Raw genomic sequence first — 85,386 nt, forward strand, 5'->3', positions numbered from 1 at the left:
TTGCAAGAAGACGATAAAACGAATACCAGGTCCGTCTACGGTACCGCATGATTCAAATGAGTGAATACGACCAGTTGTTGACATCTTTTGCTCTCATTACTAATAAATTCTTGCTGTTATTTTATTACAAAAAGCAGGGTTAAAACAGCCTTGTGGGTGGCTAAGGCAGCGTAATGTGACCAAAGAAAACGGCCAATGACGCGTTCATTGGCCGGAGAGATAAATACTAGTTAAAAGAAAGCAAAGACTGAGAAAGAACCAGTACCATAAACGTCAGTTTGTGATTCTTCGTAATCAGGTGTTTTCACCGTAAAGGTTAGGCTTGCGCCGTAATTTTGGTTGTACCAAGTTGCACCTGCAACGGCACTCGCTTGCCAGTTTTCTAGAGTCACATCATAAGGTTCTGATGAGCCTGGAATACCTGAACGATCGCCTTCAATGGTGATATCGTTGAAACGGTATCGACCTTCAAATCCTGTAAAGACAAACCAACTGGAGGTATTTTTCGCAAGCATACTGGCAGAGAAAGGGCTTTCTACACTGATGTTTGCTGCGCCAATACTATTGGCTAGATTCGTGCCCCAGCGGAACATGACACCTTGTGATACATCGCTGCGGAAGTTACCTGCGTTAATGTCATTCACATTAGTGATTTCCCATTGCGTCTTCTGGCCCTCACTGCGCATGAGTTTATTGAAAGCTCGGTAACCAACGCTAAAGGCAATTTCATCGTCAATTTGGTAATCCCAGCCTTGAGGATCGGTTGAACCAGTGATGCCGTGAACAATTTCCTGCGCTTTTTCTGATAGAGAACTTTCACCTGTGGCACCAATGGTGAAGTTATAGCGAACGGCTTGATCGGCGGTTAGAGATAGGTAGTTGATTTCAGTGTGTAGGTAACCAGCGTATGGACGGTCATTGGCAAGAGGGTAGTCTGCTTCAATATCACTTGGAGTCCACATCTTGTGGCCAAGTACTACCTCGATCTTATCGACATTGGATTGATCTGCATTTTCTAAGCTGAACCATTTCCATTCGCTTTCTTTTTTTAGTTTCTCGGTTGCGTAAGAGAAGAATATACCGTTGGTGTAATCTTGGTCGACACCAAAAATGCCATCGTTATCAAGGGTAAAGGATACTGTGGATTTGGTGGATGCCAGAGCAACTGGCGATAAAAGGGTAAGGAAAATTAATTTACTGAGTTTCATATACTGCATTTACTAACTTTTTTTGCATCATACGTAAGAATTCAATCAAAATCTTCCGCAATGTCACAACTTTAGTTCAAGAAACAAAAAAAGGCACGATGCTTTGCAGCATCAGCCTTTGTTGTATCACTAAAACGTTATTTCGCTATAGTCTTATAGAGACTCAGTGAATGTACGTGCGATTACGTCAGCTTGTTGCTCTGCAGTTAGAGAGTTGAAGCGAACAGCGTAACCAGATACACGAATTGTTAGCTGAGGGTATTTCTCTGGGTGCTTAACTGCGTCTTCTAGAGTTTCGCGGTTAAGAACGTTCACGTTTAGGTGTTGACCACCTTCGATACCAGCTTCGTGGTGGAAGTAACCATCCATCAGACCAGCAAGGTTAGCGCGTTGTGAACCCTCATCTTTACCTAGTGCGTTAGGTACGATAGAGAATGTGTAAGAGATACCATCTTGTGCGTCAGCAAACGGCAGTTTAGCAACTGAAGTTAGTGATGCTACAGCACCTTTCTCATCGCGACCGTGCATTGGGTTTGCACCTGGAGCAAATGGAGCACCAGCACGACGACCGTCAGGTGTGTTACCAGTTTTCTTACCGTATACCACGTTTGAAGTGATAGTAAGAATTGACTGAGTAGGGATTGCATCACGGTAAGTCTTAAGCTTACGGATTTTGCCCATAAATACAGAAACAAGTTCACATGCGATGTCATCAACGCGTGGGTCGTTGTTACCAAATTTAGGGTAATCGCCTTCGATTTCGAAGTCGATTGCTAGACCGTCTTCATCACGGATAGGTTTAACAGTTGCGTATTTAATTGCAGACAGAGAGTCAGCAGCAACAGATAGACCAGCAATACCACAAGCCATAGTACGTTTAACGTCACGGTCGTGCAGAGCCATTAGTGCAGCTTCGTAGCTGTACTTGTCGTGCATGAAGTGGATTGCGTTTAGTGCAGTCACGTACTGCTTCGCTAGCCAATCCATGAAGTGGTCCATTTTTTCCCACAACTCGTCATAGCTTAGTACGTCGCCTTCGATCTTAGGCATTTTCGGACCAACTTGGATTTTTAGCTTCTCATCCACACCACCGTTGATGGTGTAAAGCATAGTTTTCGCAAGGTTAGCACGAGCGCCGAAGAACTGCATTTGCTTACCAACAACCATTGGAGATACACAACATGCGATTGCGTAGTCGTCAGAGTTCATGTCTGGACGCATTAGGTCGTCGTTTTCGTACTGGATTGAAGAAGTATCGATAGATACTTTCGCACAGAACTTCTTGAAGCCTTCAGGTAGTTGCTCAGACCAAAGTACAGTGATGTTTGGCTCTGGAGAAGGACCCATTGTGTATAGTGAGTTTAGGAAACGGAAGTTAGTACGAGTAACTAGCGTACGACCGTCAAGACCCATACCACCCATAGACTCAGTTGCCCAGATTGGGTCGCCAGAGAATAGGTCATCGTACTCAGGAGTACGTAGGAAACGAACCATACGTAGTTTCATTACGAAGTGGTCGATCATTTCCTGAGCTTGTTCTTCAGTAAGCTTACCAGCAGCGATATCACGCTCGATGAACACGTCTAAGAACGTAGAAGTACGACCTAGAGACATTGCAGCACCGTTTTGAGACTTAACAGCCGCTAGGTAGCCGAAGTAAGTCCATTGGATAGCTTCTTGTGCAGTTTCAGCAGGGCGAGAGATGTCACAACCGTATTTCGCGGCCATAACTTTCATTTGGCCAAGTGCACGGTGTTGCTCAGCGATCTCTTCGCGAAGCTGCATAGTCATTTGAAGATCTTCACCGTTCTCAAAACGCTCTTGTAGAGATTTGAATTGAGCCAGTTTGTCCTTCATTAGGAAGTCGATACCGTATAGAGCAACACGGCGGTAGTCACCGATGATACGGCCACGACCGTAAGCATCTGGAAGACCAGTTAGAACACCAGATTTACGACAAGCTAGGATTTCTGGAGTGTAGATGTCGAAAACACCAGCGTTGTGAGTTTTACGGTATTCTGTAAAGATTTTTTTAACTTGTGGGTCTAGTTCGCGGTCGTATGCTTTGCACGAACCTTCAACCATGCGGATACCACCGTTAGGGATGATAGCGCGTTTTAGAGGAGCGTCAGTTTGAAGACCAACGATAGTCTCAAGATCTTTCTCGATGTAGCCTGCATCGTGAGCAGTGATGGTAGAGATGATAGAAGTATCGAAATCAACAGGAGCGTGAGTTGAGTTCTCTTGCTTGATACCTTCCATTACCTTAGCCCAAAGCTTGTTAGTTGCTTCAGTACCTTCAGAAACTAGGAAAGATTCGTCGCCTTCGTACGGAGTGTAGTTCTTTTGAATGAAATCACGAACGTTTACTTCGTTTTGCCAGTCACCTGCAACAAAACCTTCCCAAGCTTTAGCAAATTGCTCTGCCATGACATACCTACCTTTTTAGTAGAAAAAAATTACGTACTGCTTCGCCGTTGAGCCAGCTATCCCCAAAATCTGAGGGGAACAGTACACTCTTTTGAATAACAATATTTATAGTCTTAAATTTAAAAAATTGGGTCACAAAACTATAAATATTGTCACTATCTTTAATGACACTCTTTTTAAGAGACAACTAGAGGTTAAACTAAAATTTTTTTGCAAACCTTAAACTAAATCAATAAATCCTCAAAAATCTCGATAAAAATGGGGTAGCGACAAGCGCTACCCACACGTTTTTTGAACAATTAGCCTTACAGCCAAGCTTTGATGCCATACTGGCCTTCTAGCATACCAACTGCAAGCATAGCGACCAAACAGATAACAAGTACACCTACTGGGATCACAATCTTGTCTACGAATGACAGGCGAGCTGCACGCTCTTTGTCACCAATTAGACCGTTGTTATCAAGTAGCATTGTTAATGCCCATGCTAGTACAGGGTTAACGACGGCAGAACCGAAAATACAGATACCCGCTGCTTGAGAGTCTTTAGAGTCTTTCACCATTTGCATACCTGCTTCAAGTAGAGGTAGAGATACACCTACAAGTAGAGCGACACGCATTACTGGTGGCCATACTGCGATGTCCATTGGGAAGCCAAGGATCGCGATGATCATCACCAGAAGACCAAGAAGGATAGCACCGCCAGGAATTGGACGTTTTGCAATCGCTGCTGGGATCATGTAAGTACCCCAAGATGAAGTGATGTTACCACCACCTACCGCTGTACCTACCATCTGACGGATAGAACACATAGTCATTGTGTCATCAACGTCCATTAATACTTTTTCAGTCTTTTTAGGGTAGTTAAGTTCTTGGAAAATACGATGACCTAAGAAGTCAGGAGACCACATTGCTACTGCTAGGATTGCAAAAGGCAGTGACGCGATGAAGTGTTCCATATTAGGAAGACCGAGCATCCAACCTTCTTCAGTGCTGCCCCACCAGTAAACAGGGTTTAGATTCGGTAGACCAGTTTCAGTGACGAATTTGATGTCAAAACCAGCACCTAGCACTAGAGCGATAATAAGGCCTGTGAAAGCACACACTGGAATCGCAAGCCAACGTTTGTTCACTTTTGCAAGGAAAGCGTATAGTGCGATAGTCACTGCAAGCACGATCAGACCCACGTAACCCATGCTGCCAGCTTCAACAGTTGAAGATTGTAGGCCAACTGCCCATTCTTGGATCGAGTTGATTTGGCTCATGGTCCCCGTCAAGCCCAAGAAAATGAGCAAGCCACCAGCTGTACCCTCTGAGGTGAGGTTCACCAGTTTAGAACCGCCTTTCAAGAAGCTAAGTAGAAGACCGAATACACCAATAAGAATTGCCAATGCAAGAGGGTGAGCACCAGCGAGAGCGATGGTACCAATAAGAGGGATCATTGGACCGTGGTTACCTGCCAAGTTGGCTTTCGGGTTGATAAAGCCAGAAGCAAGCACACAGAAAAGTAGTGCAGGGATTAGCATTTCTACACGCGCAACTTCAATGGCAAAATCTTTGCCTAAGTTTACGTGGTCCCATGCTGCAGTAAGGCCTTCAGCCCAAGACATCATTACCGCAGAGTACATTGCGATAATGCCGATAGTACCAGCAAGTGCTGGAACAAGGTCTTCAAGCTCAAAGCGGAAGTCACGACCTGGCAAGTTTAAGCCGAAACGACGCGGCTTCATGATTTGTAGTTCGTGGTCTAGGTAGTCTGAACGGCTCGCGAACTCAGATGATGGACGATGAAGCTCACGGTAGCTTTTGGTCTCGATATCTGAATCAGAGTGCGCTTTGTTAACTGCGTCTGACATAGATTCCTCATATATTTAAAAGTTATGAATTATTCATTCAAGTGTGTTATTCCGCATCCTGCGGCACGTCCTATGCTAGCTATTATTAGATTTGTTACACGTCGACGTCGTGCCTAAGCATAGCTAATAACTTGTTGTGTTGAGGCACAAAAAATTCCTCATCTTTTGGCTGGAGTCTAGCAAGATAGCCATTTAGGGTGATTGATTTAGATCACTTTAAGAATAGATGTGAAATAAAACTACAGAAAGTGTCTGGTATGCGAATGAGATGGTTATTTAGTGTGTAATTTCATTACACAAGTTGCATAAAATTAGAGTTTATTGCCCTGCATCGCATGAGTCACCCTTAAATGATCAATATTCACGATGTTTATATAAAGCTGGCTTTATTCTTGCTTTGTACCGAGCAACGACGATTTTTTGGCTAATCATTGCCGCTCAGTTTAGGAAGAAGACATGAAACAGCTTAAAGTACTGCCACTTGTGGCAATTATCTCAGGTTTAATGGTCGGTTGTGGCGGCGGTGGCGGCGGTGGCGGGGGTGTGGTACTCCGTCAGACTATGTCACTCTTACTTTTATTCAGAAAGTGACAACTACAACTGATAAATCTGCTACTTGCACTATTTTCGATAAAGTACAGAAAGATAACATTACGACATATACGTATGCGCGAAAGGCTAGCGATGTAACAGTTTATATCCATGATTCGAAGGGCAATGTCATCGATACTAAACACCCTGATACTAATGGGGTTCTAACTATTGATAAGTATCCTTTGGAGGCTAATAGCTATGTTACGGTTATAGATTCTCCGAGTGATAGTGACCCTTTCTACAAAGCGTTATCTATCCAAAAAGAGTATCTTGAGTCGCAACTTATACAAGTCAAAAGACCGCAAGTTGACAAATGTTATTCAGCAGATGCTACACCTGTTCCTCAAAAAGGTTATATCTTAGCATCAACACTAAACGTGCAAGCTGATAGTTACCAATTTTTGTCTTCCCAAGAGGGCAATAGCATCGATACATCTAACTCTAAGGAAGTTGAAAAACTCGGCGATGAATCAGTTCTTGTTAAAGGTATCCTTAATGGAAAACTTTCTGGTTATGAATTTACGAGTAAATTAGGCTCTGAGTCTGCGCCTTCCATAGCAGTACTGGAAACTATTGATACAGATTTGGATTGGACAAACCTATTTGCTCCAACATCAAATCTTGAGTCTCTAAACATTAGTCTAAGTAAAGGTTCATACAGTTACTCTTGGTTTACGCCAGATGTTGCTACGGAAGAGTCGTTCCCTATATCAAGCCTTGATAATAATTATCACTACCAAGCTTATGGCACGTTAACGACAGGTTGGAAATTTAAAACTGTAGGCGGAATCTTAGGTTCTCTCGATGTCAAATTGCCGGACTCATTGCAGACTTACGATGTTAAGCCCTCTATTATCAACTCTGGAGTAAATGGAGTTGTGCGAATCACGGGAGTGGACTCTTCGAACGAGTTAGTTGTTCGCGCGAAGTATACTCAAAGTGTTAGTTCACCTACAATCAAAACGCTAGAGCACGTAATTATTGGTAAACCGGCGGGGTCACAACTGGTGATTCCAGATTTGACTCAAACGGGGCTTTCCTCAGCTACCCCTGAAACTTTGTCTGTGGATGCTTATGAGTACGACAGTTTGTCAGAAGCACAGGTGCAAAACTTAATGGCGCAATATGAAGACGAAGACACTGTTGCATTGGTCGTAAAACCAAGCCAAAGAGCGAGACATGATACTGACATCCGAACCCTTAAATATACTAAGTTGTCACGATAATTGTTAAAAATATTTATTATTTAGCCCCTCGCATGAGGGGCTTTTTTGTGGTCTATATTCACGAATAAAAGAATATGTTGCTATATATTGCATATTCATTTGTCTATCGTATCTATCTATTCGATTTATTTAGGTTAATAATTTGTTGCAACTTTCTGGGGGTGGTGCTAATTTGTTCCGAAATAGAGAGGGCGGAGTCCCTTAATTGCAGTGACAAAAACACAGGGAGTAGGGCGCATGAATGATGTACCAGCGCTAGATATAAAAGACCTGCACAAAACATTTGGACAGAATGAAGTCCTGAAAGGCATTTCACTTGCCGCTCACAAAGGGGATGTTATCTCCATCATTGGCTCTTCCGGTTCTGGCAAGAGTACTTTTCTTAGATGTATTAACTTACTAGAAACACCGACCGCTGGTGAAATTTGGGTAAACGGCGAGCTTATTCAAATGAAAAACAACCGCGCGGGTGAATCCGTACCTGCCAACGAAAAACAAGTTCAGCGTATTCGTTCGCGTTTAGCTATGGTTTTTCAGGGGTTTAACCTTTGGTCTCATCTTACCGTTCTTGAAAACGTCATCGAAGCACCTGTTCACGTTCTTGGTGTGCCGAAAGCTCAAGCGATTGAAAATGCAGAGTTGTTACTGAAAAAAGTCGGCCTTTACGAACGTAAAGATTATTACCCAGGTCATTTATCTGGTGGTCAGCAACAGCGTGCTGCGATTGCTCGTGCCCTTGCCGTAGATCCAGAAGTTATGCTGTTTGACGAGCCTACCTCTGCGCTTGACCCTGAGCTTGTTGGGGAAGTGCTAGGGGTAATGAGAGATTTGGCAGATGAAGGGCGAACCATGTTGGTGGTGACGCACGAAATGGCGTTTGCTCGTGACGTCTCAAATCATGTGATGTTCTTGCATCAAGGCTTAGTGGAAGAACAGGGAGATCCAGCTAAGCTATTTACTAACCCCGATTCTCAGCGATTACAGCAGTTTATCTCATCTATCTACTAATATTCATTAGGCGGCAGAGTTTTGCCTCCTAAGTAAGCACAACGAACAAAACCAAATAAAATAGCAATCACAGGAGTATGGAAATGAAAAAGTGGTTATTGGCAGCAACTCTTGCTGCAACGGCAGTGTCTGGTGTTGCTCAAGCGAAAGAATGGAAAACAGTTCGCTTTGGCATTGAAGGCGCATACCCTCCATTTAGCTGGACAGAAACCGATGGTTCTCTAAAAGGCTTTGATGTTGATATGGCCAATGCGCTGTGTGAAGAAATGCAAGTGAAGTGTCAGATCGTTGCGCAAGATTGGGACGGCATTATTCCTTCTCTATTGGCTCGTAAATACGATGCGATCATCGCGGCAATGTCGATTACCGAAGAACGTAAGAAGAAAGTGGATTTCACGGGCAAATACGCACTGATCCCAAATAAGTTCATCGCTAAGAAAGGTGCAAACCTAGACTTTGCTAATCTAGATGGCCAAAAAATCGCAGTTCAACGCGCGACCACTCACGATAAATATCTAACTGATAACTACGGTGACAAAGTTGAAATTGTACGTTACGGCTCTTTTGACGAAGCGTATCTAGACCTTGCGAACGGCCGTGTTGCTGCAGTTTTGGGCGATGCATCTGCTCTAGAGGAAGGTGTATTGAACAAGGCTGGTGGTGATGCGTACGAATTTGTTGGCCCATCTCTGACTGATGCGAAATGGTTCGGTGAAGGTTTCGGTATCGCTGTACGTAAACAAGATAAAGATCTAACGAAGAAACTTGATGCGGCAATCTTGTCACTGCGTGATAAAGGTATTTACCAAGAAATTGCTGGCAAGTACTTTAACTACGATGTTTACGGCGAATAAGCGGTAATTAAGCGGCCGTTGGCTTGTTCCTAGAAGTAGTCAACGGTCGATTTTTTGAGTTTAGGGATTAGGAACTCACCTATGCTGGATTTACAAGGATATGAAGCCTCCATTTTTAAAGGGGCTTTGGTAACCATCGAAGTAGCAGTTCTGTCACTACTGCTTGCGGTGATATTGGGAATGCTTGGCGCGCTTGCTAAGCTCGCTCCCTACAAATGGGCAAGAGCAATTGCCACACTTTACACCACCATTATTCGCGGCATTCCAGACTTAGTTCTGATGATGTTGATTTTCTTTGGTGGGCAAATACTTTTAAACAATAGCCTCTATTCCATCAACGAAACTCTCAATGAATGGTTTGCATCTAGTGACCCAAATCATGAGTGGACTTCTTACTTACCTGACTACATTGATGTGAGCCCGTTTATTGCCGGTGTGCTGACAATTGGTTTTATCTTTGGAGCTTACATGGCGGAAACTTTCCGTGGTGCGATCATGGCCGTCGATAAAGGTGAGTTGGAAGCAGCAAAAGCTTATGGCATGAGCCCAGTGTTGTCGTTCAGAAGAATCCTTCTTCCTCAGATGATTCGCCATGCATTACCGGGATTTGGTAACAACTGGCTGGTATTGTTAAAAACCACCGCGCTTGTCTCCATCATCGGGCTTGAAGATATGGTGAGAATCAGCTCTCTGGCGGCTGGTACAACAAAAATGCCGTTCACGTTCTACATGGCTGTTGCACTGATTTTCCTTTTCTTCACCAGTATTTCGACGGGGTTGTTAAAACTCGTTGAACGCAAATTCAGTATTCATGCGAGGTAAGTAATGGATTTTTCGTTGATTATTGAAAGCTTCCCTGTATACCTTCAAGGGCTTTGGACGACCGTTTGGCTGGTGGGCATTTCATTGGTGATTGGCTTGTGCGTCTCAGTTCCACTCGCCATTGCGAGAAACAGTACCAACTACGCTTTGAGCCTTCCTTCTTGGGGATTCATTTACTTTTTCCGAGGAACGCCACTGCTTGTTCAGTTGTATCTGATTTACTATGGCATGGATCAGTTTTTCCCAGTGAAAGATACCTTATGGGAACACGCGTGGTTTTGTGCTCTGGTTGCGTTTGTACTAAACACATCAGCGTATACGGCAGAGATCATTCGTGGTGCGATTAACGGTTTGCCGAAAGGCGAAGTGGAAGCCGCAAAAGCGTATGGCATGAGTAAATTTATGACTTACAAACGCATCATCTTGCCAAGTGCGTTACGCCGAGCACTACCTGCTTATTCTAATGAAGTGATCTTCATGCTTCACGGCAGTGCGGTTGCAGGGATCGTAACCATCGTGGACTTAACTGGTGCAGCGCGCTTAGTTAACTCTCGTTATTACGCACCATTTGAGTCGTTCTTGACTGCTGGACTTTTCTATATGTCGCTTACGTTTATCATTCTTTGGTGCTTTAAACGCGCGGAAAAACGTTTCTTAGCGTACCTGCGTCCTCTGAGCTAAATCATGTATTTAAGTAATGGTACCTACGGGTACCATTCTATTTTTGATACCTTCATTCATACTTTTCTGATTTATCAACAAGACTATTTCGTTCCCTCGTTCGCTTACATTACACTTCCGCAAAACCCTTGTTTAATAAGTGAAATATGAAAAAAACAATTATATCGTTGGGTCTTGCCGCTGTTGCCACCGGATGCGGTGGTGGAGAGAACAAGTCACAATCAAACAGTCAAGTCACACCAACTCCAGTTCCTGTTCAACAAGCGCTAGAAACGGGCAATGCCCTGTTAGTTTCTGACCCAAATGACTTCATTCGTGAAAGCCGTCAAGTTGTTGAGGCGCACAAGAAACAGTCGAATGCGATCAAATCTGCGATAGCAAAAAATCTTTCGGGTCTTTACTGGGATCCGACGCATGATGCCGCGATTTTTGCTCCTACCTATGGATTCAACGACACCATCTTGATGACCAATAAAGCGATGGCGAGTGGTTACAAAGACCAAGCGTTGTCGATTGGTATTGCTGGTGAGCAAACTAATGGCCAGCGTTATGCTGTTTTAGGCAGTAACCCATTTCGAACCGCACAACGTTTTCCTGATTCTTCTAATGCGGCAATGACTCAATGGTTAAAAAACCTCGTTACTTGGTTGTCAGGTGGAGCTACTTTAAACGTCGTCATCGCGCAAATGGATCAGTCTTATTACTTTCCTGATGAGCAAGCGACGCGCAGTTGGTTAAACAACAATATTTCACCAGACCTGACATTTAATGAAGCTAACCTGTGCGACGGTTCAAAATTACTTAGCTGCTTGAAAGCCGATAAGCCAAACCTGTTAATTCTGTCACAACATTTGCTGTCAGGAGATACCAACCAACAGGTAATAGATGCGCTGGCTTATGCCGAGCAAGCTAAAATTCCGGTTCTATATCTGCATTGGGACGGTGGGCTGACCGATCTTGGCCGAGACATTTTGGCAAAATTCCATGTTGACTACGTGGGGGACAACTATTGGCGTAAGTTAGGTTTGGTCGATTGGGCACCTTCATCACTGATGAACTTTGTGCCAGATTCTGTCATCACGCAACAAGCGTTGTTATCCCGTTTTGAAACTCAAAACTTCAATGTTGATTTGTCCCAATGTGATGATAAATCATGTCCAGAAGCTGCGAACATGGACAGTCAATTTTACGACGCTGCCAACAGCATTCGCCAATGGCTGAAATTACTTGATGAGCAAAAAATCTCGTTGTTTGAACAAGATGGTTATCAATACGAAAAGCTGATGGTGTTATTGGCGGATCATTATCGTCAAACGGCCTCTTTTCCAATGGATAAGCAGTCTACGGGGACGACTGAATTTTTGAAATCGTACTTCGCGGACTACGTTCAATACAACAGTCGTCGCATCAACCCAAAACAACCAAATATGGGAAACTTCAGTCGCAGTGAATTTGGGGCCGATGTAAAGAGAACTGATACTACGGTGAATATGGAGTCTAAACGCAACTTCCGTTCGGCAGGAGTGTATGCGCTGCCAGGTGAGACTTTCACGGTAACGCGTAAAGACAACAATGATGTGATCACAAAAATTGTCATCAATAGCTTAAGAAGTGGAGCGACCCATGAGTTCAGTAAAGACGGTTATACTCGACCTAAACTGCTGACTTCATTTGCTTACGAAGTTAAAGCGGGTGAAACCATCACGCTGACTTCTCCTTATGGCGGCCCAGTACAGGTTCACTTTGACAAAAATGATATTCCGGTTGAACTGAGATTTAACCATGTGGCACAGCATCCTGTATGGAGAAGTGAGAAGGACAACGACACCTTTATTCAGCAGCTAGAAGCCAATTTGTTTGATTGGGCCGAGCTGATCACCCCTGGGTTTGAAGTGCACTCAAAGCGTGACAAGATGTTAGAGTCGGTCAACGATGAAATGTGGTCTACCCCTGCGGAAATGGCGCTTGCAACGGAAGAATATGTTCATAACTACCCGCATGTTCTGGCTGGTTTCCAAGGGCCGGGTATAGACGAAGTACCTGAAATTATTCAATACGCTCAAAACCAAGGCTGGGAAATTGCCAATATTGATATGGTTAAGCACATGAATGCTGACCAAGCCACTTGTGGCTATGGCTGCTCTGGTAACCCGTACGATGCTTATTGGGCCTTCAGTCCTTTAGGTCACGGTGATTTGCATGAGCTAGGCCACGGTTTAGAGAAAGGACGATTCCGATTCGCTGGTTGGGAAGGGCATTCGACGACCAACTACTACTCCTACTACAGCAAGTCTCGTTTCTTCCAAAATACGGGGAAGGAATCAACCTGCCAAAGCTTGGATTTCAAAGGTCAGTTTGAACTGTTGCAAACCAGTCGAACACAAAGCGATCCAAATGCTTATATGGCGGAGCAAAACCAAACGGGTTGGAGCTGGGGTGCTCGCGTTTACATTCAAATGATGATGGCAACTCAGCACGAAGGTGTGCTTAAAAATGGTTGGCATTTACTGGCGCGACTGCATCTTATTGAGCGTGAGTTTAATCGTTTGAAAGCAGATGAGGCACTGTGGAATGCGAAACAATCAAGCATTGGCTTCTCGATGTATACCAAAGATGAAGCGAACAGCATCTCAAACAATGACTGGTTGCTCATTGCCCTAAGTTACGTGGCTCAGCGAGATATGACTAACTATCTCGACATGTGGGGATTCTCGTTCTCAGAAAAAGCGAAGCAACAAGTTGTTGCGTTGAATCTGACGCCGATGCCTCTCACTTACTTTGCAAGTAGCAATACCGGCTACTGTCTGAACGAATTCGCTCAAACGCCAGTAAGTATTGATGGTCAAACGGTTTGGCCGCTGAACTAGCTGAGTAGAAAATAACGTGCATGAAAAAGGGAGACTGAGTCTCCCTTTTTACTAGATTTATCTTAGCGTTGAGTCACGGTTATTGCTTTGCAATGTATTACTTGAATGTCGACCAGATTGGCGCATGGTCTGAAGGCTTTTCAATACCGCGTAATTCATAATCGATACCCGACTCAATACATTTTTGCGCGAGAGAAGGAGTCGCCAAAATCACATCAATTCGTAGGCCTCGGTTGTCATCAAAGCCGCGAGATCGGTAGTCAAACCACGAGAAGCGATCGTTCACTTCTGGGTAAAGCTTACGGAAAGTATCTTCAAAGCCCCAATCTAACAACGTTTGTAGCCATTCACGTTCTTCTGGTTGGAAAGAGCATTTACCCGTTTTCAACCAACGCTTACGGTTTGGTTCTCCGATACCGATATCTGAATCGATAGGGCTGATGTTGATATCACCCATAACAATCAACTGTTCATCGTTGCTGTGATGATCGTTTAGATACGTCATTAGATCTTTGTAGAACTGGCGCTTGTATGGGAATTTCGTTTCGTGGCTAATGTTGTCCCCTTGAGGGAAGTAGCCATTAAGCACCGTTACTTTTTCACCATTTTCGTTTTCAAACGTCGCCATGATCATGCGCTTTTGGTGTTCTTCGTTATCCGTTGGAAAACCTTTTTGTACGCGGATTGGCTCTTGCTTACAAAGCATCGCTACGCCGTAATGCGCCTTCTGGCCATGAAAATACACTTTGTAACCCATGGCTTCGACATCTTCAATCGGGAACGCTTCATCATGCACTTTAATCTCTTGAAGACCAATAACGTCAGGCTGGTGTTTATCGATTAGCGCTTGGAGTTGGTGCAGTCGAGCACGTAGTCCATTGATGTTAAAGCTGATTACTTTCATTATTTATCCTTTTGAGGGCGTATTTTTCTAGAATGGTATCATTCTGAAAGCGTAGTGAAAATGAATCTCAACAAAAGAAAAAAGCGCGTTTTACTGCGCTTTCAATTTGTTTTCTAAATCTGTTTGTACGATCTTCAATGCTTTAATCGCAACTTCTGGATCAATCTCGTTGGTTTCAAGCAAGTAGATCAAATCAACGGCCAGCTTGATCTCTTCTGGTGCATCATCAAGAGGAGAGGTTGGTTGGTCTGCCATTATTGGTGCTTTTCCCTATGTGTAATTTGATTTTCTAGTTTAAGAAGCGCTGCCTCGCAACGAGCTAAACGTTGCTCTGTCGCCAGCAATACTTTCTGAGCTTCAGCTCGCATAAAACTAGGTGCAGTTTCCACTGCGCGTTCCTTTTCTAACACCATTTCTCGCAAGCGTCTTGCCCATTCTTGATGCTGCGCGAGCTCTTGATAAAGCACGTTAATTGGTTTGCGAAAGTGGCTGCTATGCTTGATTTCATTCTTACGAATTTTGGTGGTAGAAATCTCTCGCTGAATTGCGCCAATTTGCGCTACGAGTCGTTCGGTGAGGTACTCCGCGCGCAAAGCGGTGAGCTTATTTTCGTTTTGCTCTCGGATAATCGCGTCCAGTGTCGATTTCGCTTCTTTTACGCAAGGGGTAAGTAAGCGAGAGCGGCAGCTAAATAAACGTTCATCAAACAACGGAACGTGATGCTCTCCTCGTTGGCGATCCAATGTCGCGGCTTGATTCGCCATGTGTTCTAAACTTTGCGAAAGTTGTTCGATGTTCATGATAAACCTACAAACCAAGCGTCATAAGCCAGCTTAATCGCCAATACGCTCACGACCGTGACAAAAACGGGACGAATGAACTTAGAGCCGAATCGAATTGCAGAATGCGCACCAACAAATGCCCCAGCCATTAAACACACACCCATTGTTAAGCCTAGCACCCAGTTAATATGACCTAAAATAGCGAAAGTAATAAGTGAGGTAAAATTACTGGTGAAGTTCATTGCTTTGGCTAAACCAGAGGCGAGCAATATATTGAGACGGTACAGCGCCATAGAACTTACAGTCCAAAACGCGCCTGTTCCTGGACCGGCTAATCCATCGTAAAAACCAATCGACAAACCTTGCAGGTACTGTTTTTTATGCAGCTTTGGGCAAGGCTCTGGTATTGGGCTTTGATGAGGGGAATGTGGCGTTTTGTGGAATACAGTATACAGCGCAGCGGCTAATATAATAAGAGGCAAGACTTTTTCTAGCCAATCCGTACTGATGGCATCGACAAAGAGCGTGCCCAATGTTGCGCCGACAAGCGTTGCTGCAAACGCGCGCCCCCAACACTGAGGTTTGAACAAGCGTTTTTTGTAGTAAGTGAATGCGGCAGTTGACGATGCAAAGGTAGCAGCCAACTTGTTCGTCCCCAAAGCAATGTGAGGAGGAAGCCCCAAAGACAGCAAAGCAGGGACGGTTAGCATCCCTCCACCACCTGCGACTGCGTCAATAAATCCAGCAACAAAAGCGACTAGCGCCAACACCAACAGCATTGTCGGCTCTATCATTTCCATAAATTCTTATTCTTCTAATATTCTATTTTTCGTTTAAATGGCGGCAGTGAGTCGATAAGTGCTTGCCCGTAGCGTTTGGTTACGAGGCGTCGATCCAGAATGGTCACTCTACCAGAATCTCGTTCTTTACGCAGTAGGCGGCCCACGCTCTGGATCAGCTTTTTGCTCGCATCAGGTACAGTGATTTGCATAAACGGGTTGCCGCCTTTCTTTTCTATGTATTCTGAATGCGCTTGTTCTACTGGAGAGGTAGGAACACCAAATGGAATTTTGGTGATCACTAAGTTTTCCAGTAACTCTCCTGGCAAATCGAGTCCTTCCGAAAAGCTTCCTGTACCAAAGAGAACGCTGGTTTTGTTTGTTTCTACAAGCTTTTTATGTTTTTTTAGAATTTCTTGACGAGAACTTTCGCCTTGTACTTGCAAAGCCCAGCCTCGTTTTATGAACTCTGAAGACAGCGCTTCTGCGACTTGGTTCATCTGCCAGTATGAGGAGAATAATACCAAGTTGGCCTTTTTGTCTTCTAAGTACTTAGGCAAGATCTCAATAAGATATTCAGTAAACTGAGGTGCCGATGGTTCGTACTTCATTGCCGGTATGAGTAACTCAGCTTGGTTTTGATAATCAAAAGGCGAAGCGAGTGCCAAAAACTGAGTCCCAGATTCTGGCTTTCCATCAATACCTACTTGATGGCAAAAATAGTGGAAAGAGTTCAACGCTCGCATTGTTGCTGAAACTAATACGGCACCAATACAACGACTCCAAATCTGTTGGTCTAGCTGCCATCCAATCTCAAGAGGGGAGACACTCACAATAAAATCGCCTTCACGATCTGGGTGAGTTTCTAGCCATCTCGCTAAAGGTGCTCCTTTTTCTCGTGTTGGCTCTGCCATCAAATGCCAAACTTGAGCGAGGTTCTCTAGTCGTTGAATATAGAAACCTAGTTCAGCGAGCGCAGGCTCGGCCAATCTTGCCGCGAGTTCGCCATCTTTGACTCTTTCTGCGATAAGATCGGCGATTTTCGCGACGCTTTGGTTTGCTTTCTTGCTGAACTGCTTTAGCTCTTTAGATTGGTTTTCTAGCCAAGTTGGCAGTTCGCCATGTTCAAAGCGGTAGATGCCTTCTTCGAACTGAGATGGGTCGAACTGTTTAGTCAGTTGAGTGAGCGCAGGTATTAAGTTTTGCACCGAGTCTTGCAAGTCATTGCGGAATCGAGCGACACGTTTCTCATCAGCCAGTGATGAAAATTTACTGATTGACTGATTCAGCTTCTCTAGCCACGCTGCTGCGCCTTTTAAACTCGCGGATGCTGAAGCGTGATCACGGGCGACGTGAGGCAGGTGGTGAGCTTCGTCAAAGACATAAATCGTATTTTCTGGCTCTGGTAAGATTACGCCACCACCTAAGTCAGCATCAGCCATAACGAGAGAGTGATTCGCGATGATCACGTCATTTTTATCTAACTCAGAGCGAGCCTTTTGAAACGGGCACCCTCTGTGACCTGGCAAACTGTTATTACAGCTGTGTTTGTCGCTGACAATCAATTGCCAGATGCGGTCGTCTATAGGTTTAGGCCAAGCGTCGCGGTCACCATCCCATTTCCCTTGAGCGAGTGAGCGATACATGGTTTCCAGTAATTCAATGTCTCTTTTCTTTGGCTTGGTATCAAACATCGCTAGTTGACCGCCATCCACACCACTGGCTGTTGCGAGCTTTTCTGCGCAGCAGTAGCGCTGCCTACCTTTGGCAAGAATGAAAGAGAATTCTCGGTCTGTAATACGACGGAATAGAGGAAGGTCTTTATTCACTAGCTGTTCTTGAAGCGCGACGGTTGCCGTTGAGATAACGACTTTGCGGTTGTTATGCACGGCAACTGGTATAGCGGCCATCAAATAAGAAAGTGACTTACCGATCCCTGTGCCTGCTTCTGCTACCAGTATTCGATTGGACTTATGATATTGACCACAAAGCGTCTTTGCGATTTCAGCGACAAGATAGTTTTGAGCTCGTCTTGGTACAAAGTTATCGAGTTGGGCTTGTAGGTTTTGATAGCTATTGCGAATCGATTTTTGAATGTTACTGGTCAGCATACGGGCCTCAAATGCGTTGGAGCCGAATAGTAGCACACATCACTAGTTGTACAGTAGTTCACAAAACGGAATGCTTTTGTAAGGAATCTAGATCTTCTTCACAAAAAAATATTGAACTCCATATCAATGCAAATAATTTCATTATATGAAAAATATAAAGCTTCAAAAATGTGGATTTGTTAGATTTTAATGCTGCTTTTCTGTTTTTAAAGTTTGTTTTTAGATTTAAATTTTGATTATTAATAGGATGATAAATTGAGGAAAATCAAGCCGATAGTTTAGATGTTCATCGAATAAATTAAATAAAGTAAATCAAGTTGTTGTTTTTATTGGTTATTTTTATTTTTTGATATTTATATTTAGAAAATTTGACAGGCAGAATAATCTTTTGCAATCTAGTGCCCAGATTTTGTAGGTCATGCATTGTTACGAATCGATAACAAGTGGCCTCAAAAATATAAAAAAGGGAATTCGGAAAGGATATCCCAAACTAAGAAAAGGCAGTGGATTAATTATGAAAAAGACTCTAGTAGCTCTTGCAGTAGCAGGCATCTCTACGTCTGCACTAGCAGCAGGCAACATCTACGACAACGGTACGACTTCTTTCAACCTTAAGGGTGAGATCGACACTTACGTAAGTACTATCGAACGTAAAGAAAACGGTAAGACTTCTACTAAGCGTGATGTAGACGTTGACCTATGGGCTAAAATCCAAATCGATGCAGAGCACAAACTAAACGAAGACATCAAAGTATTCGGCTCATTTGAACTAGAAAACGGTGAATTCTTCGATAACGACAACAAACTTACTGGTGAAATCGACGGCGACCACGCTCGCGTACGTACAGATGACCTATACTTCGGTGCTTACTTCGGTGACAACTGGGGTGTAGCTTTCGGTGAAGTTGGTGATTTCGGTGACTCTCTAGACGCAATCACTATCGACAACACTAACGAAGGTCTTGGTTACGTTGATGATTTCGTAAAATCAAAAGAAAGTGCAGGTCACGCTGTTTCAGTTAAAGGTAGCTTCGACAAGCTAACAGTTATCGCTGATGCATACCTAGATCAAGACGAGAAAATCGATACTGCATTCGGTCTATCTGCGCAATACGCAATCAACGATATGTTCACAGTTGGTGCTTCTTACCAAGATCAAGAAAACCGTAACCTTGCTGGTGATGACTACCAAGTAATGGGTGCTGCTGTTCGTTTCAACATGGATAACTTCTCTGCTGCAGTTAACTACGTTGCTGAAGAGCTAAACAAAGCTGACCAAGATACATGGTCTGCAGTAGCTGCTTACAAAATGAACGAAGCTCGCGTTTACACTTCATTCGGTTTCACTGAGTACGAAGGCGACCACGACCAATCTTACTACACGTTCGGTGCTGACTACGCTGTAACTGGTAACGTTCTAACGTTCATCGAATACACTGCAAGCGAAAACGATAACAAAGATACTTCTATGAAAACTGAAGGCGATATCGTAGTTGCTGGTGTTTACTACACGTTCTAATAACAGAACTTAAGTAGATATAGTAAAGGTCGCATTTATTGCGGCCTTTTTTATATTAAAGCGTCTAGACCACTCAGTAACTATTATACATAGGTCAAGCGGGTTTAGAGTTTCGAGGCAAGAGTGCGCTTACCAATTATCTACAGCGAGTTGTAGTGAAATGATTGGCTTTTCATTAATGATTTCCTCAAACTGTGATTAGTGGTAAGCGAGATTTAACTTTTTGATGTAATTAATCGATTTTTAAGGTTATTAGGATATGAGACTAAAAACTTGGATTGTAGCGTTTTTTCTTGGTCTGTTTGGTACAACAGCGAACGCAGACACAACACATAAAACTGATGTATCAGTAACTTTAAGTACCGCGCAAGGTGTTCAAGTTCTGTTTGTAAATGGCGTTAGTACGGATGAATTGAGTACTCCGTATACTCTCATCGATGGCTCAAACCAAGTGGTTATTAAGGTAAACAAAGCTATCGGGCGTGGTGACAAGCGCACTCAAGTTTACTCTGCACCATACATTCTTGGTTTTAGTTCTGGCGCGGGTGAGCTTTATATTGATGCGCCATCTTTTAGAGATAAGCGTCAGGCAGACAAGCTGTTTGAACAAGATACAATGGACTGGAAAGTAAGCATCAATGATAAGTCTATTGATTACTCGCAATATAAGATGCCAGGTAAAAAAGGTGCTTTCCCATATTCAAACCTTGATGAGCAATTGGCAGAGTACAACGAACTTAACGGCGTCTATTTTTCTAATGGCAAGCGAGTCGAGTTATCTGAGCTTCAGGCAACGGGTACAGCTAAAGAGACTCACAGAGTGAATTCGCCACTGACAAAAGCAAAAATTGCTTATCTAGAAATGACTGACGAAGAACGTCAGGTATTCATGAAGTGGGTTTCTCAACAATAATTGTTATTGGTGACGATAAAAATATAAAAAGCAGGCGATGGCCTGCTTTTATGTTTTTTGATGTTGACTACTTTAAGGAATGTGCTGTTTTAAGATGGCTAGAGCTGAATCTCTTTCCATTGGCCAGGCTGCAAGTCTCCAAGGGTAATGTCGCCCATTGAATAGCGTACTAAGCGTAAAGTTGGGAAGCCGATATGAGCGGTCATGCGTCTTACTTGGCGGTTTCTACCTTCAATGATAGTGATTGCTAGCCATGTCGTTGGAATATTTGCACGAAAACGAACTGGTGGGTTTCTCTCCCAAATCGTCGGAGCTTCAATGACTTCTACTTTTGCGGGTAAGGTCATACCATCTTTTAATTCAACGCCTTTACGCAACTTCTCTAAATCTTGCTCTTGTGGCGCTCCATCCACCTGTACCCAATACGTTTTCGGCGACTTCGATTTCGGCTGAGTCAGCTTCGCTTGTAGGATACCATCATTGGTTAACACCATTAGGCCTTCACTGTCTCTATCTAGTCGACCTGCTGCGTATACGTCTTTTACTGGAATGTAGTCAGCCAATGTTTTACGGCCGTCACCATCGGTAAATTGGCTCAGCGTATCGTAAGGCTTATTGAAAATAATGACTTTTCTATTTTGCAGGTCGACTCGAGGTTTATTGGCTTTGGCTGTGCGAGTAGGGTGGCGTCTTGTGGTTTGATCCTCTACACGGTTTGGTTTACCGGAACGTTTAAAATGGCCTGTTTTAGATTGGCTGGTACGACGCCCTTTTTCATGACCTGTGCGAGATGACATGTTAACTACCCTGCAAAAATGTAAATGAACTGTGTTTGAAAGTTTTAAGTTTTCTTAAGATCGGCTATCATTTGCGCGCCTAAAACTAACAAATGCGCACAGAATAATAGACTATTTCGTGTTATTTGTTTAATTATATCAGTGCACTCATGGATTCAGAGCCAAGAGCTTCAAACTACAAGAAAGAGTGCAAACCGCATGTGGCGTTAGCGAGGAGATACACACTACTAACGTGTAGCAATGCGTCAATTACACCAACTCAGACGCTGAGTTGATCAGCCAACAAGTTGATTCAAAAATAGGGAAATTTCATGCCTACAGAAAAACCTACCATTATCTACACCATCACTGATGAAGCACCGGCGCTAGCAACTTATTCATTACTACCAATCATTCAATCGTTTACTGCATCGTCTGGCATCAACGTAGATACTCGTGATATTTCACTAGCGGGTCGAATTATCGCTAACTTCCCAGAGCACTTAAAAGAAGAGCAACGCATTGGCGACGCGTTAACTGAGCTGGGCGAACTCGCACAAACACCAGAAGCAAATATCATCAAGTTGCCAAACATTTCGGCTTCTATTCCTCAGCTAAAAGCCGCAATCAAAGAGCTTCAAGCTAAAGGTTACGACCTGCCAAACTACCCAGAAGAGCCAAGTACTTACGAAGAAAAAGCGATTAAATCGGCTTACGATAAGATTAAGGGCAGTGCGGTAAACCCAGTACTTCGTGAAGGCAACTCTGACCGTCGTGCGCCACTTTCTGTTAAGAACTATGCAAAGAAAAACCCACACTCAATGGGCGCATGGTCATCAGACTCTAAATCCCATGTATCAAGCATGGCGGGTGACGATTTCTTTGGTAGCGAGAAATCAACAACCATTTCTGGCGCAACAGAAGTAAAAATCGAGTTTGTTGGCGCAGATGGCTCTGTAAAAGAGCTAAAATCTGCTTTCCCACTGTTAGACAAAGAAGTTATTGATAGCTCTGTACTGAAGAAAAAAGCATTGGTTGAGTTCTTCGAAAAAGAAATCGCAGATGCGAAAGAGCAAGACGTACTGCTTTCTCTACACATGAAAGCGACGATGATGAAGGTTTCTGACCCAGTTATCTTCGGTCACGCTGTAAAAGTGTACTACAAAGACGTTTTTGCTAAATACGGTAAGTTATTCGAAGAGCTTGGCGTTGATGTAAATAATGGTCTTGGTGATGTTTACTCGAAAATCGAGTCACTACCAGCAGCACAGAAAGAAGAGATTGAAGCGGCAATTCAGGCGGTTTACCAAACTCAGCCTGAACTTGCGATGGTTGATTCGGATCGTGGCATCACGAACCTGCATGTCCCAAGCGACATCATTGTCGATGCATCTATGCCAGCAATGTTGCGTTCTTCTGGCCAAATGTGGGGTCCTGACGGCAAGCAAAAAGACACTAAAGCGATGATTCCAGATCGCTGCTATGCAGGTATCTACCAAGCAGTTATCGATTTCTGTAAAGAGCACGGCGCATTTGACCCGACAACAATGGGCAGCGTACCAAACGTGGGTTTGATGGCTCAAAAAGCAGAAGAGTACGGTTCTCACGATAAGACGTTTATCCTAGATGCAGCAGGTACAGTACGTGTTGTTGATGCTTCTGGCGCAGTGCTGCTTGAACAGGCGGTAGAAGAGGGTGACATCTTCCGTATGTGTCAGGTAAAAGACGCGCCAATTCAAGATTGGGTGAAACTTGCAGTGACTCGCGCACGTGCGACAGGCGTTCCAGCTGTATTTTGGCTAGATGAAAACCGCGCACACGATGCAGAGCTTATTAAAAAGGTCAATGCATACCTGCCAGATCACGATACGACAGGCCTAGAAATTAAGATTCTTGCTCCAGTAGAAGCATGTAAATACTCATTAGAGCGAATGAAAGCTGGTCTAGATACTATTTCTGTAACGGGTAACGTACTTCGTGACTACCTAACAGACTTGTTCCCAATTTTGGAACTGGGTACATCCGCTAAAATGCTCTCAATCGTTCCGTTGATGAACGGCGGTGGCCTGTTTGAAACCGGTGCTGGTGGTTCTGCTCCAAAACACGTTCAACAAGTTGAGAAAGAAAACCACCTTCGTTGGGATTCTCTAGGCGAGTTCTTAGCATTAGCTGCTTCTCTAGAGCATTTAAGCTCAGTAACTGGCAATGCTAAAGCGCAAGTTCTAGCCGATACACTAGACAAAGCAACGGGTGAATTCCTAGACAAAAATAAATCGCCATCACGTAAAGTAGGTGAGTTGGATAACCGTGGTAGTCACTTCTACTTAGCACTGTACTGGGCGAAAGCATTGGCAGAGCAAACGGTGGATGCAGACTTAGCCACTGAATTTGCACCTATTGCAAAATCTCTTGCTGAGCAAGAAGAGAAGATTGTTGCAGAACTTAATAGTGCTCAAGGCGTGAAAGGTGAGCTAGGTGGTTACTACTTACTAGACGATGTTTTGGTGTCTAAATTGATGCGTCCAAGCGAAACGTTTAACGCAATCATCGACAAGTAATCTGCGGATGACACGTCGTGACCGGCGTGTTTTTCAGATAATAAGAAACCCGCTTAATTGGCGGGTTTATTTTTCTCTTCACAAAGGTTTAAGCTATGTGAGAGCAATGGTTTCTACGACAGCACTCAATTTACTTGGCTTGGGCTTCAATTGGCACAACGCTACTTGCGTGGCAACCCTTTGGACCTTTTTCAATCTCGTAAGAGACTTGTTGGCCTGCTTTCAGTGTACGATAACCGTCCATTTGGATAGTTGAGTAGTGGGCAAAGATGTCTCCTTCCTCTTCGTCTGAACAGATAAACCCAAATCCTTTGGCATTGTTAAACCACTTTACTGTACCTGTAGCCATGCTTATACATCCCTCATGCATTTTTTACTGATGTTGTTACAACAACCAAGTTATACCTTTAACTTGGTACTACTGTTAGCGACCGCTAACAAACGTCTCATTGATACAGAATCACATTCACCAAGTTGCTTAAATTCAAACTGATCCAGAATGAGGATTTATGCATCAATACTTTCCACTGTAGTCAATGAATCCATACAGTCAATAGTGTCGAGCAACAAACGGAAACATAATTGAAAACAAATCACTTTTGAGATTAACAATTTTGCAAACTGTTTTTTGGACGTACGCCGAAGTTTAGATATTTAGACCAAAAAGCGATGGGTTACGAAAAATCCATACTGTTGGTGTTGCTTATAATAGTGAAATCATCGGATTGAATAAAAAATGAAGTTTTCGTGATAAATAACCTTTTCTCAGTGAGGAAGTGTGATCTAACACAGAAATTAGCGTTGGTCAGATTCTGTTCGTTAGTGAGAAAAGAGAGTGATTTTTGAGTAAAAGTTCAGGGCTTATCGATAACCATCTTTTATTTGCGCGCCCGCGAGACGTGGATTAGTCTCTATATTAGGTAGCAACTTTTATCTATCAAAGTTCTAAATCGGTGCCACATCTCACTACACCGCACAGCATGCTTGTGGTAGATTGTTTTTATAGGTCGAAAACATCAACCCTTTGATACGATATCTTTAAATTGCCATGAGTAAAAATTTTGAATGGGTCACTCCGGACTCTGATCTTCTGGAGCGAGAAAGTACAAGAGTTCAGCCACCTAAGCTGTATAACGTTGTACTCAATAATGATGACTATACACCTATGGATTTCGTCATAGAGGTACTTGAGCGATTCTTTTCACATGATATTGATAAAGCAACACAAATCATGCTCAAAGTGCACTATGAAGGAAAGGCAGTCTGTGGAACTTACAGCGCAGAAATTGCCGAAACAAAAGTAGCGCAAGTTACGATGTACGCAAGGGAAAATGAACATCCGCTACTTTGTACTATGGAGCAAGCGTAGAAGAAGACTTGCTCGAACAACCCAAGTTGTTTTTTCGGGAGGTACTTATGCTAAATAAAGAACTAGAGTCAAGCCTTAACGGTGCATTTGCTCGTGCAAGAGACAAACGTCACGAGTTTATGACCGTCGAACACCTCCTACTTGCATTGTTGGAAAACGATGCAGCTAAGGAAGCCCTTTTAGCCTGCAAAGCAGACCTCGATGCTTTGCGCAATGAGCTCGATATATTCATCGATCAAACTACGCCGCTTATCCCTGAAAGTGATGAGACGCGCGAAACCCAGCCGACTTTGAGTTTTCAACGTGTATTGCAACGCGCGGTTTTCCATGTTCAGTCGTCTGGTCGCAACGAAGTAACGGGTGCTAATGTATTGGTCGCAATCTTTAGCGAACAAGAGTCGCACGCCGCTTATTTATTGAAGAAAAACGACATTTCTCGCTTAGATATTGTCAACTTTATCTCCCACGGTATTACGAAAGCTTCTGGCGCCGGAGAAGATCCATCTTCTTCAGATTCGTTTAGCTCGGATAGTGTCGAAGAGACAGGTTCCGATGAGCGTTTAGAAAGCTTTGCAACAAACCTCAACCAAGTGGCGAAGGCCGGTAATATTGATCCATTAATTGGCCGTGACAAAGAGCTAGAACGTACGATCCAAGTCCTATGTCGTCGTCGTAAGAACAATCCATTGCTCGTTGGTGAAGCCGGTGTGGGTAAAACGGCAATTGCAGAAGGCTTAGCTTGGAGAATTGTTGAAGGCCAAGTGCCTGAGGTGATTCAAAATAGCGTTATCTACTCACTTGATATCGGTTCGCTGCTAGCAGGCACTAAGTATCGTGGTGATTTCGAGAAACGTTTCAAATCGATTTTGAAGCAGCTTGAAAAAGAAGAAGATGCCATCCTGTTCATTGATGAGATCCATACTATTATCGGTGCTGGTGCAGCGTCTGGTGGCCAAGTCGATGCGGCAAACTTGATTAAACCTCTACTAAGTAGCGGTAAGTTGCGCTGTATTGGTTCAACTACCTACCAAGAGTACAGCAATATTTTCGAAAAAGAGCGTGCGCTATCTCGTCGCTTCCAAAAAATCGACGTTGTAGAACCATCTCTGGACGATACAACCAAGATCCTGATGGGCTTGAAACCAAAGTACGAAGCTCACCACGAAGTGCGTTACACCAACAAAGCACTGCGTGCAGCCGTAGAGCTGTCTGCGAAGTACATCAACGAACGTCATCTACCTGACAAAGCGATTGACGTTATTGATGAAGCCGGTGCTCGTAGTCGATTAGCTCCAGCAAGTCGTCGTAAGAAGACGGTTGGCGTGGCTGATATTGAAGCCATGGTTGCAAAAATGGCTCGAATTCCAGAGAAGTCGGTGTCTTCATCTGACAAAGACATATTGAAGAATCTTGATGGCAAAATGAAGATGCTAGTCTTTGGTCAAGACAACGCTATTGATGCGCTTTCGGAGGCTATCAAACTGTCTCGTGCTGGTTTGGGCGTAGATAACAAGCCTGTGGGTTCGTTCTTGTTTGCAGGGCCTACTGGTGTGGGCAAAACCGAGGTAACTGTTCAGCTATCGAAACTGCTGGGTATTGAACTGCTTCGTTTTGATATGTCTGAGTATGGTGAGCGTCACTCTGTGAGCCGCTTAATTGGTGCTCCTCCAGGTTATGTTGGTTATGATCAAGGTGGCTTGTTAACCGATGCCGTTATTAAGCATCCTCATTCCGTTGTTTTGTTGGATGAGATTGAGAAAGCGCACCCAGATATCTTTAACTTGTTACTGCAAGTGATGGATAACGGTACGCTGACGGACAACAATGGTCGCAAGGCCGATTTCCGTAACGTGATCCTTGTGATGACCACTAACGCGGGTGTGGCTGAAACTGAGAAGAAATCGATCGGTTTAATCCAACAAGATCATAGTCACGATGCTATGGCAGAAATTAAGAAGGTGTTCACTCCGGAGTTCCGTAACCGTCTTGATAATATCATCTGGTTTAATAGCCTAGATGAAAGTGTTATCCATCAAGTGGTTGATAAGTTTATTGTCGAGCTTCAAGTCCAGTTGGATGCTCGCGGAGTATCCATGGAAGTATCGCAAGATGCTCGCCATTGGTTAGCAAATAAAGGTTATGACAAAGCGATGGGGGCACGTCCAATGGGCCGTGTAATCCAAGAGCAATTGAAGAAGCCATTGGCAAATGAACTGTTGTTCGGATCACTTGTTGATGGTGGTACGGTGAAAGTTTCGTTAGTAAATGATGCTCTTGAATTTGAATATTTGAGCGAGAAAGAAGCAGCAATGCACTAACGTTTGTCGTTAATTTCAAATCAAAAGCGTGCGATTGGTCGCACGCTTTTTTTATATCTGTCTAGCACGAAGACTCATCTCTTTATTTCTGTTTTATTCATAGTTGTGCATATTGAGGAATAAAGAGGAAAGCATGAAAACTTTCATCATAGCGTGGTTTCTTATTCTACTCGTAGGGTGTGATAAACACGCATTAGTTGTTGAGGCGAGTAAGCCAGAGTTTGATCCTATCATTCAGCGAGTAGAACAAGGACAAGCAGCAAACCTGCATAGCTTACTAGTGTGGCAAGATAGCCAGTTGACGTTGGAGCTGTATCGTCAAGGTGGTGGGCTTGATGGTAATCGTCAAACACCAAATGTGCCTGTCGGGCAAGAGGTTGTGCATAACGTGCATTCTGTCACGAAATCTTTTGTCGCTACGCTGATTTTCATCGCTATTGATGAAGGCAAAATCGAAGGGTTAGATACGTCAATATTTGATTTCTTTCCTGAGTATACCGAGCCAGATAGAAAGGCGAAGCTAGCGATAACATTACGAGATGTTCTAAATATGTCCACAGGCTACGCATTGGATGAATTGTCCGTACCATATGGACAAGGCAACATTTTTTCTCGTCATTACAATGCGAAGGACTTAAAACAGCAGTTTCTTTCCACTCAATTAGCTTTTGATCCAGGAACAAAGTTCGCGTACAGCGGTCTTTCTACAGTTGGTCTTTCTAAAGTGATTGAAAAAGTATATGGGCAATCATTTACGAAAGTAATGAAAGAGAAGATTTTTTCCCCTTTAGGTATTGAAGAGTATCAGTGGCTGCCAAACATTGGCAGTGGCGAAGCAGGAGCAGATTGGGGCTTACGTCTAACATCGCGAGATATGGGTAAGTTTGGCTTGATGTGGCTGAACAAAGGACAATACAACGGAACGAAAATTGTTGGTGAAGAATGGTTGAATGAACTCAGAAAGAGTAAGTTCTATTCGTATGAGATGGGGTATGGGTTACATTTTTGGCAGGTTTCTAACGTTGAGAATGGCGTTGCGGCTGTAGGGATAGGAGAGCAGTACATTGTTGCCATTCCGAACAAAAATGCAGTGATTGTCACGACCGCTGGGAACTACGAAACAAGATCTCGACCAGTGTTAACTCTGATCCAGCAATTGTCATCGTTACTTTAATTCAATGTTTACAAATAAAAAACGGAGCAAAAATGCTCCGTTTTTTATTTGCATCCGAAAATCAAAGATTAACGAGCGCGGAAGACGATGCGGCCTTTTGATAGGTCGTATGGAGTCATCTCTACAGTTACTTTGTCACCCGTTAGGATACGGATGTAGTTCTTGCGCATCTTGCCAGAGATGTGAGCAGTCACAACGTGACCGTTTTCAAGTTCAACACGGAACATAGTGTTTGGTAGAGTGTCAAGGACAGTACCTTGCATCTCGATTACGTCTTCTTTAGCCATTTAATCCTCTTTAGAAATTAGGCAATATTAGCGAGCGTTATTGTGCCGCTAAATAGGAATTATGTAAAGTTGGGGCGTATTCTACCCTTGCCAACGCTGATTTACTAGCCTTTGGTGGCGTTGAAAACGCGTTTTGTAGTTCATTGCTGGACATTCATCAATCTGATAACCCAAATATAGCCACTGCTCGTTATTTTGTTGGCAGTAGTTCACTTGGTACAGCACCGCTAGTGTACCGAGTGAAAGTGGGTAGTCTGGATCAAAAAACGTATAAAACGCGCTAGAACATTGTGTCATCACATCAGTCACCGCTACACCAAGTAATTGATTTGATTCATCATAGATGTGCAAGAACAACGTTGTCAGCCAAGTCGTTTGTGTAAAACGTGAGAACTCATCTCGCTTGGGAGGGTACATGGTACCGTTTTTGTGTCGCTTGCAAATGTAACGGCTGTAGAGCTCAAACCACTCGGCGTCCATCTCCGTTTTCATCTCCCAACGCAGATTTTTGGCTTTACTGAGCAGTCGCTTTTGACTTCTAGATAGTACGAAATCAGGTATCGATATGCGAATAGGCTGGCAAGCATGGCAACGCTCGCAATGTGGTTTGTATATTGTATCTCCGCTGCGACGAAAGCCATTAGCCATCAATAGTTGATAGTTTTGTTCAGTATGTAATTCAGCGTCCAATGCCACCGCAACACGCTCTTGTCGCTCCGGTAAATAGCTACAAGGATGGTTGTTGGTTAACCCAATTCGAATGTGTTGTAGATCTGTGCTCATGATTCTGAATCCTGCAAAACTTGGGGCGTAAAGGTGTCAGAAGCCGTTTGCTTTTCTCTTAAAGATAGTAGCTTTTGTATGAACTCGTCTCGGTCAAGCTCAAATGCGCCGAGGGATGCCAAGTGCGGGTTCATCACCTGACAATCTATTAATTGACCATGCTTTGACGCCAAATGCGAACACAAATACCACAATGCGATTTTTGATGCGTTGTCTTTCAAACTGAACATGGACTCACCACAAAAAAGTTGACCCACGCTAATGCCGTATAAACCGCCAACAAGCGTGTTGTCATGCCATACTTCTACTGAGTGGCAATGCCCTAGGTTGGATAGCTGAATATAAGCCGCTTGCATCTCTTCATTCAGCCATGTTTCATCTGCTGGCCGGGTAGACGAGCAAAGTTGAATGACGCGCTCAGTCGCTTGATTTATAGTGACTTTATATTGATGCTTGCGCTGAAACTTTTTAAGACTTTTTGATGGCTTAAACGTTAAAGGATCAAACACCGCACGTGGCGAAGGACTCCACCATAAAATGGGTTCTCCTGGACCATACCAAGGGAAAATACCTTGGTAGTAGCCACTCAAAATTCTATGTGGATCTAAGTCTCCGCCAAAAGCCAACAGACCATTGGGATCTGACAGAGCTTCGTAAGGGGATGGGAAGTTGAACGTTGAATCGAGTTCAGTTAAATAGATTGCCATAGAAAAGTACTGACCAATATCGAACCAAAGGAATTTGTGATGACTCGAGTTAGAAAACTTTTGAAAGTATGTCCTTGGATCATACTGTTTTTACCCCTTTTCGCCAATGCAGCGTACCAAAGGAATGTCGCAAAACCAGTGAATGAAGTGGTGTACGGGAAGATAGATTCAGTGCGTTACATCACTCAACAAGAAGTTGTGCAATCGAAAAGTAACGGTTGGAAAACCCTATTAGGGGCAACCATTGGTGGTTTAGTTGGCAACCAGTTTGGTGGTGGCACGGGTAAAGAGGTAGCCACAGCTGTTGGCGCACTGGCTGGCGCTGCGGTTGCTCAAAACCAAAGTAATTATCAATACACAGTTGAATATAAGTTGGTTGAACTGCTAATTAAAGTTAAAGGCGATAAACTGATCAACGTTATTCAGGATGTTGATAAAAATATGCTGTTTAGCCGAGGGGATGAAGTTCGTATCTTATATTTCGATGATGGAGTGCGCGTAGATTTAGCGTACTGAGTGGGTGTTTTAGCGTCAATTTTATCGTTGACTAATTATTCAGAAATTAGCGCAGATTTGCTCTGGTTTTGTGCTGGTTTTTTCGTTAGTCTGAATCCACGAAGAATTGTTTAGCTCTCACAACAGCGTGAATTGAGAGCACAAAGGATTATCAACTTTTAATGGAAAGCCTAACGTTACAACCGATCAATAAAATTCAAGGGGAAGTGAACCTTCCTGGTTCCAAAAGTGTTTCTAATCGAGCACTTTTACTCGCTGCATTAGCAAAGGGGACGACTCGTCTCACCAACCTTCTCGATAGTGACGACATTCGTCACATGCTAAACGCACTCACTAAACTAGGTGTGAAGTACACATTATCTGCAGATAAAACAGAATGTGTGGTTGAAGGCCTTGGTCGTCCGTTCTCAGTATCAGAACCTGTCGAGCTCTTTTTGGGCAATGCGGGCACAGCCATGCGACCTTTAGCAGCCGCACTTTGTGTTGGCCAAGGTGAATATGTGCTTACTGGCGAGCCTCGTATGAAAGAACGACCAATTGGTCATCTTGTGACTGCATTGCAAGAGGCGGGAGCAGATATTGAATATCTGGAAAACACAAACTACCCACCACTAAAGATTGTCGGTACTGGTCTGAAAGCAGGCACAGTGTCGATTGATGGTTCTATTTCTAGTCAGTTTCTCACGGCTTTTTTGATGTCTGCACCACTTGCCGAAGGCGAAGTGCGTATTAAGATTGAAGGTGATTTGGTATCAAAGCCTTACATTGATATTACGCTGCATATCATGAAGCAGTTCGGTGTTGAAGTGATCAACAATGACTATCAAGAGTTTGTGATTCCAGCGGGTCAACACTATGTTGCGCCTGGTGATTTTCTTGTGGAAGGGGATGCTTCGTCGGCCTCTTACTTTTTAGCGGCGGCTGCAATCAAAGGCGGGGGAGGCAGAAGTCAAAGTAACTGGCATCGGTAAAAATAGCATCCAAGGTGATATTCAATTTGCTGATGCGCTAGAAAAAATGGGCGCAGAGATTGAATGGGGCGATGATTACGTTATTTCCCGCGTCGGGAAGCTTAAGGGCATCGATATGGATTACAACCATATTCCAGATGCAGCAATGACCATCGCGACGACGGCTTTGTTTGCTGAAGGTACCACGGCAATTCGCAATGTTTATAACTGGCGTGTAAAAGAAACCGATCGTTTGTCTGCAATGGCAACAGAGCTTCGTAAAGTTGGTGCGGAAGTGGAAGAAGGTGAGGATTACATCATCGTTAAACCAGTACCTCACCTTAAACATGCGGCGATTGATACCTACGATGATCATCGTATGGCGATGTGCTTTTCTCTGGTGGCGTTAAGCGATACACCAGTGACGATTAATGACCCTAAATGTACGTCCAAAACATTCCCGGATTATTTCGACAAGCTTAAAGCGTTGAGCAGCTAGATCTCTAACTGAAAAGCCAGAGCGATGATGCTCTGGCTTTTTTGTCTTAATTTGCTGTTATTTAATCAGCGTAAATTCTTTAGAAAGGTGATGGGCTAAGTATTTGAACATATTGAATACTGCCGTAGTATTTGCGGTTGGTAAGCCTTTGTCATCAAGGAAGTACTCACCTTTAAATACCAAAACCCCGTCTTTTTCTTCTACGCTTGTCGCTCGCATTCCGTCAATGTAATCATCGTGCTCTTGGATGATTTGGTTTGCGATTAAAAGAAGGTCGAATTCTTCAATAAACTTTCTATCAGACATAACGTTCTCATCATTCATTACAAATTAAAAAGTGTGGCGAAGTATACCCATATTCTTTAAGGGTTTGCATGATTAATTCCATCACCACGTTGGTTGATTTGAGGCGAGGGTTAACTCAGTACTGAGGTTACGTGGATACAAAGTGGCTTTCAGCGCAACAACCTAAGGTTGCGCCATATTGACAGAAAATATTTTGTGATGAGTAACAAAATTTATTGCATTGGATTAGCAGTAGCAAAGTTTGCCTGCTTAGATATGCCGCTCAATACCTTTCAGACCCCTGTCTCTTTGAAGTATAAAGACGATGAATTGTCAACCAATCGGATCTGAATTTCAAAAAAGCAGTTGATCTTCTTTTCATCTCGCACAATAGTAAAAAAAGAAGCAATGAAATAGAACACTATGCGGGTGACCTTAAAACGAGGTTTCTACCCGCATTATTATGAAGGACGTTAGAGTCAGTTATGGGTAAATCACTCGTTATAGTGGAGTCTCCAGCCAAGGCAAAGACGATAAATAAGTACCTTGGTAAGGACTTTATTGTTAAGTCTAGTGTTGGTCATGTGCGTGATCTGCCTACGGCCGGTCAAAGCACTGGTGAGAAGAAAGCTGCAGCTATCTCAACAAAAGGGATGAGCGCAGAAGAGAAAGCGCGCGTTAAAAAAGAAAAAGATCGCAAAGCGCTGATCAAAAAAATGGGGATTAACCCATATCATGACTGGGAAGCGAACTATCAGATTCTTCCGGGTAAAGAAAAAGTCGTAAGCGAACTACAAAAATTAGCCAAAGATGCTGATTGCGTTTATCTCGCAACCGATTTGGACCGCGAGGGGGAAGCAATCGCATGGCACCTTCGTGAGATCATCGGTGGCGATGAAGAGCGATACAAACGAGTAGTCTTTAACGAAATTACTAAAAATGCTATCCAACAAGCTTTCCAGACTCCTGGCGAGTTAAATATGGATGGCGTTAATGCGCAGCAAGCACGTCGATTCATGGACCGCGTTGTAGGTTTCATGGTTTCTCCATTGCTATGGAAGAAAGTGGCACGTGGCCTGTCTGCTGGTCGTGTTCAATCCGTAGCGGTGAAGCTATTGGTAGAACGTGAGCGTGAAATTAACGCATTTGTGCCAGAAGAATTCTGGGATATTCACGCAAATACCAAAACTAAAGATAAGTCAGATTTCAAACTGCTGGTTGCGCAGAAAGATGGCGTTGCGTTTAAGCCTGTTAACGAAACAGAAACTAAGGCAGCCATTTCTGTCCTTGAAAACGCAAGCTACGAAGTGTGTAAGCGCGAAGACCGCCCGACGAAGAGCAAGCCTTCTGCGCCATACATCACATCAACATTGCAGCAAGCGGCAAGTACCCGTCTAGGTTACGGCGTTAAGAAAACCATGATGTTAGCTCAGCGTCTGTATGAAGCGGGTTACATCACATATATGCGTACCGACTCGACTAACTTGAGTGCGGAAGCAGTTGATGCTGTTCGTGACTTCATTGGTTCAGAATTTGGTGACAAGTATCTTCCAGCTAAGCCACTAACGTACGGCAGCAAAGAAGGTGCTCAAGAAGCGCACGAAGCGATTCGTCCATCTGATGTGTCAGTGAAAGCAGAAGACTTGCAAGGTGTAGATGCGGATGCTCACAAGCTTTACTCACTGATCTGGAATCAGTTCGTTGCGTGTCAAATGACACCTGCAGAATATGATTCAACCACAATCAGCGTAAAAGCGGCGGAATACACGCTAAAAGCGAAAGGTCGTATCCTTAAGTTTGATGGTTGGACTCGCGTACAGCGTCCAATGGGCAAAAACGAGGACACAATCCTTCCTGCGGTACAACTTGGCGATAAGCTAAGCCTAGAGTCACTTGACCCTAAACAGCACTTTACAAAGCCACCTGCGCGCTTTACGGAAGCGGCATTGGTTAAAGAGTTAGAAAAACGAGGCATTGGACGTCCTTCGACTTACGCATCGATCATTTCTACTATTCAAGACCGTGGCTACGTAAAAGTAGATCAGCGCCGATTCTACGCTGAAAAAATGGGTGAAATTGTTACTGACCGACTTGATGACAGCTTCAACGATTTAATGAACTACGATTTTACTGCGCGTATGGAACAGAAACTGGACCAAATCGCAGAAGGTGAAGTGAACTGGAAAGCAGTACTAGACAACTTCTTTGCGGATTTCACTGGTGACCTAGAAAAAGCCGAGTTAGACGAATCTGAAGGTGGTATGAAGCTAAACCACATTGTGATGACGGATATCGAGTGTCCGACATGTGGTCGCCCTATGGGTATTCGTACCGCTTCTACAGGCGTATTCTTAGGCTGTTCTGGTTACGCATTGCCACCTAAAGAACGTTGTAAGACAACCATTAACTTGGGTGACGAAGAAGGTATTATCAACGTTTTAGAAGAAGACGTTGAAACGGCTGCTCTTCGTGCGAAAAAGCGTTGTCCGATCTGTGAAACTGCGATGGACGCGTACTTGATTGATGACAAGCGCAAGATGCACGTTTGTGGTAACAACCCGAACTGTGAAGGCTATGTTGTTGAGTACGGCGAATTCAAAGTGAAAGGCTACGATGGCCCTGTTGTTGAGTGTGACAAGTGTGGCTCAGACATGGTGCTTAAGAACGGCCGCTTTGGTAAATACATGGATTGTACGAGTGAAACTTGTAAGAACACCCGTAAAATCCTGAAGAACGGTGAAGTAGCGCCACCTAAAGAAGATCCTGTGCACTTCCCAGAATTGCCATGTGAAAACTCAGATGCGTACTTTGTGCTTCGTGATGGTGCTTCTGGCCTATTTATGGCGGCAAGCAACTTCCCTAAGTCGCGTGAAACAAGAGCACCTCTAGTCTCTGAACTGGCGCGTTTTGAAGAGCGTCTACCAGAGAAGTTTAAGTACCTAACAACGGCTCCTCAAGAGGATCCAGATGGCCGCCCAGCCGTGGTTCGCTTTAGCCGTAAGACGAAAGAGAACTATGTTCGTTCAGAAGACGACGGTAAACCAAGTGGTTGGACTGCACTTTACGTTGATGGTAAGTGGGAAGTCACTGATAAACGTAAAAAAGCGAAAGCTTAAGCTCAACTTGTAAAATAAAGGCAGCAAATACGCTGCCTTTATTTTTATATCTTCCTGTCTAAGCGGGTTTCCATCTGCTCCTTTCTCTACCGTTTTTAAGCTCTGTTTTCCCACTTTTAGCGATTTGTTTTGTCTGAATCTACAAGTGTCTTTTCTGTAAACAACATTCAGTTGAACTATTCATTTTATATTCACACATTTGTTATATCTTGGCATTTCAAATATGAACTGTAGTTAACGCGTTCGTAAATTGTTTTCACAATGTAATCGCTTACTTGGCCTTGTGTGATCTGGATATCGTCTTGAGCAAGTAACCTTTGTATGCAACACAGAACGGCATATTAAAAATTGTAATTTAGATTCTGGTTGGATAATTTATTACAAAATTAGTGCAATTGTATGCATTTATTTAGCGTCAAAAAATAAGAACAATTTGAATATTTGCATACTGGAAAATGCAATAGCTTTTTTATCTACACTGCAAGGGCTCAATAGAGGCTCAGGTGTAGGTGCAACAATGTATTCGCTTGACTCCCCGAGTTTTACTCATTCAAGTGAGTACGAAATCCAAGCTATAACGATATGGAGAACAACGAATGGCTGGTGTTTTGGGAATGATTCTTGCTGGCGGTGAAGGCTCTCGTTTGAGACCTTTAACTGAATCCCGTAGTAAACCTTCGGTACCTTTTGGTGGAAGTTATCGGCTGATTGATTTCGCTCTAAACAACTTTGTAAATGCGGATTTGATGCGCATTTATGTCCTTACTCAATTTAAATCTCAGTCTCTTTTCCATCACTTGAAAAAAGGGTGGAATATTAATGGTATTACTGATCGCTTTATTGACCCAATTCCTGCGCAAATGCGTACGGGTAAGCGTTGGTATGAAGGCACTGCAGATGCTATCTATCAAAACCTACGTTTTATGGAGCTTGAAGAACCGGATCAGGTTTGTATCTTTGGCTCTGACCACATTTACAAGATGGACATCAAGCAGATGCTGAACTTCCATACGGAGAAGAAGGCGTCATTGACGGTGTCTGCACTGCGCATGCCACTAAAAGAAGCTTCTCAATTTGGTGTAATAGAGGTTGATGCTGAAGGCAGAATGATTGGCTTTGAGGAAAAACCCGCTAATCCAAAATCGATTCCTGGAGAACCAGATTTCGCGTTAGTCTCGATGGGGAACTACGTATTCGAAGCACAAGTTCTATTTTCTGAACTCGTGGAAGATGCAGACAATGAAGCTTCTTCTCATGATTTTGGTAAAGATATCATCCCGAAAATGTTCCCTCGTGGTGACGTTTTTGTCTATGACTTCAGCACCAACAGAATCAGTGGTGAGAAAGAAGAGGTTTACTGGCGTGATGTAGGTACGATTGATGCTTATTGGCAAGCGCACATGGATCTATTAGAAAAAGACGCGCCATTCTCTTTGTACAACCGTAAGTGGCCTCTTCATACCTATTACCCACCATTGCCACCTGCAACGTTTACTGATTCAGACAATGGTCGAGTGCAGATCATCGATAGCTTGGTATGTAATGGCAGTTATGTTCGTGGTTCTCGTATCGAGAAGTCAGTACTTGGATTTCGCAGCAATATTGCATCCGCGTGTGATATTAGCGAATGTATCCTATTAGGTGACGTAAAAATTGGCGAAGGCTGTGTGTTACGTCGTGTTATTGTCGACAAGGATGCCGATATTGCACCTGGCACTCAAATTGGTGTGAATCTTCAAGAAGATAAAAAGCATTTCCATGTGTCGGAAGAGGGCATTGTTGTTATTCCGAAAGGAGCTCGAGTTGGCTACTAACAACTTATCCATTCTGTTTGTAGCTTCTGAGGTTGAAGGTCTTATTAAAAGTGGTGGCTTGGCAGATGTTGCCAAGGCACTGCCGGAAGCCCTTCAAAACCTACAGCAAGATGTAAGAATTACGATTCCTGCGTACACCAGTATCGGAAGATTAGCGGACGCAGAAGTTGTGCTAGAAACAAATCTAACGTCATGGCCGCATACAGAATATCGAGTTCTATTGCTTACGTTAGGAAACAATCCTGTCTATCTGATTGATTGTGAGCCGTACTTCAATCGACCATCAATGTATGCAGAGAACAACCAAGCGTATACCGATAATGGTGAACGTTTTGCGTTTTTCAGCGCTGCGTGTCTCGACATGTTGCCGAAGCTGGCGTTTCAACCTGATATCATCCATGCAAATGATTGGCACACGGGGCTGGTTCCGTTTTTGCTTAAGCACAGGTATGGCAATGATCCCTTTTTTGCTCATACAAAAAGCGTCATTTCAATTCATAATGCGGTCTTTAAAGGCGTATTTAGTTACGACGACGTACAGTGTTTGCCTGAGTTTCACTGCCGAAACGTTCCCGATGCGGCGGTGAGTGCCACGCATATTACTATGCTCAAAGCTGGCGTAATGAATGCCGATAAGATAAATGCAGTCAGCCCAACGTACGCTGAAGAGCTAAAGACAGAACTTGGCAGTCATGGAATGGCATGGGAGTTTCAGCAACGAGCAGGGGATCTAGTCGGAATTTTAAATGGTTGCGATTACAGTGCTTGGAATCCTGAAACTGATGCTTATTTACCAATGAACTATAGTGCCGACAAACAAAGTATGGTTCTAGGTAAAAACACTTGTAAGCGCGCATTACAGCAGAGGCTAAACCTTGCTGAAAAAGACGTAGCCATGTTTGGTATGGTTTGTCGTTTGACTCAGCAAAAAGGCGTGCATTACTTGCTGCCGGCTTTGGTGGATTTTTTGAAGCATGATGTTCAAGTTGTTGTTGTTGGGACGGGTGATCCCGTTTTGGCTGCACAATTGGAAGAGGTTGCGGCGCAATTCTCCGACAAGTTTGTGTTTGTTGAGGCGTATGACAATGAACTCGCGCATTTAGTTGAAGCTGGTTCGGATTTCTTCTTAATGCCTTCTGAATTCGAACCATGTGGCTTAAATCAGATCTACAGCATGGCTTATGGCACCTTGCCTATCGTGAGAGGGGTAGGTGGCTTAAAAGACAGTGTGAATGATTACGACGTAGACCCTTGCGACGCTACTGGATTTGTATTTTATGAACCGACGTCTCAAGCGCTGCTACTTACTATGCTGCGAGCGTTGCTGTTGTATGCGCAAAACCTGACGGAAGTGCAAAGAGTACAACTGCATGCAATGCAAAAAGATTTCTGCTGGCGGAAGGCCGCAGAATCGTATTTGCAACTCTATCGTTCAGCGTTAAATTGACGCAAGTTTGATAAAAAGTGTAACCAAAGGCACCTATTGAGGTGCCTTTATTACCTCGGCTTTACGGAGTGTGATAGGATTCTGTCACTCTCTATCACAAAGAATCTTACTTATACTGACTCATGACTCAGCCACTGCTTTTTCACAAAACCTATCTGCATCCTACTAGTAATGAGTGGGTTGTTTTCGTGCATGGTGCTGGTGGCAGTTCTTCGATATGGTTTAAACAAATTAAAGCATATAAGCAGCACTTTAATTTGTTGCTGATCGACTTACGAGGACATGGAAAATCCAATCAGCTTTTGAAAGAGTTGATAACTAGTCGTTACACCTTCACGGAAGTGACGCAAGATATATTAAAAGTGCTGGATCACCTAAAAATCCAGTCGGCGCACTTTGTTGGCATGTCGTTGGGTACGATCATTGTTCGAAATTTAGCGGAGTTGTCTTCTGAAAGAGTTCGTTCGATGGTTTTAGGCGGTGCGGTGACACGCTTGAATACGCGTTCGCAGATTTTGGTTAAGTTGGGTAACTTCTGTAAACATATCTTGCCTTATATGTGGTTGTATAAACTGTTTGCCTACATTGTGATGCCGCAACGAAGTCAGCGTGAATCAAGGCATTTGTTTATTCGAGAAGCAAAGAAGCTGTGCCAAAAAGAGTTTAAACGCTGGTTTATTCTTGCCGCGGATGTAAACCCATTGATGAAGTACTTCAAAGACAGAGAGTTACCCATACCGACATTGTATTTGATGGGTGATAGAGACTATATGTTCATCCAACCGGTGAAAGAGATGGTTGCAGCGCATAAGCTCAGTATCTTGCGTGAAATTCCAAACTGCGGTCATGTTTGCAATGTAGAGCGTCCTGAAGATTTTAACCAACACTCTATCGAATTTATAAAGCAACAAAGTATCGTCGCCTAGCCATCAAGATAGACACCTAAAATGCGAGAATAGAGGAGTGATTATGGCTCCCCAATTTGATATCCACATTGCCAACACGCACCAAACTGTCCTTCGTTGTGTTCAAGACAATGAGGACATTGCCAGTCTTCATATATGTTGCTTTGTGACTGCTGCCTAAATGCTTCAATAATTGCGTGAGCTTTCAATTGTTGTTCTGGATCTAATAGCCAAACATAAGGATCAGTATCATCGCCAAAAGGAAGCTCACCTTTCAGACCAAAAAGTCCTTCTCCACGCACCTCACAGCATATATCTTCAGTTTTTAATAGTTCACATACGATGTGCGCTTCTGCTGGATTTTTCGCGATAAAGATTTTCATCAAATACTGCCATTTGGTTGAGTAGGGGTTGGCCTGACCTTATTCATAACCCATTTTACGAGTATTGGAAACAGCCCCAGCAAAGCAAAAGATGCTAATACCGTCGGGGATACGATACCAGAAAGGCTATCAATGGTTGCTAACTGAGTACCAGCGTTAAGGTAAACGGCAGTACCAGGGAGCATGCCTATTTGACTGGTTAAATAAAAGCGCGCAATGCTCATAGGTGTTAATCCCATCAGTAGGTTGATGAGGAAAAATGGGAACACTGGAATCAAGCGCAAAGAAAACAGATAAAACGCGCCATCCTTTTTTACTCCTTGGTTAATCGCAACAAGCTTTTCCCCAAATCTCGATTGAACCCAATCCCTAAGCAAATATCGGCTACTCAAAAAAGCTAAGGTCGCACCGATCGTACTGGCAAAAGAAACTAAAAGTAAGCTAAACCAAAACCCAAACAAAGCTGCGCCTAGCAAAGTAACCACTGCTGCTCCGGGAATAGAAAATGCGGTAATCGCAACATACGCTAAAAAATACACCGTGGCGGCATAGACGATGTTGGCTTCGATGAATGAATTGAGCGCTTCTTGCTGCGCTTTTGCGTTTTCAAGCGTTAGATATTGACCAAAATTAGCGCCTAACAAAAGAATGGTGGCAACAAGTATCAGTCCAAAGATAAGTTTTTTATTCATGTGTGCTCCGTTTCTATATCTAGGCTACCGCTTAAAGTATTCATACTGAATATTGTTTTAACAATCTCGTTATCGAAACTAAGTCGTGGCGCTGAAAATACGGGTGTTTTGGGATTTACAAAGGAGTAGACACGAGGGGAGCTAAAAAAATTTCATAAAAAACCGCAGTTCGCACTGCGGTTTTAGTCGATAGATTAGAGAAGACTTCTGTTACGAAAGGCCATTCATTAATTCTTCACGACGAGACTGGGGGACTACACTCCAGTGTGTGCCGTTAATAGCACCTTCTAAGGCCCAAAGTAGCTCAAGGCTAACTGTGGTGGAGTGCGTGTCTCTGATCGCTTTATAAGCACTTAGTGCGCCTTCTTCTTCAAGTTGAGCAACAGAATCAATACCCGCTTTCTTAAGCATTCTTTCTGTAGCCAATCTCAGGTTCGGCAGATCTTTCAAGCGATTAGGCTTAGTGCTCGCTTGTTGTTCTTTCTCAAGTTTGGCGTTTTCTAAGGATTTTTTCGCTACTTCAATTAAGCGATCGCTAGATTCCCATAGTTCGCTGGAAATAGCGTAGTACTTAGTAACGACTGGGAAGCCACGTTTTTTATAAACGTAAGGCTTTAGACCCTGTGTCTCGAAGTCAGATGAAGTTTGTTGGTCTGCTCGTATATGAAGCTGGTTGTTTACCACTAGTGCAAACATCGTTTCATCAGCGAAAAGTCCGAAGCCACCAAACATTGAGCGCGACTTGATAGTACCAAGTGCCTCAAATAGCTTCATAGAGTCTTTGAGTATCGGTTTATCCATGTTTTGTTATCTCGGTGTAATTAATATTACGCCACCAAAAGTCAGGTCCGAGAGAGTAGCAAACGTGCGCAAAGGCAATGTCATTAAAGGGTAAAGACATTGGTTGCACACTTGCCATCGGTAACCCCGCTACCTTCCATATACTACTATGGTTCAGGCCGGAGGCTTTGCGTCCCACCCTTTCGGATGGTTTGCCCTGTGCGTGACCAGATGAGGATACTTCGTATATTGAATTAACATCACACTTTAGATTTTAAAACGTGATCTTGATTCAATAAATAATGCCATTTTGTGCATGGGTACTCATAATTGAGAATTGTATTTAATGTTTGAAAAGAAGCGGGAATTAATAATTCACATGTAAAGAAAACAGTAACTTATGGAAGTTATTGTTTTTAAGAATGAGGCAAAGTGTGCGGGAAGTGTTATTTTTTTAATAAAAAAAAGCGCCCCTAAGGGCGCTTGTGTTCATTTAATTAAGTTTCTTAACGGTGTTGCGGATAACAATCTCTGGTTGCATCTCGAACACACGCTTTTCGTGTTCTTTATCTTTAATGCGTTCAAGTAGGATCTCAAACGCATTTTTACCCACACGACGTTTAGGTTGGTGAATCGTTGTTAGCGGTGGTGAGAAGTACTCTGCAAGTTCAATGTTGTCGTAACCGATAACAGAAACGTCATCTGGAACCTTGATGCCGTTTTGTTGCAGACGGCTCATTAAGCCAAGTGCCATGGTATCGTTAAAACAGAATACTGCAGTAGGGCGTTTTTCCATCGCGGTGATCTTGTCTGCAACCAGTACCGCAGTATCGCATTCAAAGTTACCTTCAAGAATCCAATCTTCATTGATTGGCAGTTTTGCTTCAGCCATGGCACGACGGAAACCAGCGATACGCTCTTGGCAAGCAAGTTTCTCAAAGTGACCACTCAGGCAGGCGATGTCAGTGTGGCCGTTATCGATAAGATATTTAGTTGCTAGGTAGCCACCTTCTTCAGAGTTATCGATGATCTTGTCCGCACGAGAACTCTCTGGGCCCCAATCCATCACAACTTTGGGGATGTCTGAATGACGATCTAACATCTCTTTTAGTTCTTCGGTTAGATCTGAACACATCACCAAAATGCCATCTACACGTTTCTCAGCAAGCATGCGGATGTAGTCGCGCTGTTTCTCGTAGATGCCGCCAGTATTACACAAGATCAATGTGTAACCTTGACGGTAGCAGTAACTTTCTACACCGTCGATCACTTCAGAGAAGAATAGGTTAGTTGACTGTGTTACCAACATACCAATAGTACGAGTTGAGTTGCATTTTAAACTACGAGCAACTGCGCTTGGTGCGTAGTTAAGCTCATCAACCGCTTTCATTACTTTTTCTTGGGTTGCTTCTGCAACAAAACGTGTCTTATTAATAACGTGCGAAACTGTGGTAGTAGAAACGCCGGCTAAGCGAGCAACGTCTTTTATAGTGGCCATAAATGATGTCCTGTATCGAGCTACTTAATACCGTAGTGAATACAACCATACGCTTAGTTTTTTGCGCAAACTAAACACCACAACAACAGTAGTGTCTATTCTAGTAGGCAGCGGTTGTACCGAAATCGGTATAAAAAGATTTGTAGCAACTTGGTTGAAGGTACTCGGCTTCCTACTAAATATGAGGAAGTGGTCATCAACCTATTAATAAAAAACAAAAACCGCTATATTTCAGCGGTTTACATATAAATCATATTTAATCGTTTGCGTTCACATTTTAGCCCTATGTGGGCTGACTGGCAATATTTTCAGCAAGAGTTTTGTGTATTTGAAGTCACATTTTGACTGCTAAATGAACGAACGTCTTTGAGCCAGATTAAAAGCAAGCGAATAAAATAGGGAGCCCGACAGGCAGGCTCCCTAAAAATAGGCGGTGATTATTCACCAAGAAGGTAAGCGCTGTCCAGTTTACAAAATGCAATTAATAGTTGCGCAACGCTTAAGTAGAAGCCAAATTCATCAAATTGCTTACATTTTTCAGCAAATTTTGGCAACCAAGACATGAGTTGATTTTGGATGAAGTCATTTTGTTTAACGAAAGCCTCTTCCATATGTTTTTCTTGCTCTAACTCATTTGAGCGAATGATCATGTTGCCCAAAAAGTCCAATTCGACAGCAAGATGGTCTGCTGGTTCTTTGAGGTTTTCGTCTACCTGAACCCCAAAATCTGCCATCAGTTTTTCCATTTCTTCTGCAGGTTTGTCATTAAGCAAGCCTGATTCACCAATGTACATAGACGCGTACGGCAGTGCCCCATACTTATCTGTTTTTAAGAACAGCTCGCAAAAATCTGCTGCAAGTTCTAGTTGAGCATCATTGCGGTCTTGGAGTCGGTTTAGGGCATCAACTAGGCGATCAACGGCTGGCTTGAGTGATTCGTTCTCACCTAAGCCCGCTAAAAAACTGCGAATTTCAACACTGTGGTAGGTTTCTAGTTCTTTTTCGCTGAGTTCTTTAGCGAATAAGCTCGAAAACCACCAGTAAATTTCAGCACGCTTTTCATTAAACGCTTTCACTTCTTGCATTTTTGGCTCCTGAAGGATGCTTCGAGTATTGCATCATAAAGTCAATTAGGGATATCCCCTAAGTGTAATCAAATAAGATGAATAGCAGTAACTATAATTATTGTTGATTATGTTGAATTGTGTGCACTTATTAACGGTGATGGGCAAGCTTGTTTTGAATCAATAAAAACGCTAAATCTTGCTTTTTAATGTATCTATGACTAGAAATGTTACTAGTTATGAATAGAATACGTCTTGGATAATAAGAAGACAGAAAGTGGTGTAAATGAGCTATCACGTATTAGTCGTAGAAGATGATGTTGTAACTCGTAGTAAGCTTGCGGGATATTTCCAAAATGAAGGTTACAAAGTTAGCGAAGCAGAAAGTGGCGCTGAGATGCGCGAAGTTCTGCAAGGCGGTGATGTAGACCTAATTATGTTGGATATTAACTTGCCGGGCGAAGACGGCCTAATGCTTACGCGTGAGCTACGCAGTCAATCAGACATCGGCATCATATTGGTAACAGGACGCACGGATAGCATCGACAAAATCGTAGGCCTAGAGATGGGCGCAGACGATTATGTGACAAAGCCTTTTGAACTAAGGGAATTACTAGTTCGAGTTAAAAATCTACTGTGGCGCATTTCTGCGGCGCGAAGTGGAGCAAGTAAAGCGGCAAGCGAAACAAACGATGAACACATTGTTCGCTTTGGTGAGTGGACATTCGATATTCAGCGTCGAGCGCTTAGCCGTAATGGTGAGCCGGTAAAACTAACCAAAGCAGAATATGAGCTTTTGGTGGCGTTATCGTCTTATCCGAATCAAGTGCTGAGTCGTGAACGTATTTTGAATATGATCAGTCATCGAGTTGATGCTCCAAATGATCGTACGATTGATGTTCTTATCCGACGCATGCGCGCTAAGATGGAGTTTGACCCTAAGAACCCACAAATTTTTGTGACCGTTCACGGTGAAGGCTACATGTTCGCAGGTGATTAATCACCATCAGACAAGCAGCAAAGAAAAAGGAGAGCCAATGCTCTCCTTTTTTGTGTTTATAAATCGGGTTTATTCCGCTTCCACCATCGGCGTTTGCCCTACGGTGTCACGCAGTCTTTGCCAAACGCTACCAAGGTATTCATGCCAAAACAGTTCAGTTTGCTCAAGGTAGCGAGCTTTAGGTGAATACTTGTCCCACGGTTGGCTAACTTCGTCTATCGCTAAGAAATTCGTTGGAGCAGGGATGGGTTTAATTCCAGCTGCGTTAAACTCGTACAGCGCACGGCTCATGTGGCTCGCTGACGTGACTAGCACAATCTCTTTTTGTTGAACAAAAGCGGCGGCTTGTCTTGCTTCTTCCCACGTGTCTTTTGCGTCTTCCAACAAAATAATGTCGGATTTTGCAACACCTAATGCCAAAGCAACGTTTGCCATCATACGAGCATGGCTGATCTCAGAGCCACCATCATAACCTGATAAAATTAGCTTTGCGCCTGGGTACATACGCAAAATACGAATGCCTTCCGTTAATCGCATCAACGCCGCGCGGCTTAATTGCGATGTTGGTGGAATTTCGTCATCGACCACGTGGCCATTACCCAGCACCATAACGTAGTCAATGGTACCTGACACAGGTAAAAAGGCCTTATGCTCGCGCTCAAGTGGCATGAGAAGCTTGGTTGAAACAGGTTGGAAGGCAACTAGAAAAAGGCCAACAAAAGAGAACAGAACAACGAAGCAGCCAGTTTTACGTTTTGTGGTAAAACTAATGAGAGCAAGACCTAACAAGCCTATCAGTAGCAATGCCGGAAGCGGCATAAGCAAGGCTGACATTACTTTTTTCAGCTCAAACATACATAAATAGTCCGAAAAAACATCAATTGATAATAAAAATGAGGGTGACCCTCTTTATTCCTGCTTTCCTTGTGCCAGAATAGCGGCACAATCCGATATGATAACTCAGCAGAAGTGACAGAAGACCGCAATTTCGACGATATCGCCCACAAATTTGCAAAAAATATTTACGGCTCCGATAAAGGGGAGATCCGCCAAATCATTGTGTGGGAAGATTTTCTACAGATTCTAAGTGAATTGGATGCGAGCCAGCAACCCCTAGAAGTACTTGATGCAGGTGGTGGTTTAGCACAAATGTCGCAAAAGCTTGCTAAGCTCGGACATCGTGTTTCGTTATGTGATCTATCTTCGGAAATGCTGCAACTAGCCAAACAGGATATTGAAAAAAACGGTTTGCTTGAGCAGTATCGCCTGATTCATTCGCCTGTTCAGTCCATTGCGGAGCACATGGAAGAACAGGTGGATCTCGTTATGTTCCACGCTGTCATGGAGTGGCTTGTTGATCCTAAAACGGCGCTAGAGACAGTATTGGAACAAGTAAAGCCGGGGGGCATCGCATCAGTGATGTTCTATAACCACCATGGTTTAGTCTACAAAAACGTGGTTTGTGGCAACATTCCTCATATTTTAGACGGCATGCCCCACCGAAAAAGATTTAAACTACAGCCGCAAAAAGGCTTGAAACCGGAAGATGTCTATCAATGGATAGAAGAGGCTGGTTTTAGCATTTGTGGCAAATCTGGTATTCGTTCCTTTAGTGATTACATAGGTAATATGCAATACATGGGCGATTACGAGTTTGAAGATGTGTTGGCGCTAGAAAAACAACTATGTCGACAAGAGCCATACCTCTCATTAGGCCGCTATATTCACGTGTGGGCCAAAAAGAACGATAAACAGGAATAACAATGAGTGAGATGACTCTCAATGCTGCAGAGCAACCAATCGATGAGTTGGTTGGCTGGGTTAAGCAGCACGATTTCTCGTTGAACCTGACCACAGAGCGATTGGCATTTTTGATTGCCATCGCCGTACTGAGCAATGAAAGGTTCGACGAAGAACTGGGTGAAGGTGAACTGCACGATGCGTTTGCCATCGTCACTCGACTATTTGATGAGACTGGCGAAGCCTCCGCTTTTCGTGCGAACAACGCCATCAACGAGATGGTCAAGCAGCGTCTTATTAGCCGTTTTGTCAGTGAAATTACTGACGGAGCGAGCATTTACCGCTTGTCGCCTTTAGCGATAGGAATTACCGATTACTACGTGCGTCATCGCGAGTTCTCAAGACTGCGTCTGTCTATCCAGCTATCGATGGTAGCGGATGAAATGGCGAAAGCGATTGAAGCGGCACAAAAAGGTGGCACACCGGGCCACTGGAAGAAAAACGTGTACGGAGTTTTAAAATATTCTGTAGGCGAAATCTTCGATCAAATCGACCTCAACCAACGTGTAATGGATGAGCAGCAGCAATCTGTGAAACAACAAATTGCCGACCTGCTAAACAAAGACTGGCGTGAAGCGATCAACAACTGTGAAGCACTTCTGTCAGAAACATCAAGCACGTTGCGTGAACTTCAAGATACGCTGCAAGCCGCGAGTGATGAACTGCAAACTCAGATCCTAGATATTCAAGAAATTGTTTACGGTGATCCTGAGCTTGAGTTTATTGAAGAAGCCTTGTTTGGTCTGCAAATGAAGCTAGACCGAATCACAAGCTGGGGCCAGCAAGCGATTGACCTCTGGATTGGCTACGACCGACACGTGCACAAGTTCATCCGTACCGCTATCGATATGGATAAGAACCGTGCATTTAGCTCGCGTCTGCGTCAATCGATAAAAGACTATTTTGATATGCCTTGGTATCTGACTTTTGCAGATGCAGAAAGGCTTTCCGACCTTCGTGATGAAGCTTTGGTACTGCGTGATGACGAGGTAACCGGCCAAGTTCCGATGGAAGTGGAATACGAAGAATTTCAACAAGTCAATGATGAGCTATCAGAACGCATTGGTGACATGCTAAAAGCGCATAAAGAGCAAGGCACGCCAATCGATTTGAGTGTGGTGCTGCGAGATTACCTTGCACAACATCCATACACTCATCACTTTGATTTAGCTCGAATTATCGTTGATCAAGCCGTCCGTCTTGGTTATTCGGAATCGGATTATCAAGCGATTCAGCCTGACTGGAAAGCAATCAACGAATTTGGGGCAAAGGTACAAGCGAATGTCATCGACCGATACTAATGAATACATGTCAGATAATCTGGCAAAAGCAATTTCTAACCCTCTGTTCCCAGCGCTAGACAGCATGCTACGAGCAGGGCGTCATATTTCAACTGAAGATCTCGACAATCACGCGTTGTTGTCTGATTTCGAGCTTGAGCTTTCTTCTTTCTACCAGCGCTACAACACCGAGTTGGTAAAAGCGCCAGAAGGCTTTTTCTACCTACGTCCACGTTCAACATCATTGATTGGCCGCAGTGTTTTATCTGAGCTGGATATGCTGGTGGGTAAGGTACTGTGTTTCCTATACCTAAGCCCAGAGCGCTTAGCGCACGAAGGCATTTTCACCAATCAAGAGCTTTACGACGAGTTGCTTGCATTAGCAGACGAGAAAAAGCTGATGAAACTCGTGACGAACCGTGCAACGGGTTCGGATCTAGACAAAGAAAAACTGTTTGAAAAAGTACGTACGTCACTTCGTCGCCTACGTCGTTTAGGGATGATCATCAACATCGGTGAAACCGGTAAATTCAGCATTAGCGAAGCGGTATTCCGTTTTGGTGCTGATGTTCGTGTGGGCGATGACATCCGTGAAGCGCAGCTGCGTCTTATCCGTGATGGTGAAGCCGTAGTCCACACTAAAGAGCCGAGCCAAGGCAGCTTGCTGTCTGAAGAAGACCAAGAAGAACAAGCCCAAGAAGAAATGACAGAAGAGGGTGAAGCATGAGCATGATTGAACGCGGTAAATATCAATCGCTGACCATGGTCAACTGGAACGGCTTCTTTGCCCGTACGTTTGACATCGATGGTCTGGTTACGACGTTGTCGGGCGGTAACGGTGCCGGTAAATCAACCACGATGGCAGCGTTCATCACAGCGTTGATTCCTGACCAAACGCTACTGCACTTCCGTAACACAACCGAAGCGGGCAGCAGCCAATCGTCTCGCGATAAAGGTCTATACGGTAAACTACAACCGGGTGCGTGTTACGCAGCGCTAGACGTAGTGAACTCACGTAACCAACGTCTATTGTTTGCAGTAAAACTGCAGCAAGTCGCGGGTCGTGACAAAAAAGTAGACATCAAACCGTTTGTTATCCAAGGTCTTCCAAGCCATGTGAAACCAACGGATATCCTGGTTGAAAGCGTATCGGCGACTCAAGCGCGCGTACGTCAAATCAATGAAGTCAAAGATGCGATTGCGGAATTTGAAGGCGTTCAATTCAAAGCCTTCTCTTCAATCGTGGATTACCACGCGCAAATGTTCGAGTTCGGTGTGATTCCGAAGAAACTGCGCAACTCAAGTGACCGCTCTAAATTCTACCGTTTGATCGAAGCCTCGCTTTACGGCGGTATCTCGAGTGCGATTACACGCTCACTGCGCGATTACCTTCTGCCACAAAACGGTGGTGTGAAGAAAGCATTCCAAGACATGGAATCGGCGTTGCGTGAAAACCGCATGACGCTAGAAGCGATCAAAACCACTCAGGCTGACCGTGACTTGTTCAAACACTTGATCACTGAGTCGACAAACTACGTGGCTGCTGACTACATGCGCCATGCTAACGATCGTCGCAACAAGCTTGAACAAACTCTATCTTTGCGCTCTGAGCTCTTTGGCTCACGCGAGACGTTGATTGAGCAAAACAATCTGCTTAATCGCGTTCAAGAAGAACTTGAGCTTCTAATCGAATCGGAATCGGCACTAGAGCAAGACTATCAAGCGGCTTCTGACCACTTGCAATTGGTGCAAAACGCACTGCGCCAGCAAGAGAAAATCGAACGTTACCAAGAAGATCTTGAAGAGCTTAGCGAGCGTCTTGAAGAGCAGATGATGGTCGTTGAAGAAGCGCAAGAACGCGTGATGATGGTGGAAGATCAAGCAACCGTTGCAGAAGAAGAGGTGGACAGCCTCAAGACGCAACTGGCTGACTACCAACAAGCACTAGACGTTCAGCAAACTCGTGCTCTTCAATACCAACAAGCGGTTCAGGCACTTGAGAAAGCGAAACAACTACTTGGTGATGACTGCCTGACGGCAGAATCCGCGCAAGCACTTGTTTCTGAGCTTAAGAACAAAGAATCAGAAAGCACTAACGCGCTGCTATCGGTTAAGCACAAGTTGGATATGTCTTCTGCAGCAGCAGAGCAATTTGAAACTGCGCTGAAGCTCGTACAAAGTATCGTTGGGCAAGTCGAACGTAAAGATGCAGCTGAACAAGCGAAAATCGTCATTACGAAAGCGCGTGAATCTCAGCAAGTCGCACAAAACGAACAACAGTGGCGTGCTCAACATCGCGACCTTGAGCGTAGCCTTAATCAGCAACGTCAAGCGCGCGAGCTAGTGAATGAATACCAAAAGCAGTTCCATGTTGAACTGACGGACGAAATCACGTTTGAACAAGAACGCGAACGTCATGCGATGCAAATCGAAACGCTAGAAATGACGCAAGAAGAGCTGCGTGAACAACGCAGCGAACAGCGTCGTCTAGAACAAGATGCTGCGGCAGAAATCAACAAGCTAGAAGCCATTGCACCAACTTGGATTGCCGCTAACGATGCGTTGGAAAAATTGCGTGAGCAAAGCGGTGTAGAGTTAGAAGATCGCCATGCTGTGATGAGCCACATGCAGGTTGTTCTGGAACAAGAGAAAGAACTGTCTCTTGCGAAAGACAAACTGGCAGAGCGTCGCTCGCAACTAGAAAGCGAAATCGAACGATTGGCATCACCTGGTGGTTCAAACGATCCTCGTCTGAAAGGCTTGGCAGATACACTAGGCGGTGTGCTTCTATCTGAGATTTACGACGACATTACAATCGACGACGCACCGTACTTCAGCGCGATGTATGGTCCGGCACGTCACGCGATTGTGGTTTCTGACCTGTCGGATATCGAAGAGAAACTGGTAGAGCTAGACGACTGTCCGGAAGATTTGTACATCATTGAAGGTGACATAGATGCCTTTGATGACAGTTCGTTTGACGCAGAAGAACTTGAAGGCGCGGTATGCGTTCGTATGAACGACCGCCAAATGCGTTACTCTCGTTTCCCTGAAATTCCATTGTTTGGACGCGCGGCGCGTGAACAGCGTTTAGAGCTACTGCGCAATGAACGTGAGGAAGTGGTTGAGAAGCACGCTAAAGCGGCTTTCGATTCACAAAAGATGCAGCGTCTATACCAAGCATTCAACCAGTTTGTGGCTAACCACATTCAAGTCGCGTTTGAAGCTGACCCAGAACAAGCATTGGCAAATGTTCGCGAAAAACGCGGTCAAATCGCCCGTGTATTGGCTGATTTGGAAGCGAAAGAACAACAACATCGTTCTCAGCTTCAGACTAGCAAGCAAGCTCTGTCTTCGTTAGATAAGCTCGCACCAAACATGGCTCTGATTGAAGACGATACGCTGCAAGCGCGTTTCGACGAGCTGGAAGAGAAAATTGCGCAACTGTCAGAAGCGAAAGCGTTCTTGAACAACCACGCGAAAGCCGTGGCTGAGCTTGAAAAAATTGCTTCTGCACTTGATGCAGACCCTGAACAGTTCGATGCGTTAGAAGCAGAATACAAAGCTGCGGACGAGCAACTTCAAGAATTGAAGAAGCAGATCTTTGCCTTGTCTGACCTCGTTGAGCGTCGTCACTACTTTGCCTATTCAGACTCTGTTGATTTGCTTAACCAAAGCAGTGAACTTAGTGAGCAGTTAAAAGCGAAGCTGGTTCAGGCTGAGCAAATGCGTACACGCTCTCGTGAAGAGTTGAAACAAGCGCAAGGTCAAATGAACCAATACAACCAAGTATTGGCATCATTGAAAAGCTCGCACCAAGCGAAATTGGAAACCGTTCAAGAGTTCAAACAAGAACTGCAAGAGTTTGGTGTTAACGCCGATGAAGGCGCAGAAGAGCGTGCGATCCGTCGCCGTGATGAGCTGCACGAGCGTCTACACACATCTCGTAGTCGTAAGAGTGAATACGAGCGCACCATCACCTCTACTGAGCTAGAGATGAAAGGTCTGGCGAAACGTCTGAAGAAAGTTCAGAAGGAATACGCAGAGCTGCGTACCTTCGTGGTTGCTGCGAAAGCGGGCTGGTGTTCAGTACTTCGCTTGGCACGTGAAAACGATGTTGAACGTCGTCTTCACAAGCGCGAGTTGGCGTACATGTCTGCCGATGAACTGCGTTCAATGTCGGATAAATCGTTGGGTGCGCTGCGTCTTGCTGTTGCAAACAATGATGACCTACGTGATGCGTTACGTTTGTCTGAAGATAATGCACGTCCAGAGCGTAAAGTTCTGTTCTACATTGCGGTTTACCAGCACCTTCGTGAGCGTATTCGTCAGGACATCATCCGCACTGATGACCCAGTAGAGGCCATCGAAGAAATGGAAGTAGAGCTAGCGCGTCTGACTGAAGAGCTAACTCAACGCGAAAACCGTCTGGCAATCAGCTCTGAGTCAGTGGCAAGCATTATCAAGAAGACGATTCAGCGTGAGCAAAACCGTATTCGCATGCTAAACCAAGGCTTGTCGAACATCTCGTTCGGTCAGGTGAAAGGTGTGCGTCTAAACGTGAAGATCCGTGAAAGCCATGAAGTGCTATTACATGGTCTGTCTTCGCAGCAAGAACAGCATAAAGATTTGTTTGAATCTCCACGTTTCACTTTCTCAGAAGCGATGGCAAAACTGTTCCAACGCGTGAACCCTCACATCGATATGGGTCAACGCTCTCCTCAGGTTCTGGGTGAAGAGCTACTGGATTATCGTAACTATCTAGAGCTAAGTGTGGAAGTTAACCGTGGTTCTGATGGTTGGCTGCAAGCGGAATCTGGGGCGCTATCAACGGGTGAGGCAATCGGTACTGGTCAGTCTATCCTATTGATGGTTGTTCAGAGCTGGGAAGAAGAATCCCGTCGTCTACGCAGCAAAGACATCATCCCATGTCGTTTGTTGTTCCTCGATGAGGCGGCTCGTCTGGATGCGAAGTCGATTTCAACGCTATTCGAACTGTGTGATCGTCTGGATATGCAGCTGTTGATTGCTGCGCCAGAGAACATCAGCCCAGAGAAAGGTACAACCTACAAGTTGGTACGTAAGGTGTTTAAAGATCACGAACACGTACACGTTGTTGGTCTACGTGGCTTTGGTCAAACAGATAAACCGAAGAGTGAAGTTCAAGAAATGATTGAAGAGTTTGAATCATAAGCTTGGAAGCATAAAAAACGCCCGCAATTAAAGCGGGCGTTTTTGTATCTGATTAACAGAGAGATGCAGGTAACGGGCATAAAATAAGCCGAGGCTGTAGGACGACAGTCTCGGCTTTTTCGTGAGCACTTAGACCAATAGCAGGGAGTATTGGAAATAATCTAAGCGCTATTCCTCTGAAATATCGGTTCCAGCTTCGATAATTTCAGCAAGCTCTTCAAGTGCTTGAACTGAAAGCTCAGACAAACGTTGTAAGTGTTGGTCAAAAGTTTCCTGGTCTACAAGCTGTGGTTCATTATTATTTGTTTCTTTTGTTAGCATCGCCCAACCTCTTTAAGTTGAGTAAGGGGAGTAAACATCATACTCAATGGGCTCAGTGGAAAAGAAACGATCTATGTTGATTCTGTTAGCTCGATCATTGATTCAAATGATGAAACCGGCGAAATGAGATAGGAAGGGGAGTGAAAACGATGGCAGAAAGAAAAAAGCTAGCAACCATGTGCTGATTGCTAGCTTGTAAGATTTAGAACTTTGGTTTTACACCAAACTGCTCAACCGCGTAGGCTACGCGCTCTATAGGCTTAGGGTACTCCGCTGGAGTGCCGAGGCTTTCAATATGCTTCAAGCGAGGAAGCAATCCTGCTCCGTTCGCGATTTGAATAGCCAAACCAGGACGAGCATTCAGCTCAAGTACCATCGGACCTTCTTCTTTGTCGAGAACCATGTCGGTGCCCATGTAACCAAGCCCCGTCATTTCCCAAGCACTTGACGCAAGTTCTAGCAAACGCTCCCAATGAGGCACTTGCAGAGTCGATAAATCTTTACCCGTATCCGGGTGGTGCGTTACTGGTTGGTCGAATTGCACCGCACGAATGGCTTTGCCTGTTGCGATATCAATGCCGACACCGACCGCGCCTTGGTGAAGGTTAGCTTTACCATCAGACGCTGATGTTGAGCAGCGCATCATCGCCATGACAGGGTAGCCTTTAAATACGATGATGCGTACGTCTGGCACACCTTCGTAGCTGAAACCATCGAAGCAGTCATCAAACTTAATCAAGTTCTCAACCACGGCAACATCGTTCTTACCGCCGAGCGAGAACAGCCCTGCCAGTGCATTACTGATGTGGCGTTCCACTTCTTCTTTGTTGATTGTCGCACCAGAAGGTTTGGTGTACACACCGTCTTTATGCGATGTCACCACCAGAATACCTTTACCACCGCTGCCTTGAGCTGGCTTAATCACAAAACCCGGCCAGTCTTTCACCATGTTGTGGATGGTTTTTACTTCTGCTTGGTTGTGGATCACGCCGATAAGGGCAGGGACGGTTGCCCCTGCAGCTTGAGCGATGATCTTGGTTTTTAGCTTGTCATCCACCAATGGGTATTTAGAGCGATCGTTATAGCGACCAATGTAGCTATGGTTACGCTTGTTCATGCCCATAATGCCTTTGTGGCGAAGTTTTGATGGCGTAGTGTAACGTTCAAACATCGTTTAATCCTCCGCTAGCGGTTTGAAACGACGTAGTTCTGTTAGACGGTAACCAGTGTAAGTACCTAATAATAGAATACCCGCCAAAACAATTAGCTGTAGGCCGATAAAGTTAAATGTTAAGTGTTGGATATACGAGTTGGTCATCGCCAAGTAAACCAGTACCGCAGTCAGTAGTGAACCACCACCTTGCATTGCTACTTCTTTCGCGCCTTCTTCCTCCCACAGAATCGACATACGTTCGATCGTCCATGACAAGATGATCATTGGGAAGAAGGTGATTGTTAGACCTTCTGTCAAACCAATCTTGAATGCTACAACGGTGAACACCGAGATGATCATAATAACTGTGATAATAACCGCGGATATCCTTGCTACCAGAAGTAAGTTGAGCCGCGATAAGTAACTTCGGATGATCAAGCCTGTACCAACAATTAATAGGAAGCCAACAATACCAGTCACAAGCTGCGTTTGAACGAACGCAACCGCAATCAGTACTGGCATGAACGTACCAGAGGTTTTAAGACCAATAATCACGCGCAGGAACACAACGATCAATGCGCCAATTGGGATCAGCATGATGGTCTTGAACATTGCTTGCTCTTCTAGAGGCAAGCTGTGGATTGATAAGTTAAGCAGGCCATCGGCCTCAACCTTGTTGTTTGTCGCTTGTTGAGGCGTCACTTCTTGTTTGATCATGGAGAAATGAACTTGGCTGTTCTTGCCTCCCACAAGGTCAAGTAACGAAACGTTCGATTCATCCCAAACAAGAAGGTTAGGTTTTACGGCTTTCTGCTCTGAATTTGGCGAGAACAGAACCCAATCTTTTCCAGACCAAACTTGCACCATCGGTTGGATGGTTTGACGACGACGGCCATCTTCAAGCTCGATTACGCCAACAATTTTACTTTGAACGCCAGCTGACAGAAGAATCTTGTGCAATGCATCGGTGCGGTCAAAATCGTTCAATAATAGAGCGGAGTTTTGGCTGTCTGGATCGTTAAGCGCTTTGATTAACTCGCGTGCAAACGTCACGTTGTCCGCAGAACGGCTCATGGCTTGATCAATGAGGGCGCTTGCTGCCGCTTGTTGCGGAGCGGATAAAGTCGGTGGCGTGATATCGCCAGCAGGAGGCAGTGGTTCCACTTTAGCTTGTGGATCAACTAAGAACTGCGCTTTGTAGTAAATTGTTTGAGGGCCTTTCGCTTGGCGAATCGACCATTCGGCACGGCGACCTGAATCAGAGTTAATGTAGGAAACGCCATAACCAGAAGAAGAAGCAGACTCGCCAATCAGTGTATAACCACTTTGTGTATGAGGAGCGGCAAGAGAAGCTTTCACTTCATTCCCGTTTGCATTGAACTCGATACGAGCCTCTACATCCCACACTTGACGTGTTTCGCCTGGAGTCCAAGGCACGCCGTAATTTTGGTGTCTGAAAACACTCAAAGCAATGCCCGCAACCACCAACAAGATGATTGAAAGGTAAAACGGTATTTTTGACGTCATAATCTACCTTATTATTTTTTATCTTCGTCCGTTTGAATGTATGTACGGCTCACATCAACCAATGCGATGTCGCGCATAAATTCTCTACCTAGTAAAACAGGATGGTTCATGTGGGAGCGATCCGCCAACGTAAATTGCGCTTTTTCATGAATTTTTCCAACTCGCACCCAAAGTTCGACCACAGCGCGACGCTCCAGTTCTTCACTTGTTACTTGACGAATTTTCACATAACGAAGAACAGGCGCTTCGATCCATGTATTTTTCTCTTCTTCTGATTTTGTTGCATCAGCAAGATGGAAACGAACCCAGTTTTTGCCGTTTCTTTCGAATTCTTCAATATCAACTGCATTCAAAGATGATGTAGCCGCACCTGTATCGACGCGAGCATCAAACGTTTGTTTGATGGAGTCGATGGTCACTTTTTCGATCGAACCTAAAACGATGTCATGAGTCGGCGTTGGTTCAATAGGGGCGGGCGCTTGGACAATAATAGGCTCTTTCGGTTTTTTAACCTCTGCCATTGCCTCTTCGCGGAAGGTGCTTAGATCACCTTGTAACTTATCGACTTGGTCTTCAAGGCTGTCGATGTAATCTGATTGGTTACTGATCTGCAGCTCTAAGTTAGTTATGCGATTATTGAAATTCGCTTCTGAAGCTTGAATAGCGGCTAACGTTTCTTGGTGGTACTGTTCGCCTTTAGTAAGTGTGCATCCAGATAATAAGGCGATGGCAACAACCGGAGTCAATCGTATTAACATTGAAAACCTTGGGATTGGATTAAGTTGTTTGTTTTTTAAGAGTTTAGCTTATATCGATAAAGGCTCACAAGTAAGAATCTTTCTCTATCTCTTATTGAGTGAGGAATAGTGATGAAAAGCTAATAATCAAGGATGCAAAGTGCATCCTTGATGAGAATAGAAGAGAGGGTAATGTCTTAATGGCAGGAAAGAGTTAAGACAATGTCAGAAATCTCAGTTAATTATGGCTTACGTGCTACAAGCACAGCGCGGCGTGGTGCCGGGTAGCCTTCCACTGTTTTGCTTGGATCGTTTGGATCTAAGTAATCTGGTAGAGAGTTGTGTGTCATCCAATCTGTTGTGCGTTGTTCATCAACAGAAGTCACGTTCTCATCCACAATATGAACATCTTCAAAACCAACCAGTTCTAGCCACACTTTTAGTGCTTTCGCAGACGGGAAGAAGTACACATTGCGCATTTGAGCGTAGCGTGAGGTCGGCACAAGTACTGCGTTTTCATCGCCTTCGATTACCAAGGTTTCCAATACTAACTCACCACCAGAAACCAACTGATCTTTTAGTTGAATCAAATGGTCAAGTGGAGAACGACGGTGGTAGAGAACACCCATGCTGAACACGGTATCAAACGCTTCCAGTTTAGGCAGTTGCTCAATACCCAGCGGCAATAGGTGTGCTCGTTGGTCGCCGCCCATGAGTTTGCGAATCGCTTCAAACTGAATCAGGAACAGGTGAGACGGGTCGATACCCACGCAAAGACGAGCACCTTCGCCTAACATGCGCCACATGTGGTAACCATTGCCACAACCCACATCGAGCACGCTGCGATTTTTCAGTGGAGAAATGTGTGGAAGTACGCGATCCCATTTCCAGTCGCTACGCCACTCGGTATCGATATGAATGCCGTGCACCGTGTATGGACCTTTGCGCCAAGGGTGGAAAGTACGCAGTAAGTTTTCTAGCTTTTTCAGTTCGCCTTCATGGAAAGGCGTATCGTTGCTGATGGTTACAGAGTTCTTGATATCAACTTGATCTGGTGAGCCTTCTGGAATTTTGTTCAGTGCTTTCAACCAGCGACCAAAGTCACCGTGCTCTGCATTTTGCCAGTCCGTTAACTGTTGTGGTAACACATTCAGCCAAGGTTGAAGACGCGTGTCTTGGGCAATCAATTGGTAGAAATTTGCAAAGTTAAACATAGTTAGTTAATCGCTGAGTTGATGATGTAATTAAATGAGTGAAAGCGCCGCCAAAGGCAGCATCAGTACTTGCCTGCTTGAGTACAAACTGAACTGGGTTCGACCGCGAACCTTACTTAATCGCGAACATAGAACCGAAGTTAAAGCATTGGAACCAAACGTCGTAGCTAGAGAAGCCAATTTTTGCGAAACGTTCTTTGTGGTCTTTTTTAGAGTCCGGACGCATTACGTTTTCGATTGCGCTACGTTTTTGGCTGATTTCCAATTCGCTGTAACCGTTGGCACGTTTGAAGTCGTGGTGAAGGTCAATGAGTAACTCATTAGACACTTCATCTTCGAACACGAACTTCTCTGATAGAATCAAAATGCCACCAGGACGTAGGCCCGCGTAGATTTTTTCAAGCAGCGCGTAACGGTCTTCTGGTGATAAAAACTGGAGTGTGAAGTTCAATACCACGACAGACGCGTTTTCAATTTCGATATTACGAATATCGGCTTCGACCACAGTCACTGGCGTGTCGCTGCGGTAAGCGTTGACGTGTAACTTACAACGCTCAACCATCGCTGGAGAGTTGTCTACCGCAATAATTTTGCAGCCTTCTTGTTTGATATGACGACGCATAGACAGCGTAGCGGCACCCAAAGAACAACCTAAGTCGTAGATGTTTGAGTGAGGCTTCACAAAGCGTTCTGCCAACATACCGATTGCAGAAATGATGTTGCTGTAACCCGGCACCGATCGCTGAATCATGTCAGGAAAAACTTCCGCTACGCGTTCATCGAACGTGAAATCCCCAATTTTATCGATTGGAGCCGAAAAAATAGTATCTGGATTGCTCTTAGGGTTCATAACCAAATCTCTGCATACAAGCTGACGGGGCGATTCGTCTTCAAAAAACTATTAGTCTAGTTTTCAAAAAACGTCAGGCATCAAAAAAGGCGCGTATTTTATGAGAAATTCGCGCCTCTGTCATGCGTTGAGCAAATTATTGTTAGAACATCTGTAACTGCGAGTTGCCATCATTGGCAGGGAAGGGGGCTAAATCTGGCAGGGCGACATGCTTTTGTAGATTCTTGTAAATGTTCGCTGCCAGCTCAGGTGCAATAATATTGTCTGCTGTGTGAATCATCACATATGGCTGTTTACCTTCCGCAATCCACTGTGGCAATTTACTTAGCCAAGGCACAAAGAAGTCGTAATTTTGTTGTTCTTCCGGATGGCCAATAAAACGAATCATCGGGTGTGAAGCGGTTGCAATCGCATGAACGGGAACTTTGGGCTTCTTCATTTGAGCATCAATGATGGCTTCATTGTCAGGCTTTGCCGCAAACACAGGGCGGCTATCCATGATTATTCGGTCAATACCGTTTTCCACCAACCACTGATTAAGCGCTCGCTCTTCCTCGCCTTTGGAGAAAAAGGCCATATGACGTACTTCTACGCCCAGTGGAAAGTTAGGCGGGAAACTGGCGCAAAACTTTTTCAAACGTTCAAGATACTCTGGGCCAAAAGCTGCTGGGAGTTGGATCGTCCATTGACCGACGCGCTCATGCAGGGGCTCCATGATTTTCATAAAATCACGAAGTTGCTCGTTGCAACCTCTTAGCATTTGTTCATGAGTGATAGCCTTAGGGAGCTTAAACGTAAACTTAAAATCGTCGTGCGTTGCTGCTTTCCAATTATGCACCGTGTTGTGTGTCGGCGTGGCGTAAAAGGTGGTATTTCCTTCCACAGTATGAAATACCTGAGCGTATTTTTCTAAACGCTCAGCAGGTTTAGTTCCACTACCGTAAAAGCTTTGTTGCCATTGGTTGTAAGACCACATGGTTAAACCAAGTCGAAGGGGTAAATTATCCATCATTCTTTATTGTTTGTATCTCCTGTACGCACTTTACGAGAGTTTTGCTGAAATAGGTAATTTCACGCTATAATCCCCACCAATTTTTTCGCTTTGGTGGGCTTTTGAACATTTGTTGTACTAAAAACCGCCAGGGAATGATAAAACACACTTAATTGTATGTTGAGTAGTCGATTTTCATAGACTTTCAGCGTATAACGGAATCTTTACTCTGCTCGGCAATGAGGCTGACAGAGCGTAGTTAACAATATTTGAGAGATTGGGAATTTCATTATGCGTACCCATTACTGTGGTCACCTGAACAAGTCCCTTGCAGGACAAACTGTAGAACTTTGCGGCTGGGTTAACCGTCGTCGTGATTTAGGCGGTCTTATTTTCATTGATATGCGAGATCGTGAAGGCATCGTTCAGGTAGTTGTAGATCCAGATATGGCGGATGCGTATGAAGTGGCTAACACACTTCGTAATGAATTCTGTATCAAATTGACGGGTGAAGTTCGCGTTCGTCCAGAAAGCCAAGTAAACAAAGACATGGCAACAGGTGAAGTTGAGATCCTTGCGAAAGGTCTTGAAATCATCAACCGCAGTGACGTTCTGCCTCTAGACTTCAACCAAAAGAACTCAGAAGAGCAACGTCTGAAGTACCGTTACCTAGATCTACGTCGTCCAGAAATGAGCGACCGTATCAAGCTACGTGCTAAAGCGTCTAGCTTTGTTCGTCGTTTCCTAGATGACAACGGTTTCCTAGACATCGAAACACCAGTACTAACCAAAGCGACACCAGAAGGCGCGCGTGACTACCTAGTACCTAGCCGTGTTCACAAAGGCAGCTTCTACGCGCTTCCTCAGTCTCCACAGCTATTCAAACAGCTTCTAATGATGTCTGGTTTTGACCGTTACTACCAAATCGTTAAGTGTTTCCGTGATGAAGACTTGCGTGCTGACCGTCAACCAGAATTCACTCAGATCGATATCGAAACGTCATTCATGACGGCTGATCAAGTTCGTGAAGTAACTGAAAAAATGGTTCGTGAAATGTGGCAAGAGCTACTGAACGTTGACCTAGGTGAATTCCCAGTAATGCCATTTAGCGAAGCGATTCGTCGTTTCGGTTCTGATAAGCCAGACCTACGTAACCCACTAGAGCTAGTAGACGTTGCAGACCTAGTAAAAGACGTTGAGTTCAAAGTATTCTCTGGTCCAGCGAACGACGAAAAAGGCCGCGTTGCAGTTATCCGTGTACCAGGCGGTGCAGAGTTAACTCGTAAGCAAATCGACGGCTATGCAGAATTTGTAGGTATCTACGGTGCAAAAGGTCTAGCATGGATGAAGGTTAACGACCGCGCTGCGGGCATGGAAGGTATCCAATCTCCTGTAGCTAAATTCCTAAGCGAAGACGTGATCAACGGTATCCTAGATCGCACTCAAGCGGAATCTGGCGACATCATTCTATTTGGTGCAGATAAAGCTAACATCGTTGCGGAAGCACTAGGCGCACTTCGTCTTAAACTAGGTAAAGACCTAGAGCTAACGAAAGAAGGCACTTGGGCTCCGCTATGGGTTGTTGACTTCCCAATGTTCGAGGAAGACGACGAAGGCAACCTACACGCGATGCACCACCCATTCACATCACCTCTAGGTGTGACAGCGGAAGAGCTAAAAGCGAACCCAGCAGTAGCGAACTCAAACGCATACGATATGGTGCTAAACGGCTACGAAGTGGGCGGTGGTTCTGTACGTATCCACAACGCAGAAATGCAAGCTGCGGTATTCGATATCCTAGGTATCGATGCAGAAGAGCAACAATTGAAATTCGGCTTCCTATTGGACGCTCTAAAATTCGGTACGCCTCCACACGCTGGTCTTGCATTCGGTCTAGACCGTCTAGTCATGCTGCTATGTGGTACTGAGAACATCCGTGATGTTATCGCGTTCCCGAAAACAACAGCAGCGGCGTGTTTGCTAACAGATGCTCCAAGCATTGCAAACCCAGCGGCTCTAGAAGAACTAGCGATTGCGGTAACTGCAGCGAAAGCAAAAGACGCAGAATAAGCGCACAACAATTAAAGAAAAAAGTTTTGTTTTAATGGGATATATCCAAACGACTTAAGAATGCTTGGGTTTAGATTCCAATAAAAATAGCGAGTTATTTAGGACGCTTCATGTCAATTATTTTGGGTATTGACCCAGGTTCTCGTATTACTGGTTATGGCGTTATTCGCCAGCAAGGCCGTCATCTGCAATATCTCGGCAGTGGGTGTATTCGTACCTCAGAAAAAGAATTGCCAGGTCGGCTTAAGCAAATCTATGCCGGCGTTACGGAAATCATCACCCAGTTTCAACCAGACGTATTTGCAATTGAGCAAGTGTTCATGGCGAAAAATGCCGATTCTGCTCTAAAGCTAGGGCAGGCTCGCGGTAGTGCGATCGTTGCGGCGGTGAATGCGGATCTTCCTGTGTATGAGTATGCTGCACGTCTAATTAAGCAAGCTGTAGTGGGGACTGGTGGTGCAGACAAAGTGCAAGTTCAGCACATGGTGCAGCACATGTTAAAATTACCTGCGAAGCCTCAAGCCGATGCCGCGGATGCACTCGGTGTGGCAATTTGTCATGCCAATACGAACAAGACCTTGGTTGCGCTCGCAGGCAAAGCAAGCAGTGCGAGAAAAGGGCGTTATCGCTAGACTCTCACTGTACTAAAAATGAGACACCTCAGACAGATTTAAGGAATAAATTTGTTGTGAAAATGTTACAAAACTATAGTGGTCGGATGTCTAATAAGAAATCAATCAAGGAAGATTGAACATGAATCCAGCCACGCTGTGGCGCAGTGTATTTATGCCGCGCCAACCTCAATGGACGAGAACGCAACAACGTCAAGCTGACATCCTTTCTTTATTTACCTTCATCGCTTTTCTGGTCGGAATTTATAGCTTAATTAAGTGGTTCAAGCATGGACACGAAAGCTTGATCTTAACTTCTGTCATTCTGATTACTCTTGAGCTTCTTTCCGCTTCTAGTCTCAAATGGTTTAAGCAACCTGCGTTATCACTTAACCTTGGTTTTGTCGGGATGTCGGTGCATGCACTCAATATCATTTATCAAAGTGGTGGTGTGGTTGATTCAACTCAAACTTATTGGGTGCCTTTGTTGGTTGTCGCTTTCTTCTTATCTGGCACTCGTCTTATCGCTATTGCTTGGAGTTGCGTGGTGATTGCCATTTCCGCCTTAATGACACATCAGCATGTTTCGGGTTTTGAGTTTCCTCAACTGGTATTATCGGAAGCTTCTCAGAGATTAGAAATTTGGTCTGGTACCGTATTGCCGCTGGTGGTGATTTGTATCGCTCAGGCATTTACTGCTAAGCAACGTGATGATGCGATTGAAAATGCCGAAGCAGCAAAAGTCGAGAGTGAGCAAGTCGCCAAAAAAGCAACAGAAGGCGAACTGCATCTGGCTGAAGTATTGGAACAAGCTAATTTAAATTCGATAGAGCTGAAATCTGTTTCGCAAGCGCTTGATGAGCAATCGTCGCAGTTGGATGAGCAAGTCAATGCACTCAACGTGAATAGTGAATCTCAAGCAAGTGCGGCAGAGCAAATGAGCCAACAAGTACATCACATGGCCACAGGGATTGAAGAGTCGAGCAAGTTTGTGGAAGAGCTGCGCGAGAAGAGTGAAGACGTTCATCAACAAGCAGAGAAAAGCTCTGAACTGCTAGAAGATTCTACTCAAGCCATCAGCCAGATCATTACTAGCCATGAAGAAATCATGAAAGTGGCAGACTTGATTACCTCTGTCGCAGAGCAAACCAACTTGCTGGCTTTAAATGCGGCAATCGAAGCGGCGCGAGCAGGAGAGCAGGGCAGAGGTTTTGCTGTGGTTGCCGAGCAAGTACGAGAGCTATCTGCGAAGAGCAGCCAGTCCGCTATTGAGATTCGACACTTACTTGATCGTAGTGAGCAAGAAGTGAAGCATGGTCAAGACGTGGTGACGTCAAGCACGGAGAGGATGAACACTATTATTCAGCAAGTGACGACGATATCTCATGACGTACAAAGTTTATCAAGCGTTATGGCAACGCAAATGATAGCGCTAAAAGAACTTGATGAAGCGAGTAGCGAAGTGGCAAATGGTGTAGTGAATACAAAATCCATTGCCGAGATTGTGGCTCAATATGGCAAAGAGCTCAGCGGTCAAGTTGTTGCTGTCCGGACGCTCACACAACAACTTGATCAAGTTGTCTCAAAAATCTAACCCCACAGCATAAAGGACTGGATGTCTATCCAGTTCTTTATTATCCTGTCGCAAATTCATTTCCAAAGAGTATTTATAGTGATTGGACGTCTTCGCGGCATTTTGCTTGAAAAGCAACCACCTGAAGTTTTAATTGAAGTTAACGGCATTGGCTATGAAGTTCAGATGCCAATGAGCTGTTTCTACGAACTGCCAAATATCGGCGAAGAAGCGATTATTTATACTCATTTTGTTGTGCGTGAAGACGCGCAATTGCTTTACGGTTTTAATACAGTAAAAGAGCGTGCGCTATTCCGTGAAGTGATCAAAGCAAACGGCGTTGGCCCTAAACTTGGCTTAGGTATTCTTTCAGGCATGACAGCGAGCCAGTTCGTGTCTTGTGTAGAGCGTGAAGAAGTTTCTACGCTTGTGAAGTTACCTGGTGTTGGTAAGAAAACCGCCGAGCGTTTGGTCGTTGAAATGAAAGACCGCTTAAAAGGTTGGGGGGCTGGTGACTTATTCACGCCGTTTACTGATGCCGCTCCTACTGACTCGGCTGCCGCTTCGTCAAATAGTGCAGAAGAAGAGGCGGTCAGCGCACTTCTTGCTCTAGGCTACAAACCAACTCAAGCGTCGAAAGTAGTTTCTCAAATTGCTAAACCGGACATGAGCAGCGAGCAGCTGATCCGTGAAGCACTAAAATCAATGGTGTAACGGAAAGTTCAAGGTAACAGTATGATTGAAGCCGATCGTTTAATCGCTCCTGAAAATCCAGCGTTTCGTGATGAAGATGTTATTGACCGTGCTATTCGCCCTAAAAAGTTGGCGGATTACCAAGGTCAGGATCATGTCCGTGATCAGATGGAGATTTTCATCAAAGCGGCACAATTGCGTAGTGAGGCGTTGGACCACCTACTTATTTTTGGCCCTCCAGGTTTGGGTAAAACGACGTTGGCAAACATTGTTGCTAACGAGATGGAAGTGAACATCCGTACTACTTCTGGACCTGTTCTCGAAAAAGCAGGCGATTTGGCCGCGTTGTTGACCAACCTTGAGGAAAACGACGTGCTTTTCATTGATGAGATCCATCGTCTTAGCCCTATGGTCGAAGAGGTGCTGTATCCGGCAATGGAAGATTACCAATTGGACATCATGATTGGTGAAGGCCCGGCCGCACGTTCTATCAAAATTGATTTGCCACCATTCACATTGATTGGTGCAACGACGCGTGCGGGGTCTTTGACTTCTCCGCTGCGTGACCGTTTTGGTATTACTCAGCGTCTTGAGTACTACAAAGTGCAAGATCTACAGAACATTGTTCAACGCAGTGCAGATTGTCTAGGGTTGTCGATGGAGCCAGAAGGCGCGTTAGAAGTTGCTCGACGAGCTCGTGGTACGCCTCGTATTGCAAACCGTCTATTGCGCCGTGTCCGTGACTATGCAGAAGTGAAGGGCAACGGACATATTTGTGCCGATGTTGCTGACAAAGCGCTTAATATGTTGGATGTGGATGCTCAGGGCTTCGATTACATGGACCGCAAGCTTCTTCTCGCTATCATGGAGAAATTTGGTGGTGGTCCAGTTGGACTCGACAATATGGCTGCCGCTATTGGTGAAGAAAAAGACACCATTGAAGATGTGCTAGAACCATATTTGATTCAGCAAGGCTATTTACAACGCACTCCCCGAGGAAGAATCGCCACAGATCGTGCATATCTTCATTTCGGAATTGAAAAATAAGATTCTAAGGCTGAGCAAAAATGCTCAGCCTTTCACCATAAGTGACCAACCTCTCATTTATTGAATTTCTTCTAATACTAATTAGGTAAGAAAAAAGCACTGATTGTTAACTCGATGTTTGCATGCAACTGGTTAATTTCTCTCCTGATTACTCTCTCTTAACATACGCTTCTAATACGGGTTGATCTGGATCAATGTGATGGATTTTTGTGCAAATTCAGCGCATAAACATTGATGTATATCAAAGCGCATTCCGGCTATAAACCTTTTGAAACAATCTGTTTTTACAAGTAATATTAGCCCCAGCTATATTAGCTGATGCTTAACAATTAACTAACCAATGAAGCACATTTTTGCAACAAAGAGTTGTGATAATTCAACAATTTTCAAGTGTGAATAACACCTGGATATGGATTGCAATATGTAGAGAGTGTCATTCAGCCGACACATAGGAGTTACCATGATTGACGTAGTTGATCTATCGCGGTTGCAGTTTGCACTAACAGCGATGTATCACTTCCTATTCGTACCATTGACCCTTGGTATGGCCTTCCTTTTGGCCATTATGGAATCGATGTACGTAATGACGAACAAGCAAATCTACAAGGACATGACCAAGTTCTGGGGTAAGCTGTTCGGTATTAACTTTGCACTTGGTGTGGCTACCGGCCTTACCATGGAATTCCAGTTTGGTACTAACTGGTCGTACTACTCCCACTATGTAGGTGACATCTTTGGTGCGCCGCTGGCGATCGAAGCACTTGTCGCTTTCTTCCTGGAGTCAACTTTTGTTGGTCTATTCTTCTTCGGGTGGGATCGTCTATCTAAACGCCAACACTTAGCTGTTACTTGGCTTGTGGCGCTGGGCTCTAACTTCTCTGCTCTTTGGATTCTTATCGCAAACGGCTGGATGCAAAACCCAGTAGGCGCGGACTTCAACTTCGAAACCATGCGTATGGAAATGGTAAGCTTCTCTGAAGTTGTACTAAACCCAGTAGCTCAGGTTAAGTTCGTGCATACGGTTGCTTCTGGTTACACTTGTGGCGCAATGTTTATTCTAGGCATCAGTTCATACTACCTATTAAAAGGTCGTGATATTGCGTTTGCTCGTCGTTCATTTGCTATCGCTGCATCTTTCGGTATTGCTGCGATCCTATCAACCATCGTTCTTGGTGACGAATCTGGTTACGAGCTTGGTGAAGTTCAAAAAGTGAAGCTTGCTGCAATTGAAGCAGAATGGCACACAGAACCAGCTCCAGCAGCGTTTACGTTGTTTGGTGTTCCTAACCAAGAAACCATGCACACCGATTACGCAATCAAGATCCCTTACGTAATGGGTATCATCGCGACACGCTCTTTTGATGAGCAAGTGACAGGTCTTCGCGACCTTCGTGATGAGCACGTTGAGCGTATTCGTGGCGGTATGTACGCTTACGAACTTCTTGAGAAACTTCGTGCTGGTGACAAGTCAGAAGAAAACATGACTGCGTTTGATGAAGTGAAAGGTGACCTAGGTTACGGTCTACTTCTAAAACGCTACACAGACAATGTTGTGGATGCGACAGAAGAGCAAATCCAAGCTGCTGCGGATGATTCAATCCCAACAGTATGGCCACTATTCTGGTCATTCCGTATCATGGTTGCTTGTGGCTTCATCATGTTGTTCGTATTCGGTGCGGCATTTATCCAAACATGTCGTCAAAAAATCGAACAAAAACAATGGATTCTTAAAGCTGCACTATTGAGTATTCCACTTCCGTGGATTGCGATTGAAGCGGGTTGGTTCGTCGCTGAGTACGGTCGTCAGCCATGGGCTGTTGGTGAAATTCTTCCTGTGCACGTTGCGGCTTCAGCATTGACTGCAGGTGAAATCTGGACGTCACTATTCGCAATCTTGGCGCTATACACGGTATTCCTGATTGCAGAAGTTTACCTAATGTTGAAATTCGCTCGTAAAGGTCCAAGCAGTCTGAAAACTGGCCGCTACCACTTTGAGCAAAACGCTGACTCTGTTGAAGACAAAGTTAGCCGCCAAGTAGAAGCGTAAGGTAAGGAGATAACAAGATGTTTGATTACGAAATCTTGCGACTCATCTGGTGGGTACTAATCGGTGTTCTACTAGTTGGTTTTGCAGTAACAGACGGTTTCGATATGGGTGTAGGCGCGCTTGTACCTATTATCGGTAAAAACGACACACAACGTCGTGTCATGATTAACTCAATTGCCCCTCACTGGGATGGTAACCAAGTTTGGCTTATCACTGCTGGTGGTGCATTGTTCGCCGCTTGGCCTTTGGTTTACGCAACGTCATTCTCAGGCTTCTACTTAGCAATGATCCTGACGCTAGCTGCACTTTGGCTTCGTCCTCTGGGCCTAGATTACCGCTCTAAGATCGAAGAGCCAAAATGGCGTAATACTTGGGATATCTGTATCTCAATCAGTGGTTTTGTTCCGCCAATCATCTTTGGTGTGGCGTTTGGTAACCTTCTACAAGGTGTTCCATTCCAATTGAGCGAGTTTTTGATGCCAACATACCATGGCTCATTCTTTGGTCTGCTAAACCCATTTGCTCTGCTTTGTGGTCTGGTTAGCTTGTTCATGATTTTGATGCAAGGTTCTACTTGGCTACAAATGAAAACAACGGGTGAAGTTCACACACGTGCTCGCAACGTTGCTCAAATCACGGGTCTACTAACAGTGGTTGCGTTTGTTGCTGCAGGTTTCTGGGTTCAAAACATTGACGGTTACGTGATTGTTGGTGGCATCGACACAAACGCAGCTTCTAACCCTCTAAACAAAGAGGTAATCCGTGAAGCTGGTGCGTGGATGAAGAACTTTGAAAACTACCCACTACTATGGGCTGCTCCTGTACTAGGTGTTGCAATGCCGCTGCTTGCTGTATTGTCATCTCGTCTTGAAAAGTGTGCGATTTCGTTCATCACTTCAAGCCTAGGTGTTGCTGGCGTTATCTTTACTGCAGGTTTTGCGATGTTCCCATTCATCATGCCTTCAGATCTAATGCCAAGCCACAGTCTAACCATGTGGGATGCAACATCATCTGAGTTGACTCTGAACCTGATGACAGGCGTAGCGTTTGTTATGGTTCCAATCATCCTTGGTTACACGTCTTGGACTTACTACAAGATGTTTGGTCGCCTTGATGATCAGTACATTGAAGACAACAAAAACTCACTATACTAAGGAGCAATTACTATGTGGTATTTCGCATGGATTCTAGGTGTACTACTTGCTTGTGCATTCGGTATCATCAACGCTCTTTGGTTAGAGCACTCAGAAATGATGGACAAAGACAGTGAGTAATCTCGCTGACAAGGTAGCGAAGTTTCACGAACCAATGGATAAGACTCTGTTAAGAGTCTTATCCCTCATCCTTGGCTTTATGCACGTAGGATTGGTGATGTGGGATCCAGAAGCGTACCATCAAGCGATTGGTGGCTTTAACGCAGTGATCGCCCCGGCACTGATTTGGGCATTGTGCTCAAGTATGGTGTTCGGCGTAGGCTTCAAACCGAGAAGTTGGTACTGGCAATTGTTGTTTAGCCCTTACTTCTCGTTAGCTATCTTAATTTATCTAACTGCGCTTTATTTCATGTAAATTGAATTACATTGCAATAAAATTGGTTATTAAATCATCGAGTAAAAGCCGGGCAGTTTGTCTGGCTTTTATTTTTTCTACAAAAATCAAAAATATTCCTTCCGTTCAGTACCAATTGCTGTTGCTTCAGTTATAGTAACCACTTTAAAGAATTGAATATATTGGTACTCCCTTGCAAGGCACATCAAATCCCTTCCGCTGGCCGATCACCGTGTACTATGAAGACACCGATGCGGGCGGCGTTGTATATCATTCAAACTATTTAAAATTCTTTGAGCGCGCGCGTACTGAGATGTTGCGTGCAAAAGGCATTTCTCAACATGTGTTACTGGAACAAAATATTGGCTTTGTTGTCCGACACATGGATATCGATTTTAAACAAGGGGCGAGACTGGACGAACAGTTGACAGTATTAACCCGAGTGTCAGAAATAAAACGTGCGTCTTTGCAATTCTGTCAAGAGTTGGTCAATGATCAAGGCAAGATATTGTGCAAGGCCTTTGTTAAGGTAGCATGTATCGATAATAAGAAAATGAAACCAATAGCTATTCCAACATTTATCAATTCGGAGCTAACAAATAGTGACTGCTGATATTTCCATTTTAGATCTCTTTCTTCAGGCCAGTCTGTTGGTAAAACTTGTGATGCTGACATTGCTAGGCATGTCAATCGCGTCATGGGCAATGATCATCAAGCGCAGCAAAGTGCTTTCCCAAGCATCAAAAAATGCAGAGCAATTTGAAGACAAATTCTGGTCAGGTACAGACCTTTCCCAACTTTACCAAAAAGTGAAAGGGCGCAAAGACGAGATCGCAGGTACAGAAGAAATCTTCTACGCAGGTTTCACAGAATTTGCTCGTTTACGTAAGAGCAATGCGAACTCACCAGCTTACATTATGGAAGGCACAGGTCGCGCGATGCGTGTTGCTGTTGCGCGTGAAGTTGATGAGCTTGAAACAAGCCTACCTTTCTTAGCAACTGTCGGTTCAATCAGCCCATACATTGGTTTGTTTGGTACTGTTTGGGGCATCATGCATGCGTTTATTGCACTGGGTGAAGTGAAACAAGCAACGCTTTCTATGGTTGCCCCAGGTATCGCAGAAGCGTTGATCGCGACTGCTATGGGTCTATTCGCAGCAATTCCTGCGGTAATGGCATATAACCGACTAAGCAACAAAGTAAGTAAGCTGGAACATACTTACGCGACATTCTCAGAAGAATTCCACAGCATCCTTCATCGTCAAGCGATGGCTGGCCGAGATAGCGCGGATAAGGAATAAAAAGCATGGCGGGTTATCAACCTAAAAAGCGAAAAATGACGGCAGAGATCAACGTTGTCCCTTACATCGACGTAATGCTTGTGCTGTTGATCATTTTTATGGCGACCGCGCCCTTTGTTACCCAAGGTGTGGATGTCGAGCTGCCAAAAACGTCTACCGCTGAGTCGATGGAAAAAATAGCCGGGAACACCGATAGCAGCTTTATCATCATTGAAATTGATCGTGATGGGAACTTAGGTCTGAGTGTTAATGATGAAGAAGTGCAACGCGGTCTGTCTTTACAAGATGTGATTGTACGAGTCAAAGCTGAGCGAAGCATCAAGCCTGATTCGCCTGTTGCGGTCGGCGGTGATGCGGCAACGCCATACGCTGACGTTGTGATGCTACTGGATGAGTTAAGTCGAGCTGGTATCCCAAAAGTGGGTCTAATGACCGATATTAGGGAATAAACGTCAATATTCATGAAAGACAAAAAGAAACAATCGAAAGAGTACACTAAACCGATAGTCATATCGGTAGGTCTGCATGCTCTCTTGGTAGCAGCATTGCTCTGGGGTACTGATTTTGCGATGACCAAACCTGAGCCAACTGGACAGATGGTTCAGGCTGTCGTGATAGACCCTAAACTGGTACAACAACAAGCGAAAGAAATTCGTCAGCAGCGTGAAAAAGCGGCCAAAAAAGAGCAAGATCGTCTTGATAAATTAAGACGCGAGGCGGAGCAGCTTGAGAAAAACCGTAAGGCTGAAGAAGAACAAATTCGTAAGTTGAAAGAACAGCAAGCGAAAGATGCAAAAGCGGCCAGAGAAGCTGAAGCGGCTCGCAAGCAAAAAGAGCAGGAACGCAAAGCAGAAGAAGAACGTGTTCGCCAAGAAAAAGAGCGTACAGCTAAACTTGAGAAAGAGCGTAAAGCGAAAGAAGAAGCTGTACGTAAAGCAGAGCAGGAACGTTTAGCCAAAGAAGCGGCGATTGCTAAAGCGGAACAAGAGCGAGTAGCTCGCGAGAAGGCGGCAAAAGAGGCGGAAGAAAAGGCAAAACGTGAACGCGAGGCGGCTCAAAAAGCTGAACAAGAACGCATTGCGAAAGAAAAAGCGGCAAAAGAAGCTGCGGAAAAAGCGCGTAAAGAAAAAGAGCGCCTTAAGCGTTTAGAACGTGAGCGCAAAGAGCAAGAAGCTGCACTGGATGATATTTTTGCTGGCCTAGAAAGTGAAGCGAGTGCAAACCAACAGGCTCAGGGGAAATTTGTGGCTGATGAGGTTTCCCGCTACAGTTCAATCTATATTCAGCTCATTCAAAGCCGATTGCTAAAGGATGACTACCTATTGGGAAAGGAGTGTAGAGTTAACATTAAGCTGATTCCTACGGGAACTGACATGATTGTTTCGTCAGTTAACGTGCTTTCTGGTGACTCTAGAGTGTGTGGTGCTGCAAAGAGTGCAATTGCACAAGTACCAAGTTTCCCGATGTCAACCGATTCAACAGTTAACCAAAGGCTGAAGGATATTAACCTTACGGTCGCACTACAACAATAAGGGATAAGCCGTGATTAAACGTCTTTTACTAGGAATGTTTGTACTGCTAGGCAGTCTAACGAATGTAGCGCACGCTGCATTGGAGCTGGTCATTACTGATGGTATTGATTCGGCACGACCAATTGCTGTTGTTCCCTTTAAATGGGAGGGCAGTCAACCACTTCCTACCGACATTTCTGCTGTCATTGCGTCTGATCTACAGCGCAGTGGTAAGTTCAGCCCAGTACCAACTAATAAAATGCCACAAACGCCATTCAATGAATCAGAAGTTAACTTTGATTCGTGGACAAGCCTTGGTGTAGATGCGCTGTTAACTGGCTCTATCAAGCAAAATGAGCAAGGCGATTACGTTGTAAATTACCAGCTTGTTGATGTGGTACGCGGTCAGTTAACTGGTGGGCAGAGCAAAGCTCTAGGGAGTGACGGCGAGCTTGTTTTATCTAAAGACCATGTGTTGTTCAACAAAGTGGCTACGGTAAAAGGCCCTCGTATGCGTGAGTACGCTCACCGTATTTCCGACCTTGTGTATGAACAACTGACTGGTGAACGTGGCGCATTTATGACTCGTATTGCCTACGTGGTTGTAAACGACAAAGACCGTTTCCCGTACCAGCTTCGTGTTGCTGATTACGATGGTTACAATGAGCGATTAGTATTGCGTTCTAAGCAGCCTCTGATGTCTCCTGCATGGTCTCCAGATGGGCAGAAACTTGCGTATGTAAGCTTCCAAAATGGCCAAGCAGAAATTTTCATCATGAACATCTACACCGGTGAACGTGAAAAAATTACGTCATACCCTCGCCATAATGGTGCGCCAAGATTCTCTCCTGATGGTAACAAGTTAGCGCTTGTACTGTCTAAGACGGGCACTCTACAGGTGTACACTTTTGATCTGAAAACTCGCAAACTCACCCAAATTACGCGTAGCAGATCAAATAATACTGAACCGTTCTGGCACCCTGATGGCAAATCGCTGATTTTCACATCGGATAGGGGTGGTAAACCACAGATTTATCAAGTAAATTTGGGCAGCGGTTCTATCGATCGCTTGACTTGGCAAGGTAGCCAAAACTTGGGTGGTCAAATCACACCTGATGGCCGATTCCTAGTAATGGTGAATCGCAGTGATTCAGGTTTTAATTTGGCGAAACAAGATTTGGAAACTGGTGCTCTTCAAGTCTTAACTAAGACTCTATTAGACGAGTCTCCGAGTATTGCCCCTAACGGTGGCATGGTTGTGTATAGCTCGATTTACAACAAGAAAAACGTACTATCGATGGTGTCAATTGATGGTCGATTTAAAGCTAGATTACCGGCAACAAATGGGCGTGTGAGAGCGCCTGCGTGGTCACCGTTTTTGTAGTAATAAGTTTGATTAATAAAGGAAAATAAGATGCAACTGAACAAGGTTCTAAAAGGGCTACTAATCGCGCTTCCTGTAATGGCTATGACTGCGTGTAGTTCAAGCGACGACGCAGCTTCTAACACTGGCGCAGCAACTAACAACAATGCTGCAGCAGAAACAACAGTAGCGACGCCGATCGATCAAAGCGGTCAGCTAACTGAACAAGAGCTAAAAGAGCAAGCACTTCGCGAAACTCAAACAATTTACTTCGCGTTTGACAACTCTACAATTGCAGGTGATTACGAAGAGATGCTAGCAGCTCACGCTTCTTACCTAAGCAAGAACCCTGCTCTAAAAGTAACGATTGAAGGCCACGCTGATGAGCGCGGTACTCCTGAGTACAACATCGCTCTAGGCGAGCGTCGTGCTCAAGCAGTTGCTAACTACCTACAAGCGCTAGGTGTACAAGCAGATCAAATCTCAATCGTTAGCTACGGTGAAGAGAAGCCACTTCTTCTAGGTCAATCAGATGAAGTGTACGCTAAAAACCGTCGCGCGGTTCTAGTATACTAATTCGAGGAAATCCTCATGTTCAGTAACACTAAGCGCGCTGTTGCGCTTACGTTACTGGCAAGTGCAGCGAACTTCGCGTTCGCTGCACCAGCTCCAGTATCCGATCTCAACAGCACATCCTCAGCCTCTAAGAGCCGTTCATCTGAAACGGAAGTCGAGCGATTAGAGCGTCTACTACAAAATCGCAACCGTGTTCAGCTCCAAATGCAAGAGCAGATTGACCAAATGTCACAAGAGATCAGTGATTTGCGTGGTCAATTAGAGCGAAATAGCTATGAAATGCAGCAAATGTTGCAGCGTCAACGTGAGTTGTTTGTCGAGCTTGACCGTATTCGCGGTGAGATGAAGTCGGCACCGGTAAAAGAAACCAAACCAACAGAAACTAGTGGTAAATACACGCCAAATGTTGATGAGCAAACGGCATACCAAAATGCGGTTGACTTAATCCTTAAAAAGCGTGACTACACCGGCGCAATTGCTGCGTTCCAGCAGTTCCAGAAAGACTATCCTGATTCCACATACTCAGCGAATTCACACTATTGGTTAGGCCAATTGTACTTCGCTAAGAAACAGGATAAAGACGCGGTGAAAAGCTTTGCTGCGGTAGTGTCTTATAAAGACTCTAACAAACGAGCTGACGCCTTGCTTAAGTTAGGTGAAATCGCAGAGCGTAATAACAATGCCGCTCAAGCGAAAAAATACTACCAACAAGTTGTCGATGAATACCCAGGTAGTGCGTCGGCTAAACTGGCTGGCTCAAAGCTGAAATAAACACCATTCTAAAAAGGAAGCTTTAGCTTCCTTTTTCTTTTTAGATGCCTTCTGTTTTTTAAATTTTTTACAAAATTGCCGCACATAAGAAAATGCCACATGTAACAAAGATATACGTCTAGACCGCTAGAAATTCTAGTTACAGGTTGGTTTTTGAAAATTAACGAGGTTACAATACGCGGATTAAAGGAAGTTGCGTAGAGCAAGAGCAATGAGCCACATATTAGATAAAATCGACACTGTTTACCCATTCCCACCAAAACCAATTCCGTTAAGCGAAGAAGAAAAATCGTCTTATATCGCGAGCATCAAAGAGCTGCTAAAACAAAAAGACGCAGTACTGATCGCGCATTACTACACCGATCCTGAAATTCAAGCACTAGCGGAAGAAACAGGTGGTTTTGTTGGTGATTCACTAGAAATGGCTAAGTTTGGTAACCGCCACCAAGCAAGCACACTGATTATTGCAGGCGTACGTTTTATGGGTGAGTCGGCTAAAATTCTGACACCAGAAAAACGAATTCTAATGCCAACGCTGGAAGCGGAATGTTCACTTGATCTAGGTTGTCCGGCGGATAAATTCAGTGAATTCTGTGATGCACACCCAGATCATACGGTTGTTGTCTACGCAAACACTTCTGCGGCAGTGAAAGCTCGTGCTGACTGGGTGGTCACATCAAGCATCGCGCTTGAAATCGTGGAACATTTAGACGCTGAAGATAAGCCAATTATTTGGGGACCAGACCGTCATTTGGGCTCATACATTGCCAATAAAACGGGCGCAGATATGTTGCTTTGGCAAGGTGAGTGTGTAGTCCATGATGAATTTTCTGCTGATGCACTTCGTAAGATGAAGAGTGTTTACCCAGATGCTGCGATTCTTGTTCATCCAGAGTCACCAGCAAGTGTGGTGGAATTGGCTGATGCTGTCGGCTCTACAAGTCAGCTTATCAAGGCGGCGAAAGAACTCCCTCACCAACAAATGATCGTGGCAACGGATAAAGGCATCTTCTTTAAGATGCAACAACTGGTGCCAGAAAAAGAACTGATCGAAGCGCCTACGGCTGGTGCTGGCGCGACTTGTCGCAGCTGTGCACACTGTCCTTGGATGGCAATGAACGGCTTGAAAGCGATTGAAAAAGCGCTTAGTGAAGGCGGAGAAGAGCACGAAATCTTCGTAGATGAAGCGCTACGAGTGAAGTCTCTTATTCCACTGAACCGCATGCTAGACTTTGCCGAGCAGCTAAATATGCAAGTGAAAGGTAATGCGTAATCACTTCTATTTATTAAGATAAATCCCAAAAAACCAGCCGAATATGGCTGGTTTTTTTGTTTTTGATTATCAATGGTTTAATATTGATTGATTTTGTAAATGCAGGGATCGGATATTTATGGCTGTGTGGCTAGTAGTTAAAAAGTGGCTTAGTTCGCACCTATTTAAATTGAGCAACCGAAACCTTCTTGTTATTAGCATTTTGTACATCAGTTTATCGTGGGGGTTTTTGGCTCTTGCGGGTGAAAAAGCGCTAACGGACAACTTCTCCAACTTCATTTATTACCTCATGGTTACCGCTAGTACGGTGGGCTATGGAGATCACTCTCCGGTCACAGACTTAGGGAAGTGGGTTGTTGTGTTGTTTGTTATTCCCGGTGGCTTGAGTTTGTTTGCTGCGTTATTGGGGCGTGTAGCTGGTTCTGCAATCGATTATTGGCGAGCGGGTATTTTGGGTAAACGGAGAGTGAGAGTGGAAAATCATATCGTATTGCTTGGGTGGAACGGGTCGAGAACAATGCACTTGATTCGTATGTTGCAACACGAAGAAGAAGGCAAGCGCCCTATCGTGTTGTGTAGTCGCTCTGATATTGAAAACCCATTGCCGGGTGAAATTCATTTTATCAAAGTGACCAGTTATACCGACGCACAGGAAATGAAGAACGCCAACATTACTGATGCGAGTTGTATCATTGTTGATAATCTTTCGGATGACATTACGCTCTCCGCTGCGCTTTATTGTGCCTCTGAGAATCCTGACGCACACTTGCTGGCTTATTTTAAAGACGACGCCTTAGGTCGATTGCTCAGTCAGCATTGCCCTAAAGCAGAGTGCATTCCTGCCGTAGGAGCAGAAATGTTGGCGAAAGCGGCAGTAGACCCTGGCTCTAGTGCCTTGCACCAAGAATTACTGGCATCCACCCGTGGGATGACACAGTACTCAGTCATTTATCCTGAGAATCAACCTATCACCACCATTGAGAGCATCTTTGGCTTTATCAAAAAGCGTCACCACGCGACATTGATTGCGTTTGATATCGGCAACGGTATCCAACTCAACCCAGATTTAGATGCGGAAGTGCCACCGGGTACCAAGCTGTTTTACATTGCAGATGAACGTATTGATGATTTTGCATGGAAAGAAATGAACAAGGAACAATAATGCACATGATTGCCGGCCTGTTAGCAGGTTTTCCAAACTTTTTACTCTACTTCTCAGTATCCATTATTTTTGTTTTGGCGTTTAAGTTCATCTACGTCAAGCTTACGCCTTATGATGAATGGCATCTGATCAAGGAAAAGCAAAATACCGCAGCCGCAGTGGCGTTGAGTGGCGCTTTTCTGGGTTATTGTATTGCGATTTCGGGTGCGGCAAAAAACTCAGTCAACATTGTCGACTTTATGGTTTGGGGCGTTGTTGCCATGCTTGCGCAAATCATCGCATTTGCCATCGTGCGTTTCATTTTGCTGCCAAGAGTTACTGAGCGTATCGAAAAAGATGAGCTGCCTGCAGGCATTGTACTTGCGGCGGTTTCTATATCGGTCGGCATGTTGAATGCTGCTTGTATGACGTACTAGGAGGAACGATGAAGCGCAGTTCCAACGTTAAACGTTCTTCCATGGATAAAAGCTTAAAGCTTGGAAAAATCATACCGTTCGCGGCATTTGGCGGAATTTTCTTCCTTGCGACCCAAGAATCAAAGACTGAAGGCTACATTTTTTCTGACGCCGATGAATGTAAATCCAACTCGCCAGAGTTTAGTGAGCAGTGTGATATTGCTTACCAAGAGGCATTGGCTCGTGCTGAACGAAATGCTCCTCGTTATAACAATGAATTCGAATGTGAAAACGACTTTTACGAAGACGATTGTTACTACAGCTCAAGCTCTCGTGCTTATGTCCCTCATTTTGGCGGCTTTTTCTATAGTCGTTCAGTTAATGATTTGAAAGGTTACAACAAGAGTTATTATTCGGAACCGATGTACCGCTATAAGTCCAAATTTTATAACGGTGCAGGCCAGTTTTTTGGCTCCTATCGTAACCAGTCGACCAAAGTCGCGACCAGTAACTTAAACAAACGTGGGGGCGGAACCATTGGAAGAGCCATGTCTCGAGGTGGATTCGGGAAAGCGGTTTCGGTCAGTCGTGGCGGTTGATTATGTTTCGACGAGAGATACAAGAACGAGAAAACTGGCGTGAATTAGCACGCCAGTTTGGTTTTGGTTTTCATTCTATGTATGGGCAACCGTATTGGGATGAGAGTGCTTACTACCAATTTACGCTGGAGCAAATCGAGCACGACCTAGAATCTCCCACTGAAGAACTGCATCAGATGTGCTTGTCTATTGTGGATGAGGTGGTTCGCTGTGAGCAACTACTGACGAAATGTGCGATTCCTGAGTTGATGTGGGAACAGGTCGCGTCTTCGTGGCAACGAAAAGAGCCTTCACTCTATTCTCGTTTGGATTTTGCGTATAACGGAACATCACCAGCAAAGCTACTCGAAAACAATGCCGATACACCGACAAGTTTGTTTGAAACGGGTTTTTGGCAATGGGTGTGGCTGGAAGATGTAGTTAACAAAGGTCGAATTCATCAAGCTGCGGATCAATTCAATATTCTTCAAGACTTTCTAATTGAGCGTTTTGCGGAGATAGCCAAATATCAACCGGGACAAACTCTCCACTTTAGCTGTTGCAAGTACACAGAAGAAGATAAAGCGACTGTCCAGTATTTAGAAGATTGCGCGCGCGAGGCGGGGCTAGCGACAGCTTTTGTGCATGTCGAAGATATTGGTTTAACGGAAGACGGAAAATTTGTGGATGTGGACGAACGAGCCATTCGTTGGATGTTCAAACTTTATCCTTGGGAATTCATGTTTGAAGAGGAATACGCGAAATACTTAGCGACTGCAAATGTCAACTGGCTAGAACCCATGTGGAAATCGATTTTATCCAATAAAGCACTTTTGCCATTGTTGTGGGAACGCTTTCCAAATCATCCCAATCTTTTGCCTGCCTATTTTGCTAATGACCCAAAAGCGAGTTGTTTGAACGATTATGTCATCAAACCGTTATTCTCACGGGAGGGGGCGAATATTGAGATCGTCAAAGATGGAAGGAAACGCCGGGGCCTTATGAATCGAAGTTCAATATCGTTCAGAAATATCATCCGTTGCCTAAGTTTGGGCAGAACCATACGTTAATCGGTAGTTGGCTCGTCAATGATAGAGCGGCGGGTATTTCGATTCGTGAAGATAGTAGCCTAGTGACACAAGATATGGCGCGCTACATTCCACATGTGATTTTGACGTAATGAAAAAGCTCTCCATTCGGAGAGCTTTTTCATATCAGATGTTCAATTTCAATGATCAACGATTACGTTATTTTATTGCTCTTCAGCCAACGCAACACCGCGTTGAGTAAGACCACATAGCATCACAGGTACAGCATTGAAGATCTCTTCAAATTGCTCTAAGCCTTCCATGCCTTGCTCTGCAAGCGTTGCAATGGTGGTTTCTGGATCGTACAACATAGTAAGAGAGAGCAGCACACCACCCAATAGGGCACTGTCTTCGCTGTCTTCTGGCATTAACGTTTCCCAATCATCACGTGTCAGTTGCCAACCTTGAAGTACACCTTCACAGAAATCACGAGTGCTTGCTGAGACAATGTCTTGCTCATCGAGAGTACAACCTTCAGGCCATTGCCAAGAACCTTCTAGCAAAGCTGGTCGAGTTTGGTTCCACATTTGTACAATTTCATCAATGTACAGTTCTAGTTGTTCACCATCTGAGAAAGGTGCTGTCTCTTCGCCGCCCCATAAGAATGGCAGCCACTCCTGAGGGTTCAACACGTTTGGCGCTGATGCCATCGCGGTTACAAAGCCTTGAGTTTTCGCTAGGTTTAGTAGTTTTCCATCAAGTTCTGGAAGAGAAAGCATGTCTTGTAGTTTCAAAATAGAATACCATTTGTTAATGGGCTGATTGGTTGCGCTCATCTTACCAATCAATCAGTGATAAATCGATATTAGGGAATGATTCGTCTACAGATATGGAAATTCGTTCGTCACTTAGAAAAAAAAGCATTCTCGCTCTCACACTGTACCTGTGTTTTTTTATCGCTACGATAGGGTCGGTGGTGTACTTGGTGGTTGAGCCACCTGTCCGTGACAAACTAGAAAGAAATCTCGATTTACGTACCCAACTGCTTGCTTCCCAGATAAAAGAGCCGCTCATCACATCCACGGGCGTGCTGAATAGCTTAGTTGGGCTTGCGCAAAGCTCAAACCAAAGCGATTCCCTTAAATCGACCATTCCTCAGATTTTAAGATTAAGCGACGAGATCATCGTCAGTGGTGGATTGTGGCCCAAACCAGAACTCAAAGAAGAACGATGGCGGTTTACCAGTTTGTTCTTTAACAAGAACAGTGAGGGGAACATCGATCAGATTCATTCATACAACAATCCAGAATCTGGCGGTTATGACAATGAGCCGTGGTATCGCGCAGCCGCTGAACAATCGTCAGGCACGGTGAGTTGGTCTGCGGTGTATATTGATACTTTCACTCAAGTTCAAATGATTACCGCCTCTGCGCCGTATTATAGAAATGGAGAGTTTGCAGGCGTTGCGACGGTCGACCTTTCTTTGGAGGCCTTATTCCAGTTCATTCGTGAGCACACCAACCAATACTCTTTGGGTGTGGTCATTCGAGATGCTAACTCGAATGTCATCATCGAACACAACTTTCAAATCACCAAACAAATGTACATTAGTAAACTCGATTTTGGTGAATTTCATTGGAAGCTAGAAGTTGTCAATGCTAAGGCGAAAGTGGCAGATCAAGTGTTCGAGCAAGTCATGAGTGTTGAAGGCGGCATCATCCCATTCTTATTGCTATGCGTTCTCGTTGGGTACTATTTACTTAACCGATACATTGTCGAACCTATCGTACGAATCGCTACAAAAATTGATGATTCCAAAACTGGCGGGATCATTGATATCGATTACGGAAGTGAGGACGAAATCGGCCATCTCATTACCAAATTCAACGAGAAGACCATTTACCTCGAACAAGAGAGAGTAAAAGCCCAAGCGTCGACAAATGCCAAAACTGCTTTTCTTGCCACTTTGTCGCATGAAATCCGTACGCCGATGAATGGGGTACTCGGCACCGCTCAAATCCTGCTCAAAACGCCGTTAACGGACGAACAAAGAAAACACCTCAGTACATTATACGATTCTGGTGATCACATGATGACGCTACTGAACGAGATTCTTGATTACTCCAAGATAGAGCAGGGACATGTAGAGTTTTCGAACTCGCCATTCCCCATAGAATCGATCATTGGCAGTATAAAAAGCGTTTATCATACCTTGTGTGCAGAGAAAGGATTGCAGTTTAAGGTGACGTCGTTAGTTCCTGTGGGACGCTGGTATGACAACGACAAAGCGCGCCTTCGTCAAGTGTTGTTTAATTTACTCAATAACGCCGTGAAGTTTACTGATAGAGGCATTGTTGAAGTGACGCTGAGTGAGCAAACTCACTATGACAAAACGGTGTTGGTTATCGCGATAAAAGACACGGGAATAGGGATATCTAAAGAGGCGCAAAAACGTATATTCCGCCCATTTGAGCAAGCAGAATCATCAACCACAAGACGCTTCGGCGGGACTGGCCTTGGTCTTGCAATTGTCAAAGAGATCGCCGAGCACATGGGCGGTCATGTGACTGTGCAAAGCCAAGAAAATATCGGCACTACATTCACGGTTGAAGTTGAGATCTCTCCTTGCGAACCGGGGAAAGTGGAATCAGGACATAGGCACAAGCTCAATTGCAATGGTTTGAAGGCCTTGATAGTAGAGGACAATCGAACCAACGCCATCATTATGGAAACCTTCTTAAGAGCAAAGGGCTTTGAATGCTCAAGTGTTGAAAATGGACAGCTAGCCGTAAATAAAATAGCTGTAGAGCCGTTCGATTTAATATTGATGGACAACCATATGCCTGTCCTTGATGGAGTTGGGGCAATCTCAGCAATTCGCTCCATGAGCAGCGCTGCGAAGTCGGTACTGATATTTGGTTGTACTGCGGATGTGTTCAAAGAGACCCAAGAGCGCATGTTAGGCGTAGGCGCTGACCATATCATTGCTAAACCAATAGTGGAGTCCGAACTGGATGATGCTTTGTACCGACATGCCGATTTGCTGTATCAATATCAAACCAAGCAAAATCAACAAGCATTAGAAGTGTTGGGAACCGATTCTTTGCTGATTAGCTTTTATGTCGCTCTAGATAATGGCAATCTCGGAGACGCGCTTGATGCGCTGCTTGCTATAATGGATAGCCTTCAACCTAATACAGATGAGGTATTGTCGGAGGTAATCACTAGGATTAAACGCGATCTACTGCGTCAATCTCTACCCGATCAGGAAGATATAGACACATTAACTATGTTACTTGCTACGCCGTAATTTACAGATAAAAAAGCAGTCCATTTGTTTTCTTCGCCGCTCTTTTGGCTCTTCCTGAACTTCAGCGTATTTTTACCATATCGGTAGTGCTTTGTGCCGTCATTTATACTCTAAGTTTTTACATCTAGGTAGCATAAGCGTTTGCAATTGGTGTAATAAAACCAAATTTTGTTCCAATTCTATACCATCTACTCATTTTCAACCCTCTTAAAAGTAAGTCATTTCCATATTTTTGTGCCTTTTTTACCCGTAAAATCCTGTTTTTTCGCTAAAACGGTGAAAAAAACTACTTTTGTTTCTAAAGTTGGTTATTAATTTACAACTTCATTTTAAATATGGAGCCATAATCTACAAATGTTGTGATTTAATAGTGTCATTAACTGGTAATTAAGTTGTGTGGCAGTTAATCATATTTAGTTCTTTATTAATTGCAGTGTTTGATTTTAGGGGTTGTAAATGAAGTCTCGTGGACCATTTTGTATTCGTCATGCCGCAGCGGATACTTTTGCTATGGTTGTTTTTTGCTTTATTACAGGGATGATTATCGAGATTTTGATTTCAGGAATGACGTTTGAGCAGTCTCTGGCATCACGCACGTTGTCTATACCAGTAAATATCGCGATTGCTTGGCCTTATGGCATGTTCCGTGATTGGGTTTTGCGCCAAGGTAACAAACTTTCACCTTCCTCTTTCATGAAAAATGTGTCTGATCTTGTATCGTATGTGCTTTTCCAATCACCTGTGTACGCCGGCATTCTTTTAGCCGTTGGTGCATCGTATGATCAAATTGTTACGGCAGTTGCGAGCAACGCTGTGGTTTCTTGTGGAATGGGCGTGTTATACGGCTACTTTTTGGATATGTGCCGTCGTTGGTTCCGCGTTCCGGGTTATCATCAAGGCGTTTGATTGACACTGTTTTGTTCAATTTAGTTACTTAGTGAGCAAACGAGTGTAAAAGAAGGCTTTTTTTACGGTTTAGCCTTGACCATGAGGCTCATAATCATTAAATTAGCGCCTCGTTAGCCAAGAATGCTAACCACAATTTGATTCGGTGAGTTGTCCGAGTGGCTGAAGGAGCACGCCTGGAAAGTGTGTATACGGCAACGTATCGAGAGTTCGAATCTCTCACTCACCGCCACATTCTATAAGCCCTTGTAGTGTAAGAACTTCTTATAATACAAGGGTTTGGTGTTTTAATGTAAGCTGCCTACTGGTACAAAGAGTAGGTACAATGTCGAACATCATGGCAAGTCCTTATAAGCATCCTCAAACTGGTGTTTACTACTTTAGAATGGCTGTCCCAAAAAAGCTGGTTCCTATAATCGGTAAGACAGTCTTCAAGAAATCTCTTCAAACTAAAAATCTTTCTGAAGCTAAACCACGATTTACTGAGTGTCTATCCGATGCACAGAAGCAGATCGCCGTTGCTCAGTTAAAACTATCTAATTCATCCAATGTCGTACTCAATGTTAGAGACTGTGCCATCATCGCAGAGCGTTGGTATGAACACGTAAAGAATGAAGTTGATACCTCTGGTAACTACGATCTTTTCCTAAAAAGGGATGTAGATGCGGAAGGTTCAGTCCATGAATTTGGCTTGTCTGATACTTTGTCTTTATATGGTAGTGAGGTTGATACTGCTACCCCTGAACAGCTTCAAGAGCTAGCAGATGAACTAAAAGAGTTTATTGTTGCTCAACTAGATAGAGAAGGTTTAGTTGTCTCTTCTCACAGTGAGTCTTTCCGTCAATTAGCAGTAGCTTTCTATCACTACATTCATCGCATCGAAGCGCTGTGTAGAGCACGTTACAACCGTGACTATGGCTACGAAGCAATATCTAATCCTATCGCAGACAAACCTCTATCAGTTAACCCTTCAGCTAATAAACGTCAGCCTAAACGCCAAAAGGCATCTCAATACTCCATATCTAATGTGTTTAAGAGGTATCACTGTAGTGGCATAGTGAATTTGGCCACCTGATTAGAGGTGT

At 44.3% G+C, this 85,386-nt stretch carries 75 protein-coding genes, 1 tRNA gene, 2 pseudogenes and 1 riboswitch (1 of these 79 cut by a window edge); of the genes and pseudogenes, 49 read left to right on the plus strand and 29 right to left on the minus strand.

Annotation, left to right across the window (positions count from 1 at the left end):
* The 4 genes from pflA to OU793_RS08845 form a co-directional block, all read right to left on the minus strand.
* Positions 1–84 carry the beginning of a pyruvate formate lyase 1-activating protein gene (gene pflA, locus OU793_RS08830; RefSeq protein ID WP_005456250.1) on the minus strand. 657 nt of this gene lie to the left of the window's left edge, so the window shows 84 of its 741 coding nt (coding positions 1–84); the start codon lies at positions 82–84; the stop codon falls past the left edge of the window.
* A gap of 146 nt (positions 85–230) precedes the next feature.
* On the minus strand, positions 231–1,208 hold the full coding sequence (locus OU793_RS08835) for a lipid A deacylase LpxR family protein (protein WP_005481800.1): 978 nt from the start codon (positions 1,206–1,208) through the stop codon (positions 231–233).
* A 153-nt stretch (positions 1,209–1,361) separates the two neighbouring features.
* Positions 1,362–3,638, minus strand: a complete 2,277-nt coding sequence (gene pflB / locus OU793_RS08840; protein ID WP_005456189.1) for a formate C-acetyltransferase — start codon at positions 3,636–3,638, stop codon at positions 1,362–1,364.
* A gap of 305 nt (positions 3,639–3,943) precedes the next feature.
* Positions 3,944–5,491: a DUF3360 family protein gene (locus tag OU793_RS08845; RefSeq protein WP_005456280.1), complete on the minus strand. Its 1,548-nt coding sequence runs from the start codon at positions 5,489–5,491 to the stop codon at positions 3,944–3,946.
* Positions 5,492–5,947: 456 nt separating this feature from the next.
* On the opposite strand from OU793_RS08845, the gene OU793_RS08850 reads away from it, so the two are divergent.
* The 7 genes from OU793_RS08850 to OU793_RS08880 all read left to right on the plus strand — a co-directional run bounded on the left by OU793_RS08850 (position 5,948) and on the right by OU793_RS08880 (position 13,543).
* Positions 5,948–6,082, plus strand: coding sequence for a hypothetical protein (locus tag OU793_RS08850; protein WP_274647757.1), 135 nt, complete (start codon positions 5,948–5,950; stop codon positions 6,080–6,082).
* On the plus strand, positions 6,079–7,311 hold the full coding sequence (locus tag OU793_RS08855; protein ID WP_258494480.1) for a flagellar sheath protein A: 1,233 nt from the start codon (positions 6,079–6,081) through the stop codon (positions 7,309–7,311). The genes OU793_RS08850 and OU793_RS08855 overlap by 4 nt, the downstream gene beginning before the upstream one ends.
* 237 nt (positions 7,312–7,548) lie before the next feature.
* Positions 7,549–8,319, plus strand: coding sequence for an ABC transporter ATP-binding protein (locus tag OU793_RS08860; protein ID WP_005456207.1), 771 nt, complete (start codon positions 7,549–7,551; stop codon positions 8,317–8,319).
* Between the two features lie 83 nt (positions 8,320–8,402).
* Positions 8,403–9,173 (plus strand): ABC transporter substrate-binding protein, encoded by a 771-nt coding sequence (locus OU793_RS08865; RefSeq protein WP_005456273.1) that lies wholly within the window; start codon positions 8,403–8,405, stop codon positions 9,171–9,173.
* A gap of 81 nt (positions 9,174–9,254) precedes the next feature.
* Positions 9,255–9,995 (plus strand): ABC transporter permease, encoded by a 741-nt coding sequence (locus OU793_RS08870; protein WP_140103971.1) that lies wholly within the window; start codon positions 9,255–9,257, stop codon positions 9,993–9,995.
* A gap of 3 nt (positions 9,996–9,998) precedes the next feature.
* On the plus strand, positions 9,999–10,676 hold the full coding sequence (locus OU793_RS08875) for an ABC transporter permease (RefSeq protein WP_005495900.1): 678 nt from the start codon (positions 9,999–10,001) through the stop codon (positions 10,674–10,676).
* 146 nt (positions 10,677–10,822) lie between these two features.
* Entirely contained in the window at positions 10,823–13,543 is a 2,721-nt protein-coding gene (locus tag OU793_RS08880; RefSeq protein ID WP_140103972.1) for an ImpA family metalloprotease, read from the plus strand.
* Positions 13,544–13,640: 97 nt separating this feature from the next.
* Here OU793_RS08880 and xthA read toward each other — a convergent pair whose 3' ends face one another.
* The 5 genes from xthA to dinG form a co-directional block, all read right to left on the minus strand.
* Complete coding sequence (xthA, locus tag OU793_RS08885; protein WP_159404157.1) at positions 13,641–14,447, minus strand: exodeoxyribonuclease III; 807 nt, start codon at positions 14,445–14,447, stop codon at positions 13,641–13,643.
* A 90-nt stretch (positions 14,448–14,537) separates the two neighbouring features.
* Positions 14,538–14,702, minus strand: a complete 165-nt coding sequence (rsmS, locus tag OU793_RS08890; protein WP_005456217.1) for a pleiotropic regulatory protein RsmS — start codon at positions 14,700–14,702, stop codon at positions 14,538–14,540.
* Positions 14,702–15,247 (minus strand): primosomal replication protein, encoded by a 546-nt coding sequence (locus OU793_RS08895; protein WP_005456195.1) that lies wholly within the window; start codon positions 15,245–15,247, stop codon positions 14,702–14,704. The genes rsmS and OU793_RS08895 overlap by 1 nt, the downstream gene beginning before the upstream one ends.
* Positions 15,244–16,029 carry a TSUP family transporter gene (locus tag OU793_RS08900; RefSeq protein ID WP_005456200.1) on the minus strand — a complete coding sequence of 262 codons (786 nt, stop codon included), beginning with the start codon at positions 16,027–16,029 and terminating at the stop codon, positions 15,244–15,246. The genes OU793_RS08895 and OU793_RS08900 overlap by 4 nt, the downstream gene beginning before the upstream one ends.
* 14 nt (positions 16,030–16,043) lie before the next feature.
* Positions 16,044–18,119, minus strand: coding sequence for an ATP-dependent DNA helicase DinG (dinG, locus tag OU793_RS08905; protein WP_021454063.1), 2,076 nt, complete (start codon positions 18,117–18,119; stop codon positions 16,044–16,046).
* A gap of 514 nt (positions 18,120–18,633) precedes the next feature.
* Here dinG and OU793_RS08910 point away from each other — a divergent pair.
* Entirely contained in the window at positions 18,634–19,638 is a 1,005-nt protein-coding gene (locus tag OU793_RS08910) for a porin (protein ID WP_005456255.1), read from the plus strand.
* Between the two features lie 259 nt (positions 19,639–19,897).
* Positions 19,898–20,551, plus strand: a complete 654-nt coding sequence (locus tag OU793_RS08915) for a DUF2057 domain-containing protein (protein WP_005456209.1) — start codon at positions 19,898–19,900, stop codon at positions 20,549–20,551.
* Between the two features lie 98 nt (positions 20,552–20,649).
* On the opposite strand, the gene OU793_RS08920 is transcribed toward OU793_RS08915, so the two are convergent.
* Positions 20,650–21,348, minus strand: a complete 699-nt coding sequence (locus OU793_RS08920) for a pseudouridine synthase (protein WP_025503107.1) — start codon at positions 21,346–21,348, stop codon at positions 20,650–20,652.
* 311 nt (positions 21,349–21,659) lie between these two features.
* Here OU793_RS08920 and OU793_RS08925 point away from each other — a divergent pair, with 311 nt between their 5' ends.
* Positions 21,660–23,885, plus strand: a complete 2,226-nt coding sequence (locus tag OU793_RS08925) for an NADP-dependent isocitrate dehydrogenase (RefSeq protein ID WP_020840329.1) — start codon at positions 21,660–21,662, stop codon at positions 23,883–23,885.
* A 130-nt stretch (positions 23,886–24,015) separates the two neighbouring features.
* Here OU793_RS08925 and cspD read toward each other — a convergent pair whose 3' ends face one another.
* Entirely contained in the window at positions 24,016–24,234 is a 219-nt protein-coding gene (gene cspD, locus OU793_RS08930; protein ID WP_005456215.1) for a cold shock domain-containing protein CspD, read from the minus strand.
* 699 nt (positions 24,235–24,933) lie between these two features.
* Here cspD and clpS point away from each other — a divergent pair.
* From clpS to OU793_RS08945, 3 genes are all read left to right on the plus strand, one after another.
* Positions 24,934–25,254: an ATP-dependent Clp protease adapter ClpS gene (clpS, locus tag OU793_RS08935; protein WP_045601633.1), complete on the plus strand. Its 321-nt coding sequence runs from the start codon at positions 24,934–24,936 to the stop codon at positions 25,252–25,254.
* A 47-nt stretch (positions 25,255–25,301) separates the two neighbouring features.
* Entirely contained in the window at positions 25,302–27,572 is a 2,271-nt protein-coding gene (gene clpA / locus OU793_RS08940; RefSeq protein WP_023585399.1) for an ATP-dependent Clp protease ATP-binding subunit ClpA, read from the plus strand.
* Positions 27,573–27,705: 133 nt separating this feature from the next.
* The gene (locus OU793_RS08945) at positions 27,706–28,746 is read left to right on the plus strand and encodes a serine hydrolase (protein WP_140103983.1); all 1,041 of its coding nucleotides are present in this window, start codon (positions 27,706–27,708) and stop codon (positions 28,744–28,746) included.
* Positions 28,747–28,814: 68 nt separating this feature from the next.
* On the opposite strand, the gene infA is transcribed toward OU793_RS08945, so the two are convergent.
* The 3 genes from infA to aat form a co-directional block, all read right to left on the minus strand.
* Complete coding sequence (gene infA, locus OU793_RS08950; protein ID WP_001040192.1) at positions 28,815–29,033, minus strand: translation initiation factor IF-1; 219 nt, start codon at positions 29,031–29,033, stop codon at positions 28,815–28,817.
* Positions 29,034–29,114: 81 nt separating this feature from the next.
* A complete protein-coding gene (locus OU793_RS08955; protein WP_159404156.1) occupies positions 29,115–29,816 on the minus strand; it encodes an arginyltransferase in 702 nt (233 codons plus the stop codon).
* Positions 29,813–30,523, minus strand: a complete 711-nt coding sequence (aat, locus tag OU793_RS08960; RefSeq protein ID WP_023585402.1) for a leucyl/phenylalanyl-tRNA--protein transferase — start codon at positions 30,521–30,523, stop codon at positions 29,813–29,815. Before aat ends, OU793_RS08955 begins: the two co-directional genes overlap by 4 nt.
* A gap of 39 nt (positions 30,524–30,562) precedes the next feature.
* Between aat and OU793_RS08965 the strand changes: the two genes are divergently transcribed.
* Both OU793_RS08965 and aroA read left to right on the plus strand, forming a co-directional pair.
* A complete protein-coding gene (locus OU793_RS08965; protein ID WP_042780995.1) occupies positions 30,563–31,039 on the plus strand; it encodes a glycine zipper 2TM domain-containing protein in 477 nt (158 codons plus the stop codon).
* A gap of 161 nt (positions 31,040–31,200) precedes the next feature.
* Positions 31,201–32,488, plus strand: a pseudogene (aroA, locus tag OU793_RS08970) (3-phosphoshikimate 1-carboxyvinyltransferase).
* 57 nt (positions 32,489–32,545) lie between these two features.
* On the opposite strand, the gene OU793_RS08975 reads toward aroA, so the two are convergent.
* Positions 32,546–32,794, minus strand: a complete 249-nt coding sequence (locus OU793_RS08975; RefSeq protein WP_005495879.1) for a YciN family protein — start codon at positions 32,792–32,794, stop codon at positions 32,546–32,548.
* Positions 32,795–33,258: 464 nt separating this feature from the next.
* Between OU793_RS08975 and topA the strand changes: the two genes are divergently transcribed.
* From topA to OU793_RS08995, 4 genes are all read left to right on the plus strand, one after another.
* On the plus strand, positions 33,259–35,889 hold the full coding sequence (topA, locus tag OU793_RS08980) for a type I DNA topoisomerase (RefSeq protein ID WP_017448270.1): 2,631 nt from the start codon (positions 33,259–33,261) through the stop codon (positions 35,887–35,889).
* A 596-nt stretch (positions 35,890–36,485) separates the two neighbouring features.
* A complete protein-coding gene (gene glgC / locus OU793_RS08985; RefSeq protein ID WP_005457246.1) occupies positions 36,486–37,703 on the plus strand; it encodes a glucose-1-phosphate adenylyltransferase in 1,218 nt (405 codons plus the stop codon).
* Complete coding sequence (gene glgA, locus OU793_RS08990) at positions 37,693–39,150, plus strand: glycogen synthase GlgA (RefSeq protein ID WP_140104038.1); 1,458 nt, start codon at positions 37,693–37,695, stop codon at positions 39,148–39,150. The genes glgC and glgA overlap by 11 nt, the downstream gene beginning before the upstream one ends.
* A gap of 122 nt (positions 39,151–39,272) precedes the next feature.
* Positions 39,273–40,076, plus strand: a complete 804-nt coding sequence (locus OU793_RS08995) for an alpha/beta fold hydrolase (RefSeq protein WP_005495870.1) — start codon at positions 39,273–39,275, stop codon at positions 40,074–40,076.
* Positions 40,077–40,117: 41 nt separating this feature from the next.
* Here the strand turns inward: OU793_RS08995 and OU793_RS09000 are convergent, their stop codons facing one another.
* From OU793_RS09000 to torD, 5 genes are all read right to left on the minus strand, one after another.
* The gene (locus OU793_RS09000; protein ID WP_021485379.1) at positions 40,118–40,438 is read right to left on the minus strand and encodes a DUF2007 domain-containing protein; all 321 of its coding nucleotides are present in this window, start codon (positions 40,436–40,438) and stop codon (positions 40,118–40,120) included.
* Positions 40,438–41,130: a TVP38/TMEM64 family protein gene (locus OU793_RS09005; protein WP_017448272.1), complete on the minus strand. Its 693-nt coding sequence runs from the start codon at positions 41,128–41,130 to the stop codon at positions 40,438–40,440. The genes OU793_RS09000 and OU793_RS09005 overlap by 1 nt, the downstream gene beginning before the upstream one ends.
* Before the next feature lie 210 nt (positions 41,131–41,340).
* A complete protein-coding gene (locus tag OU793_RS09010; protein WP_005457243.1) occupies positions 41,341–41,931 on the minus strand; it encodes a TfoX/Sxy family DNA transformation protein in 591 nt (196 codons plus the stop codon).
* 116 nt (positions 41,932–42,047) lie between these two features.
* A riboswitch (cyclic di-GMP riboswitch) is annotated at positions 42,048–42,137 on the minus strand.
* 266 nt (positions 42,138–42,403) lie between these two features.
* Positions 42,404–43,408 carry an HTH-type transcriptional repressor PurR gene (gene purR, locus OU793_RS09015; protein ID WP_005457245.1) on the minus strand — a complete coding sequence of 335 codons (1,005 nt, stop codon included), beginning with the start codon at positions 43,406–43,408 and terminating at the stop codon, positions 42,404–42,406.
* Between the two features lie 437 nt (positions 43,409–43,845).
* A complete protein-coding gene (gene torD / locus OU793_RS09020) occupies positions 43,846–44,493 on the minus strand; it encodes a molecular chaperone TorD (RefSeq protein WP_020904011.1) in 648 nt (215 codons plus the stop codon).
* Positions 44,494–44,758: 265 nt separating this feature from the next.
* Between torD and torR the strand changes: the two genes are divergently transcribed.
* Complete coding sequence (gene torR, locus OU793_RS09025) at positions 44,759–45,472, plus strand: two-component system response regulator TorR (RefSeq protein WP_005457237.1); 714 nt, start codon at positions 44,759–44,761, stop codon at positions 45,470–45,472.
* Between the two features lie 69 nt (positions 45,473–45,541).
* Here the strand turns inward: torR and elyC are convergent, their stop codons facing one another.
* On the minus strand, positions 45,542–46,327 hold the full coding sequence (gene elyC, locus OU793_RS09030; protein WP_005457224.1) for an envelope biogenesis factor ElyC: 786 nt from the start codon (positions 46,325–46,327) through the stop codon (positions 45,542–45,544).
* 114 nt (positions 46,328–46,441) lie between these two features.
* Between elyC and cmoM the strand changes: the two genes are divergently transcribed.
* The 4 genes from cmoM to mukB are packed head-to-tail and all read left to right on the plus strand — an operon-like array spanning position 46,442 to position 53,745.
* The gene (gene cmoM / locus OU793_RS09035; RefSeq protein ID WP_021485426.1) at positions 46,442–47,233 is read left to right on the plus strand and encodes a tRNA uridine 5-oxyacetic acid(34) methyltransferase CmoM; all 792 of its coding nucleotides are present in this window, start codon (positions 46,442–46,444) and stop codon (positions 47,231–47,233) included.
* 2 nt (positions 47,234–47,235) lie between these two features.
* Complete coding sequence (gene mukF, locus OU793_RS09040; RefSeq protein WP_005483103.1) at positions 47,236–48,573, plus strand: chromosome partition protein MukF; 1,338 nt, start codon at positions 47,236–47,238, stop codon at positions 48,571–48,573.
* Positions 48,554–49,279: a chromosome partition protein MukE gene (gene mukE, locus OU793_RS09045; RefSeq protein ID WP_005483111.1), complete on the plus strand. Its 726-nt coding sequence runs from the start codon at positions 48,554–48,556 to the stop codon at positions 49,277–49,279. The genes mukF and mukE overlap by 20 nt, the downstream gene beginning before the upstream one ends.
* A gap of 2 nt (positions 49,280–49,281) precedes the next feature.
* The gene (gene mukB, locus OU793_RS09050) at positions 49,282–53,745 is read left to right on the plus strand and encodes a chromosome partition protein MukB (RefSeq protein WP_140103849.1); all 4,464 of its coding nucleotides are present in this window, start codon (positions 49,282–49,284) and stop codon (positions 53,743–53,745) included.
* 168 nt (positions 53,746–53,913) lie between these two features.
* Here the strand turns inward: mukB and OU793_RS09055 are convergent, their stop codons facing one another.
* The 7 genes from OU793_RS09055 to OU793_RS09085 all read right to left on the minus strand — a co-directional run bounded on the left by OU793_RS09055 (position 53,914) and on the right by OU793_RS09085 (position 60,556).
* Positions 53,914–54,066: a hypothetical protein gene (locus tag OU793_RS09055; RefSeq protein ID WP_005457235.1), complete on the minus strand. Its 153-nt coding sequence runs from the start codon at positions 54,064–54,066 to the stop codon at positions 53,914–53,916.
* Between the two features lie 202 nt (positions 54,067–54,268).
* Positions 54,269–55,237: an alpha-L-glutamate ligase-like protein gene (locus OU793_RS09060; protein ID WP_005457241.1), complete on the minus strand. Its 969-nt coding sequence runs from the start codon at positions 55,235–55,237 to the stop codon at positions 54,269–54,271.
* Between the two features lie 3 nt (positions 55,238–55,240).
* Positions 55,241–56,746 (minus strand): inactive transglutaminase family protein, encoded by a 1,506-nt coding sequence (locus OU793_RS09065; RefSeq protein ID WP_005495851.1) that lies wholly within the window; start codon positions 56,744–56,746, stop codon positions 55,241–55,243.
* 11 nt (positions 56,747–56,757) lie between these two features.
* On the minus strand, positions 56,758–57,504 hold the full coding sequence (locus tag OU793_RS09070) for an ATP-dependent zinc protease (RefSeq protein WP_005457212.1): 747 nt from the start codon (positions 57,502–57,504) through the stop codon (positions 56,758–56,760).
* A gap of 221 nt (positions 57,505–57,725) precedes the next feature.
* The gene (gene cmoB, locus OU793_RS09075) at positions 57,726–58,697 is read right to left on the minus strand and encodes a tRNA 5-methoxyuridine(34)/uridine 5-oxyacetic acid(34) synthase CmoB (RefSeq protein WP_005483112.1); all 972 of its coding nucleotides are present in this window, start codon (positions 58,695–58,697) and stop codon (positions 57,726–57,728) included.
* 112 nt (positions 58,698–58,809) lie between these two features.
* Complete coding sequence (gene cmoA / locus OU793_RS09080) at positions 58,810–59,547, minus strand: carboxy-S-adenosyl-L-methionine synthase CmoA (RefSeq protein WP_005457217.1); 738 nt, start codon at positions 59,545–59,547, stop codon at positions 58,810–58,812.
* 142 nt (positions 59,548–59,689) lie between these two features.
* Entirely contained in the window at positions 59,690–60,556 is an 867-nt protein-coding gene (locus OU793_RS09085) for a DUF72 domain-containing protein (protein ID WP_025579805.1), read from the minus strand.
* Positions 60,557–60,829: 273 nt separating this feature from the next.
* Between OU793_RS09085 and aspS the strand changes: the two genes are divergently transcribed.
* The 21 genes and pseudogenes from aspS (at position 60,830) to OU793_RS09190 (ending at position 80,237) form a co-directional block, all read left to right on the plus strand.
* Positions 60,830–62,608: an aspartate--tRNA ligase gene (aspS, locus tag OU793_RS09090; protein WP_140103847.1), complete on the plus strand. Its 1,779-nt coding sequence runs from the start codon at positions 60,830–60,832 to the stop codon at positions 62,606–62,608.
* 110 nt (positions 62,609–62,718) lie between these two features.
* The gene (gene ruvC / locus OU793_RS09095; protein WP_005457261.1) at positions 62,719–63,240 is read left to right on the plus strand and encodes a crossover junction endodeoxyribonuclease RuvC; all 522 of its coding nucleotides are present in this window, start codon (positions 62,719–62,721) and stop codon (positions 63,238–63,240) included.
* Between the two features lie 121 nt (positions 63,241–63,361).
* Positions 63,362–64,813 (plus strand): methyl-accepting chemotaxis protein, encoded by a 1,452-nt coding sequence (locus tag OU793_RS09100; RefSeq protein ID WP_159404155.1) that lies wholly within the window; start codon positions 63,362–63,364, stop codon positions 64,811–64,813.
* A gap of 78 nt (positions 64,814–64,891) precedes the next feature.
* Positions 64,892–65,506, plus strand: coding sequence for a Holliday junction branch migration protein RuvA (gene ruvA / locus OU793_RS09105; RefSeq protein ID WP_140054729.1), 615 nt, complete (start codon positions 64,892–64,894; stop codon positions 65,504–65,506).
* Between the two features lie 21 nt (positions 65,507–65,527).
* Positions 65,528–66,532: a Holliday junction branch migration DNA helicase RuvB gene (ruvB, locus tag OU793_RS09110; RefSeq protein ID WP_005457270.1), complete on the plus strand. Its 1,005-nt coding sequence runs from the start codon at positions 65,528–65,530 to the stop codon at positions 66,530–66,532.
* 460 nt (positions 66,533–66,992) lie between these two features.
* A complete protein-coding gene (gene cydA / locus OU793_RS09115; protein WP_005457265.1) occupies positions 66,993–68,579 on the plus strand; it encodes a cytochrome ubiquinol oxidase subunit I in 1,587 nt (528 codons plus the stop codon).
* Between the two features lie 17 nt (positions 68,580–68,596).
* Entirely contained in the window at positions 68,597–69,733 is a 1,137-nt protein-coding gene (gene cydB / locus OU793_RS09120; RefSeq protein ID WP_005483614.1) for a cytochrome d ubiquinol oxidase subunit II, read from the plus strand.
* 12 nt (positions 69,734–69,745) lie between these two features.
* On the plus strand, positions 69,746–69,853 hold the full coding sequence (cydX, locus tag OU793_RS09125; RefSeq protein ID WP_000270284.1) for a cytochrome bd-I oxidase subunit CydX: 108 nt from the start codon (positions 69,746–69,748) through the stop codon (positions 69,851–69,853).
* On the plus strand, positions 69,846–70,148 hold the full coding sequence (ybgE, locus tag OU793_RS09130; RefSeq protein ID WP_140103914.1) for a cyd operon protein YbgE: 303 nt from the start codon (positions 69,846–69,848) through the stop codon (positions 70,146–70,148). The genes cydX and ybgE overlap by 8 nt, the downstream gene beginning before the upstream one ends.
* A gap of 172 nt (positions 70,149–70,320) precedes the next feature.
* Positions 70,321–70,740 (plus strand): tol-pal system-associated acyl-CoA thioesterase, encoded by a 420-nt coding sequence (gene ybgC / locus OU793_RS09135; protein ID WP_005483618.1) that lies wholly within the window; start codon positions 70,321–70,323, stop codon positions 70,738–70,740.
* Entirely contained in the window at positions 70,730–71,428 is a 699-nt protein-coding gene (tolQ, locus tag OU793_RS09140) for a protein TolQ (protein ID WP_005485405.1), read from the plus strand. The genes ybgC and tolQ overlap by 11 nt, the downstream gene beginning before the upstream one ends.
* 5 nt (positions 71,429–71,433) lie before the next feature.
* Entirely contained in the window at positions 71,434–71,877 is a 444-nt protein-coding gene (locus OU793_RS09145; protein WP_005459813.1) for an ExbD/TolR family protein, read from the plus strand.
* Positions 71,878–71,889: 12 nt separating this feature from the next.
* Complete coding sequence (gene tolA / locus OU793_RS09150) at positions 71,890–72,960, plus strand: cell envelope integrity protein TolA (protein ID WP_140103913.1); 1,071 nt, start codon at positions 71,890–71,892, stop codon at positions 72,958–72,960.
* 10 nt (positions 72,961–72,970) lie between these two features.
* On the plus strand, positions 72,971–74,323 hold the full coding sequence (gene tolB / locus OU793_RS09155; protein WP_005459807.1) for a Tol-Pal system beta propeller repeat protein TolB: 1,353 nt from the start codon (positions 72,971–72,973) through the stop codon (positions 74,321–74,323).
* A 30-nt stretch (positions 74,324–74,353) separates the two neighbouring features.
* Entirely contained in the window at positions 74,354–74,878 is a 525-nt protein-coding gene (gene pal / locus OU793_RS09160; RefSeq protein WP_005459802.1) for a peptidoglycan-associated lipoprotein Pal, read from the plus strand.
* Between the two features lie 15 nt (positions 74,879–74,893).
* Positions 74,894–75,649, plus strand: a complete 756-nt coding sequence (gene ybgF / locus OU793_RS09165; RefSeq protein WP_005495819.1) for a tol-pal system protein YbgF — start codon at positions 74,894–74,896, stop codon at positions 75,647–75,649.
* A gap of 211 nt (positions 75,650–75,860) precedes the next feature.
* Positions 75,861–76,922, plus strand: coding sequence for a quinolinate synthase NadA (gene nadA / locus OU793_RS09170; protein WP_015296494.1), 1,062 nt, complete (start codon positions 75,861–75,863; stop codon positions 76,920–76,922).
* Positions 76,923–77,040: 118 nt separating this feature from the next.
* Entirely contained in the window at positions 77,041–78,084 is a 1,044-nt protein-coding gene (locus tag OU793_RS09175) for an ion channel (RefSeq protein ID WP_140103912.1), read from the plus strand.
* Positions 78,084–78,500, plus strand: a complete 417-nt coding sequence (locus OU793_RS09180; protein ID WP_005459831.1) for a DUF350 domain-containing protein — start codon at positions 78,084–78,086, stop codon at positions 78,498–78,500. Before OU793_RS09175 ends, OU793_RS09180 begins: the two co-directional genes overlap by 1 nt.
* A gap of 8 nt (positions 78,501–78,508) precedes the next feature.
* Positions 78,509–79,078, plus strand: a complete 570-nt coding sequence (locus tag OU793_RS09185; protein WP_005483629.1) for a DUF1190 domain-containing protein — start codon at positions 78,509–78,511, stop codon at positions 79,076–79,078.
* A gap of 2 nt (positions 79,079–79,080) precedes the next feature.
* Positions 79,081–80,237, plus strand: a pseudogene (locus OU793_RS09190) (glutathionylspermidine synthase family protein).
* A 72-nt stretch (positions 80,238–80,309) separates the two neighbouring features.
* On the opposite strand, the gene OU793_RS09195 reads toward OU793_RS09190, so the two are convergent.
* On the minus strand, positions 80,310–80,921 hold the full coding sequence (locus tag OU793_RS09195; RefSeq protein WP_005495811.1) for a YecA family protein: 612 nt from the start codon (positions 80,919–80,921) through the stop codon (positions 80,310–80,312).
* A 53-nt stretch (positions 80,922–80,974) separates the two neighbouring features.
* Between OU793_RS09195 and OU793_RS09200 the strand changes: the two genes are divergently transcribed.
* The 4 genes from OU793_RS09200 (at position 80,975) to OU793_RS09215 (ending at position 85,376) form a co-directional block, all read left to right on the plus strand.
* Positions 80,975–83,395, plus strand: a complete 2,421-nt coding sequence (locus OU793_RS09200; protein WP_140103910.1) for a hybrid sensor histidine kinase/response regulator — start codon at positions 80,975–80,977, stop codon at positions 83,393–83,395.
* Between the two features lie 456 nt (positions 83,396–83,851).
* Positions 83,852–84,301 (plus strand): L-alanine exporter AlaE, encoded by a 450-nt coding sequence (locus OU793_RS09205; RefSeq protein ID WP_005459815.1) that lies wholly within the window; start codon positions 83,852–83,854, stop codon positions 84,299–84,301.
* Between the two features lie 144 nt (positions 84,302–84,445).
* Positions 84,446–84,533 (plus strand) — tRNA-Ser (locus tag OU793_RS09210).
* 93 nt (positions 84,534–84,626) lie between these two features.
* The gene (locus OU793_RS09215; RefSeq protein ID WP_025796160.1) at positions 84,627–85,376 is read left to right on the plus strand and encodes a DUF6538 domain-containing protein; all 750 of its coding nucleotides are present in this window, start codon (positions 84,627–84,629) and stop codon (positions 85,374–85,376) included.
* Positions 85,377–85,386: the final 10 nt, after the last annotated feature.

The organism is Vibrio sp. VP6, assembly GCF_028823755.1.
GTDB lineage: Bacteria > Pseudomonadota > Gammaproteobacteria > Enterobacterales > Vibrionaceae > Vibrio > Vibrio parahaemolyticus.

Coding starts and splice junctions, on each gene's coding strand:
- OU793_RS08835 (WP_005481800.1), bottom strand. CDS start 1,208: ATGAAACTCAGTAAATTAATTTTCCTTACCCTTTTATCGCCAGTTGCT.
- pflB (WP_005456189.1), bottom strand. CDS start 3,638: ATGGCAGAGCAATTTGCTAAAGCTTGGGAAGGTTTTGTTGCAGGTGAC.
- OU793_RS08845 (WP_005456280.1), bottom strand. CDS start 5,491: ATGTCAGACGCAGTTAACAAAGCGCACTCTGATTCAGATATCGAGACC.
- OU793_RS08850 (WP_274647757.1), top strand. CDS start 5,948: ATGAAACAGCTTAAAGTACTGCCACTTGTGGCAATTATCTCAGGTTTA.
- OU793_RS08860 (WP_005456207.1), top strand. CDS start 7,549: ATGAATGATGTACCAGCGCTAGATATAAAAGACCTGCACAAAACATTT.
- OU793_RS08865 (WP_005456273.1), top strand. CDS start 8,403: ATGAAAAAGTGGTTATTGGCAGCAACTCTTGCTGCAACGGCAGTGTCT.
- OU793_RS08870 (WP_140103971.1), top strand. CDS start 9,255: ATGCTGGATTTACAAGGATATGAAGCCTCCATTTTTAAAGGGGCTTTG.
- OU793_RS08875 (WP_005495900.1), top strand. CDS start 9,999: ATGGATTTTTCGTTGATTATTGAAAGCTTCCCTGTATACCTTCAAGGG.
- OU793_RS08880 (WP_140103972.1), top strand. CDS start 10,823: ATGAAAAAAACAATTATATCGTTGGGTCTTGCCGCTGTTGCCACCGGA.
- xthA (WP_159404157.1), bottom strand. CDS start 14,447: ATGAAAGTAATCAGCTTTAACATCAATGGACTACGTGCTCGACTGCAC.
- rsmS (WP_005456217.1), bottom strand. CDS start 14,702: ATGGCAGACCAACCAACCTCTCCTCTTGATGATGCACCAGAAGAGATC.
- OU793_RS08895 (WP_005456195.1), bottom strand. CDS start 15,247: ATGAACATCGAACAACTTTCGCAAAGTTTAGAACACATGGCGAATCAA.
- OU793_RS08900 (WP_005456200.1), bottom strand. CDS start 16,029: ATGGAAATGATAGAGCCGACAATGCTGTTGGTGTTGGCGCTAGTCGCT.
- dinG (WP_021454063.1), bottom strand. CDS start 18,119: ATGCTGACCAGTAACATTCAAAAATCGATTCGCAATAGCTATCAAAAC.
- OU793_RS08910 (WP_005456255.1), top strand. CDS start 18,634: ATGAAAAAGACTCTAGTAGCTCTTGCAGTAGCAGGCATCTCTACGTCT.
- OU793_RS08915 (WP_005456209.1), top strand. CDS start 19,898: ATGAGACTAAAAACTTGGATTGTAGCGTTTTTTCTTGGTCTGTTTGGT.
- OU793_RS08920 (WP_025503107.1), bottom strand. CDS start 21,348: ATGTCATCTCGCACAGGTCATGAAAAAGGGCGTCGTACCAGCCAATCT.
- OU793_RS08925 (WP_020840329.1), top strand. CDS start 21,660: ATGCCTACAGAAAAACCTACCATTATCTACACCATCACTGATGAAGCA.
- cspD (WP_005456215.1), bottom strand. CDS start 24,234: ATGGCTACAGGTACAGTAAAGTGGTTTAACAATGCCAAAGGATTTGGG.
- clpS (WP_045601633.1), top strand. CDS start 24,934: ATGAGTAAAAATTTTGAATGGGTCACTCCGGACTCTGATCTTCTGGAG.
- clpA (WP_023585399.1), top strand. CDS start 25,302: ATGCTAAATAAAGAACTAGAGTCAAGCCTTAACGGTGCATTTGCTCGT.
- OU793_RS08945 (WP_140103983.1), top strand. CDS start 27,706: ATGAAAACTTTCATCATAGCGTGGTTTCTTATTCTACTCGTAGGGTGT.
- infA (WP_001040192.1), bottom strand. CDS start 29,033: ATGGCTAAAGAAGACGTAATCGAGATGCAAGGTACTGTCCTTGACACT.
- OU793_RS08955 (WP_159404156.1), bottom strand. CDS start 29,816: ATGAGCACAGATCTACAACACATTCGAATTGGGTTAACCAACAACCAT.
- aat (WP_023585402.1), bottom strand. CDS start 30,523: ATGGCAATCTATTTAACTGAACTCGATTCAACGTTCAACTTCCCATCC.
- OU793_RS08965 (WP_042780995.1), top strand. CDS start 30,563: ATGACTCGAGTTAGAAAACTTTTGAAAGTATGTCCTTGGATCATACTG.
- OU793_RS08975 (WP_005495879.1), bottom strand. CDS start 32,794: ATGTCTGATAGAAAGTTTATTGAAGAATTCGACCTTCTTTTAATCGCA.
- topA (WP_017448270.1), top strand. CDS start 33,259: ATGGGTAAATCACTCGTTATAGTGGAGTCTCCAGCCAAGGCAAAGACG.
- glgC (WP_005457246.1), top strand. CDS start 36,486: ATGGCTGGTGTTTTGGGAATGATTCTTGCTGGCGGTGAAGGCTCTCGT.
- OU793_RS08995 (WP_005495870.1), top strand. CDS start 39,273: ATGACTCAGCCACTGCTTTTTCACAAAACCTATCTGCATCCTACTAGT.
- OU793_RS09000 (WP_021485379.1), bottom strand. CDS start 40,438: ATGAAAATCTTTATCGCGAAAAATCCAGCAGAAGCGCACATCGTATGT.
- OU793_RS09005 (WP_017448272.1), bottom strand. CDS start 41,130: ATGAATAAAAAACTTATCTTTGGACTGATACTTGTTGCCACCATTCTT.
- OU793_RS09010 (WP_005457243.1), bottom strand. CDS start 41,931: ATGGATAAACCGATACTCAAAGACTCTATGAAGCTATTTGAGGCACTT.
- purR (WP_005457245.1), bottom strand. CDS start 43,408: ATGGCCACTATAAAAGACGTTGCTCGCTTAGCCGGCGTTTCTACTACC.
- torD (WP_020904011.1), bottom strand. CDS start 44,493: ATGCAAGAAGTGAAAGCGTTTAATGAAAAGCGTGCTGAAATTTACTGG.
- torR (WP_005457237.1), top strand. CDS start 44,759: ATGAGCTATCACGTATTAGTCGTAGAAGATGATGTTGTAACTCGTAGT.
- elyC (WP_005457224.1), bottom strand. CDS start 46,327: ATGTTTGAGCTGAAAAAAGTAATGTCAGCCTTGCTTATGCCGCTTCCG.
- mukF (WP_005483103.1), top strand. CDS start 47,236: ATGAGTGAGATGACTCTCAATGCTGCAGAGCAACCAATCGATGAGTTG.
- mukE (WP_005483111.1), top strand. CDS start 48,554: ATGTCATCGACCGATACTAATGAATACATGTCAGATAATCTGGCAAAA.
- mukB (WP_140103849.1), top strand. CDS start 49,282: ATGATTGAACGCGGTAAATATCAATCGCTGACCATGGTCAACTGGAAC.
- OU793_RS09055 (WP_005457235.1), bottom strand. CDS start 54,066: ATGCTAACAAAAGAAACAAATAATAATGAACCACAGCTTGTAGACCAG.
- OU793_RS09060 (WP_005457241.1), bottom strand. CDS start 55,237: ATGTTTGAACGTTACACTACGCCATCAAAACTTCGCCACAAAGGCATT.
- OU793_RS09065 (WP_005495851.1), bottom strand. CDS start 56,746: ATGACGTCAAAAATACCGTTTTACCTTTCAATCATCTTGTTGGTGGTT.
- OU793_RS09070 (WP_005457212.1), bottom strand. CDS start 57,504: ATGTTAATACGATTGACTCCGGTTGTTGCCATCGCCTTATTATCTGGA.
- cmoB (WP_005483112.1), bottom strand. CDS start 58,697: ATGTTTAACTTTGCAAATTTCTACCAATTGATTGCCCAAGACACGCGT.
- cmoA (WP_005457217.1), bottom strand. CDS start 59,547: ATGAACCCTAAGAGCAATCCAGATACTATTTTTTCGGCTCCAATCGAT.
- OU793_RS09085 (WP_025579805.1), bottom strand. CDS start 60,556: ATGGATAATTTACCCCTTCGACTTGGTTTAACCATGTGGTCTTACAAC.
- aspS (WP_140103847.1), top strand. CDS start 60,830: ATGCGTACCCATTACTGTGGTCACCTGAACAAGTCCCTTGCAGGACAA.
- ruvC (WP_005457261.1), top strand. CDS start 62,719: ATGTCAATTATTTTGGGTATTGACCCAGGTTCTCGTATTACTGGTTAT.
- OU793_RS09100 (WP_159404155.1), top strand. CDS start 63,362: ATGAATCCAGCCACGCTGTGGCGCAGTGTATTTATGCCGCGCCAACCT.
- ruvB (WP_005457270.1), top strand. CDS start 65,528: ATGATTGAAGCCGATCGTTTAATCGCTCCTGAAAATCCAGCGTTTCGT.
- cydA (WP_005457265.1), top strand. CDS start 66,993: ATGATTGACGTAGTTGATCTATCGCGGTTGCAGTTTGCACTAACAGCG.
- cydB (WP_005483614.1), top strand. CDS start 68,597: ATGTTTGATTACGAAATCTTGCGACTCATCTGGTGGGTACTAATCGGT.
- cydX (WP_000270284.1), top strand. CDS start 69,746: ATGTGGTATTTCGCATGGATTCTAGGTGTACTACTTGCTTGTGCATTC.
- OU793_RS09145 (WP_005459813.1), top strand. CDS start 71,434: ATGGCGGGTTATCAACCTAAAAAGCGAAAAATGACGGCAGAGATCAAC.
- tolA (WP_140103913.1), top strand. CDS start 71,890: ATGAAAGACAAAAAGAAACAATCGAAAGAGTACACTAAACCGATAGTC.
- pal (WP_005459802.1), top strand. CDS start 74,354: ATGCAACTGAACAAGGTTCTAAAAGGGCTACTAATCGCGCTTCCTGTA.
- ybgF (WP_005495819.1), top strand. CDS start 74,894: ATGTTCAGTAACACTAAGCGCGCTGTTGCGCTTACGTTACTGGCAAGT.
- nadA (WP_015296494.1), top strand. CDS start 75,861: ATGAGCCACATATTAGATAAAATCGACACTGTTTACCCATTCCCACCA.
- OU793_RS09175 (WP_140103912.1), top strand. CDS start 77,041: ATGGCTGTGTGGCTAGTAGTTAAAAAGTGGCTTAGTTCGCACCTATTT.
- OU793_RS09180 (WP_005459831.1), top strand. CDS start 78,084: ATGCACATGATTGCCGGCCTGTTAGCAGGTTTTCCAAACTTTTTACTC.
- OU793_RS09185 (WP_005483629.1), top strand. CDS start 78,509: ATGAAGCGCAGTTCCAACGTTAAACGTTCTTCCATGGATAAAAGCTTA.
- OU793_RS09195 (WP_005495811.1), bottom strand. CDS start 80,921: ATGAGCGCAACCAATCAGCCCATTAACAAATGGTATTCTATTTTGAAA.
- OU793_RS09200 (WP_140103910.1), top strand. CDS start 80,975: ATGGAAATTCGTTCGTCACTTAGAAAAAAAAGCATTCTCGCTCTCACA.
- OU793_RS09205 (WP_005459815.1), top strand. CDS start 83,852: ATGAAGTCTCGTGGACCATTTTGTATTCGTCATGCCGCAGCGGATACT.
- OU793_RS09215 (WP_025796160.1), top strand. CDS start 84,627: ATGTCGAACATCATGGCAAGTCCTTATAAGCATCCTCAAACTGGTGTT.